This is a genomic window from Halomonas sp. NYA30 (assembly GCF_976980765.1).
Window position 1 is genome coordinate 227,193 of record NZ_OZ334477.1, and the last position, 111,051, is coordinate 338,243.

Annotated in this window: 109 protein-coding genes, 1 tRNA gene, 1 other RNA gene and 1 CRISPR repeat array (2 of these 112 running past the window's edge); of the genes, 52 read left to right on the plus strand and 59 right to left on the minus strand. The window is 55.3% G+C overall.

Annotated features, from left to right (window positions below; genetic code table 11):
- On the plus strand, nt 1-443 hold the 3' portion of the coding sequence (gloA, locus tag ACWI0H_RS01115) for a lactoylglutathione lyase (protein ID WP_101147104.1). It extends 94 nt beyond the left edge of the window; 443 of the gene's 537 nt are visible here — the last part of the coding sequence; the start codon falls outside the window, past its left edge; the stop codon is at nt 441-443.
- Nucleotides 444-452: 9 nt separating this feature from the next.
- Nucleotides 453-821, plus strand: a complete 369-nt coding sequence (locus ACWI0H_RS01120) for a DUF6164 family protein (protein WP_101147103.1) — start codon at nt 453-455, stop codon at nt 819-821.
- 8 nt (nt 822-829) lie between these two features.
- Here the strand turns inward: ACWI0H_RS01120 and ACWI0H_RS01125 are convergent, their stop codons facing one another.
- From ACWI0H_RS01125 to ACWI0H_RS01150, 6 genes are all read right to left on the minus strand, one after another.
- Nucleotides 830-1,495, minus strand: a complete 666-nt coding sequence (locus ACWI0H_RS01125; protein WP_101147102.1) for a cupin domain-containing protein — start codon at nt 1,493-1,495, stop codon at nt 830-832.
- Nucleotides 1,496-1,651: 156 nt separating this feature from the next.
- On the minus strand, nt 1,652-2,788 hold the full coding sequence (ampC, locus tag ACWI0H_RS01130) for a class C beta-lactamase (protein ID WP_431313164.1): 1,137 nt from the start codon (nt 2,786-2,788) through the stop codon (nt 1,652-1,654).
- Nucleotides 2,789-2,958: 170 nt separating this feature from the next.
- Nucleotides 2,959-4,035, minus strand: a complete 1,077-nt coding sequence (locus ACWI0H_RS01135; RefSeq protein WP_472954860.1) for a metal ABC transporter solute-binding protein, Zn/Mn family — start codon at nt 4,033-4,035, stop codon at nt 2,959-2,961.
- Between the two features lie 35 nt (nt 4,036-4,070).
- Complete coding sequence (locus ACWI0H_RS01140; protein WP_101147099.1) at nt 4,071-4,961, minus strand: metal ABC transporter permease; 891 nt, start codon at nt 4,959-4,961, stop codon at nt 4,071-4,073.
- Nucleotides 4,945-5,679 carry a metal ABC transporter ATP-binding protein gene (locus tag ACWI0H_RS01145; protein WP_101147098.1) on the minus strand — a complete coding sequence of 245 codons (735 nt, stop codon included), beginning with the start codon at nt 5,677-5,679 and terminating at the stop codon, nt 4,945-4,947. The genes ACWI0H_RS01140 and ACWI0H_RS01145 overlap by 17 nt, the downstream gene beginning before the upstream one ends.
- A 331-nt stretch (nt 5,680-6,010) precedes the next feature.
- Nucleotides 6,011-6,694: a hypothetical protein gene (locus ACWI0H_RS01150; RefSeq protein WP_101147096.1), complete on the minus strand. Its 684-nt coding sequence runs from the start codon at nt 6,692-6,694 to the stop codon at nt 6,011-6,013.
- 157 nt (nt 6,695-6,851) lie between these two features.
- Between ACWI0H_RS01150 and cas1f the strand changes: the two genes are divergently transcribed.
- From cas1f to cas6f, 6 genes are all read left to right on the plus strand, one after another.
- A complete protein-coding gene (gene cas1f, locus ACWI0H_RS01155) occupies nt 6,852-7,838 on the plus strand; it encodes a type I-F CRISPR-associated endonuclease Cas1f (RefSeq protein WP_101147095.1) in 987 nt (328 codons plus the stop codon).
- Nucleotides 7,835-11,176, plus strand: a complete 3,342-nt coding sequence (gene cas3f / locus ACWI0H_RS01160; protein WP_101147094.1) for a type I-F CRISPR-associated helicase Cas3f — start codon at nt 7,835-7,837, stop codon at nt 11,174-11,176. The genes cas1f and cas3f overlap by 4 nt, the downstream gene beginning before the upstream one ends.
- 427 nt (nt 11,177-11,603) lie before the next feature.
- Nucleotides 11,604-12,986, plus strand: coding sequence for a type I-F CRISPR-associated protein Csy1 (gene csy1, locus ACWI0H_RS01165; protein WP_101147093.1), 1,383 nt, complete (start codon nt 11,604-11,606; stop codon nt 12,984-12,986).
- Nucleotides 12,979-13,947, plus strand: a complete 969-nt coding sequence (gene csy2 / locus ACWI0H_RS01170) for a type I-F CRISPR-associated protein Csy2 (RefSeq protein WP_101147092.1) — start codon at nt 12,979-12,981, stop codon at nt 13,945-13,947. Before csy1 ends, csy2 begins: the two co-directional genes overlap by 8 nt.
- A gap of 15 nt (nt 13,948-13,962) precedes the next feature.
- A complete protein-coding gene (csy3, locus tag ACWI0H_RS01175) occupies nt 13,963-14,988 on the plus strand; it encodes a type I-F CRISPR-associated protein Csy3 (RefSeq protein ID WP_101147091.1) in 1,026 nt (341 codons plus the stop codon).
- Between the two features lie 3 nt (nt 14,989-14,991).
- Nucleotides 14,992-15,561: a type I-F CRISPR-associated endoribonuclease Cas6/Csy4 gene (gene cas6f / locus ACWI0H_RS01180; protein WP_101147090.1), complete on the plus strand. Its 570-nt coding sequence runs from the start codon at nt 14,992-14,994 to the stop codon at nt 15,559-15,561.
- A gap of 129 nt (nt 15,562-15,690) precedes the next feature.
- Nucleotides 15,691-23,100: direct repeats of the CRISPR family, unit length 28 nt; unit sequence GTGCGCTGCCGCCCAGGCAGCTCAGAAA.
- A 241-nt stretch (nt 23,101-23,341) separates the two neighbouring features.
- Here cas6f and ACWI0H_RS01185 read toward each other — a convergent pair.
- The 3 genes from ACWI0H_RS01185 to ACWI0H_RS01195 form a co-directional block, all read right to left on the minus strand.
- The gene (locus ACWI0H_RS01185) at nt 23,342-23,773 is read right to left on the minus strand and encodes a DUF29 domain-containing protein (RefSeq protein WP_101147089.1); all 432 of its coding nucleotides are present in this window, start codon (nt 23,771-23,773) and stop codon (nt 23,342-23,344) included.
- 390 nt (nt 23,774-24,163) lie between these two features.
- On the minus strand, nt 24,164-24,466 hold the full coding sequence (locus ACWI0H_RS01190; RefSeq protein WP_101147088.1) for a hypothetical protein: 303 nt from the start codon (nt 24,464-24,466) through the stop codon (nt 24,164-24,166).
- A 45-nt stretch (nt 24,467-24,511) separates the two neighbouring features.
- Complete coding sequence (locus ACWI0H_RS01195) at nt 24,512-25,594, minus strand: alpha/beta hydrolase (protein ID WP_232774933.1); 1,083 nt, start codon at nt 25,592-25,594, stop codon at nt 24,512-24,514.
- A 151-nt stretch (nt 25,595-25,745) separates the two neighbouring features.
- Between ACWI0H_RS01195 and ACWI0H_RS01200 the strand changes: the two genes are divergently transcribed.
- Nucleotides 25,746-26,774 (plus strand): acyltransferase family protein, encoded by a 1,029-nt coding sequence (locus ACWI0H_RS01200; protein WP_101147087.1) that lies wholly within the window; start codon nt 25,746-25,748, stop codon nt 26,772-26,774.
- A gap of 36 nt (nt 26,775-26,810) precedes the next feature.
- On the opposite strand, the gene ACWI0H_RS01205 is transcribed toward ACWI0H_RS01200, so the two are convergent.
- A complete protein-coding gene (locus ACWI0H_RS01205; protein WP_101147086.1) occupies nt 26,811-27,434 on the minus strand; it encodes a hypothetical protein in 624 nt (207 codons plus the stop codon).
- A gap of 533 nt (nt 27,435-27,967) precedes the next feature.
- Here ACWI0H_RS01205 and glnA point away from each other — a divergent pair.
- From glnA to ntrC, 4 genes are all read left to right on the plus strand, one after another.
- Nucleotides 27,968-29,374 carry a glutamate--ammonia ligase gene (gene glnA / locus ACWI0H_RS01210; protein ID WP_101147085.1) on the plus strand — a complete coding sequence of 469 codons (1,407 nt, stop codon included), beginning with the start codon at nt 27,968-27,970 and terminating at the stop codon, nt 29,372-29,374.
- Nucleotides 29,375-29,530: 156 nt separating this feature from the next.
- Nucleotides 29,531-30,079 carry a DUF4124 domain-containing protein gene (locus ACWI0H_RS01215; protein ID WP_101147084.1) on the plus strand — a complete coding sequence of 183 codons (549 nt, stop codon included), beginning with the start codon at nt 29,531-29,533 and terminating at the stop codon, nt 30,077-30,079.
- A gap of 221 nt (nt 30,080-30,300) precedes the next feature.
- Nucleotides 30,301-31,362: a nitrogen regulation protein NR(II) gene (gene glnL / locus ACWI0H_RS01220; RefSeq protein WP_035586359.1), complete on the plus strand. Its 1,062-nt coding sequence runs from the start codon at nt 30,301-30,303 to the stop codon at nt 31,360-31,362.
- Nucleotides 31,355-32,782, plus strand: a complete 1,428-nt coding sequence (ntrC, locus tag ACWI0H_RS01225) for a nitrogen regulation protein NR(I) (protein WP_101147083.1) — start codon at nt 31,355-31,357, stop codon at nt 32,780-32,782. Before glnL ends, ntrC begins: the two co-directional genes overlap by 8 nt.
- A 14-nt stretch (nt 32,783-32,796) precedes the next feature.
- Here the strand turns inward: ntrC and ACWI0H_RS01230 are convergent, their stop codons facing one another.
- The 5 genes from ACWI0H_RS01230 to ACWI0H_RS01250 form a co-directional block, all read right to left on the minus strand.
- A complete protein-coding gene (locus tag ACWI0H_RS01230; RefSeq protein ID WP_144408617.1) occupies nt 32,797-32,964 on the minus strand; it encodes a DUF6435 family protein in 168 nt (55 codons plus the stop codon).
- An 86-nt stretch (nt 32,965-33,050) separates the two neighbouring features.
- The gene (locus tag ACWI0H_RS01235; protein WP_035564130.1) at nt 33,051-33,581 is read right to left on the minus strand and encodes a YqiA/YcfP family alpha/beta fold hydrolase; all 531 of its coding nucleotides are present in this window, start codon (nt 33,579-33,581) and stop codon (nt 33,051-33,053) included.
- A gap of 5 nt (nt 33,582-33,586) precedes the next feature.
- Nucleotides 33,587-33,718, minus strand: coding sequence for an entericidin A/B family lipoprotein (locus ACWI0H_RS01240; protein WP_008956940.1), 132 nt, complete (start codon nt 33,716-33,718; stop codon nt 33,587-33,589).
- Nucleotides 33,719-34,777: 1,059 nt separating this feature from the next.
- On the minus strand, nt 34,778-35,317 hold the full coding sequence (locus tag ACWI0H_RS01245; RefSeq protein ID WP_176303370.1) for a phosphatase PAP2 family protein: 540 nt from the start codon (nt 35,315-35,317) through the stop codon (nt 34,778-34,780).
- Complete coding sequence (locus ACWI0H_RS01250; RefSeq protein ID WP_176303369.1) at nt 35,280-36,443, minus strand: glycosyltransferase family 4 protein; 1,164 nt, start codon at nt 36,441-36,443, stop codon at nt 35,280-35,282. The genes ACWI0H_RS01245 and ACWI0H_RS01250 overlap by 38 nt, the downstream gene beginning before the upstream one ends.
- Nucleotides 36,444-36,642: 199 nt before the next feature.
- On the opposite strand from ACWI0H_RS01250, the gene ACWI0H_RS01255 reads away from it, so the two are divergent.
- Nucleotides 36,643-37,308 (plus strand): SDR family oxidoreductase, encoded by a 666-nt coding sequence (locus tag ACWI0H_RS01255; protein WP_336273235.1) that lies wholly within the window; start codon nt 36,643-36,645, stop codon nt 37,306-37,308.
- A 109-nt stretch (nt 37,309-37,417) separates the two neighbouring features.
- Nucleotides 37,418-37,867, plus strand: a complete 450-nt coding sequence (locus ACWI0H_RS01260; protein WP_035565191.1) for a DUF305 domain-containing protein — start codon at nt 37,418-37,420, stop codon at nt 37,865-37,867.
- Between the two features lie 150 nt (nt 37,868-38,017).
- Here the strand turns inward: ACWI0H_RS01260 and ACWI0H_RS01265 are convergent, their stop codons facing one another.
- From ACWI0H_RS01265 to ugpB, 7 genes are all read right to left on the minus strand, one after another.
- Nucleotides 38,018-38,389 carry a DUF1428 domain-containing protein gene (locus tag ACWI0H_RS01265; protein ID WP_336269166.1) on the minus strand — a complete coding sequence of 124 codons (372 nt, stop codon included), beginning with the start codon at nt 38,387-38,389 and terminating at the stop codon, nt 38,018-38,020.
- 21 nt (nt 38,390-38,410) lie between these two features.
- Nucleotides 38,411-38,773, minus strand: a complete 363-nt coding sequence (locus ACWI0H_RS01270) for a YciI family protein (protein WP_336269165.1) — start codon at nt 38,771-38,773, stop codon at nt 38,411-38,413.
- Nucleotides 38,774-38,855: 82 nt separating this feature from the next.
- The gene (locus tag ACWI0H_RS01275; protein ID WP_336273234.1) at nt 38,856-40,100 is read right to left on the minus strand and encodes an RNA polymerase sigma factor; all 1,245 of its coding nucleotides are present in this window, start codon (nt 40,098-40,100) and stop codon (nt 38,856-38,858) included.
- 76 nt (nt 40,101-40,176) lie between these two features.
- Nucleotides 40,177-41,232 carry a sn-glycerol-3-phosphate import ATP-binding protein UgpC gene (locus ACWI0H_RS01280; RefSeq protein WP_336273233.1) on the minus strand — a complete coding sequence of 352 codons (1,056 nt, stop codon included), beginning with the start codon at nt 41,230-41,232 and terminating at the stop codon, nt 40,177-40,179.
- Nucleotides 41,233-41,234: 2 nt separating this feature from the next.
- Nucleotides 41,235-42,077: a sn-glycerol-3-phosphate ABC transporter permease UgpE gene (ugpE, locus tag ACWI0H_RS01285; RefSeq protein ID WP_485874584.1), complete on the minus strand. Its 843-nt coding sequence runs from the start codon at nt 42,075-42,077 to the stop codon at nt 41,235-41,237.
- Between the two features lie 38 nt (nt 42,078-42,115).
- On the minus strand, nt 42,116-43,000 hold the full coding sequence (ugpA, locus tag ACWI0H_RS01290; protein WP_336273231.1) for a sn-glycerol-3-phosphate ABC transporter permease UgpA: 885 nt from the start codon (nt 42,998-43,000) through the stop codon (nt 42,116-42,118).
- A gap of 65 nt (nt 43,001-43,065) precedes the next feature.
- Nucleotides 43,066-44,391, minus strand: a complete 1,326-nt coding sequence (gene ugpB / locus ACWI0H_RS01295; protein WP_336273230.1) for a sn-glycerol-3-phosphate ABC transporter substrate-binding protein UgpB — start codon at nt 44,389-44,391, stop codon at nt 43,066-43,068.
- A 233-nt stretch (nt 44,392-44,624) separates the two neighbouring features.
- Here ugpB and argE point away from each other — a divergent pair, with 233 nt between their 5' ends.
- Nucleotides 44,625-45,797 carry an acetylornithine deacetylase gene (gene argE / locus ACWI0H_RS01300; protein ID WP_485874585.1) on the plus strand — a complete coding sequence of 391 codons (1,173 nt, stop codon included), beginning with the start codon at nt 44,625-44,627 and terminating at the stop codon, nt 45,795-45,797.
- A 58-nt stretch (nt 45,798-45,855) separates the two neighbouring features.
- Here the strand turns inward: argE and ACWI0H_RS01305 are convergent, their stop codons facing one another.
- Nucleotides 45,856-46,167 carry a hypothetical protein gene (locus tag ACWI0H_RS01305; protein ID WP_008957053.1) on the minus strand — a complete coding sequence of 104 codons (312 nt, stop codon included), beginning with the start codon at nt 46,165-46,167 and terminating at the stop codon, nt 45,856-45,858.
- A 186-nt stretch (nt 46,168-46,353) separates the two neighbouring features.
- Here ACWI0H_RS01305 and ACWI0H_RS01310 point away from each other — a divergent pair, with 186 nt between their 5' ends.
- The 7 genes from ACWI0H_RS01310 to ACWI0H_RS01340 all read left to right on the plus strand — a co-directional run bounded on the left by ACWI0H_RS01310 (nt 46,354) and on the right by ACWI0H_RS01340 (nt 53,470).
- Nucleotides 46,354-46,827: a YchJ family protein gene (locus ACWI0H_RS01310; protein WP_101147072.1), complete on the plus strand. Its 474-nt coding sequence runs from the start codon at nt 46,354-46,356 to the stop codon at nt 46,825-46,827.
- Nucleotides 46,820-47,119: a GIY-YIG nuclease family protein gene (locus ACWI0H_RS01315; protein ID WP_101147071.1), complete on the plus strand. Its 300-nt coding sequence runs from the start codon at nt 46,820-46,822 to the stop codon at nt 47,117-47,119. Before ACWI0H_RS01310 ends, ACWI0H_RS01315 begins: the two co-directional genes overlap by 8 nt.
- A gap of 9 nt (nt 47,120-47,128) precedes the next feature.
- The gene (locus ACWI0H_RS01320) at nt 47,129-48,163 is read left to right on the plus strand and encodes a histone deacetylase family protein (RefSeq protein ID WP_101147070.1); all 1,035 of its coding nucleotides are present in this window, start codon (nt 47,129-47,131) and stop codon (nt 48,161-48,163) included.
- A gap of 101 nt (nt 48,164-48,264) precedes the next feature.
- Nucleotides 48,265-48,615 (plus strand): hypothetical protein, encoded by a 351-nt coding sequence (locus ACWI0H_RS01325; protein ID WP_035565219.1) that lies wholly within the window; start codon nt 48,265-48,267, stop codon nt 48,613-48,615.
- Between the two features lie 68 nt (nt 48,616-48,683).
- On the plus strand, nt 48,684-50,375 hold the full coding sequence (locus ACWI0H_RS01330; protein WP_485874586.1) for a VRR-NUC domain-containing protein: 1,692 nt from the start codon (nt 48,684-48,686) through the stop codon (nt 50,373-50,375).
- Nucleotides 50,372-52,666 (plus strand): ATP-dependent DNA helicase, encoded by a 2,295-nt coding sequence (locus ACWI0H_RS01335; RefSeq protein ID WP_101147068.1) that lies wholly within the window; start codon nt 50,372-50,374, stop codon nt 52,664-52,666. The genes ACWI0H_RS01330 and ACWI0H_RS01335 overlap by 4 nt, the downstream gene beginning before the upstream one ends.
- Nucleotides 52,667-52,687: 21 nt before the next feature.
- Entirely contained in the window at nt 52,688-53,470 is a 783-nt protein-coding gene (locus tag ACWI0H_RS01340; RefSeq protein WP_101147067.1) for a sulfite exporter TauE/SafE family protein, read from the plus strand.
- A gap of 25 nt (nt 53,471-53,495) precedes the next feature.
- Here the strand turns inward: ACWI0H_RS01340 and ACWI0H_RS01345 are convergent, their stop codons facing one another.
- From ACWI0H_RS01345 to ispB, 3 genes are all read right to left on the minus strand, one after another.
- On the minus strand, nt 53,496-54,620 hold the full coding sequence (locus tag ACWI0H_RS01345) for an MFS transporter (protein WP_101147066.1): 1,125 nt from the start codon (nt 54,618-54,620) through the stop codon (nt 53,496-53,498).
- Between the two features lie 250 nt (nt 54,621-54,870).
- Nucleotides 54,871-54,947 (minus strand) — tRNA-Pro (locus tag ACWI0H_RS01350).
- Between the two features lie 90 nt (nt 54,948-55,037).
- Complete coding sequence (gene ispB, locus ACWI0H_RS01355; RefSeq protein WP_008957067.1) at nt 55,038-56,042, minus strand: octaprenyl diphosphate synthase; 1,005 nt, start codon at nt 56,040-56,042, stop codon at nt 55,038-55,040.
- A 327-nt stretch (nt 56,043-56,369) separates the two neighbouring features.
- Here ispB and rplU point away from each other — a divergent pair, with 327 nt between their 5' ends.
- The 4 genes from rplU to proB all read left to right on the plus strand — a co-directional run bounded on the left by rplU (nt 56,370) and on the right by proB (nt 59,548).
- Nucleotides 56,370-56,681, plus strand: a complete 312-nt coding sequence (gene rplU, locus ACWI0H_RS01360; protein ID WP_022520761.1) for a 50S ribosomal protein L21 — start codon at nt 56,370-56,372, stop codon at nt 56,679-56,681.
- Nucleotides 56,682-56,710: 29 nt separating this feature from the next.
- Entirely contained in the window at nt 56,711-56,968 is a 258-nt protein-coding gene (gene rpmA / locus ACWI0H_RS01365) for a 50S ribosomal protein L27 (protein ID WP_008957069.1), read from the plus strand.
- Between the two features lie 224 nt (nt 56,969-57,192).
- Nucleotides 57,193-58,380, plus strand: a complete 1,188-nt coding sequence (cgtA, locus tag ACWI0H_RS01370; protein ID WP_008957070.1) for an Obg family GTPase CgtA — start codon at nt 57,193-57,195, stop codon at nt 58,378-58,380.
- Nucleotides 58,381-58,408: 28 nt separating this feature from the next.
- On the plus strand, nt 58,409-59,548 hold the full coding sequence (proB, locus tag ACWI0H_RS01375; protein ID WP_485874587.1) for a glutamate 5-kinase: 1,140 nt from the start codon (nt 58,409-58,411) through the stop codon (nt 59,546-59,548).
- Nucleotides 59,549-59,559: 11 nt separating this feature from the next.
- Here proB and ACWI0H_RS01380 read toward each other — a convergent pair whose 3' ends face one another.
- The gene (locus ACWI0H_RS01380) at nt 59,560-60,597 is read right to left on the minus strand and encodes a DUF1853 family protein (RefSeq protein WP_485874588.1); all 1,038 of its coding nucleotides are present in this window, start codon (nt 60,595-60,597) and stop codon (nt 59,560-59,562) included.
- Nucleotides 60,598-60,721: 124 nt separating this feature from the next.
- Here ACWI0H_RS01380 and ACWI0H_RS01385 point away from each other — a divergent pair, with 124 nt between their 5' ends.
- Nucleotides 60,722-62,092, plus strand: coding sequence for a Glu/Leu/Phe/Val family dehydrogenase (locus tag ACWI0H_RS01385; RefSeq protein WP_485874589.1), 1,371 nt, complete (start codon nt 60,722-60,724; stop codon nt 62,090-62,092).
- A gap of 64 nt (nt 62,093-62,156) precedes the next feature.
- On the opposite strand, the gene ACWI0H_RS01390 is transcribed toward ACWI0H_RS01385, so the two are convergent.
- On the minus strand, nt 62,157-62,633 hold the full coding sequence (locus tag ACWI0H_RS01390) for a PepSY domain-containing protein (RefSeq protein WP_485874590.1): 477 nt from the start codon (nt 62,631-62,633) through the stop codon (nt 62,157-62,159).
- A gap of 146 nt (nt 62,634-62,779) precedes the next feature.
- On the opposite strand from ACWI0H_RS01390, the gene ACWI0H_RS01395 reads away from it, so the two are divergent.
- From ACWI0H_RS01395 to ACWI0H_RS01450, 12 genes are all read left to right on the plus strand, one after another.
- Nucleotides 62,780-63,148 (plus strand): PepSY domain-containing protein, encoded by a 369-nt coding sequence (locus ACWI0H_RS01395; protein ID WP_485874591.1) that lies wholly within the window; start codon nt 62,780-62,782, stop codon nt 63,146-63,148.
- A 74-nt stretch (nt 63,149-63,222) separates the two neighbouring features.
- Complete coding sequence (locus ACWI0H_RS01400) at nt 63,223-63,897, plus strand: response regulator transcription factor (RefSeq protein WP_101147060.1); 675 nt, start codon at nt 63,223-63,225, stop codon at nt 63,895-63,897.
- The gene (locus ACWI0H_RS01405) at nt 63,894-65,261 is read left to right on the plus strand and encodes a sensor histidine kinase (protein ID WP_485874592.1); all 1,368 of its coding nucleotides are present in this window, start codon (nt 63,894-63,896) and stop codon (nt 65,259-65,261) included. Before ACWI0H_RS01400 ends, ACWI0H_RS01405 begins: the two co-directional genes overlap by 4 nt.
- A gap of 15 nt (nt 65,262-65,276) precedes the next feature.
- Complete coding sequence (locus tag ACWI0H_RS01410) at nt 65,277-67,196, plus strand: alkaline phosphatase D family protein (RefSeq protein ID WP_485874593.1); 1,920 nt, start codon at nt 65,277-65,279, stop codon at nt 67,194-67,196.
- A 173-nt stretch (nt 67,197-67,369) separates the two neighbouring features.
- Nucleotides 67,370-69,118 (plus strand): bifunctional diguanylate cyclase/phosphodiesterase, encoded by a 1,749-nt coding sequence (locus tag ACWI0H_RS01415; RefSeq protein WP_485874594.1) that lies wholly within the window; start codon nt 67,370-67,372, stop codon nt 69,116-69,118.
- A gap of 150 nt (nt 69,119-69,268) precedes the next feature.
- Nucleotides 69,269-70,246 (plus strand): phosphate/phosphite/phosphonate ABC transporter substrate-binding protein, encoded by a 978-nt coding sequence (gene phnD, locus ACWI0H_RS01420; protein ID WP_485874595.1) that lies wholly within the window; start codon nt 69,269-69,271, stop codon nt 70,244-70,246.
- Between the two features lie 78 nt (nt 70,247-70,324).
- Nucleotides 70,325-71,170 carry a phosphonate ABC transporter ATP-binding protein gene (gene phnC / locus ACWI0H_RS01425; RefSeq protein WP_485874596.1) on the plus strand — a complete coding sequence of 282 codons (846 nt, stop codon included), beginning with the start codon at nt 70,325-70,327 and terminating at the stop codon, nt 71,168-71,170.
- Nucleotides 71,167-72,024: a phosphonate ABC transporter, permease protein PhnE gene (phnE, locus tag ACWI0H_RS01430; RefSeq protein WP_485874597.1), complete on the plus strand. Its 858-nt coding sequence runs from the start codon at nt 71,167-71,169 to the stop codon at nt 72,022-72,024. Before phnC ends, phnE (ACWI0H_RS01430) begins: the two co-directional genes overlap by 4 nt.
- A 44-nt stretch (nt 72,025-72,068) precedes the next feature.
- Nucleotides 72,069-72,884 carry a phosphonate ABC transporter, permease protein PhnE gene (gene phnE / locus ACWI0H_RS01435; RefSeq protein WP_485874598.1) on the plus strand — a complete coding sequence of 272 codons (816 nt, stop codon included), beginning with the start codon at nt 72,069-72,071 and terminating at the stop codon, nt 72,882-72,884.
- Between the two features lie 32 nt (nt 72,885-72,916).
- Nucleotides 72,917-73,546 (plus strand): histidine phosphatase family protein, encoded by a 630-nt coding sequence (locus tag ACWI0H_RS01440; protein ID WP_485874599.1) that lies wholly within the window; start codon nt 72,917-72,919, stop codon nt 73,544-73,546.
- A 269-nt stretch (nt 73,547-73,815) separates the two neighbouring features.
- The gene (locus ACWI0H_RS01445) at nt 73,816-75,768 is read left to right on the plus strand and encodes a methyl-accepting chemotaxis protein (RefSeq protein ID WP_485874600.1); all 1,953 of its coding nucleotides are present in this window, start codon (nt 73,816-73,818) and stop codon (nt 75,766-75,768) included.
- Nucleotides 75,769-76,037: 269 nt separating this feature from the next.
- Nucleotides 76,038-77,852 (plus strand): putative bifunctional diguanylate cyclase/phosphodiesterase, encoded by a 1,815-nt coding sequence (locus ACWI0H_RS01450; RefSeq protein WP_485874601.1) that lies wholly within the window; start codon nt 76,038-76,040, stop codon nt 77,850-77,852.
- Here the strand turns inward: ACWI0H_RS01450 and ACWI0H_RS01455 are convergent.
- Nucleotides 77,849-78,523: a putative metalloprotease CJM1_0395 family protein gene (locus ACWI0H_RS01455; RefSeq protein WP_485874602.1), complete on the minus strand. Its 675-nt coding sequence runs from the start codon at nt 78,521-78,523 to the stop codon at nt 77,849-77,851. The two genes, ACWI0H_RS01450 and ACWI0H_RS01455, sit on opposite strands and share 4 nt — an antisense overlap.
- A 181-nt stretch (nt 78,524-78,704) precedes the next feature.
- On the opposite strand from ACWI0H_RS01455, the gene ACWI0H_RS01460 reads away from it, so the two are divergent.
- From ACWI0H_RS01460 to ACWI0H_RS01480, 5 genes are all read left to right on the plus strand, one after another.
- Complete coding sequence (locus tag ACWI0H_RS01460; RefSeq protein WP_101145725.1) at nt 78,705-78,932, plus strand: DUF2835 family protein; 228 nt, start codon at nt 78,705-78,707, stop codon at nt 78,930-78,932.
- A gap of 8 nt (nt 78,933-78,940) precedes the next feature.
- Complete coding sequence (locus tag ACWI0H_RS01465; protein ID WP_336275124.1) at nt 78,941-79,324, plus strand: hypothetical protein; 384 nt, start codon at nt 78,941-78,943, stop codon at nt 79,322-79,324.
- Nucleotides 79,325-79,497: 173 nt separating this feature from the next.
- Nucleotides 79,498-80,073 carry an antibiotic biosynthesis monooxygenase gene (locus tag ACWI0H_RS01470; protein WP_485874603.1) on the plus strand — a complete coding sequence of 192 codons (576 nt, stop codon included), beginning with the start codon at nt 79,498-79,500 and terminating at the stop codon, nt 80,071-80,073.
- 185 nt (nt 80,074-80,258) lie between these two features.
- Nucleotides 80,259-80,930, plus strand: coding sequence for a glutathione S-transferase (locus tag ACWI0H_RS01475; protein WP_485874604.1), 672 nt, complete (start codon nt 80,259-80,261; stop codon nt 80,928-80,930).
- Between the two features lie 8 nt (nt 80,931-80,938).
- Entirely contained in the window at nt 80,939-82,774 is a 1,836-nt protein-coding gene (locus ACWI0H_RS01480) for a putative bifunctional diguanylate cyclase/phosphodiesterase (protein ID WP_485874605.1), read from the plus strand.
- 76 nt (nt 82,775-82,850) lie between these two features.
- Here the strand turns inward: ACWI0H_RS01480 and nhaD are convergent, their stop codons facing one another.
- On the minus strand, nt 82,851-84,329 hold the full coding sequence (nhaD, locus tag ACWI0H_RS01485; protein WP_485874606.1) for a sodium:proton antiporter NhaD: 1,479 nt from the start codon (nt 84,327-84,329) through the stop codon (nt 82,851-82,853).
- Nucleotides 84,330-84,751: 422 nt separating this feature from the next.
- Between nhaD and ACWI0H_RS01490 the strand changes: the two genes are divergently transcribed.
- Both ACWI0H_RS01490 and ACWI0H_RS01495 read left to right on the plus strand, forming a co-directional pair.
- Nucleotides 84,752-85,729, plus strand: coding sequence for a TAXI family TRAP transporter solute-binding subunit (locus ACWI0H_RS01490; RefSeq protein WP_485874607.1), 978 nt, complete (start codon nt 84,752-84,754; stop codon nt 85,727-85,729).
- Between the two features lie 107 nt (nt 85,730-85,836).
- Nucleotides 85,837-87,636, plus strand: coding sequence for a TRAP transporter permease (locus ACWI0H_RS01495; protein WP_485874608.1), 1,800 nt, complete (start codon nt 85,837-85,839; stop codon nt 87,634-87,636).
- Here ACWI0H_RS01495 and ACWI0H_RS01500 read toward each other — a convergent pair.
- Both ACWI0H_RS01500 and ACWI0H_RS01505 read right to left on the minus strand, forming a co-directional pair.
- On the minus strand, nt 87,633-88,202 hold the full coding sequence (locus ACWI0H_RS01500; RefSeq protein WP_485874609.1) for a hypothetical protein: 570 nt from the start codon (nt 88,200-88,202) through the stop codon (nt 87,633-87,635). The two genes, ACWI0H_RS01495 and ACWI0H_RS01500, sit on opposite strands and share 4 nt — an antisense overlap.
- A gap of 86 nt (nt 88,203-88,288) precedes the next feature.
- Nucleotides 88,289-89,245, minus strand: a complete 957-nt coding sequence (locus ACWI0H_RS01505; RefSeq protein ID WP_339881850.1) for a calcium/sodium antiporter — start codon at nt 89,243-89,245, stop codon at nt 88,289-88,291.
- Between the two features lie 368 nt (nt 89,246-89,613).
- Here ACWI0H_RS01505 and ACWI0H_RS01510 point away from each other — a divergent pair, with 368 nt between their 5' ends.
- The 3 genes from ACWI0H_RS01510 to ACWI0H_RS01520 all read left to right on the plus strand — a co-directional run bounded on the left by ACWI0H_RS01510 (nt 89,614) and on the right by ACWI0H_RS01520 (nt 91,330).
- A complete protein-coding gene (locus ACWI0H_RS01510) occupies nt 89,614-89,820 on the plus strand; it encodes a cold-shock protein (protein ID WP_007111857.1) in 207 nt (68 codons plus the stop codon).
- 248 nt (nt 89,821-90,068) lie between these two features.
- Nucleotides 90,069-90,785: a metal-binding protein ZinT gene (locus ACWI0H_RS01515; protein ID WP_336275218.1), complete on the plus strand. Its 717-nt coding sequence runs from the start codon at nt 90,069-90,071 to the stop codon at nt 90,783-90,785.
- 146 nt (nt 90,786-90,931) lie between these two features.
- Nucleotides 90,932-91,330 carry a lysozyme inhibitor LprI family protein gene (locus ACWI0H_RS01520; RefSeq protein ID WP_336269150.1) on the plus strand — a complete coding sequence of 133 codons (399 nt, stop codon included), beginning with the start codon at nt 90,932-90,934 and terminating at the stop codon, nt 91,328-91,330.
- A 76-nt stretch (nt 91,331-91,406) separates the two neighbouring features.
- Here ACWI0H_RS01520 and ACWI0H_RS01525 read toward each other — a convergent pair whose 3' ends face one another.
- Nucleotides 91,407-92,222 (minus strand): helix-turn-helix domain-containing protein, encoded by an 816-nt coding sequence (locus tag ACWI0H_RS01525; protein WP_485874610.1) that lies wholly within the window; start codon nt 92,220-92,222, stop codon nt 91,407-91,409.
- A 252-nt stretch (nt 92,223-92,474) separates the two neighbouring features.
- On the opposite strand from ACWI0H_RS01525, the gene ACWI0H_RS01530 reads away from it, so the two are divergent.
- Nucleotides 92,475-93,851 carry an APC family permease gene (locus tag ACWI0H_RS01530; RefSeq protein WP_485874611.1) on the plus strand — a complete coding sequence of 459 codons (1,377 nt, stop codon included), beginning with the start codon at nt 92,475-92,477 and terminating at the stop codon, nt 93,849-93,851.
- A 13-nt stretch (nt 93,852-93,864) separates the two neighbouring features.
- Nucleotides 93,865-94,752, plus strand: coding sequence for a carbon-nitrogen hydrolase family protein (locus ACWI0H_RS01535; protein WP_485874612.1), 888 nt, complete (start codon nt 93,865-93,867; stop codon nt 94,750-94,752).
- A 212-nt stretch (nt 94,753-94,964) separates the two neighbouring features.
- On the opposite strand, the gene ACWI0H_RS01540 is transcribed toward ACWI0H_RS01535, so the two are convergent.
- The 26 genes from ACWI0H_RS01540 to smpB form a co-directional block, all read right to left on the minus strand.
- Nucleotides 94,965-96,127, minus strand: a protein-coding gene (locus ACWI0H_RS01540; protein ID WP_485873509.1) for an IS3 family transposase whose coding sequence is annotated in 2 segments (ribosomal slippage) — nt 94,965-95,872 and nt 95,872-96,127 — 1,164 coding nt in all. Because the reading frame shifts where the segments join, the coding sequence is not laid out codon by codon here.
- 62 nt (nt 96,128-96,189) lie between these two features.
- On the minus strand, nt 96,190-96,867 hold the full coding sequence (locus ACWI0H_RS01545; RefSeq protein WP_485874613.1) for a hypothetical protein: 678 nt from the start codon (nt 96,865-96,867) through the stop codon (nt 96,190-96,192).
- Between the two features lie 639 nt (nt 96,868-97,506).
- Nucleotides 97,507-98,337 (minus strand): helix-turn-helix domain-containing protein, encoded by an 831-nt coding sequence (locus ACWI0H_RS01550; RefSeq protein WP_485874614.1) that lies wholly within the window; start codon nt 98,335-98,337, stop codon nt 97,507-97,509.
- A gap of 31 nt (nt 98,338-98,368) precedes the next feature.
- Entirely contained in the window at nt 98,369-99,217 is an 849-nt protein-coding gene (locus ACWI0H_RS01555) for a hypothetical protein (protein ID WP_485874615.1), read from the minus strand.
- A gap of 1 nt (nt 99,218) precedes the next feature.
- A complete protein-coding gene (locus ACWI0H_RS01560; RefSeq protein WP_485874616.1) occupies nt 99,219-99,449 on the minus strand; it encodes a hypothetical protein in 231 nt (76 codons plus the stop codon).
- Nucleotides 99,446-100,054: a hypothetical protein gene (locus tag ACWI0H_RS01565; RefSeq protein ID WP_444630386.1), complete on the minus strand. Its 609-nt coding sequence runs from the start codon at nt 100,052-100,054 to the stop codon at nt 99,446-99,448. The genes ACWI0H_RS01560 and ACWI0H_RS01565 overlap by 4 nt, the downstream gene beginning before the upstream one ends.
- A gap of 15 nt (nt 100,055-100,069) precedes the next feature.
- Complete coding sequence (locus ACWI0H_RS01570) at nt 100,070-100,264, minus strand: hypothetical protein (protein ID WP_485874617.1); 195 nt, start codon at nt 100,262-100,264, stop codon at nt 100,070-100,072.
- Entirely contained in the window at nt 100,251-101,336 is a 1,086-nt protein-coding gene (locus tag ACWI0H_RS01575; protein ID WP_485874618.1) for a hypothetical protein, read from the minus strand. The genes ACWI0H_RS01570 and ACWI0H_RS01575 overlap by 14 nt, the downstream gene beginning before the upstream one ends.
- A complete protein-coding gene (locus ACWI0H_RS01580) occupies nt 101,336-101,599 on the minus strand; it encodes a hypothetical protein (RefSeq protein WP_485874619.1) in 264 nt (87 codons plus the stop codon). The genes ACWI0H_RS01575 and ACWI0H_RS01580 overlap by 1 nt, the downstream gene beginning before the upstream one ends.
- Nucleotides 101,592-101,912 (minus strand): helix-turn-helix transcriptional regulator, encoded by a 321-nt coding sequence (locus ACWI0H_RS01585; protein WP_485874620.1) that lies wholly within the window; start codon nt 101,910-101,912, stop codon nt 101,592-101,594. The genes ACWI0H_RS01580 and ACWI0H_RS01585 overlap by 8 nt, the downstream gene beginning before the upstream one ends.
- A gap of 141 nt (nt 101,913-102,053) precedes the next feature.
- Nucleotides 102,054-102,686: a helix-turn-helix domain-containing protein gene (locus ACWI0H_RS01590; protein ID WP_485874621.1), complete on the minus strand. Its 633-nt coding sequence runs from the start codon at nt 102,684-102,686 to the stop codon at nt 102,054-102,056.
- A 22-nt stretch (nt 102,687-102,708) separates the two neighbouring features.
- Nucleotides 102,709-102,978, minus strand: a complete 270-nt coding sequence (locus ACWI0H_RS01595; RefSeq protein WP_485874622.1) for a hypothetical protein — start codon at nt 102,976-102,978, stop codon at nt 102,709-102,711.
- Complete coding sequence (locus ACWI0H_RS01600) at nt 102,968-103,711, minus strand: hypothetical protein (protein ID WP_485874623.1); 744 nt, start codon at nt 103,709-103,711, stop codon at nt 102,968-102,970. Before ACWI0H_RS01600 ends, ACWI0H_RS01595 begins: the two co-directional genes overlap by 11 nt.
- Entirely contained in the window at nt 103,711-105,267 is a 1,557-nt protein-coding gene (locus tag ACWI0H_RS01605; RefSeq protein WP_485874624.1) for a YfjI family protein, read from the minus strand. Before ACWI0H_RS01605 ends, ACWI0H_RS01600 begins: the two co-directional genes overlap by 1 nt.
- Nucleotides 105,264-106,217, minus strand: coding sequence for a toprim domain-containing protein (locus tag ACWI0H_RS01610; protein ID WP_485874625.1), 954 nt, complete (start codon nt 106,215-106,217; stop codon nt 105,264-105,266). Before ACWI0H_RS01610 ends, ACWI0H_RS01605 begins: the two co-directional genes overlap by 4 nt.
- Nucleotides 106,217-106,456, minus strand: a complete 240-nt coding sequence (locus tag ACWI0H_RS01615) for a hypothetical protein (RefSeq protein WP_336274705.1) — start codon at nt 106,454-106,456, stop codon at nt 106,217-106,219. The genes ACWI0H_RS01610 and ACWI0H_RS01615 overlap by 1 nt, the downstream gene beginning before the upstream one ends.
- Nucleotides 106,453-106,677, minus strand: a complete 225-nt coding sequence (locus ACWI0H_RS01620) for a hypothetical protein (protein WP_058578199.1) — start codon at nt 106,675-106,677, stop codon at nt 106,453-106,455. The genes ACWI0H_RS01615 and ACWI0H_RS01620 overlap by 4 nt, the downstream gene beginning before the upstream one ends.
- Nucleotides 106,670-107,065: a hypothetical protein gene (locus ACWI0H_RS01625; RefSeq protein ID WP_485874626.1), complete on the minus strand. Its 396-nt coding sequence runs from the start codon at nt 107,063-107,065 to the stop codon at nt 106,670-106,672. The genes ACWI0H_RS01620 and ACWI0H_RS01625 overlap by 8 nt, the downstream gene beginning before the upstream one ends.
- Complete coding sequence (locus tag ACWI0H_RS01630) at nt 107,062-107,298, minus strand: hypothetical protein (RefSeq protein WP_485874627.1); 237 nt, start codon at nt 107,296-107,298, stop codon at nt 107,062-107,064. Before ACWI0H_RS01630 ends, ACWI0H_RS01625 begins: the two co-directional genes overlap by 4 nt.
- Nucleotides 107,295-107,540, minus strand: a complete 246-nt coding sequence (locus ACWI0H_RS01635) for a hypothetical protein (RefSeq protein ID WP_485874628.1) — start codon at nt 107,538-107,540, stop codon at nt 107,295-107,297. The genes ACWI0H_RS01630 and ACWI0H_RS01635 overlap by 4 nt, the downstream gene beginning before the upstream one ends.
- Entirely contained in the window at nt 107,537-107,740 is a 204-nt protein-coding gene (locus ACWI0H_RS01640; protein ID WP_485876290.1) for a hypothetical protein, read from the minus strand. Before ACWI0H_RS01640 ends, ACWI0H_RS01635 begins: the two co-directional genes overlap by 4 nt.
- A 284-nt stretch (nt 107,741-108,024) precedes the next feature.
- A complete protein-coding gene (locus ACWI0H_RS01645; protein ID WP_485874629.1) occupies nt 108,025-108,249 on the minus strand; it encodes a hypothetical protein in 225 nt (74 codons plus the stop codon).
- Between the two features lie 75 nt (nt 108,250-108,324).
- Nucleotides 108,325-108,993 carry a hypothetical protein gene (locus ACWI0H_RS01650; RefSeq protein ID WP_485874630.1) on the minus strand — a complete coding sequence of 223 codons (669 nt, stop codon included), beginning with the start codon at nt 108,991-108,993 and terminating at the stop codon, nt 108,325-108,327.
- A 2-nt stretch (nt 108,994-108,995) separates the two neighbouring features.
- Nucleotides 108,996-110,222 carry a tyrosine-type recombinase/integrase gene (locus ACWI0H_RS01655; protein ID WP_485874631.1) on the minus strand — a complete coding sequence of 409 codons (1,227 nt, stop codon included), beginning with the start codon at nt 110,220-110,222 and terminating at the stop codon, nt 108,996-108,998.
- Nucleotides 110,223-110,388: 166 nt separating this feature from the next.
- Nucleotides 110,389-110,766: a transfer-messenger RNA gene (gene ssrA, locus ACWI0H_RS01660) on the minus strand.
- A 45-nt stretch (nt 110,767-110,811) separates the two neighbouring features.
- Nucleotides 110,812-111,051: the 3' portion of an SsrA-binding protein SmpB gene (gene smpB / locus ACWI0H_RS01665; RefSeq protein WP_008958772.1), read on the minus strand. Its footprint extends 252 nt past the window's final position; only the last 240 of its 492 coding nucleotides appear in the window; the start codon falls outside the window, past its right edge; it ends in the stop codon at nt 110,812-110,814.

A 111,051-nucleotide genomic window follows, 5' to 3' on the forward strand; every position in this document is an offset into this window, starting at 1 on the left:
ACCCCGAGCGGGCGCTGGCGTTCTACTCAAAAGTGTTTGGCATGCAGGTACTGCGGCGGCTGGATTTCGAGGAGATGCAGTTCTCGCTCTACTTTTTAGCCAACGTGGAGCCGAGCGACAGCGTGCCGGAAGAGACTGACGCGCGTACCGTATGGACGTTTAGCCAGAAGGGGCTGTTGGAATTGACCCACAACTGGGGGACTGAAAACCAGGAAGATTTCGCCTATCACGATGGCAATGCCGAGCCCCAGGGCTTTGGGCACATCTGCTTTAACGTGCCGGATTTGGCAGCGGCACAGGCATGGTTTGACGAGCACGACGTCACCTTCGTAAAACGCGCTGATCAGGGCAAAATGAAGGATGTTATCTTCGTTAAGGACCCGGATGGCTACTGGATCGAAGTAATTCAGGCAGACCTGATGGCGGGTAAAAGCGACGCATGAGGCACGCCAATGGCTGAACTACTGTTCCGGCTGCGCCACGTTACCGACGAAGAGGCCATGGAAGTGCGTGACCTGTTGGCCGACCATGGCTTTGATACCTATGAAACCCAGGCGGGCTTTTTCCGCCTGGGGGTCGATGCTATCTGGCTACGTAATCCACATCAGCATGATGCGGCTATCGCCGCGCTAGACGCCTATCAGGCGGAGCGCCTTGACCGCGTCCAGCGTGAGCATCAAGCAGCGGTTGAGCGGGGCGACGCGGAAACATTGTGGCATCGCTTGGCCGCTCACCCGCTGCAGGTGGTGCTGGTGCTGTTAGCCGTGGGGCTTATTGCGGCTCTTACGCTGCTGCCGTTTCTGGGCTTATCACGAAGCTAAGCACTAAGCTATGCGGGCGGCAGATGACCGCGTTTGAGGTACATCATCACGCCATTTTCACCGGCGGTGAGTGCAGGGGCTGCGCCGCTGGGGTAGCGACACCAGGTGCCCGCCGTGTAGCTATGCTCGCTATCGCTTAGGCTGCCTTCAAGAATCAAAAACTCCAGGCCGCCCAGCAGCGTGGGGTAAGTGATGGAGGTGCCCGCCGACCACCGTTCCAGGCTGGTGCGCTCCTGCTTGTAGGTGTGCAGCATCTTGTAGGCAATGCGCGGGCGACGATCCGGCTGCCAGGGAAGCCGATGCGCAGGTACCGCCAGCTGGAGCGTGTCGTTGGGGTCAAACTGGTGCAGTTTGACAAAAATCAGCGCGCCTTCCTCGCCAATCTGTGGCGTGTGGCCGGTACCGATGGGGTTTCGTAAGTAGCTGCCGGCTGGGTAGCGCCCATGCTCATCGGCGAACACGCCTTCCAACACCAGGATCTCTTCGCCGCCGCCGTGGGTATGCCGCTCAAATTGCGTATTAGGCGCGTAGCGAACAAGACTGGTGGCACGGGCAACTTCATCACCAATTCGGTCAAACATCATGCGCTCGACCCCCGCACTGGGGGAATCGACCCACTGATACTCTTCCGGGGTAACACAGGCAAAGTGGCTAAAATCGGCGTTTAGACGCATGGGAAAGGGCTCTTCGCAGTGAAGGTAAGTATCGGGGAGGAGTAATAGTCTCCTTATTGACAGCGAAAAATGCAACTTTAGGTTGTTTGATCTTAGCGATGATGCCATAAAAAATGCCGCCAACGGCGGCATTAGACTGTTTTAAGCGAGAGAGACTCAGTGGGCTTCTGCCAGTGCGGTAAGCAGTTGGTGCGCTGCTTCTATGCGGGCACCATTGGGGTAGTTACGGTTAGCCAGCATCACAATGCCGATCTGCTCGCTGGGCACAAAAGCCACATAGCCGCCAAAGCCGTTGGTTGAGCCGGTCTTGTTATAAAGCGCCTCTTGCCGAGGGGCTAAAGGGGGCGTTAAGCGGTTGGCAGGGTTGGGCTCTAATATCATCTCAAGTGAGTTACCTGCCAGCAGCTGCTCAAGCGTTACTGGGTAGGCGTAGCTTTCCCAGCCCAGCCCCTGGGTCATATTGCCGACCTCAAAGTACCCCGTGCGCGTGGCCGTCAGGGCTTGGCGTAGGGGGGCTTCCAGCGCTGAGTCATTCATGTGGGCTTCCACAAAAGTGAGCACATCTGCAGCAGTTGATTTCAAGCCGTAAGCCTGAGCATCCAATACGCCGGGGTTCACCCGAATCGGCTCATCTTCTTTCGAGTAACCGTAAGCGTAGTGCGCCTGCTGTGCTTCAGGCACTTGGTAAAAACTGTGGTCAAGCCCTAACGGTGAGAAGAGATGTTCCTCCATCAATGCTGCATAACGCTTTCCGAGACGTTGGGCGGTTAAATACCCCATCAGCCCTATGCTCGGGTTGGAGTAGAGCCGATGACTGCCAGGCGTGGATTCAGGCTGCCACTGGCGATAGTAGTCGACCATTGCCGCTTCGTTGTTAACCGCCTCGGGAAACTGCAGCGGCAGTTCACCCGCGGTGTAAGTGCCCAATTCCAGCAATGTGATCTCATCGAAGGCACTGCCTTCAAGGGCAGGCAGGTGCTCGCTGGCCGCGTCGGAAAGCGAAAGCGCACCGCTGGCCTGCGCGTAGCCTGTTAACGCCGCAGTGAAAATCTTACTGATGGAGCCCAGCTCGAACAGCGTCTCATCGGCGACCGGAATCCCCGCTTCTTGATTGGCGAGGCCATAATTAAAGTAGTGCTGCTGGCCGTTGATGCTCAGCGCGACCGCCATGCCCGGGATGCGGTGCTCATCCATCAGTGGGGCGATAGTCTCGTTCACCAGCGCTTCAACTGCGTCGCTATCGGCTGTTTCAAGCGCCCAGGCAGCGCTGCCGAGCAGGAGTGAGTTGGTCATGAGAAAGGAGGTTGTTACCGCTACTAACTTACGCATACCAAGATCCTGTGGTAGTGGGTGCGGCAAGTAAGTTAGGGGTATGGCCAGCCGCAAAGAGCGTGATAAAGATGATTGGTGATATGGCTGCTCATATCTATCACGACGTGAGCAGCGTTTATAACCCTATCGGCTTAGTGATTATGCTCACTGTGGTCATGGTCATCGTGGTCACGCTCATGATCGTCATGACCGGGCTTTATATATCCGGGCTCTGCTAACGCATCATGCAGCACACGGGCATTGTGGCGCATCATGCCCAGGTAAGTGCTGGCTTCGCCTTCTGCGGTCAATGCATCGGCGTAAAGCGTACCGGCGATCGGCAGGCCGGTCTCTTCGGCGAGCTGGTTGATGATCGACTGATTGGTCATGTTCTCATGAAACAGCGCCTGTACGTTCTCCTGCGCAATCACATCCACTAGCGCGGCCATGCTGGCGCCACTGGGGTCAGCTTCGGTCGAAAGCCCCACCGGAGAGAGAAAGTTCACCCCGTAAGCGCTGGAAAAGTAGCCAAAGGAGTCATGCCCGGTAATCACGCTGGTGGAAGCCGGAATCTCATCAATTAGCGCACGAATCTCGGCGTCTACCTCGGCCATTTCCTGTAAATACTGCTCCGCATTGGCGCGGTAAGCATCGGCGTTATCGGCATCCGCGGCGATTAAACCGTCACGAATATTGGCGACATACACCTCGGCTTGCTGCATATCCTGCCAAGCGTGCGGGTCTTCATTACCATGGTCGTGATCGGCGTGGTCGTCATGCCCATGTTCTTCATGATCCTGCTCTTCGTGAGCGTGCTGGTCATGCCCATGCTCCTCATGGCCGTGCTCGTCATGGTCTTCATGCTCAGCTAAAGAGAGTGGTTCAACGCCATCCGTTGCGGTGACCAGTGCACCTGAATAATCGCTGGCGCTAATCAAACGCTCCATCCAGCCCTCAAACAGCAGACCGTTGAACACCACCAAATCCGCGTTCGCTAGAGAGCGGGCGTCTCCGGGGCTGGGGGAGTAGACGTGGGCATCGCCGTCGGCAGCCACCAGAGAGGTCACCTCAACATGCTCGCCGCCTACGTTTTCCACCATATCCGCCAGTATCGAGAAACTGGTCACCACCTGAACGCGTTCATCAGCGATAGCGGCAGGCAGCGCCAGCAGGGCGGAAACACCCACTAACCAGCGCGACGGCCGATAGGATAAATAGGCAAGCGACATGCAACACTCCTTACGATAAGTATAAATAGGGACGATTAAGACCCTTGCTCCACGGCCAATGGCGTTGTCTTACGCCGCAGCTTGGCTGCCAAGCTGTGATAGCGACCAAACAGGGCCGAAAACAGATACCCCGCCCCGGCCAGCAGAATAATGCTCGGGCCAGAAGGAATATCCAGATGGAAAGAGAGCAGCAGGCCGCCAGTACTCGCCACCATGGCCAGTACAATCGCGATGCCGATCAACCCCTCAAGCCGTTTACTCCAAAAGCGTGCGGAGGTAGCAGGCAGCATCATCAAGCCCACCGCCATTAGCGTGCCCAGGGTTTGAAAGCCGGCGGTTAAGTTCAGCACCAGTAGCCCCAAAAACACGCTGTGCACCCAACCGCTACGGCGGCTTTGGCCGCGTAAGAACAGCGGGTCTAAACACTCCACCACTAATGCGCGAAACACGATGGCCAGCGTCACCACAATCAGCGTGCTGATGCCTGCAATCAGTAGTAGCGCGGTGGAGTTGATTGCCAGAATCGAGCCAAACAGCACATGGGTAAGATCTACACTGCTGCCGCCAATCGAAATCAGCATGACACCGGCGGCCAGCGAAATGATAAAGAAGCTCGCCATGGCGGCATCTTCGCGCTGGCCGCCCATTTTTGAGACCGCCCCTGCCAGCAGCGCGACCATTAAGCCAAACAGTACCCCGCCAATGCTCATGATCGGCAGCGAAAACCCTGCCAGCAGGAACCCCAGCGCAACGCCCGGCAGAATGGCGTGGGCCATGGCGTCACCAATCAGGCTCATGCCGCGCAGCACCAAAAACACTCCCAGCGGCGGGGCGGCCAGCGAAAGCGCCAAACCACCCACCACCGCACGGCGCATAAAGCCGTAATCGAAGGGGCTGATCAGCCACGCATTAAGCAGATCCAGCATGACGACCTCCGAGAGTAAACGGCACCACTTGCGCGGGTGAATGGTGATCAGTAAGCGCACTCGGCGCGACCCAACGGCCATGGCCGCCGTTTAGCATCAACACTTCATCGGCCAAGCGTTGCAGGTGATCCATATCGTGGAGCACGACAATAATCGTCGCGCCGTCGTCCGCCATCTGGCGCAGGATGCGGATCAAAATATCCACGGTCTCGCTATCCACGTTGGCAAACGGCTCATCAAGCAGCAGCAGTTCGGCTTCCTGCATCAGTGTGCGGCCGATCAGTGCGCGCTGGCGCTGACCACCGGAAAGCTCGCCCAAGGGGCGGTGGGCCAAGTGCGAGATCCCCAGCCGCGCCATGATCTCGCGACCCTTGCGATAGTGCGCTGCACAGTAGCCGGTTAACGCGCCGTGGCTGGGCCAACTGCCAGTCATCACCAGCTCTTCCACACTCATCGGGAAGGTCAGGTCTAACGCCAACTGTTGGGGCAGCCACGCCCGGCGCTCTTTGGGTACCGTACAAACCACTTCACCGTTAATCGGCCGCAGTTCACCCATAATCGCCTGAATCAGCGTGCTTTTACCGGCCCCGTTAGCGCCGATCAGCGCGGTAATGGCGCCCGGTTGAAAGTCGCCCTCAAGGTGTTCAAGCACCGTGCGGCGCGCTTGAGCCAAATGCAGATTATGCAACTGACAGCGTGATAAAGAGCGCTGACTCATCCTAGCCACCCACCAGCCCAAACCACCAAACACCAAAGCACCAACAACGGCACGGTGACAAACAACAGCCGTTTAACAGCCGATAATGACATCAAGGAGAAGTGACAAGGACCTTCCTTGTTATGGCGGTGCGTATGCTCACTCATCAGGCGGCCTCGTGTAATTTCAAATAGGTTATAACATAACATTTGGAAAAGCCAAAAAATTGCTGAATATTTTACGCGTTAATGCCGCGCTGACAACGAAAAAGCGCTAGCCGAAAACTGCCGACAGCGCTTTTTAGAGTCACAAATAAGTGGGGGAGATTGGCGCAGGCAGTTGGCGTAAAAACCTAGTAGCGCCAGGTAGCACCAAGCTGCTGTGGCCCTACATGGAGTGCATATTCACCAGGAATAGTCATCGGACCCAGCGATAGATTAGCGGGTTGGAAGCGATTAATCGCAGAGGTCGCCTGATTCGGCTGTGTCCAAATCTGTAGCTCGTTGACCAGCATGCCCGTCGCGAAGTTGATGGCGCCATCGCTTTCACGACCATCGGCAGCAATTACCGCCCCCGCCACACCATTAACCACCAATGAGCCCACGCGAGCGCCCCAGCCGCGCCGCTCACGTTCCGCCTGGGAAAGCTGTAACCCCAACGCCTGCACACCGCTTAGCTCGCCGCTGGCTTTCAAACGCTCATATTCGGCCAACGCCGCCGGGTGCGGCTGGCGGTCGGTCAGCATACCGCCCAGCGCCAGCGCAGATTTCACCACCCCCACTCGCGCATCAAAACGGTCATCCGCGTCGTTTGCCTCACTCGACTGGTACGCATTCACTGCCAGGCTAGTGCCGTAAATGCCTGTCCAGCCCCACTGCCAAACATGCGCATGGCGCGCGCCATCCTCAAACACATCATCGTACTCACTCCACTGCCCGCCGGTTTGAGCCTGGGTTTGTGCGTGGGCCTGCAAAGAGACAGGTAGGGCAATCACCAGCGTCGTAACCAGCGCGGAGAGAAGACGAAAAGCATGCATAAGGAAGTGCCTATTAACGGGATCAATAGCGCTAAGCGTAGCACGGCGTTCGCGGCTGGCTAGCGTGGAATAACACGAAGCGAAGTATGACTAAGATTCATGGTGTTTGCTCATAAAGAATGATTAGATGAGGAGAGACGATAACCAGGAGCGCCGCATGGATGACTTTTCGCCCAATGACCTAAAAACCATTCTTCATTCCAAGCGCGCTAACCTCTATTACCTTCAGCATTGTCGAGTGTTGGTGAATGGTGGCCGCGTAGAGTACGTCACCGATGAAGGCAGCAAATCCCGCTATTGGAATATCCCCATTGCCAACACCACCTCGATACTGCTGGGCACCGGCACCTCGATTACCCAGGCAGCCATGCGCGAGCTTGCCAAGGCAGGCGTATTAGTTGGGTTCTGCGGCGGCGGCGGTACGCCATTATTTGCTGCCAATGAGGTCGATGTAGATGTCGCCTGGCTGACCCCGCAAAGCGAGTACCGGCCCACGGAGTACCTGCAATACTGGGTGCGCTTTTGGTTCGATGATGTAAAGCGCCTGGATGCCGCCCGGGCGTTTCAGCAGGCGCGACTTGCCCGTATCGAAGCGCTGTGGACCAGCCGTGTTATGAAAGATGCAGGCTTTGGTATATCCACTGATCACCTGCAGAGTGCCCTTGCCCATCATCGCGAAGCGATTACCCAAGCCCCCAGCACCGTTGACCTGCTGACCCTAGAAGCACGTTTAACCAAAACGCTGTTCAAGCTGGCGGTGAATGCCGTTGATTACGGGGACTTCACCCGTGCCAAACGCGGCTCGGGCACTGACCCTGCCAACCGATTTCTTGATCACGGCAACTACCTTGCTTACGGCCTGGCGGCGACCGCCACCTGGGTGCTGGGGATTCCTCACGGGCTTGCGGTACTCCACGGTAAAACCCGCCGGGGCGGGCTGGTGTTTGATGTAGCCGACTTGGTAAAAGACGCGGTGATTCTGCCCCAGGCATTTATTTCCGCCATGCGCGGCGATGAAGAGCAGGAATTTCGCCAAGCCTGCATCGAGCGCTTAACGCGCACCGAATCCCTCGACTTTATGATTGATACGCTCAAGGAAGTCGCCCAAGAGCTAGGGCAAGAGTCGGGGGGTGGCGAAGCATGAACGTGCTGTTGATTTCCCAGTGCAACAAAAACGCCCTTAAAGAAACGCGCCGCATCCTTGATCAGTTTGCCGAACGCCGGGGCGACCGCACCTGGCAAACGCCGATCACCCAGGCCGGGCTGGACACACTGCGCAAACTGCTGCGTAAAAAAGCCCGCAAAAACACCGCCGTCGCCTGCCACTGGATTCGTGGTCACGACCACAGCGAACTGATGTGGGTAGTGGGGGATGCTTCAAGGTTTAATATCAATGGCGCAGTGCCAACCAATACCACCGCCAGAGATATATTGCGTCGTCGCGATGAAAACGACTGGCATAGCGGTGAAGATATTCTCCTGCTCACCGCGCTAGCTGCGCTACTGCACGACCTGGGAAAAGCTTGCGACGCCTTTCAGCTACGGCTTAAGGGCAAGCTGGAAGGCCGCAACTTATACCGTCATGAGTGGATATCGCTACGCCTGTTTCAGGCATTTGTGGGTAATGACGACGATGCCACTTGGCTGGCGCGCCTGGCCGAAGGTGACTATCAAGAGCAGGACTGGTTGGAGGGGTTAGAGCGTGATGGTCTGGATGAGGCTACTTCAGCGGTGTTTAGTCATTTGCCGCCGCTTGCCGCTGCGCTTGGTTGGCTAGTACTTAGTCACCATCGGCTGCCCTTAAAGCCGCCGTCGTACGATAACGATATTCCCAGGCGCTGGGGTGGAAGCATCAACCTGCAAGCCGAGCAACTGCCTGCGTTATTTGAGTCGATTAGCGCCGAGTGGAACGAAATTCCTGAGACGCAAGACCCAAATCGCATCGCGCCCTACTGGCAATTTAGTGGCGGGTTACCCGTTAGCACAACACGCTGGAGGGAACGCGCCACAAAGCTTGCCACGCGTTTACAGGCGCGGCTGGACAAAGATGGCCATTGGTTGGAGAGTCACTACGTCATGCACTTAGCGCGGCTAAGTTTAATGCTGGCCGATCACCACTACTCAAGCCTGGAAGACCCACTGCATCGAGTGCGTGGTGAGTCCAACTATCCACTGGTTGCCAATACCGTGCGCAAAACCGGCAAACCCAATCAGCCATTGGATGAGCATATTCTTGGCGTCGAAAAGCACGCCGCCGCGGTCGCCCGTGCGCTGCCTAGCGTCGACAGCCACTTGCCCCGTTTAGCCCGCCATAAAGGTTTTCGTAAGCGCAGCAGTCACCCGCGCTTTCGCTGGCAGGATAAAGCCTTTGATCTGGCCCAATCGCTTAGAGCGCGCAGCCAGCGCCAGGGCTTCTTTGGCATCAATATGGCATCCACCGGCTGCGGTAAAACCTTGGCGAATGGGCGCATTATGTACGCGCTGGCCGACCCTCAGCAGGGCGCGCGCTTTAGCATTGCGCTGGGGTTACGCACGCTGACTCTGCAAACTGGTCAAGCCCTTCGTGAGCGTCTGAATCTGGGTGAAGATGAACTCGCCGTGCGCGTAGGCGGCAGCGCCAATAAAGCTCTGTTTGCGCACTACGAGCAAGAGGCCGAAGCCAGTGGCTCGGCATCTAAACAGGCACTTATCGAAGAAGACGCCCACGTGGTGTTTGATGGCAATTTTGATAGCCACCCCGTACTGCGCCGACTGAACGATGAACCGGGCACCCGAGCGCTAACCGCCGCACCTATTTTGGTATGTACCGTTGACCACCTGGTGCCCGCCACGGAAAGCACGCGCGGCGGTCGGCAAATCGTGCCAATGCTGCGCCTGATGAGTAGTGATTTAGTCCTCGATGAAATCGACGATTTCGATATTAACGACCTGCCCGCGCTTACTCGGCTCGTCAATTGGGCGGGACTTTTGGGATCACGGGTGTTGCTTTCATCGGCCACCTTGCCGCCCGCGTTGGTCGAAGGGTTGTATGAAGCCTACCGCAGCGGTCGCGAAGCCTTTCAACGCCACCGAGGCGAACCGGGTTTGGCGGTCGATATCTGCTGCGCCTGGTTCGACGAGCACGACCGCCAACATGAAAACTGCGCCAGTAGCGAGACCTTCAAGGCGACACATCAGGCTTTTGCCAAGCGCCGGCTAGAGCGCTTAGCCTCCAGCCCGGTGCGACGCAGTGGCGATATTTTAGCGTTGCCAGCGTTGGGTAAACGGCCAGAAGAAATCAGGCCCGCAGTTGCAACGCTGCTACGCGAACATGCATTGGCGATGCACCAGCAGCATCATTCCGTTGACCCCCACACCAGCAAGCGCGTCAGTTTCGGTCTGATTCGCATGGCCAATATCGACCCCTTGGTGGATGTGGCCAGGGCACTGTTTCAGCAGGGCGCGCCAGAAGGTGTGCGCATTCACCTCTGCGTTTACCACTCGCGCCACCCGTTGGTGATGCGCTCGGAGATTGAGCGCCGGTTAGATAAAACGCTGCAACGGGCCGAGCCCGAGCGCGTGTTTCAGCAGCCCGATATCCGCCGCCTGCTGGATAGCAGCGAAGAAAACGACCACCTGTTTATCGTGCTGGGCTCGCCGGTCACCGAAGTGGGCCGCGACCACGATTATGACTGGGCCATTGTCGAGCCTTCTTCCATGCGCTCAATTATCCAACTAGCGGGCCGGGTGCGCCGACACCGCGAGCAGGCCTGTGAAGTGGCCAATATTTTGCTGCTAGAGACCAATCTAAAACACCTGGAGCGCGCGGATGAGCCCGCTTTTCATAAGCCAGGCTTCGAAACGAAGATGGCCTGGAAACTTAATAGCCACTCACTTACCACGCTGTTAACTAAAGATGAGTACCAGGTGATAGATGCCCGCCCGCGCGTGCTGGCGCGGGAAGTGCTGCACGCTAAAGAAAGTCTCGTCGATTTGGAGCATGAGCGGCTGCATCAACTGATGATCGAACAGCCCGCCGAACCGTTAACCAAAAAAGAGATCAGGCTTGGCAAGCAGCCCAAGCCACCACCGCTGGGGGCCTATAGTTGGTACGCCGTACCACAGGTGCACTTAACCGGTGTATTGATTCAGCGTGACCCATTTCGCAAGCAGCTCGAACCTGAAATAACCCTAGCGCTGCTGCCCGATGAGGGAGGAGAAACCTGGACACTACACCGCGTAGACGATGGCGCAAGGCGAGGTGAAAAGCTCTACGTTCTGGTGGAGGAGAGCCTGCTGGTGCGGATAGACCTGACAAAAGAGCAGGGCGAGCGGATTCAGCCCTGGGGAGCCAACGACTATTTAACAGCCCTGGCTGACTTGGCAGAAGACTTGGATATCTCCCTTGATCGCGCCGCTCGCACCTTCGGCACGGTAACCGCCTCGGCTAGAAACCAACGCTGGGGATATCACCCGGTGCTGGGATTTTGGCGGAGTAAATGAAGGCCGGTGATAGACACCGGCCCGCTGCCTGGGCGGCAGCGTAAGTTACTCTGATTAAGAAACTTTTCTGAGCTGCCTGGGCGGCAACAAAAATATGGTAGTGGCACGGGCAGTCAAAGTCATTTTCTATTTTGATTACACTAATTAATAAACTGGTTGATAATTTTAGAGTGGTGCCCTAATATCAATTTAGCCAAGGGGTGGTCGCACACCTCCTTGGCTAGCTTGAAACACATTCGTATATCGTCGTTACCCAAATCTGCAGGGTCAGAGCAGATAGGAGGAATCTGAGCATGATTGGCTATCATGTAAACATAATATTTTGAGGCCGATTTTTAGATCGGCCTGCCAGATGCCCCGAGGCGTATTGCCTCGGGGCTTATTTTGGCACGAATTTCAGTGATTCCCAAATTCGTAAGGATAAATAATGCCTACCATTCCTAGTGGAAGTTGGCAGCAACTCCGAACATTAGTCGAAGTTTTTTTAAAAGATCGCTTCGATACCAAGGCGGAAAAGCTAGCTCCCGACGATCCAAAATACCAAGCACTGGTTGAACAGTTCCAATTCGATACCTGGATCAACGATGCGGCAAGGCGCGTTGGTCAACTGCAAGTCGTCACCCACTCGCTAAAACCTATCCACCCCGATGCCAAAGGCTCCAACCTTTACGCTCCGCCCGAATCGCTACATACCCACAACCTTGTTGGCAGTCATGTACTACCCGCTAATTTTGCGGGCGATGTGGTGGGGAACGCCGCAGCCTTGGATGTTTATAAGTTCTTGAAGCTGCAGCTCGAGGGAAAATCGCTGCTTGAGCGTGCGCTAGAAAATGATAGCGAGTTTGCCAAAGCGTTAAGCGATAACCCCGAACAAGCCCAGGCGTGGATCAGCGCCTTTGCGGCGATTACCGAACCGCGTGGCGAGCACGCCTCACATACCCGAGGCAAACAGCTCTACTGGCTGGTAGGTGATGATGCCGCAGACGTAGAAAGTGATGCCGAGAATTTTCATCTATTAGCACCGCTCTATGCCACCTCGCTGGCCCACCGCGTATTTCAAACCATTAACCATGACCGCTTTAGCGAAGAGGCTAAAGAGGCACGTAAAGCTAAACGGGAGGGCAACTACGCTGAGCAACCCGTTCACAGCTACCCCAACTTGGCCGTACAAAAAATGGGCGGCACCAAGCCGCAAAATATCTCGCAGCTGAATAGCGAGCGGGGCGGTAACAACTATTTGTTGGCGTCGCTTCCGCCCAGTTGGAATGTCCGTGATATTCGCCCACCGCTAAAAGTAGCATCGGTTTTCTCCCATCCAGGCGTATTTGGCAGCCGCTCAGAAGTGCGCGCCCTTGTTAAAGACCTCAAGCGCTTTCTGGAGACCAACCCCTCTACCGACATGCACACCCGCGATTTACGTGATGACTACACCGCCATGCTGATGGATGAACTGGCGCTGTTTGCCATGCAAATGCACAGCCTACCTGCCGGGTGGAGTGCGGATGAAAAATGCGAATTGGTCGCCGAAGAAGCCTTTTGGTTAGATCCTGGCCGTGCCGAGGAAGATGCCGCTTTTCGTGAAGCACGAAACAGCGTGGAGTGGGCAGACGAGATTCGCCACCGCTTTGCTAACTGGCTCAATGCTGCGTTGGGTGAAAAGCTCCCATTAGGTGATGTGGAATTTCGCCACTGGCAGAAAACGCTGGCAAAAGATGCCACCCATCAACGCCTGCTAGATCGTGACCGCCGCTGGATGGAAAACCTAATGGAAGACTTAACCAACCTGCCAGGAGGTGATGACGATGAGTGAAGTGAAAAACCTCCTGGTTTTACCACGCCTGCGGGTACAAAACGCTAATGCGATTTCCAGCCCAATGACCTGGGGCTTTCCTGCCATGAGTGCTTTTGTGGGATTGATGCACGCCCTGGAACGCAAACTCTATGCAGCAGGCATCAACGTTTCGCTCGGTAACGTCGGCGTTATCTGCCATGACTTTGAAGCCCAGGCCACTGAAGGCGGCTATATCCGTGGTTTTCATCTCACCCGTAATCCAGTGGATAAAACTGGCGGAACGGCAGCGATTGTAGAAGAAGGGCGCATCCATCTGGATATCACGCTGATCTTCACGATTGATTCAGCCGCGGCAGAAAGTGAGCATGATGAGATTGCCAAACAAATCAGTGAGATCGTTGCAGGTATGCGTATTGCCGGTGGTAGCGTCATCCCTAACCGCGCCGTGCCAAGCCACAAGCAACGCCCGCAATGGGTCGCGCTTGATGACGATGAAGAAAAGCGGCAAAAGCAGTTCGAACGCCTAAAACGGCGCTGGCTGCCGGGCTTTGCGCTAACCCTGCGCGATGACTACCTCGCCGAGCACCACCAGACGCTGCAACAGCAGAACCCGGATGCCAGTTTGCTGGATGCGTGGCTGGATCTTTCACGGCTCAATCACCACTGCGCCCTGGAAAATGAAGGTGAATCCAACGAGAAGCCCGTTTGGCAGGCTCAGCGCCCCTATCGCGGCTGGCTGGTGCCTATCCCTGTAGGTTACGGCGCTATTTCCGATCTATTTAATCCCGGCGAAGTGGCCAATGCTCGCGATGCCAAGACTCAGTTTCGCTTTGTTGAAAGCCTCTACTCCATTGGCGAGTGGGTCAGCCCCCACCGCATGAAGCAACCGGAAGACCTGCTTTGGTACGTTGATAACGACGAAGAAGCGGGACTTTACCGACTCAATAACGATTACCACCTTCGCGCCACTGCCCAGTAAACCAGGAGCTCTATCATGGCTAAAAACGATACCCTTAAAACCGCTTCCGTCCTCGCCTTTGAACGCAAGCTTGATCCTTCCGATGCCCTGCTTTACGCCAGCAGCTGGGAAAAGCGGCAAGATAATCAGCAGTGGCAGCCGGTAGAAGTGCGCGAAAAGTCGGTGCGCGGCACCATTTCCAACCGCCTGAAAGCCAAAGACCAAGACCCCGCTAAGCTAGACGCAGCGATTGAAAATCCCAACCTGCAAACGGTGGATGTCGCCACGCTGCCCCACGATGCAGACACCTTAGTTGCTCGTTTTACGCTGCGCGTATTGGCGGGTGCCGGAACGCCTTCGGCCTGTAATAACGCCGAGTACCAAGCCAAGCTGGAACAGGCAGTTGCCGAGTATAAACAAGCGCAAGGCTTCGGCGAGCTGGCGCATCGCTATGCCAATAACCTCGCTAATGGCCGCTTTCTGTGGCGTAACCGCATGGGCGCTGAGCAAGTCGAGGTAAGCGTTCGCCAATTGGCGCAGGGTAAAGCCACCAAAGAGTGGACGTTTGATGCACTGTCGCTTTCGTTGCGGGCCTTTGAGGAGACCGCCGAGCTTAAAGAACTCGCCGGTGTTATCGCCGCCGCGTTGGTGGGGGAACAGCACTTACTGCTAGAGGTAGTGGCCTATGTGCGCGTGGGCAGTGGCCAAGAAGTGTTTCCTTCACAAGAGCTGATTCTTGAGCGGGGCCGGGGTGATAAGAGCAAAACGCTTTATCACGTCAGCAACATTGCCGGTATTCACTCGCAAAAGTTGGGTAACGCCATTCGTACCATCGACACCTGGTACCCCAATGAAAACGATGATGATCTTGGGCCGATTGCCGTTGAGCCGTATGGCTCAGTGACCACGCAGGGTAAAGCGTACCGCCAGCCCAAGCAGAAAGCTGATTTCTATTCACTCCTAGATAACTGGATGATCAAGGACCAAGTGCCTACGAAGGAAGATCAGCACTTTGTGATGGCGACCCTGATTCGCGGTGGTGTATTCGGCGAAGCGGGGTAAACCATGGATCACTATATCGACATTCGTTTAAGGCCCGATCCTGACTTTGCCCCGGCAATGTTAATGGGCGCGCTTTATAACAAGCTGCACCGGGCGCTGTTTGATTTACATGCCGAAGATGTAGGCGCCAGTTTCCCAGGCTATAAGCACGGTGTTCGCGCTCGCACACTGGGCGATCACCTTCGCTTGCATGGCACGCAAGCACGTTTGCAGCAGCTAATGAGAGCGGACTGGCTAACCGGTATGCGCGACCACACCCAGGTGAGCGAAGTGCTTGCGGTACCTGCAAATACTCAGCATATAAACGTGGCGCGTAAGCAATTTAATACGGGCAGTGAAAGCCGGGCCAAACGTTACGCCAAACGGCATGATATTTCAGAAGCAGAGGCGCGGAAGATTTATGCCAAGTTGGCTGAACGACGCATTGAGCTCCCCTTTGTGCAGATCAATAGCCGCTCCACCCAGCAGCGTTTTAGCCTGTTTATTGAACATAGCAAACCGTTGGCTTCTGCAACGGAAGGCACGTTTAGCCATTACGGCCTAAGCCCCAACGCCACGGTGCCCTGGTTTTGACCCTTTTTTCTAGCATGAAAATTGGCCACCAATAATCAACCACTTAGCGGTGTCGCTCTGAAAAGGGTGATACCGCTTTTTTCGGCTAAAGCTCTTTAACAATCAGCACATTAATTTTGGTATGCTCTAGTGCGCTGCCGCCCAGGCAGCTCAGAAACGAGCAACCCAGTATCGCTGGGCTGCTCAGTCGTGCGCTGCCGCCCAGGCAGCTCAGAAACGCTTCATGCGTCTGTGTTGACCCAGAAAGGTGTGCGCTGCCGCCCAGGCAGCTCAGAAAAAGAAGGATATCGTCAAACAGCCGCGTATGACGTGCGCTGCCGCCCAGGCAGCTCAGAAATAGTGCGACATGTAAGTGAGGCAGGCTGTTTTGTGCGCTGCCGCCCAGGCAGCTCAGAAAAACCAGATACCCCAGGGCAGCACAACGATACGGTGCGCTGCCGCCCAGGCAGCTCAGAAAAATAACGTTCAGCTGCATGTAACCCGCAGCGAGTGCGCTGCCGCCCAGGCAGCTCAGAAAACATATTGCCAAACCAGTCAGAGATACCACCCGTGCGCTGCCGCCCAGGCAGCTCAGAAAATCAACCAGCCTGCTTTGCGGCTGCCAAGATCGTGCGCTGCCGCCCAGGCAGCTCAGAAACGTAACCGCGGCGACCAAGTGACGATATTGTCGTGCGCTGCCGCCCAGGCAGCTCAGAAAAAGGCCGCGGCGCTCGCGAAAAGCGACTCAGGGTGCGCTGCCGCCCAGGCAGCTCAGAAAAGTCCATGGCGGCGGCGGCTGACGCGGTGATAGTGCGCTGCCGCCCAGGCAGCTCAGAAAAATGCGGACGTGTACCTGACCAACTACGAAAAGTGCGCTGCCGCCCAGGCAGCTCAGAAATGGTTCCGTCGCGCTTGAAGCGCAGTATCCAGGTGCGCTGCCGCCCAGGCAGCTCAGAAAAATGAGCATCGGTTCGACGCAGCACCAACAGTGTGCGCTGCCGCCCAGGCAGCTCAGAAAAAGCAACCCATCGGTATCGAATGGAACAAGCAGTGCGCTGCCGCCCAGGCAGCTCAGAAAGCAGCGAGGCCCAGCACCTCCGCAACTAAGTGGTGCGCTGCCGCCCAGGCAGCTCAGAAACGTAAGCGCGCCAGCAGATCCAGTCGACGGTAGTGCGCTGCCGCCCAGGCAGCTCAGAAAATTCAAGGCCATTTGGCAATAGGACACGGTACGTGCGCTGCCGCCCAGGCAGCTCAGAAAAGCGATAGACGGTAGCGACTGAAACGCTGAGCGTGCGCTGCCGCCCAGGCAGCTCAGAAAAAAATCACCCCGCCGGGAGGCGGTGCGCCGGTGTGCGCTGCCGCCCAGGCAGCTCAGAAAAAGCGATGAGTGAACCAACAGAGATGGCCTACGTGCGCTGCCGCCCAGGCAGCTCAGAAACCAGCCAAAATGCTTGGCCTTTGGCTTTGTAAGTGCGCTGCCGCCCAGGCAGCTCAGAAAAATCAAACGGCCGTAGCTCTTCGCACGCCCTGGTGCGCTGCCGCCCAGGCAGCTCAGAAATTACGGCCGGTGCGATCGCCATGGTGTGCAGGGTGCGCTGCCGCCCAGGCAGCTCAGAAACAGTCGCGGTGTCCTACGCGGGTATCGAGCGGGTGCGCTGCCGCCCAGGCAGCTCAGAAAAGCCAACACCGACGATCAGCCGAAGCGCGACAGTGCGCTGCCGCCCAGGCAGCTCAGAAAAGCACGGTTAGCAATGCCCGAGACCGTGCCGTGTGCGCTGCCGCCCAGGCAGCTCAGAAATGGTACCAGGGCTTCAACTATGGCTACCAGGGGTGCGCTGCCGCCCAGGCAGCTCAGAAATACTCAACGAAGCCAAGCGCCTAAATGGTAGCGTGCGCTGCCGCCCAGGCAGCTCAGAAAACTGACCCCGCAAGCGCGCGCCAACTCAGACTGTGCGCTGCCGCCCAGGCAGCTCAGAAAGTGAGCATCCAGAGCTACTGGCTGAATACGACGTGCGCTGCCGCCCAGGCAGCTCAGAAATCTACTTTCATCTGGTGAATCGGGAGCCACTCGTGCGCTGCCGCCCAGGCAGCTCAGAAATAATCAAAAGAGGGGGAGATGACATCCTTATAGTGCGCTGCCGCCCAGGCAGCTCAGAAAGTAGAGGATGCGCGCCTAGCGGACCTGTACGCGTGCGCTGCCGCCCAGGCAGCTCAGAAAAATGGCAACCTCTGCAGCCAGGGAGGTGCCACGTGCGCTGCCGCCCAGGCAGCTCAGAAAACGACGACGCGAGAGGCTGGCCCCTGCTTAACGTGCGCTGCCGCCCAGGCAGCTCAGAAAGTGGCGGCGTGGATCGTTTACCGCCACCCGTTGTGCGCTGCCGCCCAGGCAGCTCAGAAAAGTATCACGGTGCCGGCGGGCAACACCGGCTCGTGCGCTGCCGCCCAGGCAGCTCAGAAAGTCTACAGGAACGACCGGCCAATCGACCACTGGTGCGCTGCCGCCCAGGCAGCTCAGAAATCTACCCCCACTGCCCACGCTAACCACGGCAAGTGCGCTGCCGCCCAGGCAGCTCAGAAAGTGAACGGCAGTGCCGAAAACGGGAACATCAAGTGCGCTGCCGCCCAGGCAGCTCAGAAAGTGTCCGCATTGCAGGCATCCAAAGCCCAGAGCGTGCGCTGCCGCCCAGGCAGCTCAGAAATTCCACGCCGTGCTTTTCGTATGAGATTTTCAGTGCGCTGCCGCCCAGGCAGCTCAGAAACCGGATAAAATCTTTACATGACAGCAAATAAAGTGCGCTGCCGCCCAGGCAGCTCAGAAAAGCAATGCCGCCCCAGTTGCTGACGATCATGCGTGCGCTGCCGCCCAGGCAGCTCAGAAATAGCAAACCGTCGATCAGGCTTGCCCCGACTTGTGCGCTGCCGCCCAGGCAGCTCAGAAAATCAAGACCGGGCATTTGTTGTTTGTGCCCAGGTGCGCTGCCGCCCAGGCAGCTCAGAAAGCAGGCGAGGGATTGCCGCGCTACTGGATAGAGTGCGCTGCCGCCCAGGCAGCTCAGAAACTTTCGGGGCTAGGCTCTGCGTTGTTCGGCGGGTGCGCTGCCGCCCAGGCAGCTCAGAAAACGTTGATGAACGGCTGCTAGAAGAGCTGCCGGTGCGCTGCCGCCCAGGCAGCTCAGAAAGCCAACAGTGCGGTTTTTTTGTGTCTGCCAGTGTGCGCTGCCGCCCAGGCAGCTCAGAAAATAAACCCTCCTGCATAAAAAAGCCCCTGCGTGTGCGCTGCCGCCCAGGCAGCTCAGAAATCAAGGGCGCGCTGGCCGCGCTCAATGCTAATGTGCGCTGCCGCCCAGGCAGCTCAGAAAATTCATGGTCTTTCCTAACACGTCGCGTAAATGTGCGCTGCCGCCCAGGCAGCTCAGAAATAGCGCGTGAGCCGGGGGTTGATAGTGATGCCGTGCGCTGCCGCCCAGGCAGCTCAGAAATTGCCAATGAACGCCATCCTCTTCATCCCCACGTGCGCTGCCGCCCAGGCAGCTCAGAAACAGCAGCTCATCGTATTCATTCAGACGCTCGAGTGCGCTGCCGCCCAGGCAGCTCAGAAATAGCTGTGCCGCGACACGGCGATACTCATCTTGTGCGCTGCCGCCCAGGCAGCTCAGAAAATTACATCGCCAACGCTGGAACCAAACGTCTTGTGCGCTGCCGCCCAGGCAGCTCAGAAATGAAAATCAGCAAACGCTTTGGCATTTCTCAGGTGCGCTGCCGCCCAGGCAGCTCAGAAAATGCTAGGGCAAAGCATAAATTGTGAAGCCTCGTGCGCTGCCGCCCAGGCAGCTCAGAAAACGGTGAAAGAGAATGCGCCGCGCAATGATGAGTGCGCTGCCGCCCAGGCAGCTCAGAAATCAATATCAATAAACTGGTACGTTTTCATACAGTGCGCTGCCGCCCAGGCAGCTCAGAAAGTGATCTGGGTTAAAGTTTCTTTTGGCACGAAGTGCGCTGCCGCCCAGGCAGCTCAGAAACCTCCTCTGCCGTATCGGCGTTAACAATCCAAGTGCGCTGCCGCCCAGGCAGCTCAGAAAACCACGTCACTCGGAATAACTCGATGCTGCCAGTGCGCTGCCGCCCAGGCAGCTCAGAAACGAGCCCGTTTTTGTTTGGCTATCCATGGTCGGTGCGCTGCCGCCCAGGCAGCTCAGAAAATCGGGGCGCGTCTTTCGCGCATTGTTTCGTAGTGCGCTGCCGCCCAGGCAGCTCAGAAAAGCCGCCCTGCCGATTTGCAAATTGGCGATAAGTGCGCTGCCGCCCAGGCAGCTCAGAAAACCAGCTAGGCGACCCGCTGGCGCCGTCCAGCGTGCGCTGCCGCCCAGGCAGCTCAGAAAGCGAACACTTCGCCGCCCAGCCAGGGCGAACCGTGCGCTGCCGCCCAGGCAGCTCAGAAAACGGCTACACCGGCGACATGCGCGCCCTGTCAGTGCGCTGCCGCCCAGGCAGCTCAGAAATCTCCGGTACCGCCAGCCGCGCGAACGTCAGTGTGCGCTGCCGCCCAGGCAGCTCAGAAAAATAGCCTGGCTGAGATTGAACAGTTGCTACGGTGCGCTGCCGCCCAGGCAGCTCAGAAAGGCTTCGCCCTCACACCGCCCTGGTTACGGTTGTGCGCTGCCGCCCAGGCAGCTCAGAAATTCGAGCGCGCTTTTTTAGATCTGTTGGGTGAGTGCGCTGCCGCCCAGGCAGCTCAGAAAACGCCCCGCCTGCCCTGGTTACGGGCGCGACGGTGCGCTGCCGCCCAGGCAGCTCAGAAAATCGGTGGCCGCGAACACCGCCGCCGTTTCGGGTGCGCTGCCGCCCAGGCAGCTCAGAAACAACCCCTACGCAAAAGCCCTCAAGGCCAACGGTGCGCTGCCGCCCAGGCAGCTCAGAAACGCGACGGTGAAGTCATGGTGCGCATTCTGCGGTGCGCTGCCGCCCAGGCAGCTCAGAAAGTCCCAAATGATGGACCGCCGTGATGCCAACAGTGCGCTGCCGCCCAGGCAGCTCAGAAAAGGAAGAAGCGGCGATCCTTTTCATGCTGCTTGTGCGCTGCCGCCCAGGCAGCTCAGAAAGTGCGCACGCGAAAGTAGCGCTTCTTGGGATCGTGCGCTGCCGCCCAGGCAGCTCAGAAAGCTGGCGTGCTGATGGGCAAAGACCGGGAAGGGTGCGCTGCCGCCCAGGCAGCTCAGAAATAACGATTCGTTAGAGGTGCTGGATAAGCTGCGTGCGCTGCCGCCCAGGCAGCTCAGAAAGCCCACATCGAGCAGCGCCTGGGCGAACTGCAGTGCGCTGCCGCCCAGGCAGCTCAGAAAACGATGAAATCTGGATGTCGGCAGGCGACCTGGTGCGCTGCCGCCCAGGCAGCTCAGAAAATGAAGTAGCGCGCGGGTTTTTGGGCCTGCGAGTGCGCTGCCGCCCAGGCAGCTCAGAAAAAATAGACCTCGTCGACGCCGCCGACCGCCTAGTGCGCTGCCGCCCAGGCAGCTCAGAAAATCGACACCGGTGCCACGTTCGGCGTTGGCCTGTGCGCTGCCGCCCAGGCAGCTCAGAAATTCTGGCACGAACGGCGCGCGCACTGCTTGCAGTGCGCTGCCGCCCAGGCAGCTCAGAAACAGTACTTCAGCAACAAGGACAATAGCACCCGGTGCGCTGCCGCCCAGGCAGCTCAGAAAATTCCTGTTCCTGCCGCGCGGTGCTGTCATCTGTGCGCTGCCGCCCAGGCAGCTCAGAAAAATGTGGGTAGGAGGTTCGCCTCGCTTCTTTGGTGCGCTGCCGCCCAGGCAGCTCAGAAAAGCCCGCGTATGAGCTGGTCATTGATGAGCTCGTGCGCTGCCGCCCAGGCAGCTCAGAAAACGCGCAGCACAAAGGTTTGCGCGCTGGCGCCGTGCGCTGCCGCCCAGGCAGCTCAGAAAATCGACTGGGCGCAAGGCGGGCCGCTAATCGCGTGCGCTGCCGCCCAGGCAGCTCAGAAAGGACGCTAGGTGGCTGCGCAGGTTACGGGCGTGTGCGCTGCCGCCCAGGCAGCTCAGAAAAAGCTAGCTCGCAATCCTGTTAGCTACGAAGCGTGCGCTGCCGCCCAGGCAGCTCAGAAAGGAACTGGAAGCCAGCTTTGCAGATCGCCAAGGTGCGCTGCCGCCCAGGCAGCTCAGAAAAGTAGCTCGGCAGACTCCAAGTGCTCGCTAAGGTGCGCTGCCGCCCAGGCAGCTCAGAAATCGCTTATGCCGTCAATCTCCCGCATCGCGAAGTGCGCTGCCGCCCAGGCAGCTCAGAAATGGAGGCCAAGCAGCAATTCAACCGTGCGTTAGTGCGCTGCCGCCCAGGCAGCTCAGAAAATCTGACCCTGATGCGTCATTCACTACACCCCGTGCGCTGCCGCCCAGGCAGCTCAGAAATTTCAAGTCGGACATGATGGGCCGCTTGTTGGGTGCGCTGCCGCCCAGGCAGCTCAGAAAAGGTGGCTTTTGCCGGTGCCTACCGTGCCCATGTGCGCTGCCGCCCAGGCAGCTCAGAAACGCCGGCATCCCGCGCAAGTTCCTAGGCTCAACGTGCGCTGCCGCCCAGGCAGCTCAGAAAGAACGAAGCCTTGAAGGCGCTCGGCAAGCTGCGTGCGCTGCCGCCCAGGCAGCTCAGAAAACTACGTCGTCGGGCAAGCCAGCGGGCGGGACGTGCGCTGCCGCCCAGGCAGCTCAGAAAATGTCAGGCGTGACTATCTTGCCTTTGGTGCCGTGCGCTGCCGCCCAGGCAGCTCAGAAATGGAATCGGCCGCTGTTGGGATTCACGCCCATGTGCGCTGCCGCCCAGGCAGCTCAGAAAGTTCCAGGCTTCGGCCTTCTCGATGTTGCCCTGTGCGCTGCCGCCCAGGCAGCTCAGAAACGCCACCACCCCCGCCGCCTGGGAATTCTCCAGTGCGCTGCCGCCCAGGCAGCTCAGAAAGCTAGAAAGCCAGGCCAGTGAGGCGGGCGAGAGTGCGCTGCCGCCCAGGCAGCTCAGAAATGACGCTATTGGCGTGCCGACCCAGTGGGGTCGTGCGCTGCCGCCCAGGCAGCTCAGAAACTAACCATTTCAGTGCGTGCCGATGCGAAATTGTGCGCTGCCGCCCAGGCAGCTCAGAAAAAAGCAGCGGCTATCCCCAGCGTCAACACCGAGTGCGCTGCCGCCCAGGCAGCTCAGAAAGACAAGCTGCCGCCCGTATCGCGAATGTAGTCGTGCGCTGCCGCCCAGGCAGCTCAGAAAAAGGGTAAATTCAAATCAACGGCCCCTCCCTCGTGCGCTGCCGCCCAGGCAGCTCAGAAAACCCGCGCCACCAAGCAGCCGCGCAAATGCCCGTGCGCTGCCGCCCAGGCAGCTCAGAAACAAGGCGAACCCACATCACCAAGCTGTTCACCGTGCGCTGCCGCCCAGGCAGCTCAGAAAATTCGTCGCGCAGGGCATCTTGAGTGCTGGCCGTGCGCTGCCGCCCAGGCAGCTCAGAAAATTCGTCGCGCAGGGCATCTTGAGTGCTGGCCGTGCGCTGCCGCCCAGGCAGCTCAGAAATGTTCAAGCGCCCAGGCGTAGGCATCCTGCTCGTGCGCTGCCCAGGTAGCTCAGGTAAACGTCAACGAAGCGCAGAAGTATGGGTGAGAGTACGCTGCCGTCCAGGCAGTTTTGCTAGATTTAAGATGTGTACTGGTAGTATCGCTGTGCGGTGCTTTCGGGGTGCGCTAGCGCTCATGCCAAGCTACAAGTGACGTGCATTGGGCGAGTAAGTGGTTAGGCCTGACTGCTTTCATGCGATTTAGTGCTCGACAGGTTGAAACGTTACCGCTTCATCGAAACTGTACATACACTTTTCTGGAAAAGCGTGCAGCTCGCTATCGGTCTCAATCGCTGCTGCGCGGCGTGCATCTTCGTACGCTTCGCTCATCAGTTCAGGTAATGATGCTTTTAGGCTGGGGTTGTCGTTCAGTAAGCGATTCGTTTTGGCTTGGGCATCAATGATCGTCAACCGCCAGCTACGTGAGCGGCGTTCGGGCTGGTGATCCCATTTCAGCAGGTGCATTAACAGACGAGCCAATTGGCTGACCAGCGCGCGCCGTTCGCTTTTGCCCATGCTCTCAATCTCCTCGGCGAGGTGCTCAAGATCAAGTTGCTCCAGTTTCCCCGCCCGCAGTAGCCCAGCTTGCTCCAGGGCCCAGGCATAGGCATCGTGTTCATAATGTACGGCCATAGTGATACTCCTCTAAAACCGCTAAACCACTTTGCATTTGTTTAGTGTAAACGCAAGAAGACAACAGGCGACAATATTGAAGTGAGTATAAATTTACATGGTGGCTTCTGTTAACTGTTGCTAACGCGGAGTGTGAGGATAGTTTGCCTGCCACCTTAGGTGATTAATTTGCGCTGTAGCTCAGGCAGCTCAGAAAGATGTGGGAGTTCGAGTCTCCCCATCCGCAATAAATATGATAAGTGCCTTTGGTATTGCTGCGCGTAATCGCAAGGCCATCAATGTGGTTGCGATTACGCTACTCAAGAATGGCTGCTTGGCTATTCAAATTCACACAAAAAAGCCATCGCGTTGGATGGCCTCTGTTACTGAAATCAGGAACGCGCTAACGCGTTAATCTTCTTTCGGCGGTGTTTCCATGGCGCGTTTGTCGTCGGGTACCCGTACGATGTGGCCGACTTCGAGCTTGCTGTGGCGTTGGTGGCGGCCGCCGCTGGTGTCGATAATGGCGACAACTTCGCCAATGCTGACAGCGTCATCTTCGCGGTAGGCTTCTACTTTGATGCGTACCATCATGCCCTGGAAACGTGCGGAAATAATATCGCCTGGGTCGGGTGCCCTGTGGTCGGGGTCGTTTTTAAAGTATTCCGCTACGCTGGCGCTGCCGGGTTCGTCCCATTCAATATGCTGATGCATTGTGGTCTTCCTTGTCGTGTTGGATGTTGCTTCAGTGTAGTGCGTTCAGCTGCTTACTTCATCAGGGCTGGCGGTGCTTTCTAAACCGCCTGGGCTTGCTGCCTCTGCTCGCGCTTCATTGGCTTGTTCTTCATTCTGCTCTTCAATCTGTTCTTCAGTTTGCGTTTCAACTTGTGTTTCAGCTTGTTTTTCAATTCCCGCTACGCTGTTTGTTTGCCCCACGTATTGAAACAGGAAATTGAGCGCGGCGGGTAGGCTGGCGCGCCAAACCTGCCATGTGTGGCCGCCGGGGTAAAGGTCGAGCCGTACCTCGTTGGGTTGAATGCGCTCCATGGCTTGGCGGAGTAAGCGGGCGTGAAATTCTGCGTCGTAAACGTCGCTGCGCCCGGCGCTGATATACAGTGGTACGGGGGGAAGGTCGCCTTCTTCATCGGTGCCGCGGGGGGTGACACGCAGGCGGTACTCTTCTAAATGGGCGGTGTAGTTGAGGGTTTCCCAAAGCTCGCGGTCAAATTGCCCTTGGTCATTAATAAAGGCTGGGTGGCGCCAGGCGGAGGAGTTGCGCGGTGGTAGGGGGGCGTAGCTTGCGGGGCTAAGCGCCGCGACGGCGGCAAATAAATCAGGCCGTTCTAGGGCGAAGTTAAGCGCACCGTAACCACCGGCGGAAAGCCCCGCTACGCCACGTAGGTGGCGTTCTTGCCCAACGCGATAGGTAGCTTCCACGTGGGGCATTAGGTCATTAAAAAACGCGCTACGGGCGGGTTCGTTATGGCCATCTACCCACCAGCTGCGGCTGCCGGGCATAATGAAAACTGCCGGGGGTATATGCCCTGCGCGAATTAACCTGTCGGCTACCTGTTGTAAATTGCCGCGGGAAACCCAGTCGCGGTCGGTGCCAAAAGAGCCGTGCAGCATGTAAATGACGGGATAGGGCGTAGTCGACTGGGTGTCATAATTATCAGGTAAATACACGCTATAAGGGTAATCGTAACCGAGGGTGGATGAGGAAAAATAATGATGCTCAACGTCGCTTGCCAAGCTGTGGCCGCTGAGTGTTAGCCACCCAATAAAAGTGGTGAGTAGGGTGCGAAACCGGTAGGAGAGGAAAGGTGGTTTTGGGATGAACACGTTTTCTCCGGAATTAAACTAGTTTAATAAAGTCGGACAGCGCGGCGGTACTGGTTGTTCATCGTAGCTATGCAGACTCGTTATGCCGAGCAGTTACACAAAGTAGCCATGCAGGATAGCAGGTTAGGCGTATGTAGCGGCGGGAGGCCCAATGCGAAAAATTGAAGAGATCTATTGGTTGCGCGCTTACGGCTGTATAGCCGTTTTTTTGTTTCATTTATTAGATCACGTCAATCAACGCCTCGATAATGTCGCCACTGATTTAATGCGCCTGCCGCTGGTGCTGGGTACGCCAATATTTCTGTTTATATCGGTCTTTGTGTTTGCTGTTCGCTACGATAAATCCGTGCCGGAGGGGTTTCTTATTCAGCGCGTAAAGTATGTGATGGTGCCGTACTTTGTGTATGGCTTTATTTATTCCACCGCTGAATGGTTAAGCCAACAGGCGTCGGATGAGCCGGTGGGGTTCGTGGCTAATGCTATCGAGTATTACGTTTATGCGGGCTGGCATGGCTATTTTTTGATCATTGCGATGCAGTTTTACGTGGCTTATTGGCTGTTTACCCGCTGGCAGCTGTGGCGATTGAATCCGGTGCCATGGTTGTGGGGTGCCTGCGTTATCAGCATGGCGTATTGGGGGCTGGCTTATTGGTTTGATGTTGATTTGCCCGGCTACCTGCTGTGGATCGCCCCGCTGGGGTGGATCTATGTGTTTTTCCTGGCGCTGGTGCTAGTGCGCTACTACCCGCTAGCTCAAGAGGGTGTACTCGCTGAGCGGCCCACCTGGATGCAGCAATTGGCGCACCCGGCGTGGTTGGTGCTGTTGGTGGCGCTAATTATAGCGGCGACGTTTGCGGGTTGGCTGGCGTTTTCATCCAAAGAGGTGTGGGTGATTCCATTTTTCGTGCTGTTTACGCTTTGCGCCATGCGTTATTTGGCTGGGCGCCCGGCGCCATTGTGGGTGCGCCACATCAATGCGTATTCGTTTGGGATTTACTTGGCCCACCCCATGTTCTTTGTGCTTGCCGATCTGGTCGTTGAGCCTTTGTCGTTGCCGATTGGGGTGTATGCGCTGGTACTCATCGTCGTGGGACTCGCCGGGTCGGTGGCCCTTAATAAATTGGCGAATACCACCACACTGGGAGCGATGCTGTTTGGCAAGCGCTTGAAGGTTCGGTAATGGAAATATGTGAGTGCATAAATCGAAAGGCACGGCTTACCGCTTCGATGTGTAAGCGAGATCCGGGTCGTTGGGCAGCATGGCGGATGTGTGTTCAGCAGCCTGGCTAAGCAAGCGGCCGCTGTACGTTTTTAAGCGAGTGGGGCAGTCATGCAAACGCTGTAAAAAATCGTCAATCGCGCTGGCGTCATCCAGCTCGGGATCAAATCCACCTAAGCGCTCAAGCCAGGCCCGCCTGACGGCGATGTAGGGCGGTAACAGCAGCGTGCTTGCCAATAAGCGGCGCAGGATGCGTTTGGCTAATGATGGCTGAGCAAGGCCAACAATTAAGGCATCAAGGTTGTAGGTGTTCAATTGCGGGTAGAGTGAGCCCCAGAGGCTGGCAGGCAGTGGCTGCTTCTGCAGCGCAATAATTAACCACTCAGCTTGGCTGGCAAAGGCTGCTTTATTGAGGCGTGCGCCTAGTGGTAGCTTGGGGGTGATCAAGCAATGAGTGTGGTAGCGCTGCTCAATCGAGCTGAGACGCGCATGGGCTTGCGTGCTGGTTACCAAAATGGGCAGCAAGTGGTCGGCTACGCCAGAATCACGTATGGATTTTAAGTGGCGTGGCAACATGTTACCCGTCACCATGGCATCAACGATAAAGCAAACCGACCCCATTTGCCGACTCCGATTGTGAGCAAATCTATCAAATTGTAATTTATTGTAGTATCTGGCTTATTTGGGTAGCAAGTAAAAAAACTTGCGAGCCAAAAAAGAGGGCTCACTATTATTCATGCACTTTATTGGCGCATAAAACATTATTTTTGCCCTGTATTGGTGCGCTATGGCTTTTTTAAACAGCTGCCGAACCAGCATTTAGCTGCTATGCGTCATCAAGAGGCATCCTTGTCCACTTTTTAACGTTTATAAAACAATTGGTTGCTGATTTTTTATGCCATCTTGGTGCAGGGTTGGCATGTTCTCTGCATTATATTTGCAAGCGGCTAGCGGGCCGTAGGCATAAGCCCTACGACGTGCTAAAACGATAGCCGGTCTGAAATGCTCGCTGAGCGATTTGTTCACTAATGTCAGGCAAACGTTGAGCGAACAAGAATGACAAACGTGCGGTTTAGCGCGTATTTTGTCGAACAACACATTTATCGGTAGCTTACAGTCGTTAACTTTAAGCCACGCTCATACCGGAGGACTCTATGTCAGCCAAGACTCTCGCGCTAATTGAAGAACATGATGTTAAGTGGGTAGATCTGCGTTTCACCGACACTCGCGGTAAAGAACAGCACGTGACTGTGCCTGCTCGCGATGTGAACGAAGAATTCTTTGAGAATGGCCAGATGTTTGATGGCTCTTCTATCGAAGGTTGGAAGGGCATTAACGAATCCGACATGATTCTGCGCCCGGAAGATGGCACTGGCTATCTCGACCCCTTCACCGAAGATGCGACGCTGGTTCTGCGCTGCGACATCATCGAGCCGGCCACTATGCAGGGCTACGATCGTGACCCGCGCTCCATCGCCAAGCGCGCTGAAGCTTATCTAGAGTCTACTGGCCTGGGCGACACTGCGTTTTTCGGTCCTGAGCCTGAATTCTTTATCTTTGACGAAGTGCATTGGAAGTCTGACATTCAGGGCTCCATGTACAAAATCACGTCTGACGAAGGCGCTTGGGCGACCAGTAACCAGGTAGAAGGCGGTAACTTAGGCCACCGCCCGCGCGTTAAAGGCGGCTACTTCCCGGTTCCCCCGGTTGACAGCTTCCACGATATTCGTGGCGCGATGTGTAACACCCTGGAAGCGATTGGCCAGACTGTCGAGGTTCACCACCACGAAGTTGCCAACGCGGGTCAGAACGAAATCGGCGTTAAATTCAACACGCTGGTGAAGAAAGCTGACGAAGTGCAGGAAATGAAGTACGTGATCCACAACGTGGCGCACGCGTATGGTAAAACGGCGACCTTTATGCCGAAGCCGCTGGTAGGCGACAACGGTTCTGGTATGCACGTTCACCAGTCGTTCTGGAAAGGTGGTGAGAACCAGTTCGCCGGTGACGAGTACGCTGGCCTGTCTGAAATGGCGCTTTTCTATATCGGCGGCATCATCAAGCACGCCCGTGCCCTAAACGCCTTTACTAACGCTTCTACCAACTCGTACAAGCGTCTGGTACCTGGCTTTGAAGCGCCGGTCATGCTGGCCTACAGTGCCCGTAACCGTTCTGCTTCTATCCGTATTCCTTACACCGCTAGCCCGAAAGGCAAGCGTGTTGAAGCTCGCTTCCCTGATCCGACTGCCAACCCGTACCTGGCATTCTCTGCCATGTTGATGGCCGGTATCGACGGTATCAAGAACAAGATCCATCCTGGCGATGCAATGGATAAAAACCTGTACGACCTGCCGCCAGAAGAAGGCAAGTTAGTACCGACCGTAGCACACAGCCTGGATCAAGCACTGGAAGCCCTCGACGCTGACCGTGCGTTCCTGACCGAAGGTGGCGTGTTCACCGACGAAATGATCGATGCCTACATCGAACTCAAGATGGAAGAAGTGGAGCGTATCCGTATGACGACGCACCCCATCGAGTTTGATATGTACTACAGCTGCTAATCAGCGCTTTTAGCACCTAACTGCTACCATCACCCTAGCGGTGGTAACAGTTGATAAAGACGCAGTTGATCAAAACGCAGTTGATCAAAATAGTATCAAAACCCCGCTTCGGCGGGGTTTTTCGTTATTGAGGGTGTGACAAGTGTGAGGAGCAGTATGGGCAAGCTAACCACGTACACGATCAGCTTCTTGATGGCCGCTTTGCTGGGCATCGGGGCGGCCATCATGTCAGGTGCGGCTTTTGGGCAAACGGTTTTCAGGGTCATTGATGAGCACGGCAACGTTACGTTTACCGATAACCCTGGCCGCGGCGGGGAGGCGTTGGAATTGGCACCGTTGCCAAGCCTGCCGCCTGGGTTAAGCGCAGCTACGGCCAGTGTAGCCACGCCCGCTACTGGGCGCCCACGTGGCAAGCCAGGGCAGCCTTTTATGCCGTATGACCATTTTTCGATTGCACTGCCCCAGCAAGGCGCACGGCTGCCGGAGCGAAGCACCGCGGTGGAAGTGGCTATTGCGCCTCCGCTGCGCGATGACCACCAAGTGCGGCTGATAGTGAATGGAGAGATTAGCCAGACCGCGCTGCACAGTGATGTTTTCTGGTTAACGGGGCTTCCTGCGGGGCAGCACGAGCTTCAAGCAGAGCTACTGGATAGTAGCCAGCGTTTACAGCACCGCACGCCCGCAGTGACGATTACGGTTCCTTAGACCGGGTGGTTAAAATCTCGAATGCACTAAATTGGTGCGGTTGTGGAGGCATTTGGCGCGGTGATTGCGCTAAAACGATCCATCTTCTTTTATTGCTATGCCCGCAAGCCGTGCAACTAGGCATAAATGCATAATTGGCGCGCTTTTTGCAGTTCCCTCATTGATTATCCACCTGTAGGTCTGCAACGGCGATGGAAGACGTAATTTCTCAGGACACCACCATGCATCAGCGTTTGCTTGAACATCTCACCACGGCGGTACTGCTGCTGGACGGCGAGCTGCGTGTGCGCTGGATGAACCCTGCCGCTGAAGCCTTACTAGCGGTTAGCTTAAGCCGCGTTCACGGCATCAGCCTAGATACGCTTCTGGGCGGTGTTGACAGCATCGATGAGGTATTGGCTAAAGCGCGGGATGCGTTTCATCCTTACACCCAGCGAGAAGCGCGTATTACGCCGCTGAACAGTGAGCCGCTGACGGTCGACTACACTGTAACGCCGCTATCGGACGACGAGTTACTGTTAGAAGTGGAGCCGCGGGATCGGTTAATGCAGATCTCGCGTGAAGAGGCGCTGACCACTCGCCAAGAAACCATCAAGATATTGGCCCGTGGGCTTGCTCACGAAGTGAAAAACCCGCTCGGCGGGATTCGTGGTGCTGCACAGCTGTTAGAACGGGATTTAGACGATCCGGCGCTGCGCGAATATACCCATATCATTGTGGAAGAGGTGGATCGGCTGCGCGACTTGGTCGACTCCATGCTGGGCCCTAACCGTGTGCTTAAGCATGAGCCGGTCAATATTCACCGGGTGTTGGAGCGTGTACGCGCGCTGTTAATTGCCGAGCATCCCAGCGTTGTTATTAGCCGCGATTATGACCCCAGTTTGCCCGACCTTTCCGGCGATGAATCTCAAATGATTCAAGCGGTACTCAACGTTGCACGCAACGCCGTGCAAGCCATGAGCGATGCTCAAACCCCTGAACCTACCTTAATATTGCGCACCCGCGCCCGGCGACAGTTTACCCTCGGGGCGGAACGCCACCGCTTAGTCAGTGAAGTCTCGGTGATTGATAACGGCCCAGGCATTCCCGATACGCTGCAGGAAACGCTGTTCTACCCGATGGTGTCAGGACGCGCAGAAGGCAGTGGCCTTGGGTTATCGATCGCCCAGTCGATTTTGCACCAACATCAAGGATTGATCGAATGCGACTCACGACCCGGACATACCGAATTTCGTTTACTGATTCCATTGGTAATAATTTTACCGGAGAAGCGTCATGACTGAGGCTACACGTACCGATGTTGCGCGGGTGGTGATTGTCGATGACGACCGCGCTATCCGCTGGGTGCTGGAGCGCGCCTTGGCGCAGCCCGATCTCGATGTTGAGTGTATTGAGCGTGCAGATACAGCCCTTGCGCGTTTACTGGAAAGCCCTCCCGACGTGCTGGTCACCGACATTCGTATGCCAGGCATCGACGGCCTGGACTTAATGGCGAGAGTACGCGAGGCGCATCCCGATCTACCGGTGATCGTGATGACCGCCCATTCCGACCTAGACAGCGCCGTCGCTTCCTATCAGGGCGGGGCGTTTGAATACCTGCCTAAACCGTTTGACGTTGATGAAGCCCTGGCGCTGGTGCGCCGCGCCGTGGCCCACGCCCGGGAACGCCAACGACCGGTCGCCGTGCCGGAAGGCTTAAACGCTGAGATTATTGGTGAAGCGCCCGCGATGCAGGAGGTGTTTCGCGCCATTGGCCGTCTTTCTCACTCGCATATCACGGTGTTAATCAACGGGGAGTCGGGGACGGGTAAAGAGCGCGTTGCCCAGGCGCTGCATCAGCATAGCCCGCGTGCCGGTAAACCCTTTATCGCGTTGAACATGGCGGCGATTCCTCGCGACTTGATCGAATCGGAGCTGTTTGGCCATGAGAAGGGTGCTTTTACTGGGGCGGCACAGCAGCGCCAAGGGCGGTTTGAGCAGGCCAACGGCGGCACACTGTTTTTAGATGAAATAGGCGATATGCCATCGGAAACCCAAACGCGCCTGCTGCGCGTGCTGGCGGATGGTGAGTTCTATCGCGTCGGGGGGCATACGCCGGTCAAAGTGGACGTGCGTATCATCGCCGCTACTCACCAAAATCTAGAAGTGCTGGTGGATGACGGCCGCTTCCGGGAGGATTTGTTCCACCGCCTGAACGTGATTCGTATCCACCTGCCGAAACTGGCTGAAAGGCGCGAAGATATACCACGTTTAACCCGACACTTTCTGGCCGAAGCGGCGAAAGAGCTGACTACCGATATCAAGGTGCTGACCAGTGAAGCGGAAGCCCACCTAACACGCTTGCCGTGGCCCGGTAACGTGCGGCAGTTGGAAAATATCTGCCGGTGGCTGACGGTGATGGCGTCGGGGCGTGAAATCCTGGTTGAAGATTTGCCGCAGGAACTGCGCTCGCCAAGCGCTTCCGAAAGTAGCGCCCATGGCGATTGGCGTACGGCGTTTCGCGACTGGGCGGATCATGCCTTGGCCGAAGGCCATACCCATCTTTTGGAAGAGGCGGTGCCCGATTTTGAGCGGATTCTGATTGAAACCGCTTTAAAGCATACCGGTGGACGCAAAGGTGAAGCCGCTGAACTGCTTGGCTGGGGGCGTAATACACTGACCCGCAAATTAAAAACGCTGCTGCCAGCACTGGCTGACGAGTAAAGGCTAAGCAGTCGTTACTGCTCAAGGCGTTTAATCTCAGCCAATATCGCCTCAGCTTCTTCGGTAAGGGTGGCATTGGCGCGCATATCGCCGTTACGAGACGCTTCCATCGCGGCTTGCAGTTTACGCTCATAATTTTGCTGGAGTTTCTTTTTGGGGTCGCGCTTAAACATGCCAAACATAAGCAATTTCCTCACTATCTGGTTTTGGTGTACACCATTTGTATAGGTTTTGGTTGCTTGTGTCGAATGTTTGTTTTGGTCAGCGGTTATGCGTCGTTCTGAGAGTCCGCGCTGCATTGACATAGAAAGCGCTCAAAATCGACCAAAATGGTGTCGAGGCTGGCGTGTAAGCGGTGATCATCGTCCACCATTCTCAGCGACAGCCGCTGCAGGCGAGCACGTTCAATCACCGGTTCAGGGGCAACGATATCATCGCGCCAGCCGTGAACAATGTGCGTGTGGCGTGCCTGGATGGTGGGCGACGTTTCAGGGTAGGCGGCTATGCCTAACGCGGGGGCTAACAAAAAACAGCCTAATACGGGCTGCTGAGCGCTGACGGCCGCGCTTAGCCACCCGCCCAGGCTTGAACCTGCCAGTACACAGTGGGCAGGGTCATCACCGCGCTCGGCTATCACCTGTAAAAGATGCTGAAGACGTTGCTGGGGCTCTGCCATGCCTCGATAGTCCATTACCACGGGCTCACAATCATCTAGTTTTTCAGCAACGCCTTTTAGTGCCTGGATTTTAAGTGCCCCTGGGCCGCTCTCTAGGCCGTGGGATAAGTAAACAGTCATCATCACGTTTAGCTCGCTGAGCGTTGGATAGCTTCTCCACCCTGTTCGATATCCTCACCAGCACCCCGAATGGTATTGCAACCACTTACCAACAGAAGTGTGGTCATGACGAGTATGGCAAGCGCAATAGTACGTTTCATAGCGGTTTCCTCAAAGGCATGGGCGTGCGTCAAACATTGATAGAGCTGTCTGGACACTTTTTAAAGCAAAGCCTTTTTATAGCAAAGTGGGAAGGTTCGTTAGCAAAAATAATCGCTGTTGCGCCGTTTCGCCATCATTTTAATGTGTTTCAGCTAGATAGATGTGTCTTGATAACGTGTGCTTATGTCGCATGTGCCAGTTCTACACATCAAAAGTGCAGGGAAATTAGCCTATTTGGAGATGTTTGTTGTTTTTAAGTTATTGTTTTTAATTATTAATGTTGATTATTGGCATGGCTTGGCGCAGTCCCTGCAGCTACTGAGTAGTTGCGTAGAAGTTCAGTTGTTTAGCTCTAGCCGTTTAGATAATTGTTATTAGTAACTAAGTGAGTGGGTTGAGAGAAAAAAGGAAGGCAGGACGCCGAAAGACAAACAGGGAGTTAAGTTAAAGGACAATCCGCCCACTCACTGGTTGCAGCGCAAGGAGGCGCTGTTCATCAGACCAAGGAGTGGAGTCGGTGCAAAACGGCCATCTCGTGAAAACGGGGTGGTCTTTTTGCGTGCGAAAAATATTTTAAGTACTTGATTTTTATATATTTTAAAATTTAGCTTTTTGCATCGCTTTTGTACACACAGCTCTCGTACAGATAAAACCTGTGTTTTAGTCTATCCTTTCGATAAAACCAAATGTAGCGGTTAGAAAACGTCAACGTAACGACCGCACACGACCAGGGACAAGATTATGGCGATGGCATTGATGTTATGCATGTTTGTTTTGTTCTTAGGGTTTTCGGGGGTTGGTGTGTATATGATGTTTAAGACATCTTTCATGGCCACTATGGACGAGCGCGATGACATGCCTCCCGACATTTAACCAACTGCTCTAACCATAACAATTATTTAAAAATAACTAAAATGCCCGCGTAAGCAGGCATTTTGCGTTAGTGCTTCCAACGGCCTTTGCCTCGCTCAGGCACCATACGCTCGAAATAGAGCAAGCCAAATGCAAGCCAGCCCACGGTTAATAAGCGGTAAAAATAAGTCGGAAGAAAACGGCCATTACCCCATCCAATAAAGGCTGACCAAGGCAAAGGCATAGCCCAATGCAGCGCCTGCCAGTACATCACTCACATAGTGCAGCCCCAGTCCGACGCGGGAGATCGCAATCAGTAGGGATAGCGGTAGGATCACCGGTAGTAGCCAGGGGGTGTGAGCGGCTACTAATACGCTAAACATCACCGCATGCATGGTGTGGCCGCTGGGAAAACTATAACGATCACGTGCCGGTTCACAGCACAGGATGCCCTCGCTATAGGTGATAAAGGGCCGCTCACGACAGAGTCGTGTTTTTACCAGGCGATATACAGCTATGGCAAACAGCGCAATAACGCTGTACTGCATCAACCGCCACGAGCCGTTTGGTTGAAGCCAGGGCTGGGCCAGAATCAGCAGCACCCATACCGGCCAATCACCTAAGCGGCTGGCAGCTTGCAGAGTAATGCGCCAGGGGCGATACAGCGAGAGCCGCGATATGCGCTGGCATAATTGCCACTCTAGTAAATCAAGACGGTCGAATACGACAAGCGGACGCGGGCGCATGGTGAGCCTCCTGGGCTTGGTGTAAATAACGCAGAAACTGCTCTGCAATCCCTGTCCAGCTCTGTTCAAGTGCACGTAAGCGCGCTACTCGACCTAGGCGCGCGTAGTCAGCGGGGTGCTGGCACAGCTCGACCGCTGCCTGCTGAAAGGCAGCGCTATTGCCAGCGGGAACGGTAATACCGTTATAGCCACTATTAATGAGTTCGGCGCTGGCAGCATGCTCATAAGCCACCACGGCTAAGCCGCTGGCCATTGCTTCTGCGACCACATTCCCCCAGGTTTCTGAAAGTGAGGGGAAAATAAACAGATCGGCACTGGCATAGTGGCGAGCCAGCGATTCCTGCCCCACGAAGCCGGTGAAATGCGCGTCCGGCAGTGCTTTTTCCAGCTGTGCCCGCGCAGGGCCGTCGCCTACGATGACCTGAGCGATATCGGGACGCACTTCGCGCATGGCTTGAAGGCTTTCATGGAGCAGGGTGAGGTTTTTTTCGGCGGCTAACCGACCAACATAAAGTGCGACCGGCTGATGTTCGCCTACGCCCCAGCGCTGGCGCAATTGTGTATCACGATGAGCAGGCGAGAAGCGCTCTCCGTCTAGCCCACGTGAAAGCACATGGATATCCCGGATCCCTTGCTGTTGAAGCGTATTAGCTTGCTGATGGGTAGGCACTAACGTTAGGTCGCAGCCATTATGAAAGTAGCGAAGGTAGCGCCGTGTGGTCGATGCCAGCCAAGTAACACCATAATCTTCGCAGTAGTGATCAAAGTTCGTGTGCCAACCCGCCACTAGAGGGATATTGAGCCGCCGTGCCGCTTGACGAGCAGCCCAGCCGAGCGGGCCTTGGGTTGCTAAGTAGATAACATCAGGGCGATGTTGGTCCCAAAAGCGTCGTAATGTGGCGGGTGTGACTAATCCCACCTGAACATCGGAATAGCCGGGTAAAGCAAGGCGCTGCACTTGCAGTTCGCTGTTCACCCCCGTTGCATGACTAGGGGTTCTTGGGCGAGGACGAATAACATCAACCGGCACTCCTTGCCGACGAAGTTCGTAGCTTAACCGGCTCAGCGTATGGGCAACGCCATTAATATCCGGTGACCATGTTTCACTGACGATGCAGAGCCGCATAAGCGATCCATCCCTTTATCACGTTTTTATGCAGTGTGGGCAGAGTGAATGACACTGCCGAGTCAAATGGATGAACAAGCGATGACAACGTGGTAAGGAATGATAACGAACGGCAATGCCATGACTGTCAGAAAGCCAATCGCGCGATTATCACCTAGGCTGGGTAGGACGCATTATAAATGGCAACAGGGAGACAAACATGAAGCCGACAGTGGTAATTACGGGAGCCAATCGCGGCGTAGGTTTAGCGTTGGCAGAGCACTATTTTGACGCTGGGTGGCAGGTTATAGGCGTTTGCCGTCAGTCGTCGGAAGAGCTCGATCGCGTGGCTGATCAAGTGATTGAGAACATTGATGTTACCCAGCCAGATGATATCGTCCGCCTGGTAACGGCGCTCGACGGGCAAGCGATCACGCTGTTAATTAACAATGCAGGCATGCTGCGTGATGAATCGCTTGGCGATATTGATCTCGACAGTATCCGAGAGCAGATGGAAATTAATGCCTATGCGCCGTTGCGGGTGGTCGAGGCGCTGCTCCCCAACCTTGCCGAAGGCAGCAAAATCGCCAATATCACTAGTCGAATGGGCTCAATTGCTGATAACGACTCCGGTGGGCGCTATGGTTATCGAGCCTCTAAAGCAGCGCTGAATGCGTTTGGTAAATCGCTGGCAGTAGATCTGAAGCCCAAAGGTATTGCGGTAGCCCAGCTTCACCCAGGCTATGTGCAAACACGCATGGTCAATTTTGGTGGATTAATAAGCCCGCAAGAAGCTGCTTTAGGGATTGCTGCCCGTATTGAAGCACTGACACTAGATAACAGTGGTGGGTTTTGGCATAGCAATGGGGAGCTTCTTTCCTGGTGATCGTTGCGGGACATGAAAAGCATCCTTTGGTTGCACCGTTGTCATTCGCCAGGATAGCGAATCGGTATCTACACTCGTAACTCCGATAATTGGTTCAAGGAGGAATGCGATGAAAATGTATTTACGTTTCGGCGCTATGATCGTGACGGCGACCGTGATCATGTTGGGGTTGATGTACCTGAACACTTACCAGCTAGACCATGTCACTTTCAGTGAAACTCGTACTTACATGGCTATTGTCATGGGGGCCACGATGGCAGTGGTCATGCTGGGTTTCATGCTTGATATGTACTCCAAAAAGGGCGTGAACCTGGCTATTTTGGTGGGCAGCATCGTGGTCTTTGCCGGGGCGCTGTGGCTGGTGCGTAGCCAGCAGACGGTGGATGATGTTTCCTATATGAAGGCGATGATTCCGCATCACTCTATTGCCATTCTGACCAGTGAGCGTGCTCAGATAACCGATCCCCGCGTACGTGAACTCGCCGACTCAATTATCGAGACCCAGCGGGAAGAGATCGCAGAAATGAAAGCATTAATAGCGGATCTTGAGGATGAGTAATAACGTTTAGTGAAACCGCTACTGGTGGGTAGGTTGGCACAAGATTATCGAAATTCAGTTGGCGGGTAGTCGGTCGGACATTGGCTTGGAAGGCGCCATGGCGGCGGTTCACGCATAGCGCTTCCAACTTTTATGTCGGCCGGTGCCCTGTCACTCCTCATCAATGATACTTTTAAAACCACCGAAAATGAGTCGCTTGCCATCAAACGGCATTGGATTAACATCCATCTGCAAGCGCGGGTCTTGCATGACCTTGGCCATTCCTTCATCACGGACGGCCCGCGATGGCCACTCTATCCAGGAAAAGATGATGCTTTCGTCATCCTTGCGTTTGACCGCCATGGAAAAGGAGGTCACTTCCCCTTCGGGAACATCGTCTTCCCAGCACTCCACGATCCGCAGTGCGCCGTGCTCCTTGAATACAACGGCCGCGGCACGGGCATGCTCAATAAACGCATCTTTATTAGCGCTGGGTACGGCAGCGACGAAACCATCTACATAAGGGTGTGTAAGCTTGCTCATGGCTGTTCTCCTATTACTGTTTTATTGTGCTTTAGGGGAGAGTTCTCGAACGGGGCGTACCTCAATGCTGCCCAGCCGGGCTGGTGGGATGCGGCTAGCCAGCTGCAGCGCCTCATTCAAGTCGTGGGCTTCGAGCAGGTAGAAGCCGGCCAACTGCTCCTTGGTTTCCGCAAAGGGACCATCGGAGATTAACGTCTCGCCATCGCGTACACGCACGGTGGTAGCGGTTTCTACTGGCTGTAACGCTTGTCCGGCTAGGTAGTGGCCGTTGGTGCTCAAGCGCTCTACCCCGGCGATACACTCATGATTGAGGTCTTGCCATGCCTGTTCGCTCATGGCGTTGATAATCTGCTCTTGGTAATACACCAGCGCAACGTACTTCATGGGGAGTCTCCTGGTTGGTCAGGGTAGTGACTCTCTTTAGTCGTTTGGCATCGTCTTGAATCGACATAGCCTAAGCATTTTTTTATGGGGAATTTTCGAGCTCTGCCAATCGCCTGTTCAAAAACCGTTTTTCTGGCTCCAGAGTGGCCAATAGTAACGCTTGCTGATAGGCGTTACGTGCGGCCTCATACTGGCCCTGGCGACGCAGCAAATCCGCTTTCGCAGCATGAAACAAATGATAGCGGGATATTTGCGGATGCTGAGCGATGTCGTCGAGTAACTGCAGGCCGGTCGCGGGAGCACCGTTCATGGCAATGGCCACCGCACGGTTCAATGCCAGAATCGGCGATGGAAAGCGTCGGCATAGGGCATCATAGAGCCTCACGATACGCCCCCAATCAGTGCGTTCAGCGATGCTAGCCTGGGCGTGTTCAGCGGCAATCGAAGCCTGAAGCGTATAGTAGCCAGCGGGGGTGAGTGCCAGTGCCTGTTCAAGCCACTTAATGCCGGTGTGGATGTCACGTTGGTGCCAGAGTCGCCTATCCTGAGCATCAAGGGTGATCAGCTCACCGGCGCTATTTTGACGGGCATCGCGCCGAGCATCGTTGAGCAGCATCAATGCCATCAGCCCAAACACCTCTCCCTGGGGCAGTAGCCGTGCCAGCTCATTGCCCAGTCGCATGGCTTCTTGGGTTAGGCTGATATCAACCACGCTGGTGCCCGTGCTGCGTGAGTAGCCTTCATTGAAGACCAGATAGATAACTTGGAGCACATCGGGTAGGCGCTCGGGTAATTCTTCCTGGGTAGGCACGGCATAAGGAATATGCGCATCGCGAATTTTACGTTTGGCTCGTACGATACGCTGAGCCAGCGTCGTAGGCTTCATCAGTAGCGCGCTGGCTACTTGCTCAGTGGTCAAACCGCATATTTCGCGAAGCGTCAGGGCAATCCGTGCTTCCATGCTCAAACTTGGGTGGCAGCAGGTAAATAGCAGCCGCAAGGCGTCGTCTTCGATAGCCGTTAGCTCAAGATCCAGCGTCTCTTCTGTAGGTAACCGCTCTGTGGGTAATAGCAAGTGAGCCCGACGGCGAGCAGTACTGCGTTGGCGGATTTGGTCGATTCCGCTGTGGTAGCCGGTGCGAATTAGCCATGCCGTGGGGTTATCAGGTTTGCCGTTAATTGGCCACTGTTGAACAGCCGCCATAAAGGCATCCTGCATGGCTTCTTCGGCCAGCTCAAACTCCCCCAGCAGGCGTATCAGTGTCGCCTGCACGCGCCGGGAGTGCTCACGATACAGGTCGTCAATGGATGCAGATTCAGTACTCATCAAGGGAGATCCGAAAGCTTTATCTCAAACGTAGTGCATGGTTTCTCCGTTGACTTGTTTTTTGGGAGGGAGGCGTTCAATCCCCTGTGCGTTTCCCCGTGGCGCTGTTGAAAGGATGCAGAGCATCGCGGGTTACAAAAAATCGCAGAGTTTCGCCTTCGGCTACCGGCGGCTGGCCCGACACGCGGATGACCGTGGGCTGGTCGCTATCAGCGAGGGTCACGTACAGGTGGCTTTCGGCACCGGCGGCTTCAAACAGCGCAAGCGTAGAGTCGACAGTTAGGTAAGGCGTAGTCGGCGGCGCCAGGTGCATATCGTCCGGTCGAATGCCGACGATATCGGTACCTTCGGGCAGGTTATCCAGCAGGCCGTTGGCACCCTGGGCTTTGAGGTAATCCACCGGCAGCATGTTCATGGCGGGCGAACCGATAAAGCCGGCCACGAACATGGTGGCAGGGCGGGCGTAGATCTCCATTGGCGTGCCCACTTGCTCAATCTGACCGGCGTTTAGTACCACTAAGCGATCGCCCAGGGTCATGGCTTCCAACTGATCGTGGGTCACATAGAGGCTGGTGGTTTTCAGTCGTCGCTGTAGTTGCTTGATCTCCACGCGCATCTGCACACGCAGTTTGGCATCCAGGTTGGAAAGCGGCTCATCAAGCAGGAAAGCCGCAGGCTCGCGCACCAGGGCGCGGCCCATGGCCACCCGCTGGCGCTGACCGCCTGAGAGCTTGCGCGGTTTGCGATCCAGAAAATCCTCTATTTCCAGCATCTTGGCGGCGACCTGAACGCGCTTATCAATCTCGTCTTTTTTGAAGCCGCGGTTTTTCAGGCCATAGGCGAGGTTGTTGTACACCGTCATATGCGGGTAGAGCGCATAGTTCTGGAACACCATGGCAATATCGCGCTCGGCGGGTTCGAGCTTATTCACCACCCGATCGCCGATGGTGAGCGTGCCTGCCGTGATGGTTTCCAACCCCGCTACCATACGTAGCAGGGTGGATTTTCCGCAGCCCGAAGGCCCGACCAGTACTACGAATTCACCGTCTTCAATGTGTAAGTCGATGCCTTTGACGGCGTGAACATCGCCGGTGTAGGTTTTTTTTAGGCCTTCCAAGGTAATACTGGCCATTCTTATTTCTCCGTCTCGGTCAGGCCTTTCACAAACAGGCGTTGCATAAACAGAATCACTAATACCGGTGGCAGCGCTGCCATCACCACTGCGGCCATCACCAGGTGCCATTGTGGGTTCTCTTCCGAGGTCATGCGCTGAATGCCCATCACAATGGTGGTGTAGTCCGAGTCGGTGGTGATCAGCAGCGGCCACAAATACTGGTTCCAGCCATAAATAAACATGATCACAAACAGCGCCGCGATGTTGGTTACGGAGAGCGGCATCAAGATGTCTTTAAAGAATTTGAACGGCCCGGCGCCGTCGACCCTGGCGGCTTCGAGCATCTCTTCGGGAATGGTCATGAAAAACTGTCGGAACAGAAAGGTCGCGGTGGCTGAGGCAATCAAAGGTATCGACAGCCCGGCAAAGCTATTGAGCATATTAAGGTCCGCGACCACCTGAAAGGTGGGGATAATGCGCACCTCAACCGGCAACATCAGGGTGACGAAGATCAGCCAGAAGAAGAACATCCGAAAACGGAAGCGGAAGTAGACAATCGCAAAGGCGGAAAGTAGCGAAATGGACAGCTTTCCCACGGTGATGGTCATGGCCATCACAAAGCTGTTCCAAAGCATCAGCGCGGCAGGCGGGGAGTTCGCTGACGATATGCCCGATTGCCACATCTGGGTATAGTTTTCGATCCCATGGCTGCCGGGCAGCAGCGGTAGGGTGCCACGCATTAACTCACCCGGCGCCTGGGTCGAGGCCACCAGGGCGATATAAACCGGAAAGACCACCAGCGCGACGCCGATGATTAACACGGTATGGGCGAAAAAATTGGCCCATGGGCGATTTTCAACCATGACAACACTCCAACGAGGCCGATTTAATAGTACGTTTGTTAATAGTTCACGCGCCGCTCAATAAAGCGGAACTGAATCACCGTGAGCACCACTACAATCACCATGAGAATCACCGACTGAGCTGCGGAAGAACCCAAATTGAGGCCTACAAAGCCATCAGCGTAAACCTTGTAAACCAAGATATTGGTCGACTGAGCCGGTCCGCCTTGGGTAGTGGCGTGGATAATGCCGAAGGTGTCGAACATGGCGTACACCACGTTAACCACCATCAAGAAGAAGGTCGTGGGAGAAAGCAGTGGAAAGATAATCGTCCAGAAACGCTTAGTGGGGCTGGCGCCGTCAATTGAGGCTGCCTCAATGAGCGATTGCGGAATAGACTGTAGACCCGCCAAAAAGAACAGAAAGTTGTAAGAGATTTGCTTCCAGGCCGCGGCAAGAATGACCAGCAGCATGGCGTCGCTGCCCGAGTTACGGTGATTCCACTGGTAGCCGACCATTTCCAGCATATAGGGCACGATGCCGATGGAAGGGTTGAAGATAAACCACCACAAAACACCGGCAATCGCAGGCGCAATGGCGTAAGGCCAAACGAGGAGCGTGGTGTAGGTGCTGCGTGAACGAATCATCCGGTTCACAGTGCTAGCCAGCAGTAGCGCCACCGACATTGATACCAGCGTGGTGCCAACAGCGAATATGGCGGTCACCGACATCGAATTGAGGTAGCTACCGTCGCGAAACAGACGGGCAAAGTTTTCCAGGCCCACAAACGTAGAGCGCAGCCCAAAAGCGTCTTCACGCAGTAGCGATTGGTACAGCGCTTGGCCCGCAGGCCAGATAAAAAAGATCAGAGTAACAATTACCTGGGGCGCCAGCAGTGCGAAAGGCAGCCATCGCCCTGGAAACGTCATGCGTTTAGTTTGCATGGGCAGCTCGCATGTAAACGAAATCGCCGCCTACCCTAAGGGCAGGCGGCGAAGTGAGTGCTTATTTACTGATTGGCGGATTCAAAGTCACGCAGCAGCGCATTGCCGCGTTCTACCGCGTCGTCTGCGGCTTCCTGACCTGATTTACCACCGGTCATTACGGCTTCCATCTCTTCGGAAATGATGTCGCGAATCTGTACGAAGTTACCAAAACGAAGGCCTTTCGAGTTCTCGGTCGGCTCGTTGAGCGTCATTTGCTGCAGAGAAATATCCGCACCGGGGTTCTCTTCGTAGTAACCCTGCTCTTTGCTCAAATCCCAAGCGGCTTGGGTGATGGGTAAGTAGCCGGTCTGCTGATGCCACTCTGCCTGTACTTCAGGCTGAGAGAGGTACTCAAAGAAAGCGGCAACCGCTTCATACTCTTCATCACTGTGGCCTTGAAGTGCCCAGAGCGTAGCGCCACCGATAATCGAGTTCTGCGGTGCGCCTTCTACGTCGTCGTAGTAGGGTTGCATGCCAAAGCCGACTTCAAATTCTGAGTTGGCGGCGACATCGGCGCGGGAAGCTGAAGAGCCAAAGAAAATCGCACAGTCCTGGGAATAGAACATCGGCTCTGAATCCGGACCGGTGCCGGGGCCTGCCCAGCGGTAAATGTTCTCTTCCTGCCAGTCGTGTAGGTTATCCCAATGGCGGGCGACCAGCTCATTGTTGAAATTTAGCTCGGTCTCCATGCCGCCAAAACCGTTTTCCAATGTGCCGAGCGGCGAGTTATGCATGGCGGAGAAGTTTTCCAGCATTACCCAGCTAGGCCAAGACGAAGTGAAACCGCAGCTAGCCGCCCCGGATTCGACGATTTGACGAGAGGCCTCGGCCAGCGCTTCCCAGGTTTCGGGCGGCTGTTCAGGATCGAGGCCCGCTTCCTCAAATACGTCGCGGTTGTAGTACATAATCGGCGTAGAAGAGTTGAACGGGAAAGAGAGCATGTTGCCATTGGTATCGGTGTAATAACCGACCACGGCGGGCAGGAAGGCCTCATTATCGAAAGCGCGACCGTGCTCTTCCATCAGTTCATATACTGGGTAGATGGCGCCTTTGGCGTTCATCATGGTGCCGGTACCAACTTCAAACACCTGCAGGATATGTGGCTGTTCGTTTGCACGGAAAGCGGCAATGGCACCGGTCATGGTTTCGGCATAGGTGCCGCGGTAGCTGGGCGTGACCTGGTACTCGTCTTGGGACTGGTTAAAATCCTCGGTGATGCCTTCAAGGATTTCACCGAGCTGGCCGCCCATGGCGTGCCACCAGCTAATTTCCGTGGCGGCCTGGGCGGATAGACTTAGGCTGGCAGTCGCCACCCCAACAGCAAGCGCGTGCAGTGATAAACGAGACATAACAGCTCCTTGTGGGCCTGAACTTAATCAGGTGTGCAGTGTGTTATTAAGTTTTATTGGATGCACTGAACAGTAGAAAGTGACGATGACGTTTTGATGAATGCGAGGTGAACACGCGATGACATTCACGGCTAATGACGGGGAGTAGGCGAAGTATCGGGAGGGTGTTAGGGTTAGCGGTAAGCTACTTTTAAAAAGCTGTTGCTGAAAAGCTATTTTGGAAAGAGAACATAATGCCTCACGCTATCGCTCTACTCGAAAAACTGGTTGCCTTTGACACCACCTCCAGCGAATCCAACTTGGCGCTGATTGAGTATGTTGAAGGCTATTTGGCCGAGGTTGGCGTTAGCGCCGAGCGGGTGATGAGCCCCTGCGGCACCAAGGCCAATTTGATTGCAAGAATCGGCCCAGATGCCCCAGGTGGGGTAATGCTTTCCGGGCATACTGATGTGGTCCCGGTGGCAGGACAGCCTTGGTCGAGCGATCCCTTCACCCTGCGCGACGGTAATGATGGACGGCTCTACGGGCGGGGTACCTGCGATATGAAAGGTTTTATCGCCTGTGTCTTGTCGATGGTGCCTAACTGGGTGAAAGCGCCTCTGCAGCAGCCCATTTATCTTGGCTTCTCTTACGATGAAGAGATCGGCTGCGTGGGTGCGCCCAGCCTTATTAAGCGCTTTTACGAACACTACTCCACCACCGCCCATGTGATTGTTGGCGAGCCCACCAGCATGCAACCTGTGGTCGCGCAGAAAGGCGCTACCAACCTGCGCACTACGGTGACTGGCCAGGAAGCTCATAGCAGCCAGGTGAATCAAGGCACCTCAGCCATTCACGTGGCGGCAAGACTCGTCACCTTTATTGAAGACACCATGGCGGCGTTGGTCGAAGAGGGGCGAGTTGATGAAGCCTTTAACGTGCCTCACACCAGCCTACATGTGGGCAAAATCAAAGGCGGAACGGCCATCAATATTATGGCGCGGGAGTGTCAGTTCGAGTGGGAAATTCGCCACCTGCCGACCGACACCTTCGATGAGATATACGCGCGCTTTGAAACGTTTTGTGAGCAGCTAACCGGCGAGCTCAAGGCCAAAGGCAAGCACGTTGACATCACCACTGAGCCCCTTAACGTCACAGTGCCGGGGTTGGCGGATCGCGATAACGACCGAGTACTTAGCTTAGCTAAAGACCACTTGCCCGCCGTTTGCTGTAACCATGCAGTGGCTTACGCTACAGAAGCGGGGCAGTTCCAGGGCCAGGGCTTACAAACCATTATTCTCGGTCCTGGCAGCATTGCCCAGGCGCATCAGCCCGATGAGTATATCGATATTGAACAGCTCGAAGCGTGCGAGGATTTTCTAACCAAAATGGGTAAGGCGCTCGAAAGGCCTGCTGAAGGAAGTTAATGGTCACCCAATAAAAATCCCACCCGGTTAAAGGGGTGGGATTTTTGGCGTTACCATTTCAGTGCTGAGGATGTTGTTCAAACAGCTCAGCTTTTGCATGGCGCATCACATCTTCGCACGCCTGCTGTTGGGCTAACTGCGTCAACAGGCGCTGAGTTACTTCGAAGCCCTTGCCTAAGCAAGTGTCCACTTCCTGTGGGCTAACGGCTGGCGTCACGCGGTAATCGATTTTTACCGTGCGCCCGCCACCTTCCAGTCGATCCGCAACTCCCCTGAGCCGCCACGCGATTTTCTCTTTCCAAGTTGCTGATTCTTCCGCGCCTTCGTTTACGCTAAACGTGCACTGCCATTCCGGTTTAAAGACCTTCATAGGAGAACCTCCAAAAATTTTGGAAAGAATGATCAATCGTGATTCGTACTCCGTCGTCTGAATGTATTGCCCCACTACTATATACCTAACGTGGCATGAAAATCGAAACAATAGTGATACACGTCGGGCGACGCGCATAGGATGTATCGGTTAGGCTATAGAAGATGACGTTAAAGAGCCTAAGCTATGACCCGCACGACTGATGTAAGTTGCCCCTGTGGTAGCGATTTAATGCTGAGTAGCTGCTGTGGCCGGTACCATCAAGGCGAGATAGCGCCTACCCCTGAAGCGCTAATGCGCTCTCGCTATTCGGCCTTTGCATTAGGCTTAAGCGACTACCTACTGGCCACGTGGCACCCCACCACACGGCCATCTGAACTTGGGCAGGATCCCGATACTGAGTGGAAGTCGCTAACCATTGTCTCAGCAGAGCCACCGCTTGGAGATAGCGGCTATGTTCATTTTAAGGCCTATTTTTATGAACGAAGGCGAGAGCAAAAAGGGTGGCATGTATTAGAGGAGGTTTCCCGCTTCGTTAAAGAGCAACAACGTTGGTGGTATATCGATGGCGCCCCGACGCTTGCCCGCGTAAAGCCACGCCGAAACGACCCATGCTTATGTGGTAGCGGGCGTAAATTGAAGGTATGTTGCGGTGAATAGTGGCATTGCCCAGCCTGGAAAAGCCGAACCTCAGTGGTATCTCTATTTGCTGGAGTGCCAGCGCGGTACTTACACAGGCATTACCAATAACCTCGCGAAGCGCTATCAAGCCCACTGCACGGGCAAAGGGGCGCGTTATACCCGTGCTAATCCGCCCATTGCGCTGCTGGGCGCCGAGCCGTTTGAAGACCGCGCCGCTGCCAGCCGAGCTGAGTATCAGTTAAAGCAGCAAACGCCGAGCCAAAAACGCCGCTGGGCCAAACAGTGGCCTATTCAGTTAGATGCCCATTAAGGAGTCGGAATGCTGACGTTTTATTCAGAGGACAGCCGCTTACGACAAGCGCGCACAGAGCTACATGACGGCGCGTTGGTCACCCCGTTTGAGTGCCCGGAACGCCTGGATTTAGTGCTAAAGCATCTCCGCCATTCTGGGCTTGGCGATATTCGAGCGCCCGCCGCCTACGGGCTGGCACCGGTGCTAGCGGTGCACGATCAAGAGTATGTGACGTTTCTAGCCAACTGCTGGAAAGCGTGGCAAGCGGCTGGACATGAGGGAGAGGCGATTCCCAATATTTGGCCCGCCCGAACCATGCGGGGGGATCGCATTCCGCAATCTGTTAGCGGTCAGCTAGGCTATTACGCGCTGGCAGCAGAAACGTCCATTTCAGAAGGTACCTTTGAAGCCGCGATGGCGAGTAAAGACGTGGCGTTGGGTGCGGTAGAGCATACGCTACAAACCGGCGAACCCAGTTTTGGCCTGTGCCGACCGCCAGGCCACCACGCCGCGTTTGATCAGTTCGGCGGGTACTGCTTTTTTAATAACGCCGCTATTGCCGCCCAGCGGGCGCTGGATGCAGGCAAGCGCCGGGTCGCCATTCTTGACGTCGATTTTCATCACGGCAATGGTACCCAGCAGATTTTCTACAAGCGTGACGATGTTCTATTTATCTCATTACACGGAGACCCTGAGGTAACCTTTCCGTATTACTTGGGCTACGCTGATGAAAGCGGCGAAGGTAAGGGCGAGGGCTTTAATATTAATTACCCGTTGCCGCCCGGTACCAGCGTGACCAAATGGATGGCCACACTGGAGCAGGCGTTGGCGCAGGTGAAAGCCGCTGAGTGCGAGTGTTTAATCGTATCGCTAGGGGTCGATATCTTTGAGGGCGACCCGATAAGTGCCTTCACTTTTACCAGCGCGGACTTCACTCTGTTAGGTGAACGTTTGGCGCAAGCGGGCTTGCCCTGTGTGTTTCTGATGGAAGGAGGCTATGCGGTAGATGAAATCGGTGTCAATGTAGTCAACGTGTTACAAGGTTTTAAACAGGCGCTATAAAACGGCCTGGAACTACATTTAAATAAGGGTAAAGGTTAACCGTGACAGCGGCCCCTAAATCGGGCAGGCTATTGCCCTTTCAACGGGCAGGGAGCTCAAGCGTGGCAGTGTATGGTGGAATTCAGGCACATGAATTGGAGCGTTGGCTTAATGCGTTAACCAACGCCGCCTATGACCGACGCTGCCCGCTGGTAAAAGTACACGGGGGCAATGCCCGTGCGCGTACTGCCCGCCAAGATCTGCTTCATTTGGCGAACGACTACCGCTGCGGCGACTCTAGCCGCGAGGAGAGCGCCGCCGAACTCGGCCGCTGGTGCCAAACCTACCTTTCAGAAGCGGAATGGTATGTGCTAGTCGGTACCCGCCAAGCGCCTGTGCCAACCCAAGGCACAGAAGCATTAAGCGAAGAAGAGCGAAGCCTTACCGTGCTCAAGCAGCACCGGGTGGGGTAAAAGCGCTTTCATAGCCAAGCCCGTTAATCCCCATGACGGCAAAACGATAGCACTGATACAATGGATAAATGAACAGTGCTTTCGATACGCCTACCGCCTCGCTCGATGATCCCTACTATTACCTGACGAACTTTCGCTTCGTTTTGGCTTGGGTTGGAGAACGCCATGCTGATCTGCTTGCTGCAGAAGAGCTTACTTTTCTTGAGCAGTTCGAAAGCTTGCCCCAGGCCTCTCAAGCGCTTCTGGTGCGCATGGTCATGCGTAAAGGTGAGCTGTTTAGGCTCAGCAAATTAAGCTATACCGAAGTAGGTGACAGCGCTGAGGCGATAGCGTCATTGGTCGCGCTGGGCTGGGTCGATAATGATCCAGCGCTTAGCGTCGATGAGCTATTTAACCAGCTGCGACTCGCCGAGCTTCGCCACATTTTAGCCGATGAGATTCACGCCGCTGGGCTGAGCGTGTCTAGCGCTAAAACTATGCTCTACGACACCTTAACGAGCCAACTGCCACACACCGCACCCTTACAAGCATGGTGGCCTGATGCCAGCGATCAAATCGTGCGTCTCAAGGTAATGGAGACCTGCGACCGGCTGCGGCTGATGTTCTTTGGCAACCTGCGCCAGGACTGGGCGGAGTTCGTGTTGACCGAGCTGGGACTGCAGCGCTTTGAGACGGTACCCTTTACGCTGCGCTCTCGCGCATTCCAATCGCGCCAGGAAGTGGATACCTACTTAGCGCTCCATCAACTGCGTCAACGTCTTGATGCAGGAGAATTGCCCACTGATCTACATATTGAGGTGCCGCCGCGCGCGGATAACCGTTGGCTCGCTACGCGGCGTGCACGGTTACTGCTGCAGTTGGGCCGAGAGGCAGAGCGTAGCGGAGATGCAGCGCTGGCGCTGACGCTTTATCGCGATTCGGGCAGCAGCGAAGCGCGGATACGCCAGCTTCGGGTGTTGGAAAGGCAGGGCGAGCATCAGGCTGCTTTTGAATTGGCGAGCAAGGCACTCAATAGCAGCCCCAATGAGACAGAGCACCAAGCACTGGCGCGGCTGCTACCACGCTTGCGGCGACAGCTTAAACTACCTGCTTCGCCGAGTGTCCCGGAGCCCGCCCATGAGCGTTGGGACTTGCAATTGCCTGGGCCGCAAAGCGTTGAGCGCGCCGTGGCTCAAACCCTCAGTGAACCCCAGGCACCCGTCTGCTATGTGGAAAACAGCCTGATCACGGGACTGTTTGGCTTGCTCTGTTGGCCGGCAATCTTCGCACCACTGCCGGGCGCTTTCTTCCACCCTTTTCATAATGGCCCAGCGGATTTGTATCGCGACGATTTTGTGGCGCGTCGGCGTGACCTTTTCGATGCATGCCTAGGGAGCTTGGAAGACGGCAGCTACCGCGAAGTCATTCAGACGACTTGGCGCGAGAAAGCGGGCCTTTCATCGCCGTTTGTTCACTGGGCAATCGTTGATGAAGCGCTCATTGAGCTCGCACTGGCATGTATCCCACCTGAGCACCTTCGACACTGTTTTGAGCGGCTGCTGGGTGATCTGAAAGCCAACCGGGCAGGGCTGCCGGACTTGATTCAGTTTATGCCTGACGCGCCGGCTGGCGAACCGCGCTACCGGATGATCGAAGTCAAAGGCCCCGGTGATCGGTTGCAGGATAACCAGCGCCGCTGGCTGACGTTTTTTCACCGTCATGAGATGCCCGTCGCAGTGTGTTACGTGCGCTGGGTCGCCAGCGACGAGCTTGAGGTATGAGTACGACCTATCGCGTGGCGGTGCGGGCACTGTGTGATTTCACTGCCCGTGAAGGGGATCTCGATCATCGCTTTACCCCAGCGCCCAGCGCGCGGGAAGGCATCGAAGGGCACTCCCTTGTCGCTAGCCGACGCGGAGCAGACTATATTGCCGAACTTCCGCTGTCGGGTGTCTTTGAGGGAGTGGTCGTCACGGGCCGAGCGGATGGTTTTGACCCCGTGGCTATTCGCCTGGAAGAGATTAAAACCCATCGCGGCAGCTTGGAGCGCATGTCAGCTAATCAGCGCGCCCTCCACTGGGCACAGGTGAAAGTCTACGGCGCACTGCTATGCGCTGAGCGAAGCCTTGAGCAGATCACCTTAACGCTGGTTTATCTGGATATCGCCAGCGGTAAAGAGACGCTACTGAGCCAAGACGCCAGCGCCGCCGAGCTGCAGGCGTTCTTTGCCTCCCAGTGCCGCCGCTTTCTTAGCTGGGCGAAACAGGAGGCGGACCATCGCCAGCGCCGGAACGCTGGCCTACAAACCCTGCGCTTTCCCCACGCTGCATTCCGCCCCGGCCAGCGCGAACTTGCCGAAGACGTTTATAAAGCCGCCAGCACCGGGCGCTGCCTACTCGCCCAGGCGCCCACCGGCATTGGTAAAACGCTGGGCACGCTGTTCCCCATGCTTTTAGCGATGCCGCGACAGCAGCTGGATCGCATCGCTTTTCTGACCATGAAAACCCCCGGCCGTCGTTTGGCGTTGGATGCTCTCGCCACGCTGCGCGCCAGCCAGAGCGATGAAGCCCAGCCCTTGCGTGTGCTTGAGCTGGTGGCGCGTGATAAGGCCTGCGAATACCCCGATCGCGCCTGCCATGGCGAGTCTTGCCCGCTCGCTGCCGGTTTTTACGATCGTTTACCTGTTGCCCGTCAAGCGGCGGTGGAAGAGGGGTGGCTGGATCGCGAAGCGCTGCGCGAGGTGGCGTTGGCCCATGATGTTTGCCCCTATTATCTCAGCCAGGAACTAGCGCGCTGGGCGGATATGATCGTCGGTGACGTTAACCACTGGTTCGATAGCCACGCCCTGCTGCACGGTTTGGCCCAGGCCAACGATTGGCGAACGGGCGTACTGGTTGATGAAGCGCATAATCTGGTGGAGCGCGCCCGCGGCATGTACAGCGCTAAGCTCGATCAGCAACGCTTCAATCGGATACGCCGGTCATCACCCAAAGCGCTGGCGGGGCCTTTGGGGCGCTTAGCCCGCCAGTGGCAAAATGTGGTTAAAGACGCGGGGCTGGAAAATGAGGGTGGTCAGGGCAAGCCAGCCTACCGACTGCTAACGGCACTGCCCGATAAGCTCGTGGCCGCCGCTCAGCAAGTAGGGTCTGCCATCACTGATTATCTTGGCGAGCACCCCGAGCAAACCAGTTTTGAGCTTCAAGAACTGCTGTTTGAGGCGCTGGCGTTTTGCCGCTTGGCAGAGCGCTTTGGTGAGCACTCGTTGTGTGATATTACTCGCCATGGCCGCGGGCGAGCAGTGCTCGGGTTGCGCAACCTGATACCCGCCGACTTTCTGGCTGCACGGTTTAACACCGCGCACTCCGTGGTGCTGTTTTCAGCCACATTAAATCCCGCTCACTACTACCGGGATCTATTGGGTTTGCCGGAGAATACGCCCTGGCGCGAGGTTGTTTCTCCTTTCTCAGCGTGCCAGCTTGAAGTGCGTATTCGCAGCGATATTTCGACCCGCTTTCATGATCGAGAGGCGTCGATTGAGCCGATGGTGGCGGCCATGGCGCAGCAGTATCAGCGCAAGCCAGGCCACTACTTGGCGTTCTTCAGCAGCTTTGCCTACCTGGAAGCCGCGCTGAACCACTTTCGCGAGGCGCACCCAGGCGTCCCCGTTTTCAGCCAAACCCGTGGCATGCCCGAGGCAGCGCGGGAGGCGTTTCTAGCGCGCTTTACGCCCGGCGGAAAAGGCATCGGCTTTGCGGTGTTGGGCGGCGCCTTTGCGGAAGGTATCGACCTGCCCGGTGATAGGCTGATTGGCGCTTTTATTGCCACGCTGGGTCTGCCGCCGTTTAACGATTTTAACGAAGCGCTTAAAGCACGGCTAAACGCGCGCTTTGGTCAAGGTGACGACTATACCTACCGCATTCCCGGCATGATCAAGGTGGTGCAGGCCGCAGGGCGAGTGATTCGCAGTCCTGAAGATGAGGGCGTTGTGGTATTAATGGATGATCGTTTTGCCCAGGCCAGCGTGCGCTCGCTATTGCCAAGCTGGTGGTCGCTGGGAAATCCCAACCCATAATTTAGGACCCTAACGCGAGCTATGACAGATTTACTCTGGTACCAGTATGCGCTGATCGGACTGATATTTGCCTGGAGCGGTTTTGTGCGCACCAGCCTAGGGTTTGGAGGCGCTGTACTGGCGCTGCCGTTCCTACTGCTAGTGACAAACGAACCTCTGGTGTTCTTACCGATTATTGCTATTCATCTGCTGATTTTCTCCAGTTGGATTGCCTGGAACGGCCATCGCCAACTGCAGAAAGAGGGTGTGGGAGCCGATTCCCCTGAGAGCAATATCGATTGGAGGTACCTATTCAAAGCCCTGAAAATCATGATCATCCCCAAGCTGATTGGGGTGGTGGGGCTGTTAACGCTGCCCGCTCAAGTCATGACCAGCATTATTTTCGGCATTGTGTTCATTTATGCCATTGGCTACGTCCTCAACAGACCGTTCAAGAGTAAAAACAAATATGTCGACTACGTGCTACTGGCGCTCGGGGGCTATGTCAGCGGTACTTCACTGATTGGCGCGCCGCTAATTGTGGCGGTATTCGCTGCTCATGTGGCCAAGGAGCAGCTGCGGGATACCATGTTTGTGCTGTGGTTTATTCTGGTGGTCATCAAGATGGTCTCGTTCCTGATCGCAGGCGTAGACCTCCAGCTTATCCACCAGCTGTGGCTGTTGCCCTGTGCATTCATTGGTCACTTGGCGGGCGAGAAAGCCCACCGCTATATGCTGAAAGCGGACACCGGGCTATTTTTTCGCGTGCTGGGCGCAGTGCTGATTCTGGTCAGTGTCGTTGGGTTGATTCACCCGCCCGCATGAATCCAGGCGGCGTACTCGCCGCCTGTTAAAGTTGGCTGTCTGCCTTAAGCGTCGTCTTGCCCAGTACGATCAGGGCGACGGCCAGCAGGCCGCACACCACTGCCATGCCGGTAAACACATTACGCAGCGAATCCAGCCAGATGACCGCCGGGGCGACCACCACCGGGGAGACAAACTGGCCGAAAAAGAAGGTCGAGGTAAAGCCACCAAACACTCGGCCGCGGACACGCTGCGGGGTGATTCGCATCAACCACGTGGTGGTATTCGGCATAAAGGCGCCAAGGCCAAAACCGGAAATGGCCGCGCCGACAATGGCCATGGCGTAGCTTTGGGTGAAGCCGACGATTAAAAAGCCGGTCGCCGCCAGCAAGAACCCTAAGACATAGATCGTCATCACCGACAGAAACGGTTTGTAGTAGCCGTAGCCAAAGGCCACGATGCTGGCCGTCAGTGCTGACATAGAGAGTGCAATGCCTATCGCTACACCGCTGATTTGCCCCTGTTGCGAGAGCAAAAAAGGCAGTTGCGCTGGAAACATATAAAACATCGCCATACTGATCATGGCAATAAGGTAGCCAATGCCTGTACGCATATAATCTACCTTCACCGGCGCACTGCCAGTATTACTGCCAGCTCCATCGCTGGACTTGGGTTCTTGTAGAATTGCCCAAGCGTAAGGCAGTAAAAGTACGCCGGTTAAGTAGAGTAAAAACGGGCCGCGCCAGCTCCAGTCAGAAAGGAGTCCGCCAAGGTTGATAAAAATAACCCCGCCCAACGCCATGCAGCTACTTTGCAAGCCCAGGAAGCGTACCCGCTCGGTACCATCAAAGTAATCACCCACCAGCGTAGTACTAATGCTGAGGATGCCCGCCACGGCAATGCCCATCAGTGCCCGTGAACTTAACAACAAATCCACACGATCAATAAAAAAGCCTGATACCCCAGCAAAGCCATAGATACACAGCATCATTAGAAGCAGTTTCTTGCGCCCAAAACGGTCGGCGAGATAACCCATTAATGGACTTAAAAGCGTAATCATCAGCGCTGGAATGGTCAGGATCAGTTGAATGATCACTTGGGGCTGATCAGGGAAGTGGCGGCTAATACCCGGCAGCGCAGGCGCAATAATCGCCCCCGACATCACGGTCATGGTGCTGGCAAAAAGGAGTACGGCCTTAATGTGTGTTAATTGGCTAATAGTCTTGGCCCACTTTAGAAGAGAAGAAGGGTTCAAAGCATAAATGCCAATCGTAGCATAGTTGTTAGCAGGCTATTTTATTTTTGAATGGCGCGTTTAATAGGAAGTAGCAGTGAGTGCTAACTATCTGTCACCTAGAACTACCACAAACAAAAACGGCCACTTGCTGTGTTAGCTAAGTGGCCGTTTTTAATAGTGTTCTTGGTCGGAATAGCAGGATTCGAACCTACGACCTCTGCCTCCCGAAGGCAGCGCTCTACCAAGCTGAGCTATATTCCGAAGGTTGTCGAGCTGTGCTCAACAACGGAGGTGGATCATACTTAGCCAGACGTATTTTTTCAAGTCCTCGGCGGCGCGAACTACCAATTTTTATGCTTGGCGATCAACCGCTAAGCGAGCCAGCTGGGCCATGCTGTCGCGGTAGGCGCTGGGTGGCAAGGCTTCTAACTGCTGTAAGGCTTTATCGGCCATCTCTTCGGCACGCTGGCGGGTATAGTCGAGTGCGCCGGTGGCGTGAATAATTTCCAGCACGGCGTCGAGTTGCTCAAGCCCGCCATCGCGAATCACCTGGCGAATCAGCTTGGCCTGTTCCGGCGTGCCTTGCTCCATGGCGTGGATCAGCGGCAGCGTCGGCTTGCCTTCGGCTAGATCGTCGCCAACGTTTTTGCCCATGGCATCGGCGTCGCCCTGGTAGTCCAGCAGGTCGTCAATCAGTTGGAAGGCGAGACCCAGGTAGCGGCCATAATACTGGAGTGCTTGCTCTTGCTCCGGCGTTGCTTCTGCCAGCACCGCACCGCTGTGGGAAGCCGCTTCGAACAGCATGGCGGTTTTACCCAAAATGGTCTCGAAGTAATCTTCTTCAGAAATACTGGGGTTGCCGATATTGGTCAACTGCAGCACTTCGCCTTCGGCGATGATGCAGGTGGCGCCGGAAAGAATCGCCATAATGCGCATCGAGCCCACATCGACCATCATCTGAAACGAGCGGGCGTAGAGGAAGTCGCCTACTAATACCGAGGGTGCATTGCCCCAGGCGTCATTAGCGGTTTTCTTGCCGCGCCGCATATGCGATTCATCCACCACGTCATCGTGTAACAGCGTGGAGGTGTGCATAAACTCTATTAAGGTGGCCAGCGGTATATGCTTGTCGCCGGTGTAGTCGAGCGAGCGGGCGGCCAGTAGTGCCAATAAAGGGCGCAACCGTTTGCCACCGCTTTCGGTAATGTACTGGCCGATGGTTTCAACCAGCGGTACTTTGGAATTGAGCTGCTCGACAATTGTGCGGTTGACGGCGGCGAAGTCATCGGCCACCACGGCGTGCAGCGGTGAAGGCGTTGGGCTGACGGGCTGGGCTGAGGAGACGTTGGCGGTCATGGAATCCGTTCATCGCGGCAGATGGAGGCGGTAAGTGCCGCCCGTATTTGTGGAGTAGATGTGGTCATGTGTTGGGGTCATGCTATGGGGCTGCCTGTTGGGCGTCAAGATACGAGCGACGGTTACACTTTAGTCGTTAACGGACTTAGCAATTGACAACGGCCTGTGGTCTTGCGGTAAGCGTAGATAGTCGTTATAATCCGCGACCCACTCATCATGCTCCCTGTCAGATGGCTCCAAAAGGGGCGCCACTCGCAGCAGGTCGATAAGAGCGTAAGGCGATGAGCGCTGCCGAAAGCGGCATTAACGACAAGTCCGGAGAGCGACATGTACGCAGTTATTAAAAGCGGTGGCAAACAGTACCGCGTTCAAGAAGGTCAAACGCTCAAGCTTGAGAAAATCGAAGTCGCCACCGGCGAAACGATCGAGTTTGACGAAGTGCTGATGGTTGCAGACGGCGATGACTTCAACATCGGTGCGCCGATGATCAGTGGTGCTAAAGTCTCTGCCGAGGTGGTTTCCCACGGCCGTGGCGATAAAGTGACCATCATCAAGTTCCGTCGTCGTAAGCACCACATGAAGCGTCAGGGCCACCGCCAGTGGTTCACTGAAGTCAAAATTACCGGAATTTCTGCGTAAGCGGTCAATTCCCTTAGGAGGATTTTGCAATGGCACATAAAAAGGCAGCCGGCTCCACGCGTAACGGTCGCGATTCCGAGTCCAAACGGTTAGGTGTAAAACTCTTCGGTGGCCAAGCGGCGACTGCGGGTAACATCATCGTGCGTCAGCGCGGCACGCGTTTCCACGCGGGCACAGGCGTCGGCCTAGGTCGTGACCACACACTGTTCGCCCTGAGCGACGGTTTTGTGAAGTTTGAGACCAAAGGTCCGAAAAACCGCAAGTTTGTTAGCATCGTTTCTGCCTAAACGGTCAGCGTTGCGCTCGTAATTGGCTTAAAAGAGCTGTAAGAAAAAATTACGAGAAAAAAAGGCCCCGCTATGGCGGGGCTTTTTTGTCGGTTAAATCTCTTTTCCAATACGCTTTTCCACTATGACTTTACCGGTCAGTCTTTGCCAGTATGCTGGTGGGAATAAACGGTTGGGAAAAAAGCAGTGCATATTAGGGCGGCGGAAGCGGCCGGGAGTATCCAATGCAGTTCGTCGATGAAGCCTCGATTATTGTTGAGGCGGGCAAAGGCGGCAATGGCTGTCTTAGCTTTCGCCGCGAAAAATATGTGCCCAGGGGCGGCCCCGATGGGGGCGATGGCGGTCATGGTGGCAGCGTTTACCTGATTGGTGACGATGCACTTAATACCTTGATCGATTTTAAATTCCAGCGCTTCTATAAAGCCCAGAACGGGCAGGGCGGCATGGGCCGTCAAATGAGTGGCAAGGCCGGTGAAGACCTGCACGTAAAAGTGCCGGTGGGCACTACGGTGATCGATGAAGACACCTTGGAAGTCATCGCTGATGTGACCGAAATCGGTCAAGTGGTCTTGGTGGGCGAAGGTGGACGGCGTGGATTGGGTAATATCCACTTTAAGTCCTCGACCAACCGCGCGCCCCGCCGCACCACAACGGGCACCGATGGCGATCGCCGCAACCTGCGTTTGGAAATGAAAGTGATGGCCGATGTTGGCTTGCTAGGCATGCCCAACGCGGGTAAATCGACGTTGATTCGCTCGGTGTCGGCTGCCAAGCCCAAGGTCGCTAACTACCCGTTCACCACCTTAGTGCCCAACTTGGGCGTGGTAAAACTGGGGATGCACGAGCACTTCGTCATGGCCGACGTACCCGGCTTGATCGAAGGCGCCTCTGAAGGCGCAGGCTTAGGGCTACGTTTTTTGAAGCACCTGACGCGCACGCGGCTGCTGTTTCACGTGGTCGATGTCGCGCCGTTTGACGAGTCTGATCCGGTCGAGGCTGCCAAGGCCATTGTTCACGAGCTGGGGCAATTCTCGCCAGCGCTTTCCGAGCGGCCACGCTGGCTGGTGCTGAACAAGTTTGACCTGCTGCCGGAAGAGGAGCGTGAAGAGCGCGCTCAGAAGATTATCCAGGCGCTCAACTGGGAAGGCCCGGTGTTCCGCATTTCGGCGATCAGCAGCGACGGCACCGATAAGCTGGTTCAGGCAGCCTACCGCTGGTTGACTGAGCAGCGTCGTCTTGAGAATGAAGATGAAGAAGCGCTGGCCCGCGAGCAGGAAATGCGCCGCCGCATGGAAGAAGAGTCGGTCGCGCGTACCGAAGATCGTTTGGGGCGTCGCCGTAAGCGTGACGATGAAGATGATGAAGACTTCGACGACGATGATTACGATGTTGAAGTCGAGTACGCGCCTTAGTGTCAGTGCCTGGTGAAGGTGGGGTGGCATGGAAAGTAACGAGCAAATCCTAGGGCGAGGCGCGCTGAGCCGCGCGCGGCGGGTCGTGGTGAAGATTGGCAGTGCGCTACTCACTAACGATGGCCGTGGCCTGGACGAAGCCGCCATTGGTGGCTGGGTGGATCAAATTGCCGCCCTGCATCAGCAGGGGATAGAGGTAGTGCTGGTCTCTTCTGGCGCGGTGGCGGCGGGCATGGTGCGGCTGGGCTGGCAAGTGCGCCCCAGCGCTGTACATGAGCTTCAGGCGGCCGCTGCCGTTGGCCAGAATGGTCTGACCCAGTGTTATGAACAACACTTTGCCCGCCACAGCATGCTCACCGCGCAAATCCTGCTTACCCACGACGATCTTTCTAACCGTAAGCGCTACCTGAATGCGCTGTCGGCGCTACGCACGTTAGTAGAGATGCGTGTGGTGCCGGTAATCAATGAAAACGACACCGTCGTAACCGATGAGATCCGCTTCGGCGATAACGATACGCTAGGGGCGCTGGTCGCCAATCTGCTGGAAGCGGATGCACTGCTGCTATTGACCGACCAGGAAGGCCTGTTTGACGCCGACCCGCGCCACAACCCCAACGCCCAGATGATTGCCGAAGGGCGCGCGGACGACCCTCGCCTAGCCGCTATGGCAGGCAGCGGGGGAGCGCTGGGGCGGGGCGGTATGACCACCAAAGTGCGCGCGGCGCAGTTAGCGGCGCGCTCTGGGGCGGTCACGGTGATTGCCAGTGGACGCCAGCCTGATGTTATCAACCGGATTATGGCGGGCGAGTCGTTAGGCACGCTGTTGCGCCCGGATCAAGTGCCTATGGCAGCGCGCAAGCGCTGGTTGGCGGGGCAATTGCAGGTGCGCGGCACGCTGGTGCTGGATGCCGGTGCGGTGAAAGTACTGCGTGATAAAGGCTCTAGCCTATTAGCGGTCGGCGTGCGCAATGTGCAGGGCAGCTTTAAGCGCGGCGATATGGTGGTGTGTGTGGATGAGCAGGGCGCCTCAGTGGCCAAGGGTCTGGTTAACTACGGCGCCGATGAAGCGCGCCAGTTGGCAGGCCAGCCCAGCCACCAGATTGAAGCGATTCTTGGCTACGTGGAAGCCCACGAGCTGATTCACCGCGATAACCTTGTGGTGGTGTAAGCGTATCGTCGCTAGCGTACTACGGGAGGAAGAGGCACCTGGCGCGGCCAGTTGTCGGGCACCAAAAACAGCCGCTCATAGCGCTGCTGCTGCGGGTAATACAGCATCACTTGCTGGGGTGAGCGCCAAGCATGCACCTTTTCGAAAATGGCGGGCAACTGTTCTGCCATCGGGCGAAAGGCGCTGTGAAGGGGCGGTGCTAGCCAGTGGGGTTTTTCCAGCCATGCCATTTCAGGCCTTTCGGTTACACTCGCCGCCAGCGCAGGCCAATCGCGTAAGTAACACCACGTTCCTCTGCGGTGATCGGCTGTCGCGGCTTCGGGCGCTGGCATTGCCGCGTGCCAGGGATAGTAGAGTACGCCCGGCATTGCCAATCGCTGGGTTAGCTGCCCGCCTAACTCACTACTTGAAACCCCAATGTCCCGTGGCGTCAGCCAGTGAGCGAGTGTTTCCAACGCGGGTGCTGTGGTGGAAAGCGGCAATTGATGGCGGCGCAAATGGCCGCACTTCAGCGCTAGGCTGTCTAACCCGCCGGGGCCAATCCAGCGGCTTTGGCTGGTGGCAGCGCCAGGCCCCTCCGGCAGCCCCAGGTAGAACTTGATTGCCACTTCCAAATGCACCGGTGCCGGGTTAGCACGCGTTCGGTAGAGCATATCCAGCTCGCCGAGCGTATTGCGCTTTCGGCTGATACGCACGTTGCGGGCCAGCAGCCGTGTATTCGGTGCGTGGTTTAACAGCGTGTGCCATAGGCGTTCGTGATAATGCCCCATGCGCATCGCCCGGCTGCCGTTCAATGCGCTCAACGGCGGTTGGCCAAGCTGGCGTAGCCAGGGAAGCAGTGCGCGCTCAAGCCCCAGCTCTTCCATAGTGGGGCGCCCTGCGCAGGGAATGGGCGGCGGCAGCTCCACAATGTCCGGTGTGGCGATTAGCCAAGCTATATCGCGTAGTACGGGGTCACTTAGCCCTGAATAAAAGTGTCCGGAATCCAACCGCACCGTTGTGTCGGTTTTCTCCTCATCCAACGCGCCATCACCGCCTTCATTCAGCACGAATTTCTCCTCAACACATTGATTAGCTCAGCGCTATGGTTTGGCCGCCAGCTGCTACGCTGTAAACACGTTATAACGTTAATCTCTTGAAATCCTACCCTGGCCAAGGAAAGGAGCGTATTGCATGGGTAATGCTAAGACGAAAAAGGCTAAGTCGAAAAATCAAACGGCCAAAACGACGAATAGCCAAGTGCCCCAAAAGCAAGCTGAAAAAACGGCTCCCCGAACACTAACACCAGAAATAGGTGCGGCGCTGTTTGAGGATGCCCGTTCACGGCTGGAGGATGTATTCAACGCACTCGATATTCACCCTGATGCCCAGGCGCGTCTTATGCAGCCCAGTCTTTCACTGCAGGTGAGTATTCCCGTGCGGATGGACGACGGCAGCTTAAAAGCTTTTCCCGCCTGGCGAGTCCACTATGACACCAGTTTAGGGCCCGCCAAAGGCGGTGTGCGTTTTCATCCCGATGTTAACCAGCATGAAGTCACTACGCTAAGTTTCTGGATGGCGGTTAAATGCGCGGTGGTTGGCTTACCTTATGGCGGCGGGAAAGGGGGCATCCAGGTGGATGCCAAGGCGCTCTCTTCACTAGAGCGTGAGCGGCTAGCGCGTGGTTATATTCGTGCCATTGCCGACATTATGGGCCCTGACCGGGATATTCCTGCCCCCGATGTGAATACCGATGCCACGGTCATGGGGTGGATGATTGATGAGTATGAGCAAATTGTAAGAGCTAAAGTGCCCGCGGCGATTACCGGAAAACCATTACCGTTAGGCGGTTCGCCAGGGCGAGTGGCCGCCACGGGGCGAGGCGCGCTAAAAGTACTCGATTTGTGGGCCGAGCGTGAAAAGCGACAACCGGAAGAGACCACTGTGGCGGTGCAGGGGTTTGGTAACGCGGCTTACCACTTTGCCCGTTTAGCCAGTGAACGTGGCTATCGTATCGTCGCGGTATCCGATACCAGTGGTGCTTGCTACCACGCGGATGGGCTCGATATTGAGGCCGTTAAACAGGCTAAGTCGAATAGCGGCAAGGTGACCGACAGCCCAGCAGGGAAAGCGATGACGGGTGATGAGCTGCTGGCGTTGGACGTGGATGTATTAGCGCTGGCGGCGCTTGAAAATCAAATTCACTGCGACAATGTGAACGAGGTGAAAGCAGGCGCTATCTTAGAGATCGCCAATGGCCCGCTGACCAGCGATGCCGACCACGCCCTTGCCAAGCGTAATGTGCCAGTGCTGCCGGATGTGCTCGCCAATACAGGCGGCGTGATCGTTAGTTATTTTGAGTGGCTGCAAAACCGGGCGGGAGAAAAGTGGAGTGAAGCCCAGGTGAATGAACGCTTGGACGCACTGCTGAGAGAAGAGGCTGGCAAGGTGTTAACGCGCGCAGGTGTGGAGGACATCACCTACCGACAAGCTGCCTATCGCCAGGGCATCGAACGCATTGCGGCCGCTATTATGGCGCGGGGAAACTGTCAGGACTGTCGCTGATTAAAGATACTTAAAGCGCAGCGGGCTCCCCATAGGGAGCCCGCAAAGCGATTAGCTAAGACTATTAATCGCGGTCAATTTGGGTAACGTCAGAAGAGCCCTGACGCACACTGATTTCCAGCTCACGGCCATTTTCACCGCGGCCTTCGATATCGATGATGCCGCTCTTGTCGATATCAAGGTCTTCAAACTCAACCATACCTTCCTGGCGGGCAACGTCTAAGGCCTGGCGGATATCGTCTTCGCTCATGCCCCAGGCACCGGTAATTAGGCGCTCGCGTTTCTCTTCTAGCGTATCACCGTTATCAAGGGAGAAATCCACATCCGCGTACCACTCTTCGTCCAGCCAGCCTTCTACTTCTACGCGGCCGCGACCTTTAACGCTAATTTCTTCGTAGTGGCTGAACCCGTAATCATTGGAATGGGTCAATACGTCATCAATGCGATCCATCGGCAGCGAATCAGCCTGGGCACTGCCTGCCGCTGCGGCAAGTAGCAGAGCAGAGGTCGGGATCAGCAGCATTTTTTTCATGGTATTCATAGCAAATTCCTTCTTTACGTATTTAAACGTGAATGAGTGACTGACACTCAGCGAATGCGACAGGGAATTTATACCACCACTATACTTTCCTTAAGCTGACAAAACTGTTCATCTAGCGTTCATGTTGTCTTTGGCATGCTGGCACTATGAGTAAACTCCTCCGTCACTTTATAAAGCCGCTACGCAGCATACCGCGAAGCGCTCGGCGCAATGTCACTGGCTTGGCCCTGGTGCTATTGCTGGCGGGTAGTGCGGTGGGTGACCAGCCATGGGAATCGCTGCATGGCGAAGTAGGCCGCGGAGAGGTTGTTTCCCTCGACACCATCTTAGATTGGCTGGAAGCTCACTACATAGGCGACGTGCTGGAGGTGGAAGTGGAGCGTGAAGGAGGGTACGTGGAGTACGAAATCAAGCTGCTCGGCCCGCAGGGTCAAGTCGTCGAATTTGAATTCGATGGCCATAATGGCCAGCTGATGTCTATCGAGGGCGTGCGTATTAATGATATGCGTCGCTAGTGCCGTTACGACAAGCCTCGTTGCCATCGCGTTATTTGTATTCCCAAGTCGTTATCGAAAAGGGTAGTTAGCCAATGAAGTGTTTGCTGGTAGAGGACGACCAAGCGCTAGCGCGTGAGCTGAGCCAAGCGTTGCGCGATGGTGACTGGCTGGTAGAGCATGCGGCTAACGGCCAGGATGCCGATTTTCTAGTACGTACCGAAGCTTACGACACACTGATTTTAGATGTAGGGCTACCCGATGGGGATGGGACACGCTGGTTGGCGGCGTGGCGGGAAGACGGCATTGATCTGCCTGTGCTGATTCTAACTGCTCGTGAGCGCTGGGCGGATAAAGCCGCGGGGTTTACCGCTGGGGCGGATGACTACGTCACGAAGCCGTTCGAGCCAGCGGAAGTACTGTTTCGCTTGCGTGCGCTTGTGCGCCGCAGCCACGGTCATGCCCACCCAGTACTCAAAGTGGGCGAACTGAGTTTAGATACCCACACTCAGCACGTGACGTTGATAGGGCGCCCGGTCGGCTTAACCGCACAGGAGACGCGCCTGCTGGGCTATTTAATGCACGCGGCACCTCGAGTGGTGAGTCGTACCGAGCTTTCAGAGCATGTTTACGACCGCGACCATGAACCTGACTCTAACGTGATTGACGTTCAGGTCAGCCGCCTGCGCCGTAAGTTGGGCAGTTGGCGAATTGCCACTCAGCGGGGCCAGGGTTATCGGCTGTTAGCAGAAGAGCCTGGCAGCGAATGAGTCAAGCCAAAACGGCTTGGCGGGGTCGTTGGGCGCGGCGTTCCATCAGCCTGCGGCTATTGCTGGCTGTATTAGTGATGGTGGGGCTGGCCCTGCCTATCGCCGGCACGCTACTTTCTCACCATTACCATACCTCGGCCACTCAGGCCTTTGATGATCGTCTTGGCGCGACGCTTAATGTCATCATGGCGGGCGTGACTTATGACCGTTTAGCGCAGCAGCTTGTCCACGACCGGGCGCTGGGCGACCCGCGTTTTGAGAATGTCTACTCCGGCTGGTACTGGCAAATCACCGATGGCGGGCAACATACCCTGGCCTCACGCTCGCTTTGGGATCAACGCCTGCCAGTGGTGGAGAATGAAAATCTCAGTGCGCGCTCATTAATCGGCCCGCGGGGGCAATCGCTGCGCGTGGTGGAGCGCGATATCTACCTGGCCCCGTTAGAGGAACCGCTGCATATCAGCGTGGCCGCCCGAGACGATGTGCTCGCCAACGATATCCGTGAATTCCAACATCTGCTGTGGGGCGGGTTGATCGGCTTGGGCGTGTTGCTACTCGGCGTGTTAGCACTGCAAGTACGCTGGGGGTTAGCGCCGCTACGCCGCATGCACGCCAATCTTCATGACGTGGAGCAGGGGCGCAGCGAGCAGTTGGACACCCGCTTACCGGAAGAGTTGGCGACACTGGCGGCCTCAATGAACGCGGTGTTGGCACGCGATCAGCGCTTGATCGAGCGCGGACGCCATACCGCGGGCAATCTTGCCCATGCGTTGAAAACACCGCTGAGTGTGATGCGCCTGCAACTTCGTCAGCTTCCAGAAGCGAACCGTGCCGCCTGGGCGGTAGAGTTGGAGCGTTTGGATAGCGCGGTACGTCATCACTTGGCTCGAGCGTCCGCGGCGGGTGAAGGGGTGCGCTTTGCACCTGTTGATCTACACCCTACGCTAACGCCGCTGCTGAATGGACTCTCCAGGCTCGCCCAGCGGCGCGGTATTGTGCTGCGCCAAAGCTGGGGCCAGAAAACCAGAGTGCAAATGGATGAGCAAGATATCCAAGAGCTGGTGGGTAACTTGATGGATAATGCATTGCGCTGGGCGCATAGCGAGGTCCAGCTACATGCGCAGGTTGACCGTCAGCAGTTGATCTTAACCGTTAGTGATAATGGCCCTGGCATGTCGGAAGCGGAGTGTCAGCAGGCGGTTCAACGGGGCAAACGACTAGATGAACAGCGCTCTGGCAGTGGTCTCGGACTGGCCATTGTGACGGATCTTGTCGCCTTGTATAACGGCCAAATGCATCTGGATCGCGCCAAGACAGGCGGGTTGGAGGTGGTGGTGAAATTGCCTGTTGTGGCACCTGGATAACGGATAACTGATTGGATGAATGACACTCATACGCTGCCCGATATTTTAGTTGGTCCCTTACTAAGACGCATCAGCACCACACGACTAGTGCTCTGGGTAGTGGCTTCCCGGGCATTGAATATGACGCTGATCCTGCGACCTGGGCAGAGTGATGCCGAATCGATAGGCTTGGCGCATCATTACCAGTGCATTCCCATCGGCCAGCGCGCTTTTATCTATCTAATTGATGTTGAACTTGATTCACCGCTACCCTGCGATGAGCGCATCGAGTACGACCTGCAGGTAGAAACCCAGCAGGGCGAGTGGCGCGCTTTGCCCGAGTGGGCGCCGTGGCTCTGTTATGACGGTGCTGCCTACCCCGCCTTTGTGATTGCGTCACGGCATCACCGCCTGATGCACGGCTCCTGCCGCAAGCCTCATCACGACAGTGCCGATGGCCTGGTGCGCGCTGATAGCTGGCTTGCTGAGCAGCAGTCAGCACCCACCGAGTGGCCCGCTTGGCTGCTGATGACCGGCGACCAGGTGTACGCCGACGACGTGGCAGGGCCGATGCTACGCGCCGTTCATGCGCTCATTGCAAGGCTGGGGTTGGTGGACGAGCGGCTGGAAGGCGCCACGGTCGACGATAGCCAAGCACTCTATCAATCGCCTGACAGCTACTACCGGCGAGCAGAGTTGCTGCCGGATGTCACCAGCAATGCTGCGCTGCGCGAGCGCTTCTTCGGGGGTGTTAAAAAACCGGTTTTTACCTCGGCCAATGCGCAGAACCACTTGATGACGCTGGCCGAAATGCTCGCCATGTACTGTTTGGTGTGGTCGCCGGTGCCCTGGCAAGTGATTGCGCCTGAGGCCCCCGCTTTAGATAAAAAAGACGCCGAACTCTATCGCCAAGAGCAGGCAGTGATCGATGCCTTTGTGGCGGGCTTGCCCCAATGTGCAAGGCTGATGGCACACTTGCCCAGCCTGATGATTTTCGATGACCACGATGTGACCGATGACTGGAACCTGACGGCCGATTGGGAGCGCACTGCCTATGCACATCCGTTCTCTAAACGGATCATCGGCAATGCCTTAGTCGCTTATTTGCTCTGCCAAGCGTGGGGGAACGACCCAGATAAGCTAAATCCATTGGTACATCACGCTTCAACACTTCTGCGTGATGACAGCCAACCACTGGTATGTGCTGAGCAGGATGGCTTCATTGAGCGGGTGCTGCGTTTTCAGGGTTGGGAGTTTCAGGTTCCCGGCACGCCCACCTTAATCGTACTGGATACTCGAACCCGCCGCTGGCGCAGTGAACGCAGCCCTAGCCGGCCCTCTGGGTTGATGGATTGGGAAGCGCTAATGGAGATGCAGCAGGCGCTCCTGGGCGCCAAAAGCGCCGTGATTATTTCTCCCGCACCCATGTTTGGCGTCAAGTTGATCGAGAGCATTCAAAAGCTTTTTACCCTTATGGGTAAACCGCTGGTGGTCGATGCCGAAAACTGGATGGCCCACCGCGGAGCAGCCAATACGCTGCTGCAGATTTGGCAGCACTCCAAAACGCCCGGCAACTACGTGATTTTGTCGGGGGATGTGCACTACTCGTTTGTTTACGACATTGTGGTACGCCATCAGCGGCGTTCACCGCACCTGTGGCAGATCACCTCCAGCGGGGTTAAAAACACCTTTCCGAAAAACCTGCTGAATACCTTTGACCGTTTGAATCGATGGCTGTATGCACCGTGGTCGCCACTCAATTGGTTTACCAAGCGACGCAAGCTGAGCGTGCACCCTCGCGACCCTGACCGCGCCAGCGCCGGTGAACGGCTTTGGAATGCCAGCGGCATTGGCTTAGTCACTCTGGACGAAAAGGGCCACCCTATCGATATTCGCCAGCTTGACGTCGATGGTAGTGAGGTGGTTTTTCCCCCGGCTGAAAAGCCGCTTACCTGAACGGCCCCGTTCTCGAATGCGACAGGGAGCTAACTGCCTGACTCAGCAGTGGATTGTCATGATAACGTCACGAAAATGACGCACGCTTGCCGCCTATCAATCACCTCCAGGGATGGTGCATTCCATAGGTACCACCACCATTGATTGGGGTGGCAGAATAGGGCAGCAGGCAAATGACCGCACAAGAATCGCAGTGGCTGAAAAAGATCATTGCAACAGAAGAGTTGCATGTTCTTTTTCAGCCCATTGTGGATGCTAGTCAACAGGCCGTTTATGGTTACGAAGCACTGATTCGTGGACCTAAGACCTCGCCGCTTCACTCGCCGTTACGACTGTTTGAAGTTGCCACCCAGGCAGGCAAACTGGTGGAGTTAGATATTCTCTGCCGACGGTTGGCGATTCACCGTTTTGCAGAACTTGAGCTGCCTGGCCTGCTGTTTCTTAACGTGATGCCGTTAACCATCGTTGAGCGTGATTTTCGCGAAGGTTTAACCCTTGGTTTTATTCGTGACAGTGGCTTGCCCCCGGAACGGGTAGTGATTGAGCTCACTGAACACGTGCCCATTCATGATTACGAGCTAATGCGCCAAGCGGTGGATCACTACCGGACGATGGGCTTTCAGGTAGCGCTGGATGATCTTGGCGCGGGGCACTCAAGCCTGCGCCACTGGTCAGAGCTGCGCCCCGATTTCGTCAAACTTGACCGGCACTTTATCTCCGGCATCGACCAGGACCCAGCAAAGCGAGAATTTCTTCGCTCGATTCTCGATGTAGCCCGCAGTCTGGATTGCCAAGTTATCGCCGAAGGGGTGGAAACCGCCGTCGAGCATCTCTGTCTATGGGAGCTCGACCGCGGGCTCGCGCTGCTGCAAGGTTTCTATTTTGCCCGTCCCAGCCAGCAACCGCCCTTAGAGCTCAATATGGTGTTGCCTGCGACCACCCAATTAAAAAGCCCCGCGGGGCGCACTGCGCGCTCGATTTTGCGGGCTATCGACGCCATCACGACAGAGTGCGCAGTGCCGGATATTTCCGAGCGGTTTCGCCAACAGCCCGGCTTGCGCTGTGTCGCGGTGCTAGAGAATGGTAAGCCCGTAGCAGTGGTGCGTCGCAATGCGTTTTTGACCCTGTTTACCAACCCCTACAGCCATGCATTGTATGCCAAGCGCCGCGTGTTGGATGTGGCTGATGCACGCATGCTGGTAGCTGATGCCGATACGCCGCTCGAGGTTTTGAGCCAGCAATTGACCGATAGCCGGGATATTGAACAGGAGGACTTCGTTATCGTTAATGCTAACGGTGACTATCTCGGGATGGGCAATATTGTTGACCTACTTCGTGAGATAACCGCTATTCAGGTGCGCCAAGCGCGCCATGCCAATCCGCTGACTGGCCTGCCGGGGAATATCCTGATTAATGAAACCCTGGCCGCTTACTTGGCTGCCGAGCAAGGCTTTGCAGCCGCCTATGTCGACTTAGATAACTTTAAAGCCTTTAACGATGCCTACGGCTACGCGCGAGGTGACCACATCATTATTTCACTCTCACGGCTGCTGCAGGCGCAGGTGGAGAATGCCGGTGGCTTTATTGGCCATATTGGCGGTGATGATTTTATGATGCTGCTACCCCTCGGCCATTGGGAGAGCGTCTGTGACCAAATCTTACGCTCTTTCGAAGTGCTTGCGCCCGGTTTCTATGAAGAGGCTGACCGTCTACAAGGTGGGATTCTGATCGAAAACCGGCAAAACAGCGTGACATTTTTCCCTTTCGTTAGTGTATCAATCGCAGTGAAACCTATTTCTGACACCACCACCTGCAGAGCGCTGGACATTGCCGCTGAGCTGTCTGAATTGAAGCATCAAGCCAAAAAAATTCCTGGGAATAGTCTGTTTGTAGAGCGTCGTGGTAGTTGTTTGAGCCGCTAAAGCGCTATGTCATGAAAGAACCATATCATTAAAAAGCCATGTCATTTTGCGTTAGCCAAAACGTCACCAAGCAGTCATATAAATGCCGCGCCGTTGTCATCTGAAGTGGTCAGGATTGTCGCTATCTTTTAACAACGCTTTAGGTGCCCCATGCAGATATCCTCTTTTATTCATGCGCTTCCCCGTACTCTTATCAGCGCTGCCGTTGCCAGTGCTTTCGCTTTGGCCGCGGTGAATGCCTCAGCGGATCTCTCATCGCGTTATGTCGATAACGATGGCGATATGGTCGCTGATGCACCCAGCGATGAGTCTCAGTGGGTCGATCCCGAAACGCTAGTGTTTGCCTACACGCCGGTGGAAGACCCAGCGGTTTACGCTGACGTATGGTCTGACTTTCTGGAGCATTTAAGCGAAGCAACCGGCAAAAAGGTCCAGTTCTTCCCCGTGCAGTCCAATGCCGCCCAGCAGGAAGCGCTGCGCGCAGGCCGTTTGCACGTAGCCGGTTTTAATACCGGTGGCGTACCGGTTGCGGTCAACTGCGGTGGTTTCCGTCCGTTTGCCATGATGGCGGCAGACGATGGCAGCTTTGGCTACGAAATGGAGATCATCACCTATCCTGGCAGCGGCATTGAGTCCGTTGAGGATCTAGAGGGTCGCCAACTGGCCTTTACGTCTGAGACCTCTAACTCCGGTTTCCGCGCGCCCTCTGCACTGCTGCGCTCCGAGTACGGTATGGAAGCGGGCGAAGATTTTGAAACTGCCTTTTCTGGCTCCCACGACAACTCTATCTTAGGTGTGGTGAACGAAGACTACGACGCCGCTGCCATCGCCAACTCAGTGGCACGCCGCATGCTGGCACGTGATGTTGTGACAGAGGGCGATTACGACGTGATCTACACCTCCGATACCTTCCCTACCACCGCTTACGGGCTGGCGAATAACCTGAACCCGGAACTTGCCGAGAAAATTCAGGATGCGTTCTTCAGCTACGACTGGGAAGGCACTGCCCTTGAATCCGAATTCGCCAACTCCGGTGAAGCGCAGTTTATTCCGATTACCTATCAGGAAAACTGGGCCGTGATTCGCACTATCGCCGATGCTAACGGTGTGACTTACGACTGCGACTGATCGTTTAGGTAGACGGTACTGCTCGGCCAGGAAGGCTAACCTTTCTGGCCGTTTCGCTATATAGACGAGGTGGGAAAAATGTTAACACTTAGCGGCGTAGGCAAGCGCTACCCCACCGGGGATCGGGCGCTAACGGACATTGAACTCACGCTGCCCAAAGGCCAGGTAATGGCGCTGATTGGGCCGTCCGGCGCGGGTAAAAGTACCCTTATTCGCTGTGTAAATCGGTTAGTTGAACCTACTCAGGGCAGCATTCGCCTGGAAGACACCGAGCTGACCAAGCTCTCAGGTCATAAGCTTCGCCACGCACGGCGATCCATGGGGATGATTTTCCAGGAGTATGCCCTGGTAGACCGGCTCACCGTGATGGAGAACGTGCTCTCAGGCCAGCTCGGCTATGTCGGTTTTTGGCGCAGTTTTTTGCGTCGTTATCCCCAGGAAGCGGTGGCGGAAGCCTTTCGGCTACTCGAGCGGGTCGGGCTTCCTCACGCTATCGATAAGCGCGCCGATGCCCTTTCCGGTGGCCAGCGTCAGCGTGTCGGTATCGCCCGGGCGCTGCTGCAGAGCCCCAAGCTCCTGCTAGTTGACGAGCCGACCGCCAGCCTCGACCCGAAAACCTCGCGTCAAATCATGCGTCTGATTCGCGAGCTGTGTGCTGAGCGTGATTTGGCGGCAATCATCAATATTCACGATGTCGCGTTGGCTCAGCAGTTTGCCGACCGAATTGTTGGCCTGCGCGCTGGAAAAATTGTCTTTGACGGCCTGCCGAGTGAGCTCACCAGTGAGATGCTCACGACCATTTATGGCGAAGAGGATTGGGATACGACCCCAGAGCCGATGGACGGCGACACGTCTGACGATACTTCAGAAGTGTCTTCTTACCCGCCTGGTATGCCCGCGATGGCAGCGGGGAGCGCTCGATGAGCGAGTTGGCAGACGCACCCCTAACAGCAGAACAGGCAGAAGGTCAGGCGCGCCAACAAGCTGCTCGGCAGGGCCATTGGCGGCGCCTGCCGCTGATTCATAACCCACGCTTGCGCTGGGGGTTGGTGATTGGCGCGGTAGTCTATTTGGTGTTGGCGCTCGCCTCGGTAGAAGTTAACTGGGCGCGGGTAGCGGAAGGCGCGGGGCGGGCGGTTAACTTCTTGGGCGCCTTTATGCAGCCCGACTTTGTTAGCCGTCAGAGCGATATTGTGGCGGGCCTGATGGAAAGTTTGACCATGACGCTCACCTCTACGGTTTTGGGCGTTTTGCTGGCGATTCCCGTGGGTCTAGGGGCGGCGCGCAATATCTCACCTTTGCCGATCTACTTTGTGTGTCGCGGCATTATTGCCGTTTCGCGCACCTTTCAAGAGATCATCATCGCGATTCTGTTTGTGGTCATGTTTGGCTTTGGACCACTGGCGGGGATGATCACGCTGGCCTTTGCGACGATTGGCTTTATGGCCAAGCTGTTGGCGGAAGACATTGAAGACCTGGATTGGCGTCAGGTAGAAGCCGTGCGGGCCACCGGGGCAAGCTGGTGGCAAACCATGAATCATGCGGTTCAGCCGCAGGTTATGCCGCGTTTGATTGGGCTTTCGGTTTATCGGCTGGATATCAATTTCCGCGAATCGGCGGTGATTGGCATTGTCGGGGCGGGCGGTATTGGCGCCACGCTGAACACCTCGCTAAGCCGCTATGAGTACGATACGTCTGCCGCGATTCTGTTGATCATCATCGCTATCGTACTGCTGTGCGAATACAGCTCAAGTCATGTCCGCCGCTGGACCCAGTAAACGCTTATTAGCCACCCCTGGCCTGTTATTTTTGGAGAACCGCGATGCCCGTATCTACTAGCTCTCAGGGCCTGCCGGTTTGGCGGCGGCGCACCACCCGAGCCCAATGGCTGCAGTACCTGGCGTGGCTGGCGGGTGTCAGCCTGTTTCTACTCTGCTGGAAGGTGATTTCCGATAACACCATGTGGGTGTTTGTCGAAGACGCTGGCCGCCAGGGCGCCGATCTGATTGGTCGCATGATGCCGCCGGAGTGGAGCTATGCCAATGTGCTCTGGAAGCCCATGTGGGACACGCTGAACATAGCAACGCTCGGTACCGTGATCGGCGTCATGATGGCATTTCCAGTGGCGTTTTTAGCCGCGCGAAACACGACGCCGCACCCACTGGTGCGCAGTGCAGCGCTGGTAGTGATTGTGTCATCCCGCTCCATCAACTCGCTGATCTGGGCGATGCTGTTAGTGACGATACTTGGCCCTGGCGTGCTGGCGGGCATTATCGCCATCGCCCTGCGCTCGATCGGCTTTGTAGGCAAGCTGCTTTATGAGGCGATTGAAGAGATTCACCCCACGCCGGTAGAGGCGATTAGCGCCACCGGCGCGAGCCGCATGCAGGTGATGAACTATGGTGTGTTGCCGCAAATCATGCCTGCCTTCGCTGGTATAAGCGTTTACCGCTGGGATATTAATATCCGCGAATCGACGGTTTTGGGTTTGGTTGGGGCGGGCGGTATTGGTTTGCAGTTAAACGCCTCGATCAACAGCCTTGCCTGGGATCAGGTCAGCGTCATCTTTATCATGATTTTCGCTACCGTGCTGGTGTCCGAGTGGGTTTCCGCGCGTGTGCGTCACGCGATTATTTAACCGATAGCGGCATCAATCAACGAGGGCTAAGTATGCGTTTTCCCGATGCGGAGATCACCACCATTGATTTACTGCGCCACGGTGAACCGGTGGGAGGACGTATGCTGCGCGGCTCCACCGATCACCCACTGAGTGAGACGGGTTGGCAGCAGGTGACCGATGCCGTTATGCGCCATGCGGTCGAAGGCCATCTACCTTATGATGCGATAGTCACCTCGCCACTTATGCGCTGCCGTGAGTTTGCGCTGTGGCTGGGCGAAGAGTTTGATCTACCCGTTCAAGTGGAGGATGACCTGGCCGAGCTGCATTTGGGGCAGTGGGAGGGTAAAACCCACGCCCAGGTGTTTGCGGAAGAGGGCACCGAAAGAATGAGTGCGTTTTGGTATGACTCAACAACGGTGTCACCGCCAGACGGCGAAACGATACAGGCCTTTGATGCGCGCCTCGCTGAGGTATGGCAGCAGCTGTTAATCAGTCCGCCCGGTAAGCATGTGCTGGTCGTGGCGCATCTATTTGTCTGCAATGGTCTACTGCGCCAAGTTATTGAGCAGCCGCTTTCGCGGGTGCTGGCAATGGATCTGCCCTATGCGGCGATGAGTCGTGTTCGCCATGAGCGCCATGAGTTGGGTGAGACCACGTTTGTCGAGTGGATTGGGCGTTAACGGTCGTTCACCATGGGCGCCGCCCACCAGGTCTGTACTATCTTCCGCTTTCCTTACTATCTATGCTTTCCTATGACCCCCATCAATAAACGCCACGCTTAGCCCCTTATACTGCGCCATGTTTTGCGATATAAGATGTCGATCGCTTAAATACATTTAATTATATGGCTCGTTGCGGCAAACTTATCCCCACGCGTTACACAACGCGAATTCTAATAATTGAGTACGCCGCTTACCTACCTGACACGTTATAAGTTTGAGGCTAAGCAATGAAAAATATCGTTAACCGCATACCCATGCGGTTTAAGTTTGCCTGCGTGCTACTGCTACCCCTGCTGGCGCTGGCATGGTTCGCTGCTCAGGGCATTATGGAGCGCCGTGCAGCGCTGCAAGAGTTTGACCGCCTTCACGCGATGACCGAGCTCGCCCAGCGAGCGGGGGATGCTGTGCACCAAATGCAGCTTGAACGCGGTATGACAGCGGGCTTTCTGGGCAGTGAGGGCGAGGCGTTTGGCAACCGCTTGCGCGAGCAACGGCCCAAGACCGATGAGGCTGCCAACGCGTTTCAAGCTCAGCAGGCCTCTTTGGATCCAGCGCTCCTGACGCCTGCTGTTCAGCAGCAACTGAGTGAGATTGATGAGCATTGGCAGCGCCAGGCAGCACTGCGTGAACGCGTTAGTGCGTTAGAGATCACGACGGGCGAGGCATTAGGCCACTATACCGGCATTAACGGCCAGCTAATGGCCTTTGTGGGCTCGCTGGCACATCTCACTCGCGAGGGTGATATTACTCGCCAATTGAGTGCGTATTATCAGCTCCTGGAAGCTAAAGATTTGGCAGGCATTGAGCGGGCGCTGCTGGCCAACACGTTCGCAGCAGATGGGATGCCACCGGCCATGCTGCGGCGTTTTTTATCACTGCTTGGCGAAGAGCAGGCTTTTCTGGCTGGTTTTCGCGTTCTGGCGGGGGAGCAGAGTCGCGAGCAGCTTGACCTGGCGTTAAGCGGTGCTGAGATCAATCGGTTGATGGAGCGGCGTGAGCTGGCGATTAGCCAAGCCAGTGAAGGTGGCTATGGCGTCGACCCGGAAGAGTGGTTTGAATGGCAGACGGTAAAAATTGGCCGCTTGAAAGCATTAGAGGACCAAGTGGCCGACGCGGTGGTGACCGAGACAGTGGCGCTACGTCAGGCAGCCCAGCAGGCGCTTTGGTTCTATGCGGTGATTGCGCTGGCCGCGAGTCTATTGGCGATCATCGCCGCTATACTGATCGTGCGCGCGATTACGACGCCATTGAGCCAAGCGCTATCCAACATCGCCACCCGCGATAATGATTTGACCCAACGCTTAACCGTCCCAGGGAGTGATGAGCTTTCCCAGCTGTATCAAGCCTTCAATGAGTCCTCGGCAACGACCGAGACACTAGTGGCTGATATCACCCGCAACGCACAGTCAGTGGCGGTGGCCAGTAACCAGATCGCTCAGGGGAATCAGGATCTAGCGCAGAGAACGGAAGAGCAGTCCGCCTCGCTGGTACAAACCGCTTCAAGCATGGAGCAAATTACCGCGACGGTACGCCAAAGCGCTGATAACGCAAAGCAAGCCCAGCAGATGACCGTCGATGTGGCGCATCAAGCTAAAGAAGCTAGCCTAGTGGCTTCACAAGCTCAGCAGGCAATGCAGCTTATCTCGCAAGCTAACGAGCAGGTCACCAGCATTGTCGGGACTATCGACAATATCTCTTTCCAAACCAATTTGCTGGCGCTCAATGCATCGGTTGAAGCCGCGCGTGCGGGTGAGCATGGGCGTGGCTTTGCGGTGGTCGCTGATGAAGTGCGTAAACTGGCTAGCCGCAGCACAGAGGAAGCCAATCAAATTCGTCAGTTGATTGACAACAATGTGGCGAAAATTGCCGAAGGCGAAACGTTGGTCAACTCGACGAATGAAACCCTGGGGCACATTGCGCAGCGCGTTGAGCAAATGGCTAGCTTGATGGATGAGATGGTCTCTGCCACACACGAACAGTCGGCAGGCATCGAGCAAATTAATCGAGCGATGGCCCAGTTAGAAGACGTCACTCAGCAAAATGCGTCGCTAGTGGAGGAGGTCGCGGCAGCGAGCCGCTCGCTTGATGAGCAAGCCGACGATATGACCCGCCAAATGAGTCGTTACCACGTCAGTGATAGCGACTCGCTAGACCGCCGTCTCGCCATGTCTGTGGCATAGCGAGTGGCATGACGACTGGCAGCCGCTCTTTTGGGCGCTGCCAGTCTCCCTCCTTAAGTTATTACGCTGGCTGCCGATAAGTTACTATGTAGTGCTGCGTACCTAAGCAGTAATGCGGTGTTAATATGCGTTAATATCAATGCCTATTCGAAGGAGGTAGGGCGAAATAGATCTGTTTTTGCTTATCTACGATACTATTTATAAAGAGCAATCTATCTATAACGAACAGTCTATCTATCACGAGCAATGGACGAGGAGAGCAGAGACGTATGTATCAATCCTTGAACCTACCAAAGGAAACTAAGGAACAGTCTTTGCCTCAACAGCTGACCCACCCCGTCGCTTCACTGCCCCATTCGAATGCGATCCCGAGCTTGCCCGCTAGCAGTGCAGCGTCCCCTGCTGAGTCCGTCTTTTGTTATGCTAACGAAGCGATCATTATTACTGATGCGGAAAATCGGGTAGTGGAAGTGAACCCTGCCTTTTGTGAGCTAACGGGGATTACACAGGGCGATGTGCAGGGCAAAACGCCTGAAGCGTTTAGTATTTTACCGCTGGATGATAGCCGCACAACGCGGCTGATGCGCGAAGAGTTACAGCTGCGGGATCGCAGCAAAAGCCAAGTGAGTTATCGTAGCCACGACGGCCAGTTTTATCCTGGCATGATGTCGATTAATCGCGTGCGCAATGAGCACGGTGCGATCGACCACCATGTCATTGTGCTAGCTGATCTTTCTGCCATTCCGGCGCATGCACGCCATCTCAATCGAGAAGTCTATTTTGATGCGTTAACAGGGCTACCCAACCTGCACTTGCTGACGCAATTGATTCAAGAGTCAATGCAGCACGCAGAGGCTAAGCAACTACCGTTGGCGGTGTGTTCGCTGGATATCGATTTCTTCAAAAATATTAATGATCGGCTGGGTTCGTCGGTGGGCGATGCGCTGCTTTCGTCATTTTCACAGCGCATAAGCCATCTACTGTTCGGTGATGATGTACTGGCGCGGGTGGGCGGCGATGAGTTTGTATTGTTACTGCACCACGGCGTAGACGAAGATTTTTTTGAGAAGTTGTTAGCCTCCATTCGCCAACCGCTGATGGTGGATGGTCAGAGTATTCATCTGACGGCAAGTTTAGGAGTGACGCTTTACCCGAATGACCCCGTTCAAGGCGATGTGCTGTTGCGCCATGCCAATCAGGCAATGTATCGCGCGAAGCAGCGTGGTCGCGATACCTTCCACCTGTTTGATCCTACCCATGACCGTTTGCTGCAAGTGCGCCATGAGCAGCGTCAGCGCTTTATAGATGCGCTCAACCATAATGAGCTGTGTCTTTACTATCAGCCCCAGGTTGATATGCGCAGCGGCAAGGTGGTCGGCGTTGAAGCGCTAATTCGTTGGCAGCACCCTGATGAAGGATTGCTGGCGCCTGGTCAGTTTTTACCCATCATTGATACTACGTCGTTAGAAGTAGATTTGGGCGAGTGGGTCATTGAGCGGGCACTTTGCCAACTGGCCGAATGGCAGCTCAAAGGCATCGCACTGCCCATCAACGTGAATATCAGCCCTACGCATTTGTTAGTGAGTAGCTTTAGCCAACGTTTAGCCGAGCTATTGGCATGCCACCCTGATGTGCCGCCATCAATGCTAAAGCTTGAGGTGCTTGAGAGCGCCGCGATGCACGATGTTCAGGCCGCGCTGCACACTATGTCGCTCTGTCAGGCGTTAGGCGTAAGCTTTGCGATTGATGACTTTGGCACCGGGTTTTCGTCGTTAACCCACTTACGTCAACTGCCGGTCAACTTGATCAAAATCGATCAGAGCTTTGTACGCGACATGCTCAGCGACCAAGACGATATGGCGATTGTGGAGAGCGTGATTTACATGGCTAACCGCTTCAGGCGGCCCATGCTGGCGGAAGGTGTGGAAACGCTAGAGCATGCGAAAGCGTTAATGGCGCTGGGCTGCGAGTTAGCGCAGGGCTACGGTATTGCCCGCCCAATGCCTGCTGAAGCCCTGCCGGCTTGGCTTGCGGATTGGCCAACGCGTGCGGAGTGGAAGTCACTGGCCCCGCCTGTCTGTTAAGCGGCCTGCTCTTTAGCCGTTGGCTCTTTAGCAACGGTTTCTTTAGCAGCTGGCTCATCAGTGGGTGGCTTAGCTGCCGTTTCTGACGAATCAGCGGCACCCGCGCTGCGGGCTTGCTCCATTTCACTACGCTGCATGGCCGCTTCTAGCTTAGCTTCAAGTAAATATTGGCGTGCTTGAGCGGCTACTTGATGGTCTTTGGGAGAGGGGTCGGCAGGTGCCATCGCCGCGGCGATCACGGTCTGCATTTTTTCGATAGTCGCTTGGGGGTCATTGGGCACCGGGCCGTAATCAATCGGCACCTCGCCTGCCACCGCGTAACGCTTACCATCGGGGCCCACGTCATACTCGTAGCTAGCGCCGCCGGTATAGGCGCCGCCCGCGACTTGGTGAGCCATCTCGTGCTGGCGTACTTCGCGGTCGGTCTGCTTAAGCTGCTCTAATTGCTGAATCTCTTCCGGCGCCATGGGGGAGCCATCAGCACGCTTGGGGCCAGCGGCGTCGCTGCTATTCTCTTCATGCTTACTGGTATCGCTGGAGGCGTTACGAGACGCTGTATCTTCGTCAAGGGCGCGCTCCTTCGACGCTTGCTCTACACGCGGTGAGTGCGTGTTTGCTGCAGGGTAAGCCCACGCAGTGAGAGACGAGGTGCTGATAGCAGAAACGGCCATAGTTTATTACCGACGCAGTGCGAGTTGGGATACTATGAAGTATTAGCGAGCGATGCCGACAGTGCAAGTCAGCGCTATGCGTTTCGTCGCAAAATCGTTCCATGACTCATTTTGTTACTACTTTAATTACCAGGGCGCTTCGCTATCTCAACCCTGTCCTACTGTCTGTGCTAACCATCCTATGCTCACCATCGATGTCGTCATCAATCTAAATTATGATGAGTGTTTAGCCCATTATGAAGGGCGCATTGCCAATGTGCGTACCCGCAGCGTGGATGGGCGCTGGGTAATCTTTCCTGCCGAGGCGATTCGTCGTGTGGTTAGCCGCGATGGTGTGCGCGGTATTTATCGATTAAGTTTTTCTGAGCAGGGCCGATTTATTAGTATTGATCCTTTAACCGGACGTTGAGCTTGCCTATGCACCGCGATGAAACATCGATCCTCCTGAATGACCTCATTTATTACGTCATTCCCAATTTAAACAGTGCTGAAAAGTTAGTGCTCTCTACGCTAGAAAGCTTAAGTGAAGCGGCCACCAGCCCTCTGGATATACTTAAACGCACGGAGCAGCGCCAAGCGTTTGGGCTGGAGACCCACCGCATAAGAATCAATTTAGAACACTTGCTGAATCGCTATCGGTCCGAGGTCGATGCCATTCTTCGCTCTGAAGGCGAGTATCAAGGGCCAGTCGTAGAGCCTGATCCTCAAGAGGCGGATGCGATACGCAGTGCTAAAGAGATCTACCAACATGTATGTGCTTTCCAGCGAGGAGAACGCCCCCACCCGATTCCTGGGCGGTAAATCACCCGGCACACCTTGTTCGAGCGCCTAGCACCAACCGTTAGTACGTAACATTCACAGCATGGCATCAACATTGCTTGTACAATGTGGTCATTGGACTTTCAGGCTTACCCGCCTGAAAGCAAGCAGCCTGCCTACCCGGCGCTGGCTGTCCACACATTAGGAGATATACCATGTCTGCCTCACCTGTCACATTGATGGTGGCTCGTCGCGTTGAGCACGGCCGCTACTTCGATTTTAATCGTTGGCTAAACGAAGGGCGCGAGCTGGCGGCTGATTTTGCTGGCTACCTCGGCTCTGGCGTACTAGCACCCCCCGCTGATGACGATGAATATCAGATCATATTTCGCTTTAGCAGCAGCGAAACCTTAGCCGCCTGGGAACACTCCGCCTCACGCCATGCGTGGTTGGCGCGCGGAAAAGGGCTGTATGAAGCGCCTCAAGAGCACCGTGCCACCGGGCTGGGCACGTGGTTTCAAAACAACGGAAACAGCGCTCCGCCGCGTTGGAAGCAAGCCGTGGCTGTTTGGTTGGCTTTCTTCCCCATCTCGTTGCTTTTCCAATGGGTATTTGGTGGCGTATTGGCCGATTGGGCGCTGGTGCCGCGGGTGGTGGTGAGTACCTTGATGTTGACGCCAGTGATGGTGTTTGTGTTTATTCCGCTCTCAACGCGCTTATTAGCGCCTTGGCTGCAAGGAAAGTGGTCACCGCTGGATTTACTGGCGCGCTGGCGTCATGCACATCGTTAATCATTAATTTTCATTGATTTTCACTAGTTTGATGCTTTCATGGGGTTCAACGCTGTGATGGTGCTAACCTTAGTATATTGATCCTATTAAGATGATCTTTATGATACTAAGCTGAAGGTGCTTGCAGTAATGGATAACTGTCGCCAGTGCAATGCTGGTGTATAACCCAGCCCCATGGAGTGTTTATGATTCACGTTCACCATTTGGAAAAGTCTCGTTCTCATCGGATTTTGTGGCTATTAGAAGCCTTAGAACTGGACTATGAGCTGGTAATTTACCAACGCGATGACAAAACACAGCAAGCGCCCGACTCGCTAAAAAAAATCCACCCGCTTGGTAAATCCCCGGTCATTACCGATGGTGATCTCACCGTGGCTGAGTCAGGCGCGATCATTGACTACCTATTACAGCGCTACGGGCAAGGGCGGTGTCAGCCTTCTTCCGATGACTTGCGGGCTTGGGTAGATTACCGCTACTGGCTACATTATGCCGAAGGCTCACTGATGCCACTGCTGGTGATGCAGCTTGTGTTTAGCCAAGTTCCCAAGCAGTCGCCGTGGCTGATTAAACCGCTGGCGAAAGGCATCAGCGATACGGTGAGTAAGCGTTTTTTAGCACCGCAGTTGAAACAGCACCTCACCTTCATCAACCAGCACTTATCAGCCAACGGTAATTTTGCTGGCCCCTGGCCTAGTGGCGCGGATATTCAAATGAGCTTCCCGCTACAGGCGGTGGCGGCCGTCCAGTCGTTAGAGCAGTATTCTGCCATTGCTGCTTTTGTATCGCGTATCGAACAAGATTCCGCGTGGCAGCGAGTGGTAGAGCGAGCTGGCCCGTTAACCATGCCTGGCCAGTAATAACTATCATGTACCATTTCGCCACTTCTGCAGCTCTGCCAGCAGAGCTGCTGCGCAGCATTGACACTTATTTGGGGCGTTGGGGAATCGCCTTGCTGCTCATTTTTCTCCTTTTAGCACTGCTGGGCAATCTACTGCTCAAACGCCGGATGCAACATAACCGGGCGTTGCTGCAAACCAATAAAGAGATGCTGGCGACTATTTTGGATAGTGTCGATGCCTTTATTTATATCAAATCACCGACTTTAGAATATCAATACGTTAATCGCCGTATCAGCGATTTATTTGGACTGCCAGCCGACAAAATTATTGGTAAGTGCGACGCTGAGTTTTTTGATGCGGGCAGCGCTGCTGAAATGGAGCAGGTTGATCGCAGCGTATTGGCGTCGGGCAAGAAAGTAACGGTCGAGGAGAGTAACGTCTTACAAGGTGAAAGCCAGGTAAGAACATTCTTATCGATCAAAATGCCGCTGTCGATGTCCCCCGGTGCTCCCCCTTCTCTATGCGGTATCTCGACTGAACTCACCGACTACCTCGAAATGCAGTCGCGCACCTACTATCTGGCCTTCTATGACTCGCTGACAGGCCTGCCCAACCGTCGGATGCTAATGGACTCCTTAACGGCCGCGATTGATCATGATGAGTGGTCAGCGTCTTATAGCGCTGTGTTGGTGATTGATCTGGATAACTTTCGCTTAGTGAACGACATCCAGGGTCATGAGAGTGGTGATCACCTGTTGATTAACGTTGCTGAACAGCTACGACAGCGGCTAGAACCAGAGGCCACGCTGGCACGCTTTAGTAGTGATGAATTTGTGGTACTGCTGAATAACCTGGGCGAGCCGCAGACCGAGGCCTTCCGAAAAGCTGAACGTGTGTCCCGCCAGCTATTGGAAACCATCGCTCAAGTGAGAAGCGGTCATTCGTTACCCATTAGCGCCAGTATTGGTATTGCACTGTTTACCGGGCGCGAACACAGCATGGATAGCGTGCTGCAACAAGCGGATATGGCCTTGCAGCAGGCGAAGAGGGCTGGCGGCAACACGCTGTGCTTTTTTAACACCGATATGCAGACCAGCGTACTGGAAAGGGCCAGCCTGGAAGCTGATCTACATAAGGCCCTTGAGCGCAATGAGTTGGCTCTGCACTATCAGGTGCAGGTCGACCATCAGGGCGTCACCACGGGGGTTGAAGCATTATTGCGCTGGTATCACCCCCAGCGTGGCTGGGTCTCCCCCGCGACGTTTATCCCTCTGGCAGAGGAGAATAGGCTCATTGTGCCCATCGGTTATTGGGTGCTTAGGTCGGCCTGCGAGCAATTGGCAAAGTGGTCCCATCAAGCGACCTACGCCACCTTAAGTATTTCCGTTAATGTGAGTTCTGTTCAGTTTCAGCAACCCGACTTCGTGCATGACGTAGAGGCTTTATTAGCAGAGACGCTGGCACCGCCAAGCCGGTTGGTGCTGGAAGTAACGGAGAGCCTGCTGATGTGCGAGCCAGTCAGGGTGCGCAATACGATGTTGAAACTCCGCGCTAGAGGGGTTCGCTTTGCACTGGATGACTTTGGCACTGGTTACTCATCGCTGAGCTACCTAAAGCGCTTACCGCTAGATGAGCTAAAGATTGATCAATCGTTTATTCGCGAACTGCTCACTGACAAGACAGATGCGGCGATCGTGGATACGACGATACTGCTTGCCGTGAGTTTAGGCTTAACCGTGGTCGCAGAAGGGGTAGAGAAAAAAGAACAGCTTGATTGGCTAAGAGGCCATGGCTGTTACCGCTATCAAGGCTACCTGTTTGGCCGCCCGACACCGATTGAGTACCTTTTTGAAAGCTATTAAGCGGCTATATAAAAACCCCTTTCCAGCACGCTGAAAAGGGGTAAAGGTTAGGTCTATCTAACTTACGTTTATGCGATTAGCTGAAGAGCGCAAAGCTCTCAGCGTTAAGCCACATGTGAACCAAAATGCTGGCGATATAGCCAAGCAAAATGACCGGCGACCAACGTAAGTGGCCCATAAACGTATAGGAACCTCTTGCTTGACCCATCACAGCGACCCCCGCCGCTGAGCCAATCGACAGCAAGCTGCCCCCAACGCCTGCGGTTAAGGTAATCAGCAGCCATTGGCCGTGAGACATATCGGGCTCCATCGTGAGCACCGCAAACATAACGGGAATGTTGTCGATGACCGCTGATACAATACCCAGCGTGATGTTGGCTGCCGTGGCGTTCCAGCCGGTGTAGAGCGCTTCTGACAACAGGCCAAGATAGCCCATGAATCCAAGCCCGCCAACGCACATCACTACCCCGTAGAAGAACAGCAATGTATCCCACTCGGCACGTGCCACGCGGTTGAAGACATCAAACGGCACCACGCTACCCAACTGCTCAAGCTTCTTGTTGTCGCCACGGCGGCTATAGCGCTCGCGCTTACGCTCCAGCGAGCGGGGTAGGCTACGGCGTAGGTAGTAGCCGAAGAACTGCAAGTAGCCCAGGCCGGTCATCATACCCAGCACCGGCGGCAGGTGGAGCACTACGTGGCACAGCACGGCGGTAATAATGGTCAATAAAAACAGCCCTACAATGCGCCGGGCACCCCGCTTCATCCACACATCTTCATAAACGCTAGCGGGTTTCTCGTCCTTAATGAACAGGCTCATGATGGAGGCGGGTATTAGGAAATTGACCAGGGCAGGGAAGAACAGAATGAAGAACTCCTGGAACTCCACCATGCCAGCTTGCCACACCATGAGAGTGGTAATGTCGCCGAAGGGGCTAAATGCACCCCCCGCATTGGCGGCCACCACAATATTGATACAAGCGACGTTAATAAACCGCTGATCGCCCTCTGCCACTTTAGTTACCACGGCACACATCAATAGTGCGGTGGTGAGGTTGTCGGCAATGGGTGAAAGCACAAAGGCGAGACCGCCGGTCAGCCAAAACAGTGTCCGGTAGTTGAAGCCTTTGCGTAACATCCAGGAGCGCAAAGCATCAAACACCCGGCGCTCTTCCATCGCGTTGATATACGTCATGGCCACCAGCAAGAACAGCATCAGCTCGGTGAACTCCAAAAGCGTCACGCGAAACGCGTACTCGGACGCGTCAGACATACCGTTTTGGACATACACCCAGCCGATGAGGCTCCAGATGATACCGGCTGCCACTAACACCGGCTTCGACTTGCGCATATGAATCTTTTCTTCCGCCATGACGAGGGCATACGCCAGGACGAAAATAGCCACCGCAAAAAAGCCGACAGCCGAGGTGGTTAAATTTAGTTCACCAGTAACGGCAAACGCATTGGGACTTACGCCTAATAGTAAGGCCGCTAACAAAAAAAGCCAGCGACGATATAATCGTGGCTGGCGAGAGGGTTGGCACAACGTAGGCATGTGACGTTTTTCCTCATGGTTAAGTTGTCAGGAGTGGTGTAAAAGCGTCACTAGTTTACCAGCCTATATTGCGCCGCAATACTTTATAAAAACGAACGAAAGTAGTTCTTCTTAAGGGAATAGCATCTTTTTTTAGGAAATTAATCTTTTAGGTAATGGTAACTTTAACAACATTAGTTTTGCCTAAGTGCTGATTTAAAGGTGGTGGTTATACTATTGCCGAATAGTATTATTAAATAATATCCATTTCTTTATACCTCTTTTCACTAATGCACGCTTTCATTATCGCCGTCGACCCCCAGGCGGAGGCTGCCCGTTTAGGTATAGTCATGGTATGTTGACGCCCCCTAGGCCCATTGCTGGGTAACATAAAAACGAGGCCCGTTAGAAAACGGCCGCTGGATACGCTAAGGAAGATTAAGATGCGCAACTCATTTCGCTCCCTTCGCCGCACGCTTGGCGTGATGGCTGCTACGCTAGCGCTGGTAAGTACCGCTTTCTCCGTCCACGCTGAAACGCGGGTGACCTATAAATCGGCTTCTGCCGGTACCGCCTACTATCAGATGGGCGTAGAACTCTCAGAAGCGATCCGCCAGGGGACGGATGACGCCATTGTGCTCACTCTGGAAGAGAGTCAGGGCTCGGTTCAGAACGTCATGGAGGTCATGGCGCGCCAGGGTAACTACGTGTTTACCACGCCGCCTGCATTAGTGGAGCAGGCCATGGCAGGAGAGGGCGCCTTTGCCGAGCGTCAAAACCCACGCTTTCAAGAGATTCGTGGCCTGTTCCCCATCCCTTCTATCACCATGCACTTTGTAATGGCGGGTGACAAAGGAGTGGCGGATATGTCTGCCCTGGAAGGCAAGCACTTATTAATTGGCCGAGGTACGTTTGGCGCCCGAGAAGCGGCTCGTTACCTGGAGTTGTTTGGTCTGGAAGAGAGTGTTCAAATCGCCGATGCGGCGATTGGCAGCGGCCCCGATGCACTTAAAAACGGTCAGATTGATGGCTTTGTAACGGCCAGCTCTTTCCCGTCGCCCAATGTGATCGAGACCGCCGCCAGCATGCCTATATCGTTGGTTAGTCTGACCGATGAGCAAATCGAACAAACCGGCGCGGCGCGCCAAACGATCCCCGGCGGTACCTACCCCGGCGTTGATAAAGATGTCGAAACCACATCGCTACCGGTGATTGCCTACACCACCACCTATATGGATGACGATACTGCCTACACGCTGACCAAAACATTTTGGGAGCGTCGTGATGCCATGGCCGAAGAGGCCGCCTGGTGGGGCAGTATTACCCCTGAAATGCTGGAAAACATGACCGGCTCGCTACACCCAGGGGCACTGCGCTATTACGAAGAAGCGGGCTTCGAGGTGCCTGACTCTCTACGTTAGTCACTATCCCCCTTCTTCCTACTGCCACGGCGATCGCGCTGTGGCAGTTCTGTATTGATGCAGAGTTGATGCGGTATTGATGCAGTATTGATAATAGGCAACTTGGCATGCGTGTTATTACTTCTTCGCCAGCGGTGACCCCTGCAGATGATGACGCCATAGCCCCAGGCTGGATGGCGCTGGGGGCGGTCAGTGTGGTGTTTCATCTGGGATTGATTTTTTATGGCTTAACGCCTGCGCTCGTCAGTCGGCCGCTACACATGGCGCTGCTGTTGCCTTGGGTGCTGGTCTACATGGCCAACACACCGACGCAGCGAATCAGCGGCTGGGTGCTAACGCTGCTGGGCGTGGCCGCATGTGGCTATATCGCCGTCAATGAGGCCGCGCTAGCCAACCAGTATGGCTTTATTGATACCCACCTGCAGATGGGTATTGGGCTATTTTTAATCGCGCTTGCGCTTGAGGCCGCCCGCCGGGCGATTGGCTGGCCGCTGCCGCTGGTCGCGTTGCTGGCCTTGATGTATGGCGCTTTCGGCCAATACATCCCTGGTGCTTTTGGCCACCCTGGACTCCCGCTGCCTAGCATGGTGGGCACATTGACCATTGCCGAAGGCGGGCTGTGGGGATCGCTGACCGGCGTGAGTGTCAGTGTGGTGGCAATATTTGTGATTTTCGGTGCGGTGCTCAATGCTGGCGAAGCGGGTCAGGGCTTCATGAATCTCGCTGGCGCGGTGGCAGGGCGGCTGACCGGGGGCGCGGCCAAGGTGGCGGTGATTTCCTCGGCACTGATGGGCTCTATCTCCGGTTCGGCGTCAGCTAACGTGGCCTCCACTGGGGCAATCACTATTCCCTCCATGGTACGCCTGCGCTACCCGCGCTCGCTCGCCGGTGCGGTGGAAGCGGTTGCCTCCTCTGGCGGGCAAATCATGCCGCCGCTGATGGGGGCGGGCGCGTTTGTCATGGTGGAGCTGACGGGGACTCCCTATACACAAATTATGGGCGCGGCAATGTTGCCGGCAGTCCTCTATTTCTTGACCGTCTGGGTGGGCATCAATGCCTACGCGACCCGGCATGATTTGCAGCCCGTGGCGGAAAGCGAGCGCCCTCACGCGAAAGAGGTCGTCATTACCTCGCTGTTTTTTGCGATCCCGTTCGTGTTGCTGCTAGAACGCATCTTCAACGGTGGCTATACCCCTCAGTACGCTGCCAGTATTGCGATTTTTGCAGGCATTGCGCTGTTGTTCTTTGATGTGATGCTGCGCTTTTCGCTTCCTGGCTTTAGCCGTCGGTTAGCCGCCGCTGCGGTCACTGCTGGGCGCCAGATTGCCGTGATCGGCGCGATTATCCTGTGCGCCTCGCTGGTGGTCGGCGTGCTGTCGCTAACAGGGCTGGGCGTCAAGATTACCTCAGGTATCCTGTCGCTCTCCAACGACATGCTATGGCCAGCCTTGCTGCTAACGGCGCTCGCCTGCTTGATTTTAGGCATGGAGGTGCCAACCACCGCCGCCTACGTGATCTGTGTCTCTGTCGCCGGGCCGGCGTTGACATCGCTGGATCTGGAGCCACTTCTAGCGCACTTGTTCGTCTTCTGGTACGCGCTGCTCTCAACTATCACGCCGCCGGTGTGTGGCGGTGTGTTTATTGCCGCTGGCATGGTGGGGGAGAACTGGCTGAAGGTGGCGTTCAAGGCCATGGCGCTGGGGATCGGGCTGTATATTATTCCCCTAGCCATGGTGGCCAACCCGGAAATAATCCAACTAGCCTTTAATCCGTCAGGCGCCCTGCTGAATGCGCTGAAAGTGGCGCTGGGGCTGGGGGCGATCTCTTACGGAGTGATCGCGCGCAAAGCATTGTGGCAGCGTGCGGCGCTAGTCGCGACAGGAGGCATCCTGATTTTCTTACTTTAGCCCTGGGACGAGTCGTCAGCATCCAGCCGTAGCGGCGAAGAGGCTGGCAGCGGGGTAGTGGCAAACATCACCCAGGTATCCAGCGCAGGCCCCAGTGACTGCACCAACCGCAGTTGCTCGGGTGCCTGGGCGAGCACCTCTTCAGCACAGATGCCTGCTTCAAAACGCCCGGCGAGCAGGCCTTCTGCTACTGCCACCGTGGTGGGTGCATCAATGAGCTCTGCATAGCCCGTTAAATCAGTGTAATAGCGGGTGGCTGGCTGCAGTGCCACCTGGGTGGGCTGCGCAGTAGCACGTTGTGCGATCAGCGCCAGCGGCTTGCTACCCGCAATAAAGGTGTCGACCGGGTAGGCTCGATGCATATAGCGGCCGACACAGTCGCGATGGGTGGCGTGGGCGGTGCACTGCAACACGTGGCTAACCTGCCCAGCAATAAGCGCCTGAAAGGCCGCTTCAAACTGGCTAAAGAGAGTCACGCTGCCTTCGCCTGAGCAACGCATTCTGAGATAGCGCTTGGCAATCAACTCATGGTTATTGCCGCTAGGCCCCAAGGTTGCAATGTGCACGGTGACGTTTCTCCACGATAAACAATCAAGTCATTGAGCCAAAAACGGTGGGTTTTTGGCTCAGCGCAATCAACGATTAGGCCATCTCAAAAAATCGTAAAGCTTAACGCTATATAAGCGGCATAACCGGCGAGCAATGCTGCCCCTTCCCAGCGCGATAGACGCATACCGGTGTACAAAAATAGCACCAATAGGGCAGCGGCACCGAGCATTACCCACTGGTCGAACAGGGCCACGCGTGGTGCAAGGGGCAGTGGTTGTAAAAATGCTGAGATACCGAGGATGCCCAGCAGGTTAAATATGTTACTGCCCAGAATATTCCCCACCGCGACATCAGCATGACGGCGCAGCGCCGCAATCACTGACACGGCCATTTCAGGTAGTGAGGTGCCCACTGCAACGATGGTGAGGCCAATGACGGCTTCGGAAATACCCAACGCCTGGGCTAACCCAATGGCGCCAAAGAGTAGTAGCTGCGACCCTCCTATTAGCATGCCTAAACCAATCACCAGCGCTAAGGTGATCATCCAGCCCGTGGTGGGGAGTTTGGTCATCTCTTCGGCTTCTGAGGCATGCATATCTGCCGCAGGAATATGATGCCGACTTTCACTTAAGTAAGCCCACACAAGGTAGCCCACAAGACAGGCTATAAAGATTGCCGCATCAACGCGCCCTAATGCCCCGCCAAAGGAGAGTCCAATAAATAGCAGGCTCGCCAGTATCACCACCAAGCCATCTCGGCGCAGCGCTTGAGGATGGACCACCATAGGGCAAATCACGGCACACATGCCCAAAATCAATAGGATATTACCGATATTGCTACCCACGATGTTGCCAATAGCAATGTCAGGCTGTTGGTTTATAGCGGCATCAATAGAAACAACCAGCTCGGGTGCCGATGTGCCGAAACCGACAACTACCAGCCCGGTCAGTAGGGGCGAAACGCCGACCCTTCTTGCGCCAGCAACAGCCCCCCGGATCAGTGACTCACCGCCCAGGGTGAGCAGCGCAATACCCGCCAACAAACTAAGTCCATATAGCATGTTAAAACCTCTTCCATAGTACTGGTCAGGCTGCGATTAATGCAGGGTTTGCCTGGCCAATAGAGCGCGCTAGGCGGTCGGATTAGTAGTGCCCAGCTCATTGGCAAGATTACTGCTAATTTTTGTAATTTGCGCGGTATTCCAGTGGTTATAAGCGGTAGAGTAAAAATTAAAAACGCATAAAGGCTTTGACCTGCTGCTGACTACATGGCAGGATGTGCGCAGTTAGTAAGTTAGCAAGCAAGCATGGTTCCAGAAACATTCGAATTCTTTCGGTAGTCTGTAATTGTATTCCTTGTTCTACTCACTATTTATCTGGGTAATACCAGGAATTTTACAATTCGCGATTAGCGAAAAGGATTTATATCATGGCAACTGGCACAGTTAAGTGGTTCAACGATTCTAAAGGCTTCGGTTTCATTGCTCCTTCTGACGGCAGCGATGACGTTTTTGCTCATTTTTCTGAAATTCAGTCTGATGGCTTCAAAACTCTGCCTGAAGGCGCTAACGTCTCTTTTGACGTTACCCAAGGTCAGAAAGGCCTTCAAGCTTCAAACATTAAGCTGCTTTCTTAATCCTAGTGATTATTTAAGTTCTCGAATCGTTTAGATTCGATGATCGGGCCCCGCTTAGGCGGGGCCCGATGCGTTTGTGTCTTCAATAAATCCACGATTCCACTATCGTTGCGTTTGCCGGCAGGCGCTACTACCCCATCCGTTGCCACTTTCCTCACAATTCTATTATGCATTAATCAACTAGCTTGATTAAATGATATGTTATAATATATCTTTCTTGGGCGTTAACTCACAAGGGAGAAAGAAGCATGCGAGCCAGCAAGATGGAAGATAGGCAAAAGATCGTGTCGCCGCTAAAGGCTGTCAGTGCCTTTGCATTCAGTACGTTACTGCTCGCTGGCGCTCAATACGTCAGTGCTGATGACCATGACCACAGCCATGATCAAGATCATGCTCATCACGACCACGACCACGACCACGACCACGACCACGATATCTATTCGGGTTATTTTGAGGATGAGCAGATCGAGGATCGCTCACTTTCAGACTGGGAAGGTGATTGGCAATCCGTCTATCCGTACCTACAAGATGGAACGCTAGATGAAGTGTTTGCTGATAAAGCAGAGCACGGCGATAAAACCGCCGAAGAGTACAAAGCGTATTACGAGATAGGGTATGAAACGGATGTAGATCGTATCGTTATCGACGGCAGCAACGTCACTTTCTTTGCGGACGGTGAAGAGATGTCAGGTGACTATCAGTACGATGGCTACGAGATTTTAAATTACGAGGCGGGCAACCGGGGTGTTCGCTTTATTTATGAGCTCGAAGGCGAGGGGGCTGACGATCTTCCTCAGTATATTCAGTTCAGCGATCACGGTATTTACCCAACTGACGCAGACCACTACCACCTTTACTGGGGCGATGATCGTGAAGCGCTGTTAGAAGAAGTGACTAACTGGCCGACCTATTACGCGTCAGAACTAAGTGGCGAAGACATTGTTGAAGAGATGTTGGCCCATTAATCTGTATTAAGCATACTTCAGTGATTGAAAAAGCGCTGGCTATCATGCCAGCGTTTTGCTGTTATTGGCACTGTTAAAATAGGGTTTAGAGTAGAGCGGCTGTACTCTTTCCATATTTTTTACCAAATCAAATAGGGTCATGCATTATGCGTTTGTCTTCACTTTTTATGGGCATAGGGTTGTTGGCTTTATACAGCTTTGCCTACGCGGGCGATACCTGTGATAGCGCTACGACACAGGCTGAGCTAACCGAATGCTCGGCTCAGGCGTACCAATCGGCTGACGATGAGCTCAATGAGGCTTATCAGGTACTGGTGGATCAATTAAGCAGCAACTCTGCTTCACTGGAAAAGCTTAGAACCGCTCAGCGCGCCTGGATCGGTTTTCGCGATGCCGAGTGTGCGTTCGAAAGTAGCGCCGTTGAGGGTGGTAGTGCGCAGCCTATGGTGCGTAACGGCTGCCTTGAAGCGCTGACAGAAGCACGAACTGAAACGCTACGTGAACATGCTGAATGTGAAGAGGGCGATCTTAGCTGCTCGCGCTGAAAGGTGTTCTTGTCTCGTCAATGAGCGGCTTTAAATTATTAATTTTTAGCTCTTAAAAGGCTGATAAGACGATGCGTCAACTGTGCTCGGCCAGCCGAGCAAACAGCGGCATCAGTAGCGCGAAGAGTTCCGCCTGAGACGAAATGCAGCACTTGGCATAGAGCTGGCGACGGAAGACCTTAACCGTCTGGAGGCTGACATCCAGGTGAAGGCTGATGGATAGAGATGAGTGGCCTCTTAAAATAAACAGGGCCACTTCTGCCTGGCGTGGGCTCAGCCGAATACAGTGTTGCTGATTCAATGCTTCTCTAAGGCGCTCCTCTAGAGGCGCTGGCGCCGCTTTACTCACACCTTCAAAGCGGTAATCTTGCCAATGCTTTTTCAGTAGCGAGCTGAGGATGTTTTCGTACTGATGCAAATTCTCAAGTTCACACCTATTAAAAGGTTTGCCACTTGAGCGATCCCTACCAAAACAGGCGGTTATGGTGTCACTCTCGGTGACGTTGGCAAAAACTGCTACCTCGTCGAGTAGCGTGGTCTGCTGGTAGTAATTCTTATAATAATGCGTGCGTCGAAAGTGATCGGGTGCTATGTCCTTCAATCGACGTATACCCTGCACATCACCTCTAAGGTGCTCTCGGTAAAATGGATCCAGCAGGTAATCTCCCCCTAGATATTGGCTATCCATCGGTAGATAGACGACAGGGTCGGTATATTCCCGATAGAGTACCGCCGGTCGGTGTTCACCGTGATAAGCGATGATTATTAGATTATCGAAGGCTGCGAGTCGTTTCACCAATCTAGAGAAGTGTTGAGGTAACGCAGGCGTTCCCAACGCCCTGATGGTGTCGGCCAGAACCTCATCATTTTCGCTTTGAGTCACTGCTTCCACATCCGCAAGTCCATACCACGCTAGGGTTATATACGATCCGATGAGCTGCCAATACCGTTCTAAAGAGGTTGGCGACTAAGCATCTCAGTCTAGCTGGACAGCTGTAACGCCAGCAACTGAGGGTTATTAGCCGACCATTAACGGTAGCAAGCTGGTCTAGCCTCGATGGCTGGCTTGATCAACCACCTCTTCGTTTTGTGCCGACTCAGCGGACTGCCCGCTGTCGGTACCAACGTTTCCTGGAGATGGATCATGACGGATAACAATATCAAACTGGAAAGAACGCTATCCCTAAAAGCCGTGGTGCTGTTTGGCCTCGCCTACATGACGCCATTGATCGTGCTGGGCACTTTCGGTGTGATTGCCAGCACTAGCAATGGCGCCGTACCCACTGCTTACCTCATCACTACCGTTGCCATGCTATTCACGGCATACAGCTACGGCATTATGGCGCGTACTTATCCGGTAGCCGGATCTGCCTATACTTACGCACGCAGAGCCATCGACTCGCGTGTTGGCTTTATGGTGGGATGGAGCGTGCTGCTGGATTATTTCTTCCTGCCCATGGTGATTTGGTTGATCGGCGCTGCTTATTTGAATGCGCGCTTTCCTGAAGTACCGAGCTGGATATTCCTGCTGGGCTTCATTGGCATCACCACTTTCTTGAATATCTACGGCATCAAGCTCGCGTCCAAAGTGAACTCGTTGCTGATGGTCTTCCAAATACTGGTGATCGCGTTCTTCGTACTGCTTTCAATTCGTCACGTATTTGCGACCGGTGGCACTGATGCGCTTTTTAGCCTGGGGCCGTTCTTGGGTGAAGAGGCTGGTTTCACCGCGATTGCTGCGGGGGCAGCGGTGGCCGCTTATTCTTTCCTTGGTTTCGACGCCGTCACCACACTAACCGAAGAAACCATCGACCCAAAGCGCAATATCCCCAAGGCCATTATGCTCACCGCGCTGATTGGCGGCGGTATCTACGTACTAGTGGGTTACACCACCCAGCTGGTTCACCCAGGCAGTAGTTTCGTAAACTCTGACTCCGCCGCCTTTGAAATTGCCACCACCATCGGTGCGGATCTCTTTGGCGCTATCTTTCTGGCCGGGATGGTGCTCGCCCAGTTCACGTCTGGTCTGGCCGCCCAAGCAAGTGCCTCTCGGTTGCTGTTTGCTATGGGACGAGACGCGGTATTGCCGTTTAAGCTGTTCGGTGCGCTGCACTCGCGCTTCCATACGCCAGTGTTCAATATCGTGTTAACGGGCGCCATTGGCATTATCGCCTTGTTCCTCGATGTATTATCGGCCGCCTCGTTCATCAATTTCGGTGCCTTCATCGCCTTCACGATGGTTAACCTGTCAGTGATTTTTCTGGTAAGCAAAGACGCTGATGCAAAGCGCCAGTATGGTGTAATGAGAGGGATGGTGATGCCGCTTATCGGTGCCTTGGTTAACCTTTGGCTGATGAGTAAATTGGATATCAACGCCTTCATTCTTGGGCTGATCTGGCTTTCCATTGGTCTCGCCCAGTTGGCTTACCTGACCCGATTCTTCCGTCGCGAGCCGCCGGAAGTGGCCTTTGATGAATCAGACCCCGAGTCAGCAACCGCCCCAGTAAAAGCGCCCCTTTAAACGGAGATCTACCATGTCCAGATATTTGCCTGTCCTTGTGGTGCAGGAAGCCTCGCGGCAGCATGGCATTGACTCCGAGCTGCTGGGCCTCGAGGCCCAGCTGGCGGTACACTTGAGCGACTTCGGTGCTGATTTTGAACAGCCAAGGATGGTGGTTTATCCAGAGCTCTATCTATGTAGTGCCACGGGTACGCCTGAGCAACGCAGGGAGCAACTGGAAGCTGCGGCTGAGCCGATCGATGGCCCTCGTCACCAGCACTTATCACGTATCGCCCGCAACCTGGGTGTATGGCTGCTGCCCGGCACGGTATGCGAACGGGGAGAGGACGGGCATCTATACAATACTGCGCCGGTGTATTCGCCCGAAGGTGAGCGAGTGGCTGCCTACCGGAAGTGCTTTCCCTGGCGGCCTTATGAGCCCTACCAGCCGGGAGACCGTTTTGAGGTGTTCGAGGTGCCCGGCATAGGCCGGGTCGGCCTGGCCATTTGCTACGATATCTGGTTTCCCGAGATGGTACGTCAGCTAGCGTGGCTGGGGGCGGAGGTGATCATCAACCAAGTGGCCACCACCACCTGCGACCGCGCCCAGGAGCAAATCCTTGTGCAGGCCAATGCGATTTTCAATCAGGTGTATATGGTGAGCGCCAATGCGGCCACACCTTCGGGGGAGGGGCAGAGCCTGATCGTTGACCCCGAAGGCCGCATCCGCGCGAAAATGCCCGGCGCCACCTCGGGCATTCTGACCGACGTACTCAATTTGGACGAAGTTGAGCGTGTGCGTACCTTCGGCACGGCGGGGTTGAACCGCATGTGGTCTCAGTTCCAAGAGGATGACCCTGTGCTGGAATTGCCGATGTATGAAGGCCGCATTGATCCGCGCAAGTGGAGGGAAAAGCGTTAAGCAGCCTCCACTCTCTCCAACCCCCGCGTTATTCCCATAACGTGCAACTATGCCATCACCCAGGTGATGGCTATTGCCTGCGATAAGTTGATTCTTCCCAAGCTTGCGTCGGGGTCGGATGTTTCGGTTGTCGAGCATAAGGGTACTAGTCGCGTGGATAGGGAGGCTTATCTTTGCTTTCTGCTTGAGCCCCTTCTTGTTGCTTGTAGTGGTCAACTAATCCCGGACAGTAATTTAAGATTTTCCTCAGCGACAACGGGAGGCATGCCATCGTTAAACGAGTGAGGGCGCTGCTGGTTGTAGTAACCCATCAGATAGCCACTAACGTCTTTCTTGGCCTCAGGTAGATTTCGATATCCCAAAGCCGGTATCCACTCCGATTTCAGGCTCCGGAACAGTCTTTCCATCGGCGAGTTGTCCCAGCAGTTGCCACGTCGGCTCATGCTTTGTTTAATTCGATAGCGCCAAAGTCTTTGGCGGAACTTGCGGCTTGCATACTGACTACCCTGATCGGAATGGAACATGACGCTCTTTGGCTGACCACGTTGTTCCCAGGCGTGATCCAGCGCTTTCACAACAAGATCTGCATCCGGGCTGGACGACATGGCCCAGCCAACGACACGACGAGCATAAAGATCCAACACAACGGCCAGATAGTTCCAACGCTGGCCACTCCAGATATAAGTGATGTCACCACACCAGACCTGATCGGGCAGGTCTGGTGTAAATTTGCGGTCAAGATGGTTCGCAATATCAGGTCGCTCAACGGTCGCCTGCTTGTAAGCATGAGGGCCCGGCTGCTTACAGATCAACCCCATTTCGCTCATCAAACGCCGAACCTTGAAACGACCAATGGTGACGCCTTCTTCGCTGAGCAAACCTTTGATCGAGCGGCTGCCAGCTGAGCTGCGACTCTTTTTGAAAAGGCGGTTTACCTGAGCTTTTAAGGCCAGACGCTCAACATCCACGCGGTGCCGCCGCTGCCGGTACTCGTAGTAACTGGAGCGGCTAATATCAAACGCGTTACAGACCATTTCAACAGGCATTTGCTCACTCAACTGGTCTATCAGCGCGTACGATTCATGTCGTCCGACATCAAGAGAGCAGTAGCCTTTTTTAGGATGGTTTTTTCCATCTCAAGGCGTTTGCAGCGAGCCTCAAGCTCCTGAATACGCTGCTGTTCTGGGGTTAACGCTTTGCCCTTAGGCGTTACTCCCTGACGCTCGTCCGCAAGCTGGTGAACCCAGCGCCGGAGGGCGCTTTCACCGACACCCAACGAGGTACAAGCTTGGGGATAGCTGTACCCTTGGTCTAGTACTAGGCTGGCAGCTTCTTGCTTAAATTCAGGCGAAAAAGTACGTCGTTTCTTGGTCATCAGACACCTCGCTTATGGTGGCAATATTACCACCTACGTTGGTGTCCGGTTTTATTGAACCACTACAGCTGTCGATAGAGTTCTGGCTGTTCGATGTACGTGAGTGGCACGCCAAACCATGCTGCCGTCGTTGCCCGCCAAAAGAATAGAATTAGTAGAAGACCTATTGCTAGATAGACTTCGAGACCCATAAACGCCATTACTTCCTGAAGCAAAGTAGACGTCGTTTCAATACCGATAATGTTCGGAAAAGAGTTGAACAGAATGATTAAGGCGGTACCGAACAGGATATTGCCCGACCGTCTTTGCTCTGCCTCTGAATCGCGCGCCCGTTTTTGGCGCATTAGGTAGTAGTCAATCATGTGCGGATCATTCCGCTTATAGGCAATTTTTCCATAATAAGCAATATGTACATAACCCTTTGGCTGCTCTTGGCTTGCAGAGGGGGTCAAGCGAAAGAGGCCCGGTATCTCAAGAATGAAAGCCCTAAAAACTGTGCTTGCCATAGGCGTTAAGAACGCTGCCCAGACCGTGAATGAAGCGAGCACGATGACCACAAAGTTTAAATTACTGAGGATGGGGGTGTTTCTACTATCCCATTCTGCTAGCCCCATGAGACCAGCAAAAATCATTGCCAGATCCAGATAGAGAACGAACTGAACCATTTGAGCAGCTCGCTTACCTTCCCAGGCTTTGTCCAGGATGCTGACAAATTCTTTTAATGTAGTTTTTACACTCATGGTGCTGAAATGCCCGTTGCTAGGTTCATTGGCTATAAGCGTAAGACGCTTTTAACCTATTTTGAAGAAAGCAGTGGCTTCAGCGCGTTTCCTGGTCTATTCCCAGTAGCTCACCTCCCAAAATTGTCATAAGGATAACGACACCCTACTGGTGCCTTGGTGCGTCCGAGTGGCTGGTATTAAGAGGCTACTGATGTGCTGAACATAGCGGGCTGATGGGGTGTTTTTGGAATGCTGGCTTACTTCTCAGCCATGGCTTTGGACTCAAGATGCTGAAATTGAGTATTGAAAAAAGCCAGTCATTCATCTCCCATCATAACAATATCAAGCGATTTTTAGCTTGAGTGGGTATTTAGGATCAGAAAACAAAAAAAGCACCCGTAGGTGCTTGATTTTTATAGTAAGGTGGGGCGGCGTCGTTTGAACTCAATAGTTAAGATGCTGTTATTAAATGGTTTTAAATAAGTTTGTTCAGTTAGGCATACACCAGGGCATACACGGTGCTGGCTGCTGGGCCTTTTTTTGGGGGAGATTCTGTGGAGAAAGTGGGAATTGAAAAGCACCATAGCAAACCTTAGCCGCCTCCTGTTTCTGTCGCTCTCGGTAGAAGTGATTCAGGCTCACATCGAAGCTTACCGCTCACTCTGTATCATCCCCGTTTAGCTCCGTATAATCGCTCTCATAGGTTTCACCGGGATAGGTGCCATCGTCATGCTTTAAGCCGAGGCGCTCGCGGCGGCGCTTCATCTGCTTTTCAACGTCAGCAGCATGTTCAAGAGCTTTCTCTATGCGCTCGCGACGGGCTTTACGATCCACCAGGGCAATGGTCGGCTTCTCTTCGATCTCTACCTTGTCTTTCCACAATTCAGGCTGCCGGTTCTTCAGCCACATCCTCGCGGCTTGGGTGTCCGGTGGGTAATGCCGGTGCAGATCCGTTAGCGTCACATCACCTTGGTAGTTGGATACGTGAGTCTCGGGCAGCACCACTCCGATAGCTCTCCGGTAGAGGGCTTCGGCCACATGAGCATCGGCCAGCGCTGCCCCTCGCCTTATGGACTCTAAAAAATCCGGGTATTCATGGCACCAGTTGTAGATTGTGGCCTCGCTCACCTCGAAGAATTGCGCCACCTGGCTGCGCGTCATGCCCAGTAGCATCAAGCGGTAAGCCTGCTCGGCATACTCAGGCTGGTACTCACTGGGTCGGCCTCGATCGTTGGTTACGGGCGTAACCTCTTGCGTAACCTGGGGCGTAACCGTAACCCCGTGCGTAACCTCCTCCTCTGTGTTGCTGGCAGGGTCTGTAGGCTGTGCCCGCTTTTGCCATTCATCCGCTTTGGCACGCCTGCTAACAGCCACCCGCGATACAGGTAGCGATAGCTCTCGCACCAACCAGGCGAACCCCTCTCTGGTATCCCCTTCCCATAGGCGCTTGGCCTTCTTCCATTGCGCTGGCGTCATCTTAGCTGCCATATCATCACCTGCAATAAGCGAGTCTGTACCCTCAGAAACCGTTTTGAGGCTGCGCCCCTTGCCAGCCTGCGCCATCCCATGCGGTTAACGAGGAGAACGTCACAGGGATTTGCATCTGCACAAAGCGCCCAAGCTTATCGGAAGGCGAGTTGAGTGGTAGGCCAATACTTTCAACAACCATGGGAGCAAAAACCCGCTGCTTATAGCGTATGGCTAACAGTGCTGGAACCTCACTGGGTAAGGCGGCTTCAACTAACGAATTAGCGGTTCTGTTTTTAGAGCCCGCCCATTCCAGCGCCGCGGTTAGCAACGTCCCCTCGGGCGCTAGATAGCGCGGCAACGCCCAATCCATTAGTAAGTTGATGGCTTCCTCTACCTCTGCCTGCGGATCACGCCAAGCGCGAAGCATGATGTTTGCCTGCAACCGCAGCGGAGCCATGCCGGTGAAAACCTGCGTGCTGTTCAGCTTAGTAATCCCTGTACGCCCACGCGCATGCTCAACGGCGGCGGTCGTTTTATCAGCGAAGCTACCCGGCGTGGCTTTGTCGAACTTCTCCCTCTCTTCGCTGGATAGCATCCCCCTCACGGTTTCAATAATTGGCTGAATCGTCCCAGATTGGAGCATTGCGCTAAGACTGGGTGAAAGTGAATCTGAGCCCGAGTTTTCAAACGGCGATCGCCAGTCGAATGTTGCTTCTAGGTTGGCATCATCCACGAACAAGCAGCGAAGGATGCTGCCGTTCTCGTAAAGCGGGTCGCCGTTAGGGCCCACCTCGTAGATGCTAGCGATTAGGTGCTTATTGATGCCGTCCCAGTGGGGGCCAATGCCCCCACCTGGTGCGGCAGCGGTAACCCGCATATCAGAAAGCCGCGTTGCCATATTAATCTTCTCCCTCAGCGCATTTATGAACCGCTTGAAGCAATAGTCGGGCGTTCTGAAGTCGCATCATGGCAGCCTTTAAAGCGTTTTCATCGCCACCATACAGCCGCTTATCAGCTTGGAAGCGTTGCACTGCCGGGTACGTTTCTATCGCGCTCAGCAACTCCTTGGTTTGCTCTTCAAGGATGGCGTGGATCTCTGCCGGGGTAGGCGTCACGTTGCTCATACTCATGCGGTTAGCTCCCGGGGCGATTTGGCTTGCTCATGCATCTGTAGGCGATGAACGTAGCTACCTAAGCGCCATTGAACCTCCTCTTCAATTGAGGGCAGCGAACGAAGCTCTGAAGTTAATTTTTGAATGTCCGACTGAGGCGGCTTTGCTCGACTTTCTGCCTCTTCGAACGTTAAACCAGCTTCGGTTAACTGCTGGATCGACTTGAGTTGCTGGCTTTTCAAACGCTCTATGCGTTGTTCAAGGCCCGTCTTTTCATCTTTGAAACGGCTCCTTCGGTTCATTAATGCTGTCGTGACCGACTGAAGCGCATCGTCTAAGGTTTTCTTTTGGCGTTGCAGGCGGCCATCCTCTTTGCCTATGGCATCCCTAAGCGCCTCAGCGTCTTCGACCTGAAATTTCAGGCTCAGAAGTAGATCGGCAATAGACCAGTTATGCTCACTGAGCAGCAGCGCCATGCGGGCTTTTCGTGGCGCTCGCGCTATATCCGCATTGAGCTTATCTACCAGCGCCAGCAAGCGCTGGCCTTCGGCGGCCAGGCGTGGGTCTGCGAGCGTATCAAGCTGAGCAGCGGCGGTTTTGAGGTCTGTGGGCTTTTTAGCCATGGTGTCGATCTCCGATTAGCGGTGTTTGATGAGTTGCTGAAGCTGCCCTTTGGCAGCGGTGATTGATTGCTGGGCTTGTCTCGCCCAAATACGGCGCAATACGCATAGCTGGCCATGAGCAGCACGATCGCCGGTGATAACGCGGCGGCTAAGCGAATATTCCAGCCGCTGGCGCTCCTGTGGCGTGAGAGGCGCGTTATTTGTTGGCATTGCGCATCCCCGTCAGGATCTCTTCGGCACGCTCAACGCCCATTTCAGCTACCATCCGCTCAAATGCGGCGTCAGCGTCTTTGGTATTCATCTTCGCCAGGGATTGCGCCTTTTTACTGCCGTTAGCGGTTTTCTTGGGCTTCGTGGTGGTGGCGCGGCTTGCCTTGCGCAGCGATGCCCGGGAACGGTCAAACTCCCTATCACCTGTCACAGCGCGCCCACCGGTAGGCCGTGCCGCCTGCTTGTCAGCCATACGATTGGCTTCTTTCTGAAGCTGGCGTATGTGGCCACTGCCATCGCCGCTCTTACGGCCTTTCTCGATAGCGCGGGCAAGGAACATTTGCACGGCGTTACCTGCCTCGATCTCCGACATAACGCGTAGTACGTGTTTGCAGGCCACGCCCACGAGGTTGGGATTTCGAATCTTGGGGAAGCCGTCTTCACGCGGGCCTGCGTTGTAGTTGCCTACGGTGGCTAAGTACCGGTACCAATAGCGATGGCGGCCACAGTCGCAGTTAAACCGGATGCCTTTCTTACGCAGCTTCACGGCTGCTCGCTGAGCGGTGTCCTCGCCTGCAGTGACTTGCTCGGGGTAGCCGGTAAACTCCACCATGACGTGGTGACGGCTCACGTCGCTATCTGGCCCCGCGTTGGTCATGAAGCGCACTTCTAACGCGGAAACCTTGCCGCCTTGCTTCATCGCACGTGCGCCAGCGGGTATGACCGTGGTGATTTGAGTGCGAGCGCGCTTCCGGTCTTCAGACAGGGACATATCGACCACTTGGCGTGCCGTAATGCCCCCTTCAAAGCGGCGGCCTAGCTCGCGGGCCTTTTGGCGAAGCTGTGCCAGATCATCTGACGTCATGGGGCGAAGTTCGCCACCCAACATGGTCATCATCAAGCCGCCAGCATTGACTGGCACGTTACCCGATCGCATTTGCTCGGGGCTTAGAATGTTCTCAGCTTTGGCGCGCTCGCTAAGCTGTTCGCTCTGAACCTTGCGCGCCTCAGCCGCGGCGCCCTTCAGGTTAGCGGCGTTGTTGGCTGGCGCTGGCCTACGTGCGCCAGCCATTAGCCTTCGTCCGCGTCGGGTTCTTCGCCTGATGCATCCATGCATTGGAGGAGGATGCATTCACGAAGGGAGGAAATGGCCAGGTCAATACCCGCTAGTCCGAGAATGGCGCGGCCCTGGGTAAGCTGCTCACCTGCGGCCACCTCGAGCAGCTCACTGGCTAGGGCTTCGAGGATGCCTTCAACGTCATTGAGCAGCGTTATTTGCTCTGACTGCTCGGAAGTATCGCTATCGTTCTGGTAGTTATGAGTAGTTTTAGGCATGAGTACTGGCTCCTTGGGCGACTGGCTTAGCACCTGGCGCACTGGTGGCATCCTCTAAGGCGCTTTCGAGCCATGCAGTAAGGTCGCTGAGGCGGTAACGGACAGTCGTATCCAACTGGACGTGCTTTGGAGCTGGACGGCCAAGCATTCGGCCACTGCTACGGGCATTCGCTAGCAGTGATGGAGAAACACTTAAAATATCAGCCGCCTCACAAGGTCGGATTAGTACAAGACTCGGATCCAGATCATATGCAGCATTGATAAGGGCTTCACGCCTCTCTTTGCGGGCTTTTGACTCATTGGTGGCTTTCATTGGCGCTTCCTCTGTTTGAACGCACTGACCACAATGAGGCATATGAAACAGTCAATTTGGGCGTTTTTCCGGTTACGGCAAAGCGAATGCTTGATACGCAAAACCCCGCACCATGGCGGGGTTATAAGCAAGAAAGAGGCGCTAGAAGTGAGGCTCGGGGGGAGGGCAAGCTATCTTCAAGTCTTCCAGAGTTTCGGCGGCCTCAGCGATTACCTGACGATTCACGTAGACGCTGGCGCGTTTCCCAAGAATCCCCACCGCTTCATCGAGCTCTGTAATGGTCAATGCCAAGCGCGCACCGCCTCGCATGTCTTCCCATTGGGTATTGAGCTCTGCCACTCTTTCCAGGGCAGCTTGTGCCGCTTTGGCAGCGGCATCGACGTTAGCAGCCATCTCCCGAAACTCAGCAAGATGGATGTCACGTTGAGCGATCTCGGCGATGTAGTGCATTCGGTCTCGCGCCGCGGACTTATTGCACAAGTAGGCAAGCTCTTTCCATGTTGGCCCCGGTTCGTCGGGCTCGCTTTCCTCAGTCAACCCCAGCAAGAAGTCACCTTTCACGCCGCAGACCTGGGCAATGCGATTTGTTATCCACCCCGGCACGCCATCATCGACATCAATACCAAGCTCCAGACACTTCAACCACTGAACGGAAATGCCGATCAAGTTGGCTAACTCCGTTCTGGAAAAGCCGGCAAGGCTTCGAGCATCCTGAATCTTCTTTCCGAGTTGCTTGTTAATTTTTGTCAACTCTTGCCGGTTCGGTGGTTGCATACAGGTACCTTCAAATATGGAATTAGGCGATTGGTGGTAGATCGTCATCAAGCAAGGCGTTCACCAGCCCTTGCAGGCGGGTTAGGCGTACACGCACCAGGGCGGCCAGTGTGCCCGTTGGTAGCCGCTGGTCGATGGTTTCCAACGTGGCCCCGCAGCCCATTAAGGTTTCGTGATCGTGGCCTGATCCTAGCGCTATCCACACCATGTAGGCGCTGTGTGCAATTTCTGGGTCGATACCGTGAAGGTTGGCCGCCAAGCGGCGGGCTTCGATGATGGCTTCATCTAGCATGGCGGCTGCCTCCCCGTAGTTTATTGTTAGCGGCGCGGCGACCTGCATTGTCACGGGCGGCTTCTCGTGGCTCGATACTGGCCGCGTGCTTCCAGGTGATGACGTACTGCTTAGCGGCTTCCAGGGCTTCCCGTAATGGCTGCATCGCTAAACAACGGGTGAGCAGCTTTTCATCTTCCGGCACCAGCGGACAATTCTCACGAATGAGGCGCAGCCATTGCGGGGCATGATCGACCACTGGCGCGCTGGGGGCTGACTGGGTCACGGGTACCAGGGCAGGGGGCAGGTTAGGCCATACGGCTTTGGCAGCTTCTAGCGCTTGCGGGTCATTCAGCAGGCGTCGACAGTAGGCGCGCGCAGTAGCATTATCCGGTGCAACTACAAAAGCATCATCCAACACCACGGCCAACTCGGCAGCAGCTTCCCGCGTTAGTTGGGTCATGGCATCACGTGCCAGCGCTTCCACTAGCCCGAGCGAGCGGCCAGTCGCTTTAAGGCCACCAATGATGTCCGCAATCTCTGCCGAGGTGGCGAGCTCAATGCTCTTTTGCTGAGGTGGGGATAGAGCATTGTTTTCTGAAAAAGCACCCTGAGCCATCCCCCCTAAACCCCGCAAAGTGCTTTTAGGGGTTTGCGGGGGGTACTGGCCTACGCTTTTCTGGCTCTTTACTTGGGGTGAAGTGTTAGCAATATCGTTGCTACTCGCCTGCACTCGACTCAACCAGCGTCCCATTAGCCAGCCTCCCTGTTAGGTAGGTAATCTGAATGCCACCAGAAGCTAATGCTGGGGCGTCCGGTGGTGGGTGTTTCCACTTCGCTGAGATAGCCATGTTCGACCAAGATCGACAAAGCGGCTTGAACAGTTTCGGACGTATCGAGACCCGACCAACCGCGTTGCTGCAACTGCTTAGCCTTGAAGGGTGAAGGCAGTTTTTCACGGCGCTTTATAATCAGCTTGGCACCTTCCACATCACGGTTAAGTGCAGCGCTATAAAGCCGCTCGGCGTGGCTACGCAGAAAGTCAGCCCACTCCAAGGCACGAGCGGTGGAGGCTTCTCCTACACTTCCTTGCTCGCCATCTATCACGGCAAACAGCAGCGCCAGGCTCCCCACTGTCTTGGGCATCTTCAATAAGTGTTCTGCCAGCAGCGAGGGCATTTCCTCGTCTCGGCATTCAAGATTGATTTCAGTAGCCCATTCCACAAACATCGCTTGGGCATCTGGCGTAAAGCGCCAGCTTGGTGGGTTGCCTTCCTCATCTGTGCCCACTTCTAGAGAGTGAAGGCGGTAGAACGTCTGGCGATACTGCTCTTTAGCATCTGTTGCGGGAGTACGATCAATCCATTTCCAATGGAGGATCGCATCCGGCCAGACGGCTAGCTGAAAGCGCTGAATTAAGCCATCGTTAGTGGTGCCTTTGGTGGCGCTGCGGACGATGGGAGCCAGCTTGCTAGGCTGTATACCACCCACGATATTGAGCGCACAGCGTTCAATAGCCACGGTACCCCTGCCGATGCGATCGTAGGTAAAGCGGCCATCGCCGTTGAACGCCTCCAGGTAAAATGCGCGATCGCTGGCGTATTCTTCTTGCTGCATCTTTGAAAGCCAGCCTGCTAGTTCATCACGGAGTATCGTCAAGTGATATTCCGCGGCATTCATCAGCTCACCTGCCTTTTCTACGGTTGCATCGTTGATCGTTAGCCGCATTGGCGCAGGTGGCGGCTCGGCTTCCTCAACGGATTCAAGTACAGTGCGAGCAGCATCCATCTCGCCTTTTGCTGCAAAACCCTTGGCTTTCTTCTTGGCTTCAGCGCGCGCCAGCTCTTCTAGCTCCTTATCGGTTTCATAGCGCCTCACATCTTCTTCGTACTGGCGACGGCCATCAGCCTCAATGGCATCGATAGGAAAGCGCATCGCCTTAAGTGCTGGGCTTTTCATCGCGCTTGGGCCACCAATCAGTGCAGCCCATAACGTCACCACGATTTCCCAATCATCATGTTGTTTCGGCTTAAGTCTAACCTTATGGCCGATTAAGCCAGCGAGCAGCACTAGCACAGTAACGGCGCAGTATTCGGGTGGGCACTGTAACCGTTGGGATGTATCAATAACGTAGCCGCGTAGCGACTCAGGTAGCATCTCCGGATCAAATGGTGGCACATTGCTAAGACTCGCAGGCAATGGCTTGGGATCGGGCGCTTTTTGAGTTGGAGCGCCATTTTCCCCGGCTTTGATATCTACCGGATCTGTCTCTGAGCCCAGAGGTGCCAGCCTTACCACTTCTCGACTCATAGACCACGCTCCTTGCGGCATAGGGCCACGTCGGCAAAGTCCGTACAGCGCTTACAGCCTTCGCAGAAGGTCGGCATCAACATCTTGGTCCCAATGGCCAGGGCTGCAAGACGTGCCTTGGACACGCCGGGGTTGCCCTCAGTGAAGCGGTCATCATCGGTAGCGATAGTGATAGCCACCTCATCCGGCAGACGCTGGCGTACACGACGTGCGACGGCCTCCAAGTTGTCGGCATTACGGGCCACTACCACGGGCACGCTCATGGCTTCATGGAGCGCCGCAGCGGTTGCCCAGCCCTCAGCCACAAGTACACGGTTAGCGCCAGCCAGCTTGCCTACTAGCCCAGCTACACCTTTAACGCGACCATGCTTAAGCACCGCTTTGAATCCATTCGGATAAATACGCTCAATGTTGGCTAGTTCCCCGTCATAGAACAGCGGTACCAGCAGCATAGAATCACGCTGGCGTAGGCCATGCGGTGCCAGGCGCTTCTTGGCTAGGTAGGGGTGATAAGAGTCAGCAGCGCCAGCAGCAGCCCACCAGCGGCGGGCTTGCTCGGCTGTGTTGGCGTGTTGCTGGCGCTGCTCTTCCTCGCGTTTCTCCCGTGCCCGCTGGTAGGCTAAACGGGCCTCAGCGGCGGCTGTGGGGTCAATCTCGCCGCCAATGCCGATAGTGTGCTGCTCTCCGGTATGCCAGAAGCCATAAACGCCCACTTCCAGCGAAGGGCACACATACCAGCCGTTACGGTTGCCTTTAGGCTTGTCGGCACTATCAAAACGGTGCAGGGCACCATCTGCGCGGATTGCCAGCCCGGTAACGCCATAAGCGGCTAAGGCATCGACTAGCGCCTGCTCAATACTGCTATACTGGTTTTGCGTTGGCAGGACGCTTGCACGAGCCTCGGCTCCTCTATTGAGGGCCGGGGCTTGTTGCTTTGTGGGTGCAGGCATCACTCACCTCCCACAAGACGCACAGAGACTCCGCTTTCAACCAAGTGATATTCGATCAAGCCATTACCTGCCAAGCGGCGCAACTCTTTGCGGGCCATCTTTCGGCTGAAGCCATTCATTGGCGCCAGTTCGTTTACCAGATAGCCCAAGAAACAGTCGTCGAATTCGTCGGTAATTTCCCTAATGGCGTTAAGCATTAGATCAACAAGGGCATGCTGAGGGTTGTCGAAGATGCTCATTGTTTGCCCCCTTCCTGCTCAATCGAACCGCCTAGCTCACTTACATCGTCAGCACCTTCCCGGGTGATTTCATGCCCAAGTTTGGCTAGGCGTGCCGCCGTCTTGTGTTCACCGCTTTCAAGCATCTTTGCGATGGCGTCAAACAGCGCGCTAGCGTGCTCAAAGCGAATCTCTGCAATCTCGACGTCGAGCATAATGTGCTGAATGGCTGCCTTATCCATGGGATACCTCCGATTGCATCTGGCTAGCTGCAAGGGCTTCTTCAAACAGGTGCGCGTAGTGAGTAAGTGCGCCAGGCATTATTTCGTGGCCACGCTCTTCTGCATCAGCAGCTTCTTGCCGCATCGTGCGAAGTAGGCCAGTGAGCTTGGCGCCAGGGTCGGGGATTGGTTGGGGCTTGGGTGCAGTGGTTTGAAAGAGGCGGGTGGTAAGCCGCTCTAACGTATCGAGGTGGTGCTGGGTTCCATACAGAACAGCCGCCAAGACGTGGGGTGCAACCTGGTTATCACCTTCAGCGGCATCGTTAAGCGCGATCTCCACTAGCACGACGGTGTTACGCAGAATATGAAGATGCTGACTTGCTTCGTTGTAGGCTTGAAAGTCGCTCATGAGCGCACCTCCAGCTCTTGCGAGGCGTGATCGATGGCATCCAGGGCGCAGTAACCACGATTGGCAAGTTCATCAATGGCGGATAGCAGGCAGCCAATATGATGATCATCGAATATCGCTTTTTCGCCTTCGCTGGCCTTGCGGATCAGATCTTCCTGGATGATGTGGGTAAGGCCGCTAATGGTGCCGAATAGATCGTCTAACTTTTCGAGCTGGGGCTGAACGCGACTCATGACAGCACCTCCTGAAGATGCTCTTCGGCGGCATCAAACAGATTGGCCAGCTCTTCCATGGCGGCGGCGTCATCAGCCGAAGCGTTGGCTGCTTCCTCACGCCATTTATCTGCCTGCTCGGAGAAAGCAGCGTCGTCCCGGAGCAAAAGCGGCGCTTGGAGGAAGTCCACGACGGCGTCATGCATCAGGTCGTGCAATTCGTCGGCGGTGGTGCATTCGTTGATGTGGTGGGTGGTAATCATGCTGCACCTCCTTTGCCGGAAACGGCATTGAGGGCACGGGCTTCTAACTGTTGAGCTTTTTCAATGTGGGAGTTGTACTTGCGGAGGCGAACGCTGGCGCTGCTATCGGCAAACAAGGCGCTTTTGGCCATTGCACGGTGGGCAGCGGCGCGGCCTTCAAGGCTGCGGGTAACCAGGTTGGATAGGCGGAATGATGCCATGGTGAAGCTCCTTGGTGATTTCGGAGCCACCGTTATCCGTTCGACGGGATTAGGGTGGCAGGGGTGTTGCCGGGGTCGAACTGAGCGCTTCATCCACCAAGGAAATTCCACGCTCACCCAGCTAACCCCTGCCATAATAGACAGGCACAAAAAATGCGCCGTCTGATCGCAGGGCGCAAGTGCGCCTTGGTGTTTGAAGTCTGCCGGGTTCGACGCCGGACGGGCTGACGATTTTGCGCCAGCACATGAAGCATATAACGGCATTGGTGAGCGTTGCAAGGTCATTATGCAGCACCCCGCTCAGCCAGCTTGGCCTCTAGCCAGGCGTTAAACTCGCTCACAGAGAAGTAGCAGGTAGATTGTTGGCTATCGCCGAATTTCAGTGGACGGGGAAAGTTGGGGTCGGTCTTGAGTAGTCTATCTACGCCGCTGCGTGTCATATCCATCGCGCGGCACAGGTTGGGCTTGGTGATTAGCTTTTGGTCTTTGGGTAGTGCTTCGATATTCATAAGAACGCGTCCGTATGCATGAGTACGCTCTTATGGTGAGATACCGAATGTTCGTTGTGCTTAGCTTGGGTTCGTTTAGTTTTTCCCCCAGTTTGAGCGCCGCCACCTGCCGACGGCTTGGGGGCTTACGCCCATTCGTTCGGCGACTGCGCCACCCCGGTAGCGCTCTGGCATGCCCGCTGCCGCCAAGCTGTCCCATATCTGTTGAGCTTTTGCCATCCTGGCAGCGGCTTCTTTCTGCATTCCTTCACCTCTACTCCTGCCGCCTCCCTGTCGCCCTTCATTGTGGAGAAGGTCGGCATTCTCAATAAGCTGCTTAGGTGGCATTTTCAGAGGGTTAGGCTGCTGGTAAGTAACCAGCTTGCCATTCTCAATTACCTGCTCTTCCACGTCTGGCAGCACCATCTCTTTCGGTTTTCGCGTTTGCGCTAGGTCAACCAGAGGGCGGATCATTGCTAGCCCCGCATCTTCTAGTCGGGCAAATAGGTGCAGAGTGAAATTAGGCGATACTGTGCCCGCTGCAATTTCTGCCATCCTGCTATGGCGCTGTTTGTTGGTTTCATCGCCGTACCCATCGTAAGACGGTGCCAGGAACTCTTTTCCAAATTTCTCGATGACCTCGTATTGAGAGCGATGCGCACAAAGCATCTTATGTACCAAGTCGAGTAATTCCTCGGCATTGTCAGGGCGTGATTCTTCGATTCCTTCTTTCAAGGCAATCAGGTTTGCTATCTGATCATCCATCTTCAAGCCCTCTTCATCTCTACTACATTGCCGCGCTGCAAGTTGTCCAGGTGATCGGCGTACCACTGCATCATGTGGCGGCGCTGCTCGATGTACTGAGCCTTGTTATAGACGCCTGCCACGCCGTCTTTAACGTGCGATAGCTGGGCCTCAATGTGGTTTTCATCAAAGCCGTGTTCATTCAGGATCGTGCTGGCTATGTGGCGGAAACCATGCGCGGTCTGTCGCCCCTCATAGCCAAGGCGACGTAAGGCCATGATGAATACCGTGTTCGATCGTGGCGCTGTCTTGTCGCTGCGGCCAGGGAAAAGTAGGGGTTGGTAACCGGTCAGTTGGTGAAGGTTTTGAAGGGTTTCAATCGCTTGCTTAGGTAGGGGAACGGTATGCTCGCGACGGCGCTTCATCCGCTCGGCTGGGATGGTCCATAGCGCCCTGTCTAGGTCGAACTCTTCCCAGCGGGCTTCTCTTAGCTCTGAAGGGCGGGCAGCGAGGCGGGAAAGCAGGAACAGCCCAAGGCGTATATCCTCAGCATGAGGATAAGAGCCAATGGCACGTAGCAGGGCGGGTAGTTCGTTATTGCTAACGTGGGAATAGTTGGTTGCCCGGCGCGTTGTCAGGTGCTTATGCAGGCTCTCCAACGGGTTGTACTGGATGCCCCCACTCACAAGCGCCAGGTCGTACACTTCCCGACAAATAGCGCGTATGCGGCTGGTCTGTTCAATGATCCCTGTCTTTTCCAGGCTGCGTAGGAACTCCAACCATTCCATCGGCGTTATATCGGTGAAAGGGCGTTTGCCGAACTTGGGGAATACGTGTTTTTGTAGTGCGCCAATAACACGGGTAGCGGTGTCGTCTGTCCAATTCTGGCGCTTATTTGTATGCCACTCCCTCGCCAGCGCTTCAAAGGTGCTGTTGGCAGCCTCTAGCGACTCGGCTTCCCTTGTCCGCTTGGAGACGATGGGATTCTGGCCATTGGCTGCGTCTGCTCTGAGCTGGTCGGCCTTAACACGCGCCAGGCTGCCGCTTGTTTCCGGATACCCGCCTAAACCAATCCACGACCACTTGCCGTCTGGCTTCTTATAGCGCAGTTCCCAAGACTTGGAGCCGTTGGGCTTCACTCTAAAGTAAAGGCCGCTGCCGTCCAGTTCCCTGTATGCCTTGGCTTCAGGTTCTAGTGTTGCCAGGACGGTGTCAGCCAGCGGGCGTCGCTTAATCTGGGAACGCTTCATTCGTGTATGCCTCTGGTTCACAATATCGCGAAGCATACACACAGGCATACACGGTGCGCAATGCTATAGGTATTAATTCATATGCATACAAACGCAAAAAAACCCGCACTAGGCGGGCTTTTCTGGATCATTCAGACCTATATGAAAGCATCTGAATTAAGGTAGGTGGTGGAGGCGGCGGGAATTGAACCCGCGTCCGCCAGCACGCGCCTATTGGCTCTACATGCTTAGATTTCGTCATTTGATTTAACACGACTGACTCCGACGATCAGGATTCAGCCACGCGAGCCTTCTAAAGTTTAACGCTTGGCGAGAAGACACCACCAAACGCGGTCCTATCAGCTTTAGCTCGTATCCCCTCAGTGATGAATAGGCACATCACCTTGGGGCCAGACAAGAAGCTAACAGTTTAAGCTGCTAGCGCGCCTTGAGCGTAGTTTTCGTCATTTGCGACTATTTTTCGTGATGTGGGATTTACGAGATACATCACGCTCTCGGCATGCACCGCAAGGGTTGTCACCGGCGTCGAAACCATGTCGCCCCCTTATTACTAGTGAGCATTCTAACGTGCTCACACCTGATTGACCAGTTATGCCTTATTATGTTCCCGCATAATTCGACCTTTTTGACGGCTCCAATCTCGATCTTTTTCAGTGGCGCGCTTGTCGTGCAGCTGTTTACCGGTCACCAGTGCCAATTCGCACTTCACTTTATTGCGTTTCCAGTAAAGCTTCAGGGGCACACAGGTGTGACCTTTGTCCTGGGTGATCGAAAAGATTTTGGCGATCTCTTTGCGATGCAGCAGCAGTTTGCGAGTGCGCGTTGGGTC

What these genes read in the sequence shown, in the direction of transcription:
- ACWI0H_RS01120 (WP_101147103.1), top strand. Translation starts at nt 453, where the DNA reads ATGGCTGAACTACTGTTCCGGCTGCGCCACGTTACCGACGAAGAGGCC.
- ACWI0H_RS01125 (WP_101147102.1), bottom strand. Translation starts at nt 1,495, where the DNA reads ATGCGTCTAAACGCCGATTTTAGCCACTTTGCCTGTGTTACCCCGGAA.
- ampC (WP_431313164.1), bottom strand. Translation starts at nt 2,788, where the DNA reads ATGACCAACTCACTCCTGCTCGGCAGCGCTGCCTGGGCGCTTGAAACA.
- ACWI0H_RS01135 (WP_472954860.1), bottom strand. Translation starts at nt 4,035, where the DNA reads ATGTCGCTTGCCTATTTATCCTATCGGCCGTCGCGCTGGTTAGTGGGT.
- ACWI0H_RS01140 (WP_101147099.1), bottom strand. Translation starts at nt 4,961, where the DNA reads ATGCTGGATCTGCTTAATGCGTGGCTGATCAGCCCCTTCGATTACGGC.
- ACWI0H_RS01145 (WP_101147098.1), bottom strand. Translation starts at nt 5,679, where the DNA reads ATGAGTCAGCGCTCTTTATCACGCTGTCAGTTGCATAATCTGCATTTG.
- ACWI0H_RS01150 (WP_101147096.1), bottom strand. Translation starts at nt 6,694, where the DNA reads ATGCATGCTTTTCGTCTTCTCTCCGCGCTGGTTACGACGCTGGTGATT.
- cas1f (WP_101147095.1), top strand. Translation starts at nt 6,852, where the DNA reads ATGGATGACTTTTCGCCCAATGACCTAAAAACCATTCTTCATTCCAAG.
- cas3f (WP_101147094.1), top strand. Translation starts at nt 7,835, where the DNA reads ATGAACGTGCTGTTGATTTCCCAGTGCAACAAAAACGCCCTTAAAGAA.
- csy1 (WP_101147093.1), top strand. Translation starts at nt 11,604, where the DNA reads ATGCCTACCATTCCTAGTGGAAGTTGGCAGCAACTCCGAACATTAGTC.
- csy2 (WP_101147092.1), top strand. Translation starts at nt 12,979, where the DNA reads ATGAGTGAAGTGAAAAACCTCCTGGTTTTACCACGCCTGCGGGTACAA.
- csy3 (WP_101147091.1), top strand. Translation starts at nt 13,963, where the DNA reads ATGGCTAAAAACGATACCCTTAAAACCGCTTCCGTCCTCGCCTTTGAA.
- cas6f (WP_101147090.1), top strand. Translation starts at nt 14,992, where the DNA reads ATGGATCACTATATCGACATTCGTTTAAGGCCCGATCCTGACTTTGCC.
- ACWI0H_RS01185 (WP_101147089.1), bottom strand. Translation starts at nt 23,773, where the DNA reads ATGGCCGTACATTATGAACACGATGCCTATGCCTGGGCCCTGGAGCAA.
- ACWI0H_RS01190 (WP_101147088.1), bottom strand. Translation starts at nt 24,466, where the DNA reads ATGCATCAGCATATTGAATGGGACGAACCCGGCAGCGCCAGCGTAGCG.
- ACWI0H_RS01200 (WP_101147087.1), top strand. Translation starts at nt 25,746, where the DNA reads ATGCGAAAAATTGAAGAGATCTATTGGTTGCGCGCTTACGGCTGTATA.
- ACWI0H_RS01205 (WP_101147086.1), bottom strand. Translation starts at nt 27,434, where the DNA reads ATGGGGTCGGTTTGCTTTATCGTTGATGCCATGGTGACGGGTAACATG.
- glnA (WP_101147085.1), top strand. Translation starts at nt 27,968, where the DNA reads ATGTCAGCCAAGACTCTCGCGCTAATTGAAGAACATGATGTTAAGTGG.
- ACWI0H_RS01215 (WP_101147084.1), top strand. Translation starts at nt 29,531, where the DNA reads ATGGGCAAGCTAACCACGTACACGATCAGCTTCTTGATGGCCGCTTTG.
- glnL (WP_035586359.1), top strand. Translation starts at nt 30,301, where the DNA reads ATGCATCAGCGTTTGCTTGAACATCTCACCACGGCGGTACTGCTGCTG.
- ntrC (WP_101147083.1), top strand. Translation starts at nt 31,355, where the DNA reads ATGACTGAGGCTACACGTACCGATGTTGCGCGGGTGGTGATTGTCGAT.
- ACWI0H_RS01230 (WP_144408617.1), bottom strand. Translation starts at nt 32,964, where the DNA reads ATGTTTGGCATGTTTAAGCGCGACCCCAAAAAGAAACTCCAGCAAAAT.
- ACWI0H_RS01235 (WP_035564130.1), bottom strand. Translation starts at nt 33,581, where the DNA reads ATGATGACTGTTTACTTATCCCACGGCCTAGAGAGCGGCCCAGGGGCA.
- ACWI0H_RS01240 (WP_008956940.1), bottom strand. Translation starts at nt 33,718, where the DNA reads ATGAAACGTACTATTGCGCTTGCCATACTCGTCATGACCACACTTCTG.
- ACWI0H_RS01245 (WP_176303370.1), bottom strand. Translation starts at nt 35,317, where the DNA reads ATGCGCCCGCGTCCGCTTGTCGTATTCGACCGTCTTGATTTACTAGAG.
- ACWI0H_RS01250 (WP_176303369.1), bottom strand. Translation starts at nt 36,443, where the DNA reads ATGCGGCTCTGCATCGTCAGTGAAACATGGTCACCGGATATTAATGGC.
- ACWI0H_RS01255 (WP_336273235.1), top strand. Translation starts at nt 36,643, where the DNA reads ATGAAGCCGACAGTGGTAATTACGGGAGCCAATCGCGGCGTAGGTTTA.
- ACWI0H_RS01260 (WP_035565191.1), top strand. Translation starts at nt 37,418, where the DNA reads ATGAAAATGTATTTACGTTTCGGCGCTATGATCGTGACGGCGACCGTG.
- ACWI0H_RS01265 (WP_336269166.1), bottom strand. Translation starts at nt 38,389, where the DNA reads ATGAGCAAGCTTACACACCCTTATGTAGATGGTTTCGTCGCTGCCGTA.
- ACWI0H_RS01270 (WP_336269165.1), bottom strand. Translation starts at nt 38,773, where the DNA reads ATGAAGTACGTTGCGCTGGTGTATTACCAAGAGCAGATTATCAACGCC.
- ACWI0H_RS01275 (WP_336273234.1), bottom strand. Translation starts at nt 40,100, where the DNA reads ATGAGTACTGAATCTGCATCCATTGACGACCTGTATCGTGAGCACTCC.
- ACWI0H_RS01280 (WP_336273233.1), bottom strand. Translation starts at nt 41,232, where the DNA reads ATGGCCAGTATTACCTTGGAAGGCCTAAAAAAAACCTACACCGGCGAT.
- ugpE (WP_485874584.1), bottom strand. Translation starts at nt 42,077, where the DNA reads ATGGTTGAAAATCGCCCATGGGCCAATTTTTTCGCCCATACCGTGTTA.
- ugpA (WP_336273231.1), bottom strand. Translation starts at nt 43,000, where the DNA reads ATGCAAACTAAACGCATGACGTTTCCAGGGCGATGGCTGCCTTTCGCA.
- ugpB (WP_336273230.1), bottom strand. Translation starts at nt 44,391, where the DNA reads ATGTCTCGTTTATCACTGCACGCGCTTGCTGTTGGGGTGGCGACTGCC.
- argE (WP_485874585.1), top strand. Translation starts at nt 44,625, where the DNA reads ATGCCTCACGCTATCGCTCTACTCGAAAAACTGGTTGCCTTTGACACC.
- ACWI0H_RS01305 (WP_008957053.1), bottom strand. Translation starts at nt 46,167, where the DNA reads ATGAAGGTCTTTAAACCGGAATGGCAGTGCACGTTTAGCGTAAACGAA.
- ACWI0H_RS01310 (WP_101147072.1), top strand. Translation starts at nt 46,354, where the DNA reads ATGACCCGCACGACTGATGTAAGTTGCCCCTGTGGTAGCGATTTAATG.
- ACWI0H_RS01320 (WP_101147070.1), top strand. Translation starts at nt 47,129, where the DNA reads ATGCTGACGTTTTATTCAGAGGACAGCCGCTTACGACAAGCGCGCACA.
- ACWI0H_RS01330 (WP_485874586.1), top strand. Translation starts at nt 48,684, where the DNA reads ATGAACAGTGCTTTCGATACGCCTACCGCCTCGCTCGATGATCCCTAC.
- ACWI0H_RS01335 (WP_101147068.1), top strand. Translation starts at nt 50,372, where the DNA reads ATGAGTACGACCTATCGCGTGGCGGTGCGGGCACTGTGTGATTTCACT.
- ACWI0H_RS01340 (WP_101147067.1), top strand. Translation starts at nt 52,688, where the DNA reads ATGACAGATTTACTCTGGTACCAGTATGCGCTGATCGGACTGATATTT.
- ACWI0H_RS01345 (WP_101147066.1), bottom strand. Translation starts at nt 54,620, where the DNA reads ATGACCGTGATGTCGGGGGCGATTATTGCGCCTGCGCTGCCGGGTATT.
- ispB (WP_008957067.1), bottom strand. Translation starts at nt 56,042, where the DNA reads ATGACCGCCAACGTCTCCTCAGCCCAGCCCGTCAGCCCAACGCCTTCA.
- rplU (WP_022520761.1), top strand. Translation starts at nt 56,370, where the DNA reads ATGTACGCAGTTATTAAAAGCGGTGGCAAACAGTACCGCGTTCAAGAA.
- rpmA (WP_008957069.1), top strand. Translation starts at nt 56,711, where the DNA reads ATGGCACATAAAAAGGCAGCCGGCTCCACGCGTAACGGTCGCGATTCC.
- cgtA (WP_008957070.1), top strand. Translation starts at nt 57,193, where the DNA reads ATGCAGTTCGTCGATGAAGCCTCGATTATTGTTGAGGCGGGCAAAGGC.
- proB (WP_485874587.1), top strand. Translation starts at nt 58,409, where the DNA reads ATGGAAAGTAACGAGCAAATCCTAGGGCGAGGCGCGCTGAGCCGCGCG.
- ACWI0H_RS01385 (WP_485874589.1), top strand. Translation starts at nt 60,722, where the DNA reads ATGGGTAATGCTAAGACGAAAAAGGCTAAGTCGAAAAATCAAACGGCC.
- ACWI0H_RS01390 (WP_485874590.1), bottom strand. Translation starts at nt 62,633, where the DNA reads ATGAATACCATGAAAAAAATGCTGCTGATCCCGACCTCTGCTCTGCTA.
- ACWI0H_RS01395 (WP_485874591.1), top strand. Translation starts at nt 62,780, where the DNA reads ATGAGTAAACTCCTCCGTCACTTTATAAAGCCGCTACGCAGCATACCG.
- ACWI0H_RS01400 (WP_101147060.1), top strand. Translation starts at nt 63,223, where the DNA reads ATGAAGTGTTTGCTGGTAGAGGACGACCAAGCGCTAGCGCGTGAGCTG.
- ACWI0H_RS01405 (WP_485874592.1), top strand. Translation starts at nt 63,894, where the DNA reads ATGAGTCAAGCCAAAACGGCTTGGCGGGGTCGTTGGGCGCGGCGTTCC.
- ACWI0H_RS01410 (WP_485874593.1), top strand. Translation starts at nt 65,277, where the DNA reads ATGAATGACACTCATACGCTGCCCGATATTTTAGTTGGTCCCTTACTA.
- ACWI0H_RS01415 (WP_485874594.1), top strand. Translation starts at nt 67,370, where the DNA reads ATGACCGCACAAGAATCGCAGTGGCTGAAAAAGATCATTGCAACAGAA.
- phnD (WP_485874595.1), top strand. Translation starts at nt 69,269, where the DNA reads ATGCAGATATCCTCTTTTATTCATGCGCTTCCCCGTACTCTTATCAGC.
- phnC (WP_485874596.1), top strand. Translation starts at nt 70,325, where the DNA reads ATGTTAACACTTAGCGGCGTAGGCAAGCGCTACCCCACCGGGGATCGG.
- phnE (WP_485874597.1), top strand. Translation starts at nt 71,167, where the DNA reads ATGAGCGAGTTGGCAGACGCACCCCTAACAGCAGAACAGGCAGAAGGT.
- phnE (WP_485874598.1), top strand. Translation starts at nt 72,069, where the DNA reads ATGCCCGTATCTACTAGCTCTCAGGGCCTGCCGGTTTGGCGGCGGCGC.
- ACWI0H_RS01440 (WP_485874599.1), top strand. Translation starts at nt 72,917, where the DNA reads ATGCGTTTTCCCGATGCGGAGATCACCACCATTGATTTACTGCGCCAC.
- ACWI0H_RS01445 (WP_485874600.1), top strand. Translation starts at nt 73,816, where the DNA reads ATGAAAAATATCGTTAACCGCATACCCATGCGGTTTAAGTTTGCCTGC.
- ACWI0H_RS01450 (WP_485874601.1), top strand. Translation starts at nt 76,038, where the DNA reads ATGTATCAATCCTTGAACCTACCAAAGGAAACTAAGGAACAGTCTTTG.
- ACWI0H_RS01455 (WP_485874602.1), bottom strand. Translation starts at nt 78,523, where the DNA reads ATGGCCGTTTCTGCTATCAGCACCTCGTCTCTCACTGCGTGGGCTTAC.
- ACWI0H_RS01460 (WP_101145725.1), top strand. Translation starts at nt 78,705, where the DNA reads ATGCTCACCATCGATGTCGTCATCAATCTAAATTATGATGAGTGTTTA.
- ACWI0H_RS01465 (WP_336275124.1), top strand. Translation starts at nt 78,941, where the DNA reads ATGCACCGCGATGAAACATCGATCCTCCTGAATGACCTCATTTATTAC.
- ACWI0H_RS01470 (WP_485874603.1), top strand. Translation starts at nt 79,498, where the DNA reads ATGTCTGCCTCACCTGTCACATTGATGGTGGCTCGTCGCGTTGAGCAC.
- ACWI0H_RS01475 (WP_485874604.1), top strand. Translation starts at nt 80,259, where the DNA reads ATGATTCACGTTCACCATTTGGAAAAGTCTCGTTCTCATCGGATTTTG.
- ACWI0H_RS01480 (WP_485874605.1), top strand. Translation starts at nt 80,939, where the DNA reads ATGTACCATTTCGCCACTTCTGCAGCTCTGCCAGCAGAGCTGCTGCGC.
- nhaD (WP_485874606.1), bottom strand. Translation starts at nt 84,329, where the DNA reads ATGCCTACGTTGTGCCAACCCTCTCGCCAGCCACGATTATATCGTCGC.
- ACWI0H_RS01490 (WP_485874607.1), top strand. Translation starts at nt 84,752, where the DNA reads ATGCGCAACTCATTTCGCTCCCTTCGCCGCACGCTTGGCGTGATGGCT.
- ACWI0H_RS01495 (WP_485874608.1), top strand. Translation starts at nt 85,837, where the DNA reads ATGCGTGTTATTACTTCTTCGCCAGCGGTGACCCCTGCAGATGATGAC.
- ACWI0H_RS01505 (WP_339881850.1), bottom strand. Translation starts at nt 89,245, where the DNA reads ATGCTATATGGACTTAGTTTGTTGGCGGGTATTGCGCTGCTCACCCTG.
- ACWI0H_RS01510 (WP_007111857.1), top strand. Translation starts at nt 89,614, where the DNA reads ATGGCAACTGGCACAGTTAAGTGGTTCAACGATTCTAAAGGCTTCGGT.
- ACWI0H_RS01515 (WP_336275218.1), top strand. Translation starts at nt 90,069, where the DNA reads ATGCGAGCCAGCAAGATGGAAGATAGGCAAAAGATCGTGTCGCCGCTA.
- ACWI0H_RS01520 (WP_336269150.1), top strand. Translation starts at nt 90,932, where the DNA reads ATGCGTTTGTCTTCACTTTTTATGGGCATAGGGTTGTTGGCTTTATAC.
- ACWI0H_RS01530 (WP_485874611.1), top strand. Translation starts at nt 92,475, where the DNA reads ATGACGGATAACAATATCAAACTGGAAAGAACGCTATCCCTAAAAGCC.
- ACWI0H_RS01535 (WP_485874612.1), top strand. Translation starts at nt 93,865, where the DNA reads ATGTCCAGATATTTGCCTGTCCTTGTGGTGCAGGAAGCCTCGCGGCAG.
- ACWI0H_RS01545 (WP_485874613.1), bottom strand. Translation starts at nt 96,867, where the DNA reads ATGAGTGTAAAAACTACATTAAAAGAATTTGTCAGCATCCTGGACAAA.
- ACWI0H_RS01550 (WP_485874614.1), bottom strand. Translation starts at nt 98,337, where the DNA reads ATGGCAGCTAAGATGACGCCAGCGCAATGGAAGAAGGCCAAGCGCCTA.
- ACWI0H_RS01555 (WP_485874615.1), bottom strand. Translation starts at nt 99,217, where the DNA reads ATGGCAACGCGGCTTTCTGATATGCGGGTTACCGCTGCCGCACCAGGT.
- ACWI0H_RS01560 (WP_485874616.1), bottom strand. Translation starts at nt 99,449, where the DNA reads ATGAGTATGAGCAACGTGACGCCTACCCCGGCAGAGATCCACGCCATC.
- ACWI0H_RS01565 (WP_444630386.1), bottom strand. Translation starts at nt 100,054, where the DNA reads ATGGCTAAAAAGCCCACAGACCTCAAAACCGCCGCTGCTCAGCTTGAT.
- ACWI0H_RS01570 (WP_485874617.1), bottom strand. Translation starts at nt 100,264, where the DNA reads ATGCCAACAAATAACGCGCCTCTCACGCCACAGGAGCGCCAGCGGCTG.
- ACWI0H_RS01575 (WP_485874618.1), bottom strand. Translation starts at nt 101,336, where the DNA reads ATGGCTGGCGCACGTAGGCCAGCGCCAGCCAACAACGCCGCTAACCTG.
- ACWI0H_RS01580 (WP_485874619.1), bottom strand. Translation starts at nt 101,599, where the DNA reads ATGCCTAAAACTACTCATAACTACCAGAACGATAGCGATACTTCCGAG.
- ACWI0H_RS01585 (WP_485874620.1), bottom strand. Translation starts at nt 101,912, where the DNA reads ATGAAAGCCACCAATGAGTCAAAAGCCCGCAAAGAGAGGCGTGAAGCC.
- ACWI0H_RS01590 (WP_485874621.1), bottom strand. Translation starts at nt 102,686, where the DNA reads ATGCAACCACCGAACCGGCAAGAGTTGACAAAAATTAACAAGCAACTC.
- ACWI0H_RS01595 (WP_485874622.1), bottom strand. Translation starts at nt 102,978, where the DNA reads ATGCTAGATGAAGCCATCATCGAAGCCCGCCGCTTGGCGGCCAACCTT.
- ACWI0H_RS01600 (WP_485874623.1), bottom strand. Translation starts at nt 103,711, where the DNA reads ATGGGACGCTGGTTGAGTCGAGTGCAGGCGAGTAGCAACGATATTGCT.
- ACWI0H_RS01605 (WP_485874624.1), bottom strand. Translation starts at nt 105,267, where the DNA reads ATGAGTCGAGAAGTGGTAAGGCTGGCACCTCTGGGCTCAGAGACAGAT.
- ACWI0H_RS01610 (WP_485874625.1), bottom strand. Translation starts at nt 106,217, where the DNA reads ATGCCTGCACCCACAAAGCAACAAGCCCCGGCCCTCAATAGAGGAGCC.
- ACWI0H_RS01615 (WP_336274705.1), bottom strand. Translation starts at nt 106,456, where the DNA reads ATGAGCATCTTCGACAACCCTCAGCATGCCCTTGTTGATCTAATGCTT.
- ACWI0H_RS01620 (WP_058578199.1), bottom strand. Translation starts at nt 106,677, where the DNA reads ATGGATAAGGCAGCCATTCAGCACATTATGCTCGACGTCGAGATTGCA.
- ACWI0H_RS01625 (WP_485874626.1), bottom strand. Translation starts at nt 107,065, where the DNA reads ATGAGCGACTTTCAAGCCTACAACGAAGCAAGTCAGCATCTTCATATT.
- ACWI0H_RS01630 (WP_485874627.1), bottom strand. Translation starts at nt 107,298, where the DNA reads ATGAGTCGCGTTCAGCCCCAGCTCGAAAAGTTAGACGATCTATTCGGC.
- ACWI0H_RS01635 (WP_485874628.1), bottom strand. Translation starts at nt 107,540, where the DNA reads ATGATTACCACCCACCACATCAACGAATGCACCACCGCCGACGAATTG.
- ACWI0H_RS01640 (WP_485876290.1), bottom strand. Translation starts at nt 107,740, where the DNA reads ATGGCATCATTCCGCCTATCCAACCTGGTTACCCGCAGCCTTGAAGGC.
- ACWI0H_RS01645 (WP_485874629.1), bottom strand. Translation starts at nt 108,249, where the DNA reads ATGAATATCGAAGCACTACCCAAAGACCAAAAGCTAATCACCAAGCCC.
- ACWI0H_RS01650 (WP_485874630.1), bottom strand. Translation starts at nt 108,993, where the DNA reads ATGGATGATCAGATAGCAAACCTGATTGCCTTGAAAGAAGGAATCGAA.
- ACWI0H_RS01655 (WP_485874631.1), bottom strand. Translation starts at nt 110,222, where the DNA reads ATGAAGCGTTCCCAGATTAAGCGACGCCCGCTGGCTGACACCGTCCTG.